This is a genomic window from Bradyrhizobium ingae, from assembly GCF_055791185.1.
In genome coordinates this window covers 113,977-221,051 of sequence record NZ_JBVUBB010000006.1, presented here as the reverse complement: position 1 = coordinate 221,051, position 107,075 = coordinate 113,977, and the positions used below count along the sequence as shown (strand labels likewise).

Genomic DNA, 107,075 nt, shown 5'->3' with positions numbered 1-107,075 from the left:
TACGCCCAGGCCGCAAAGGAGGCGCCGCCAAGCAGTAGCGCGCGGCGCGAGTTGAGGAGCAGCCTGTTCTCGGCGCAATCCATCGTCATCTCCTCTGGAGTTCCGGCGACATCAGGAGCAGCGCCAGTGCCTGCTGGCGCGATTCCGCGCGCTCGATGGTCCGCCGCGTCTCGGTCGAGGCTGCATCCGCAGCCACAAACTCCAGAAGATCGAGCGGGTCGATGTTGTTGCCGAGCCGCGAGCCGATCTGGACGGCGATGTCGAGCCTGAGCTTCATGCCCTCGGGCGCGGCCCAGGCAGCGTTGGTATCAGGGAAACCATTGGGCCCGGCCGGCGCCCACAGCGGCTGTCCGAGCAGATTGAGGCTGTTGAGATACTGTCCGGGATCTTCCGGCACCCGCGCAAGCAGCCTGCCGCTCGCGACCAGGAATTCGTAAGGTGAGCGCATCTTGGTCAGCGGCGCAGTCCAGGCCTCGTTGGAATCGACGAGCGCGGTCGCCAGCGCCTTGAGGTCGCCGTCGGTCTTGGTGAATACATCGCGCAGGCGCGCCACGAGCACGGGCGGTGGATCATCCGCAAGGAAGTGGCGGGCGAACTTCGTGGCGATGAAGTTCGCGGTCGAGGGATGGCGCGCAATATCGGCGAGCGCCGCTTCGCCCTGCGCGAGCCCCGCCGCGTCATAGGTTTTGCCGAGCAGCACCTGCGGCCCCGGCTGGTGGGCATTGGCGTTGAAGACGAAATTGCCGGGCTCGCCCAACCGGCCCTGCCGGCCGGCAAAGGTCCATCCCGTGATGATGCGCGCAAGCGAGGTGACGTCCTCCTGCGTGTAACCGCCATTCACGCCGAGCGTATGCAGCTCCATGATTTCGCGCGCGAGATTTTCGTTGAGCCCGCGCTTGCGGTTCTGGCCCGCGCGCGAATCTGGGCCCAGAGATTGCTGGTTGTCGAGGAAGAACAGCATCGCCGGATGCTGCTCGACCGCCTTCAGCAGGTCGGCGAAACGGCCGAGCACATGCGGGCGGATCGCCTCGCGCTCGAACGAACCGGCCCAGATCCGCGCCAGCTCGCCCTTGGCTGCCGAGATGCAGAAATGGTTGGACCAGAACGCAACGAGGCGCTCGGCGAAGCCGCAATCGGCGAGCGTGGCGCGTTGCAGCCGCGCCAGGGCCTCGGCGCGAAACGTCTTCTGGATCACGTTGAGCGGTTGCGCCGCGGGCCTTGCTGCAGGCGGTGGCGCCGCGTTGGGCTGCATGGCATCGGCGGACTTTGCCGCCGCATCGGATGCCTTCGTCTCCGGCGACTGGCCGGCGATATCCATCGCGGCCGCATTGAGCGACAGGTTGCGGCGGGCGGCGGGCTTTTGATCGGCTTGCGGCTGCCCCCCGCCTGGTTTTGCTTCGCCTGGTTTTGCTTCATCTGGCGTGCCGGCCTTGGCGGCGACCTCGCGCGCCGCCTTCACCTGCGCCTGATATTCGAACACGGCCTGGCCGAGTTGCGGCGTCGATTGCAGGCCCGGAGCTTCCAGCAGCACACCGTTCGGCCGGCTCAGCTCCGCCTTCACGAAACCGCGAGGGTCGGAGGCCGCATTGATGAAATCGCCGGATACGCCGCCGCGCGCGCCAAAGCCGAACCGGTTGAGCGCAACGAGCGCGGCTTGCGAATCGCGGGCCATTGTTCTGTCCTTGCACTTCCTTGCGGCATGCGCGCCGATTACTATACGGCCGTCAATGATGAACCCGGCATGAAAATGACGGCGAAGCTTCGGCGCAAATGATGACAAATCGGAAAGAAATCCTCACCGTGCCCGCCGCACCTTTGCGCCACATCGTCTGTTCCCGCTGCGGCACGGCGTTTTCATGCGGATTGTCCGGCGACTGCTGGTGCGCCGAGGAGACCGCGCGGTTGCCGATGCCGATCGAGAGCGAAGATTGCCTGTGCCGTGATTGCCTGCGCAAGGCGGCGGCGGAAGCAGTGAGGTGACCCACGATAGCGTTCGTGAGATACCAGGGCGCCGCATCCTCTGTGTCGTTCTGGCGAAACAGTGCGCAGCTACACCGCAAAGCCCGGCGACTTGCGCGCCATGCCGTCGAACGCGTCGAGCAGCTTGTCGCGCCAGGCGTAGACGGGGTCATCCGTCTCCAGCAGCGTGAACGGGCTCACCACGCGCGCCCACTGGAAGCCGCCGAACACGATATAGTCGGCGTAATTCGGCGCATTGCCGCCGAGGAAGGTTTGCGTCTTCAGGGTGAGACGCATGATGTCGAGCGATTTGCGGAACGCGACGACGGCGGTGTCGCGACTCCCCATGATCTCCTCCAGCGGCTTGCCGAAACGCGCCTCGCGCGTCCGCCGGAAATAATCCGCATCGACCTGCGCCAGGTTCTTGGGGATGTCGGCGATGATCAGCGGAAAGATGCCGCCGACGATCGCGATGTCGCCCCACGAATTCAGGATCCGCGCCATGGCGCGGCCGCCCTCCCCGCCGAACAGCGACGGACGATCGGGAAAGCTGTCTTCGAGATAATTGGCAATGGCCCAGGAATCGACCACGGGCTTATCGTCGTGCAGGAGCACCGGGACCCTTTCCGAGCCGTGCGGCGCGATCGCGCCCTTCTCGGTGAAGCGCCACGGCAGCGATTGAGCAGTGAGCCGCTTATGCGCAAGCGCCATGCGCGTGCGCCAGCAATATGGGCTGAAGGGGCGCGACGCGTCGGTGCCGACGAGTTCGAAGAGTTTGAGGTTCATGGAAAGGCGCCTCCATCAGCTCCGTCATTGCGAGGAGCCCGCGACAAAATTGCGAAGCAATTTTGCACAGGTGCGACGAAGCAATCCAGACTGCCGCCGCGTTAGCATTGTGGATTGCTTCGCTGACGCTCGCAATGACGATGTGGAGAGACGTTACCTTCCGTTCGCGCGCAACAGCCTCTCGCCCTGTTCCGTCACCGCGATGATCAAGCCCATGCCGGGCAGCGTCTCCCGCGCAACGTAGCCGCGGTCGGCGGCGTCTTCCCAGATGGTCAGCCGCGGGCACGACGTCTTCCACGTCGAAATCACCTCGGCATAGGCGCGCGGCTCGCGCGCGATCCATTCGACGAAATCCAGCACCAGCGGATCGGCGTTGTCAGTCATTGCACACCTCCCTTGTCAAAGGCCGCCATCACGGGCGTGCGAACCAGGAGCCAGCTTCCATATGCAATATAGTAGCAGGCGATGGTGGTGATCAGCCGCATCGACCATGCGATGAATTGCTGATCGCTCATCGCCTCCAGGATGCGCCGCGCCAGCGTGGTGCCTAGCATCGAGGCGGCGATCGCGACGCCGGCCAGAACGGGATCGAGCGAGGCCGCCTGGTCGATGACGCCGCCGAAGTAGATCAGCTTGGTGAAATGGCTCACCACCTGGCACACCGCCTTGGTCGCCACCTTCTCGCGCCGGCCGAATTCGCCGCCGAGAAAAAACGTGTCGAGCAGCGGCCCCGAGACGCCGGTCATCAGCATCAGTCCCATGCAGATCGTGCCGTAGACGGTGCCCTGCCAGACACTGTCGGGATTCGGCTTGACGCTGGACGGCAGCAGCCGCGCCATGAACGGGGTAACTCCGAGCAGGAGCAGCGCAGTCGGCTTGTCAGGCACGTAGCGGGAGATCGACCACGCCGCCAGCGCGACTGCGCAGCCGATCAGATAGACCCCGACCGGCCGCCAGCGGATATGCGAGCGCCAGAGCAAGGCGCGCCAGCCGTTCGACGCGATCTGCGTGATCGCATGGAGCACCATCGCGGATGGCAGCGGCATCAGCGCCAGCAACACGCCGATCAGGATCAGCCCACCCGCCATGCCGAACAGCCCGGACAGGAATGCGGTGCCGACCATCAGCAATCCAAGGGCAGCGATCATGATGGGCGTCACGCGGGGATCTCCTGTGGTGGGCTCTTCGAGCAAGGGACGCAAATCGCTAGTCCTCCCTCGCCCCGCCCTTGCGGGGAGAGGGGTGGGGCGAGGGGCTGCGCTCCGCGAATTCGGCACGCGAAGGACTCGCGGAAACTCCCTCACCCGATCGCTTCGCGATCGACCTCTCCCCGCAAGAACGGGGCGAAGTGCACCTCGCGAAAATCGGCTTCAATCTAGGTCCCATTCTTGTGCTCCGCTTGTGGAACCCATGCAAACTGAGTTATCTTGGCCTGGCATCAGCTTTCCTGAGGGTACGTTCTTGCGGCGGCTGCTCTTTCTCAACGGCATCAAGGCATTCGAGGCGGCGGCGCGGAGCGGCAGCTTTGCCGCCGCCGGCATCGAGCTGAGCGTCTCGGCCGCCGCGGTCAGCCGCATGGTGCATCTTCTCGAAGAGCGCCTCGGCGTCGCGCTGTTCGAGCGCAAGGCCAACAAGCTGGTGCTCACGCAAGCCGGCCGCGCCTATCAGGGCGGGCTGACGCCGATCTTCGATGCGCTGGCGAGCCTCACCGCGCAGGTGACGGCGCCCTCGAGCGTGCGCGTGCTCACCATCGGCGTCGGCCACACCTTTGCGATGCGCTGGCTGATCCCGCGCCTCTCCGAATTCCGCAGCGAGGAGCCGGATATCGAGGTGCGCTTCACCACCGGCGGCGCCGCGGTGCCGTTCGGCGAGGACTGGAGTTGCGGCATCAAGCTCGGCACCGGCGACTGGCCGGGCCTCGTCGCCGAGCCGCTGTTTGCCGGCGATCTCACGCCGGTCTGCGTGCCCCGCCTCGCCACATCCCTGAAGCGGCCGGCCGACCTCAAGGGTCCCGGCCTGATCCGCGTCGCGCATTCGCCGGAAGACTGGCCGCTCTGGCTGAAGGCAGCCAATGTCAGCCGCGTCAGCGCGCGGGGGCCGGAATTCGAGTTCTATGGCCAGGCCCTGCAGGCGGCCAGCGACGGGCTCGGCATCGCCATGGGCATCCGCCCCTATATCGACGACGATCTGGCCGCCGGCCGGCTGGTGGCACCGTTCGACCTTTCGGTGCCCAAGGGCATGCGCTGGTATCTGGTGTATCGCAGCTTCCAGACCGAGCAGCGCGACTTTGCCGCGTTCCGCCGCTGGATCATGCGCACCGCCGTGGAACCCGCGGCGCGCCCGCGCAAGGCCGGGCGCCTCGCACGCGCCTGAAACGAAAAAGCCATCCCCGTGTGAACGGCTTCACACGCGCTTACGCGCGGACGTGGTCTCCTAACCCTCCAACAAGAAATTGGGGACTACCAATGACGACGCTTTACGACGGCTTTGACATCGAATCGTTCGAGGCTGGCAAAGGCCTGTGGCACGCCCGCATTCGGCGCGCGGATCTGAGCCTGCTCGCCATCGACGGCGTGCTGTTTCCGGCGATGGAGGTCGGCTTCGCCTGTCCCGATCCGGAAGCCGCGATTGCCGATGCCAAGCACCATATCGACCGCTTCCGCCGACGGACGGAGGATGAATAAGGGTTTCTCGCGAGGATCTTTTGACGTAGCGCGGCGACAAAACGAGGGCTGAAGTGATGTCGCAGATCGAGATTGAAGAGACGCAACCGCTGGTCCAATCCAGCGCCCGATCCGCGCGGTCGAACTGCCCGGAATGCAGTGGCGAGCTTGCCGTGCTCCGCGTGATCGGCGGCCGGGCCGGCTGCGAGTACTGGACCATGCGCTGTGTCCATTGTGGAGGGATCCATCTGGACATTGTCCAGCCGCCGGGCGCCGGCGACGACGGCTCGCTGCCGGCAGCGTGAGCCTGCTGCCAACCTGCTGTCAGCAGGCTGACCCGCGCGGGGGCATTCGCCCTTTCCTGAGCGGCGGACTCGTCCCATATTCCGGGCATGGCGAAGAAACCTGCTCCCCCCGAAAAATCCGGCAAAGCCCCCAAATCCAAAGCACCAAGTTCTAGGGCTTCGAGGCCCGACGTCCAGCCGATCGCACCGGCTCTGGCCGAGTTGCTCAATCCCGCGATCAATCGCGGCGAAAGCGGCATCGGCTCGTCCACGGGGTTGCAGCCGCCGCCGGATAACTCGCGCGACCGCCGCGCCGGCGGCGAGGCCGCCGCACATCGCGCACGGGCCTCGACACCGAAGGATTTTCCGGCCGATCGTCCCGCGGGTCTCGAAGAGGCCCCGCAGGCCAATTACGGCACCGCTGCGACCGTGCCGTTCCTCGATCCGGAACTGGCCCGTCAGCTCGGGATGCCCACCGAGGAGGACGATGCCGAGGCGCTTGCGCGTCCGCCACGCAGCAAGATGGAGGCACTTGGCGTCAAGGCCACTGCCGACGCGCTGGAGACGCTGATCCGCGAGGGCCGGCCGGAGTTCCGCAAGGATGACGGCTCGATGCGGGTGTGGACGCCGCACCGGCCGCCGCGCCCGGAAAAGTCCGAAGGCGGCGTGCGCTTCGAGATCAAGTCGGAATACCAGCCCAAGGGCGACCAGCCGACGGCGATCGCCGAGCTCGTCGAGGGCGTCGAACGCAACGACCGCTCGCAGGTCCTGCTGGGCGTCACCGGCTCGGGCAAGACCTACACCATGGCCAAAGTGATCGAGGCGACGCAGCGCCCTGCCCTGATCCTCGCGCCGAACAAGACGCTCGCCGCCCAGCTCTATGGCGAGTTCAAGAATTTCTTCCCCGACAACGCGGTCGAATACTTCGTCTCGTATTACGACTATTACCAGCCGGAAGCCTACGTCCCGCGCACCGACACCTATATCGAGAAGGATTCGTCGATCAACGAGCAGATCGACCGCATGCGCCATTCCGCGACGCGCGCGCTGCTCGAACGCGACGACGTCATCATCGTGGCCTCGGTCTCCTGCATCTACGGTATCGGCTCGGTCGAGACCTACACCGCGATGACCTTTGCGCTGAAGAAGGGCGAGCGCATCGACCAGCGTCAGCTCATCGCCGACCTCGTCGCGCTGCAATACAAGCGCACACAGGCCGATTTCACCCGCGGCACCTTCCGGGTGCGCGGCGACGTCATCGACATCTTCCCGGCGCACTATGAGGACCGCGCCTGGCGCGTGAACCTGTTCGGCGATACCGTGGAGAATATCGAGGAGTTCGACCCGCTCACCGGTCACAAGCAGGACGAGCTCGAATTCATCAAGATCTACGCCAATTCGCACTATGTGACGCCGCGCCCGACGCTGGTGCAGGCGATCAAGTCCATCAAGTTCGAATTGAAGCAGCGGCTCGACCAGCTCCACGACCAGGGCCGCCTGTTGGAGGCGCAGCGGCTGGAGCAGCGCACCACCTTCGATCTCGAGATGATGGAGGCGACGGGAAGCTGCGCCGGCATCGAGAACTATTCGCGCTATCTCACGGGACGCCGGCCCGGCGAGCCGCCGCCGACGCTGTTCGAATACGTGCCCGACAACGCCCTGATCTTCGCCGACGAGAGCCACGTCACCATCCCGCAGATCGGCGCGATGTTCCGCGGCGACTTCCGTCGCAAGGCAACGCTGGCCGAATACGGCTTTCGCCTGCCCTCCTGCATGGACAACCGCCCACTGCGGTTCGAGGAGTGGGACATGATGCGGCCGCAGACGGTTGCCGTGTCCGCGACGCCGAGCGGCTGGGAGCTAAACGAAAGCGGCGGCGTGTTCGTCGAGCAAGTCATTCGCCCGACCGGGCTGATCGATCCGCCCGTCGATATCCGACCGGCCCGCACGCAAGTGGACGACCTCGTCGGCGAAGTCCGCGCCACCGCACAAGCCGGCTATCGCTCGCTGATCACGGTGCTGACCAAGCGCATGGCGGAGGACCTCACCGAATACCTGCATGAGCAGGGCATTCGCGTCCGCTACATGCACAGCGATATCGACACGATCGAGCGCATCGAGATCATCCGCGACTTGCGCCTCGGCGCCTTCGACGCGCTGGTCGGCATCAACCTCTTGCGCGAGGGCCTCGACATTCCCGAATGCGCACTGGTCGCTATTTTGGACGCCGACAAGGAAGGCTTTCTGCGCAGCGAGACCTCGCTGATCCAGACCATCGGCCGCGCCGCGCGCAACGTCGACGGCAAGGTGATCCTCTACGCCGATCAGATGACCGGCTCGATGGAGCGCGCCATCGCCGAGACCAACCGCCGCCGCGAGAAGCAGGTCGAGTACAACAACGCCAACGGCATCACGCCGGAAAGCGTGAAGAAGCAGATCGGCGACATCCTCAACTCCGTCTATGAGCGCGACCACGTGCTGGTGGAGGTCGGCGGTCACGACATGACCGACGACGTCATCTCGATCGGTCACAATTTCGAGGCCGTGCTCGCCGATCTCGAGACCCGCATGCGCGAGGCCGCAGCCGATCTGAACTTCGAGGAGGCCGCGCGCCTCCGCGACGAGGTCAAGCGCTTGCGCGCCACCGAGCTCGCCGTGGTCGACGACCCCACCGCAAAGCAGCGCACCGTGCAGGGCAAGGCCGGCGCCTACGCCGGCACGAAGAAATACGGCGACGCCGCCAACCTCCCCGTCAGCGCGATGAAGAAGAAGACCGTAGGCTCCGCGCTGAAAGCGAGCGGTAGTGGCATCGGCTCAAAGGTCCACAAGCCACATCTCGACGAGATGCATGGCCCAGAATCGCTCCCCTATCGCGCGAACCGCGCGCTGCCAGCAAAACCGTTCGGCGGCGAGAGCCGGATCATCCAGCCGACGGACTCGCGGCAGTCCGGCCCGGAGTTCGGGCCTGCGCCGAAGTCGACGGGAGGAGCGCCGGGGCGACGGGGTGGGTGGAAGAAGAGGTAGGACTGCGCGTCGCGTTGGCGACGGAGTTGGATTCCGGGCTCACCGCTTCGCGGCGCCCCGAAATGGCAGCCCCTCCCCCCAGGCTTTACCGCGAAAAGCCGACAACGACACATCGGCCCGCTTTACACGCTCCGCTTGCACACACGCTTGTGAAGCGAGAGTGTGTGCCGTCGGCTTGCCGGTGTGATCTGCTTCACCAAACGATTTCCACGTTTCAATTACGAGTTGCTGGGTGGATATTTTAGAGGAGCGATACTCATGGCAATGGCAGTGAAACGTGGTGCAATTCCGAGCCCGCGACACGAACTGGCAGCGGCGATGCCGCATGTGGCGCTGGCTCACGTCCCGGCCCATCATCTGTTCTTTCCCAAGAAGCTTTCGATCTGGCACAATGATGTCCATGGCGACTGCGTGACCGCCGAAGAGGCCTTCGCCAAGGCCTGCCACAAGCCGGAGATCTTCATCAGCGACGCCGAGGTGGAGAAATGGGCGAAAGCCCACGGCGTCTACGAGGGCGCGGTGCTCATCAATGTGCTGAAGTCCATGCAGAAGGAAGGCTTCAGCCAGAGCGACCATTCCTATGACGACGGCAACCCGAGCACGGTCGACTGGACCAACCCGGCGGTGCTGAAAAGCGCGCTGTATCACGGTCCGGTCAAGATCGGCGTCGCCGCCGACCAGCTCGAGACCACCTGCCGCGCCCACAACTTCAAGACCGGCTGGTTCGCCACCGGCTACACGGCCGACACCAACGAGGATCACTGCGTGAGCCTGTGCGGCTACGGCACCATCAGCTGGCTCGCACACCAGCTCGATACCTCCGTGCCATCGAGCGTGGACGGCTCTAAGCCGGGCTATGCGATGTTCACCTGGGGCAGCATCGGCATCATCGACCTGCCGTCGATGGTGGCGATCACTCACGAAGCCTGGCTGCGGACACCGACCACTGTCGTGGTCTGACGCGCCACGGACTTGCCTCTCCCGCTTGCGGGAGAGGCTGCGCTTATTGCGAGGGAAAAGCGCTTCACGATTTGCGCTGACGCTGCCTTCCGGATCCGGATCGTGATTTACAGCTTGCCCTGGCCGTTCATCTGGCTCTGTTGCTGCTGCTTCTCCTGCTCCCGGGCATGATGCCGGCCATAGAGACAACCGGCCGCGGCGCCGAGCGCGCCGTGGTGGCCGGCATAATGTCCGGCAACGCCACCGACGATGGCGCCCTTGATGCAACCCTTGGCGTCGACAGCCGACGGCGCGGCAAGCGACAAGGCGACGGCGAGAATGAGAAGCGGGGATTTCATGAACGGTGCCTCCGGATACGGTGTCGCCTCCTCAACGAGTACAGGCGCGGTGAAGTTCCGTGAACTCTCAGCATTACGCGCCGCGCACCATGTCTGTCGCGCCATCGCGAAGCTATGCTCGCGGCAGAATCCGCGCTGGAAACGATCACACAATCAATAATTGCACACCATGAACCAGGTATTGCGCTGCCGCGTCAAACCCCCTGTAATCACCGGCGTTTTTGCGGATTGCCGGAATCGGGGAGACCGCGATGGCGTTTGCTGTGCGCGGGCCAATGAGGGCGGCGGGGCATGACGGTTGAGAGCTTGAACAGGCGGCGCGTGCTGCATCTCCTCGATACTTTTGCGCGCGGCGATCTCGATGCCGCGCTAGCGTGCTGCACCGACGACGTCGACTTTCTCACTCACGCACCGATCGACGTGCTGCCCCACCTGGTGCCGCGGCACGGCAAGGCCGAGCTGCGAGAACTCTGGCAGACAGTGTGGTCGCGCTACTCGGAGATCCGCCACGAGCCGGCGCATGTCGTCGCCGAAGGCAATCAGGTCGCGACGTATTTGCACAGTTTCTTCAGGAAGCGCACCAACGAGCGCATCGTGCAGGTCGACATGGCCGTGTTCTATACGCTGCGCGATGGGCTCGTGTCGGAGATCCGCGAGATCATCGATTCCTACGACCTGGTGCAGCAGGTGCTCGAGCGCGAGATCGCCCCGCTGATCGTAGGCGAGCGGGTGGAGGGCTAGCCAGCGCGCTGTCTCCATCGAGGTCATCCCGGCGAAAGCCAGGACGACACCTGAGTGTGTGCACGCGCCGCAAGGAGAGAGGCGACAATTGAACCTCCCTTCTCCCTCTAGAGACCCATGTCGGGGCGTTGTGGACGCCGGCTAAATTGAATCCGGGCTGATGAAAATCGCGTTGCTTGCCGCTTTGGGGCTGTTTCTGGGGTCGCTGGGCGGCGCTGCGTTCGGCGTGGGAGCCGGGCTCGCCTGGGTCGAAATCTTCAAGACCACGAATTTCGAGGGCTATAGCGGCATGCTGGTGTTCTTCACCTTCATGCCGCTCGGGGCGGTGATCGGCGGTATCGCCGGAGCCGTGCTGTTCGGCCTGCTGGCGAAGCGTGACGACGCGATCGCCGTCGAACGGGAACCCATCGCCGGTCACGACCGGTAAATTACGGGGTTCTATTGTAAATTTCACAAAGCGCGTTCAATTGCGCATTGCAAAAACGTGAATTGCGTTTTCGCGCGCAGAGCCTATTTGTTTGTCTACAAATGAATTCGACAACCCCGCGGCGCCTACTGTGCGGGGGGTTGTTTTTCGTTTTTTGCTAGCCCGTTTCAGGAACGACCCAAATGACAGAGCACAGCCTCTGGCGTTTCTCGCGCGCGTTGCACCGCGCGATCAACGACCGGCATTTTGAGGATATCGAGACCCTGATCGACGAGGACGTCGACTGGGCGATCTACGGCCCGATCGACATGTTTCCGTTCCTCGGCGCCCGCCACGGCAAGGACGCCGTGCTCGACGTCATCCGCCAGATCGCAGACAATTTCCGCGTCCGCCGTTTCGACCGCGAGACCATCATGCTGGGCGTCGATTCCGCCTCGTCCATGCTGCGCTATTCGCTGACCGCACTCGATTCCGACAAGCCGATCTCGCTGCGGGTCGCGCAGTTTGCACAGTTCAAGGCCGGGCGGCTGCTCAACATGCGCGTGCTGGTGGACACCTTCGACCTGGTCGAACAGGCGCTCGGCCGTCCCATTCATTTGCCGAAGATCAGCCGGGTGGGGTGAGGGCACCAACGGGTCCCGTCTCTCCCGGGTCCGATGACGTACGCGTGAGCGCCCGGCCACCAGCCCCGCCGAGTCGCTTCGCGTATCCATGTTGCCGGGCGCGCGCGCTTTGCGCGCGACCCGTTGGTCTTCGCTGTGATGCGACGTTTCGCCCGCTCCTCGTCGTTCAAGGCTTGCCGCCACAATTTTGCGACGTTATCTCCGCATCGTGAAAGCGGAATGATTTGGCGCATGATCGTGCGGGAAGACCGCGCACAGTTTTCCCGATCATGCGCCGGGCTTGCGGGCAGGACGATGGAATTCTCGACAGGGTTTGGCTGGACCAAGCTGCCGTTGCTGGTGGCCGCGTTCATGTTGGCATCCTTGACGGTGGCGCCGGCGCAGATCATCCCAAGGCAGCCCGACCCGGCCGCGACCGCGCCCGAAGAGGCCGAGGAAGCAGCCGATGTCAACGATCCCGATGTGCTGAAAGGCATCGACGTCGACAAGCTCGATTGGAGCCAGCTCAACATCGACGCCACCACGCTGAACGAGCTGATGGCGGCGAAAAAGCGCGCGCAGGCGACACCCGATGGCGGGCCGAACTGGTCGAACGACCGGCGCGCCAACGGGACATCGGCAGTGACCGTGAAGCAATCGGTCACCCCATTCTGGGATACCCAGGTCGGCGCCGACATGACGGTGACGCGCGAGCCCACCACGATGTCCGAACTCTTGGCGGAGAAGGCCACCAATGGCGGCAACGTGCCGCAATCCTCCGGCAGCGCCTGGGCGACGGCGACCGCGCCGGGCGCGGGCTCGATCTGGGACAAGACGGCGGTGGAAGCCCGCGTCGATCCCGGCGCCGAAAGCAGCAAGGTCGGCGCCTCGCTCAGCAAATCGGTGCCGCTCTCGGACGATCGTTCGCTTACGCTGCAGAACGGCTACAGCGTCAACCAGCAGGGCACGACGCCGATCCCTGGCATCGCCGGCCGCACCACCCGCAATTACGAAACCGACCAGTCCGCCAAGGTCACCTTCGGCGAGACCGGCACGAGCCTCATTGCCGGCCAGACCATGTCGACCACGGATGACAAATGGCTGCGCAAGGTCGGCGCCGAGCAGAAGCTGTTCGACAATGTTACCGTCTCCGGCTCGGTCGGCGAGACCGCGCAGGGCACCACGAACAAGAGCCTGACCGCGGGATTCAAGAAGAGCTGGTGAGTTGCTCTTCGCCTCTCTCCGCGTTTGTCCGCCGAAGCCTTGGCGTAGGCGGATGCGGGAGGAAGAGCGCCGCCACGGCAAAGCCGCCGAATGGTCGATCCTTGCCGCATCTCGGCCTATATGCGGTCAAAATCGGACGCCCTGATGCATTCCGCCTTACAGACGTCGTCGTGCGGGGGACACTCGCGCTGCGCTCAACGCGAACAGGGGAACAACGATGAACGCCATTCGTTCGGAAAAGATTGAATCAACTGAGACCGAGGTCGCCGACAGCAACCTCGCTGCGGTCACGGAGGTCGAGGCCGGCATCCGCGATTTCGTGCGCAACGACATCGCCTATCTGCGCCGCCCGGCCGCAGGCAGCGAAGCTGTGCTCGATCCGTCGGCGGAAGCGACCGTCACCAACGTCAATTCGCTGATCCAGCGAGTCGCCGGCACCTCGCTCGCCGAGATCGAGAACCTGATCTCCGAGCTCGAGAGCCTGCGCGATCTGCTGCATGCCGAGGGCCAGCGCGTCCAGCGCGAGATCTCCGGCTACGCCCAGCTCAGCCAGGCCGCGATGAAGTCGACCCGCATGATTTCCGACAACGTCGCGCAGTGGAAACGCGCCGCCGACGGCCTGCGCAACAGCTGATCGCAGTCCGCGACATCCCGACCGCCGCGTTCCCCAAGGGAGCGCGGCGGTTTTGTTTTAGAAGAGGCACCCCCAATACAGGTGTCATCACCCGCGAAGCGGGGCATGACGACCGAGAATGCGGCAAGCTTTGCAGGTCCCGCCCGCGAATTCTTGATTTGAACTTTCCACAGCCCAGCCGCGACCAAAGCCTAGCGCGGGCCCCTCTTCCCGGGCCCTGGCAGGGGACAGTTTCAGATGGAAAGCATTCGGCCCGAAAACACGGACCCTATTCCGCTGCGCCCCGCGCCGACGCAGTTCGGCACGATCATGCTCCGCTTCGTCGGGCTGCTGGTTGTCGCGATCGTAATCCTTGCGGTGGTCTATAGCCGCTGAGCGGCCTGCCTCGCACCGGCGATGGATGGGTTAATGAACGGTTAGCGATCAGCCGCGACGGTCGAGGCTTCGAGCGTATAGCCGCCATCGGCATAGCCCCGCACAACCATGCCGGCGATCAGCATCACCGCGAGCGTGGCGGTGGCGAAGATGAATCCGACCAGCTTGAGTGCGCTGCGGTCTGCCATGGTCCTCGTCCCCTGTCCTCTATCCCGTTGGTTCAAATAGACAGCGACAGGTTCACAATTGGTTAGCAAATCAATGGTTCCGCGAAATGCCTCGCGACGAACCGCATGACGAGGCTTATGGCAGCGAGCGCCGATCCCGTCCATAGCGCGCGGGCAACACTCGTAGCGCATCTTGGCCGTTCAGATTGGAACCGGTCTAACCACCTTGCCCGCGCATCGGCACGAAAGCGGTCGTGGTGATCGCGTAGACCTGTTCGCCGCGCTGGTTGGTACCGGTCGTGATGCCTTGCAGGATGCCCCAGCCGGGGCGCGAGGCGGAGACGCGCTTGTCGGTGGCTTCGCTGACGAAGCTCACGGTATCGCCGGCGAGCACAGGCTTGATCCAGCGCAGGTCGCGAAAGCCCGGTGATGGACCCCACACTGCGATCTTCTCACCGCGTGCGGCAGCTTCCTTCGCAAGGCGCTGGCCGTCGGCGACGAGCAGGCTCATGCAGGCAGAGCCGACATGCCAGCCGGACGCAGCGAGCCCGCCGAACAGCGAGTTCTTGCCCTCCTCCTCGTCGAGGTGAAAGCGCTGCGGATCGAATTTCGCAGCGAACTTTTTGATGGCATCTGCGGTGAACGTGTACGAGCCGATCTCGCGCCGCTGACCGATCGATATGTCTTCGAAGAACCGCATCACTTGAGCCCTTCGCGCCGCTTGATAAGGATCGGCGAGGTCATCTCGCACAGGACCTCGCCTTTCGCATTGCGCGCGGTGCATTTGAACTTGACGATGCCGAGCTCGGGCCGGCTCTTCGAGGCCCGCGCCTCCACCACGTCGACGTCAAGGGTCAGTTCATCGCCGGGCCTCAAGGGGGAGAGCCAGCGCACCTCGTCAACGCCGGGCGAGCCCAGCGAGGCCGCGCGGGTGATGAAGCCGTCGGCCGTCATCCGCATCATCAGCGAGCAGAGATGCCAGCCCGAGCCAGACAGGCCCTTGAGCATGCTCTTGCCGGCAGCCTCTTCATCGAGGTGCATCGGCTGCGGATCAAACTCGGCGGCGAAGGCCAAGATCTCGTCGCGGCTGACGTGACGCGGGCCGAACGTGCCGAAACGGCCGGGGGGAAAGTCTTCGAAGGTCAGGGTCATGTTGCTGAGATCGGAGGGAATGACAGATTGTGGCCGCACTTTGCGGCAATCTCAACCCGCCCGCCCGCATGGCTCGTGCTACATTCGATGCGGCAGGGCTTGAGTCGGATCGAGGCCGGGCCGGGTCCGATTTGCCGGGGGAGAGAGAATGTTCACGTTCAGCGACCTGTTTCAGTGGGACCGCTTCATCACGCCGACCATCATCAAGACCTTCTACTGGCTGGTGATCGCGCTGATCTGCCTGTTCGGCATCTCCGGCATCTTCTCAGGGCTCGCAGCGATGGCGATCAGCCCGTTCGGCGGATTTCTCATGGTGCTGTCGTCGATTGCGAGCGTCATCGTCGGCATCGTGTTCTCACGCATCGCCGCAGAGTTCATCCTGATCGTCTTCCGCATCAACGAGCATCTCGGCGCCATCCGCGACCAGGGCGGCGTGCGGTAAGGCTCCCCGCGTCATTGCGAGCGAAGCGAAGCAATCCAGGCTGCCCCTTGCGGAGACAGTCTGGATTGCTTCGTCGCTTCGCTCCTCGCAATGACGGGAACGGCGCTCGTTACGTATTGAACCTGAAATGCATCACGTCGCCGTCGGCGACGGTGTAGTCCTTGCCTTCGAGGCGCAGCTTGCCGGCATCGCGGGCGCCGGCTTCGCCATTGAGCGAGACGTAGTCGTCATAGGCGATGGTCTCGGCGCGGATGAAGCCCTTCTCGAAGTCGGTGTGGATCACGCCGGCCGCAGCCGGCGCCTTGGTGCCGCGATGGATGGTCCAGGCGCGCGCTTCCTTCGGTCCCACCGTGAAATAGGTGATGAGGTCGAGCAGGGTGTAGCCGGCACGGATCAGGCGATCGAGGCCGGCTTCTTCGAGGCCCAGCGTCTCCAGGAAGTCGACGCGCTCTTCGCGCGACAGCGTCGCAATCTCGGATTCGATCTTGGCGGAGATGACGACAGCGACGGCGCCCTCCTTCGCGGCCTGCTCCTCGACCGCCTTGGAGAAGGCGTTGCCGGTGGCGGCCGAGCCTTCCTCGACGTTGCAGACATAAAGCACGGGTTTCGACGACAACAGGCCGAGCATCGAAAAGGCGCGCTCTTCCTCAGCCTTGCGCTCGACGAGGCGCGCCGGCTTGCCGTCGCGCAGCAGCACGAGCGTGCGGTTGACGAGATCGAGCTGCTCCTTGGCGTCCTTGTCGTTGCCCTTGGCCTTCTTGGTGAGGTTATCGACGCGCTTCTCGAGGCTGTCGAGATCGGCGAGCATCAGCTCGGTCTCGATGGTCTCGATATCGGCGAGCGGCGCGATCTTGCCCTCGACATGGGTGATGTCGGAATCTTCAAAGCAGCGCACGACATGCGCGATCGCATCGACCTCGCGGATGTTGGCCAGGAACTGGTTGCCGAGGCCTTCGCCCTTGGAAGCACCGCGCACGAGGCCAGCGATATCGACGAAGGTCAGACGCGTCGGGATGATCTGCGCGGACTTCGCGATCGCCGACAGCTTGTCGAGCCGCGGATCCGGCACCGCGACCTCGCCGACATTCGGCTCGATGGTGCAGAACGGATAGTTCGCGGCCTGCGCCGCGGCCGTCTCCGTCAGGGCATTGAACAAGGTCGACTTGCCGACATTGGGCAACCCGACAATCCCGCATTTGAATCCCATCGTGTCCTCGAACCTGATCTCGTCATGCGCGGGCTTGACCTTTGCATCCATCTTCCTTGAACGATGGATCGCCGGATCAAGTCCGGCGATGACGAGAATTACTCTTTTCCGTTGTCGTCCTTGGTCAAAAATCCCTTCGCCTGCATGGCGAGATGCACCTTGTTGGCGAAGGTCGCGTCCGCGCCTTTGGCGAGCAGAGCGATGTGCTCGGCGACGGCGTCGCAGAGCGTCGTCACCCACTCGTCGTCGGCCTTGGCGAAGTCAGCCAGCACGTAGCTGTGGACCATCGCCTTGACGCCGGGATGACCGATGCCGAGCCGCACGCGGCGATACTCGTTGCCGATATGCGCCGAGATCGAGCGCAGGCCATTATGGCCGGCGATGCCGCCGCCGATCTTCACCCGCACCTTGCCCGGCGGCAGCTCGAGCTCGTCCTGGAACACGGTGACGTCGCCGGGCGCGATCTTGAAGAAGCTGGAGACTTCCTGAACGCTGCGGCCCGACTCGTTCATGTAAGTCGTGGGCTTGAGCAGAATGATGCGCTCAGTCCCGAGCGTACCTTCGGAGGTCTCGCCCTGAAATCTGCGGCGCCATGGCGCGAAACCATGACGCCGTGCGATCTCGTCGACGGCCATGAAGCCGATATTGTGCCGGTTGCGTGCGTATCTCGCGCCGGGATTGCCGAGCCCAACAAAGAGTCGCATGACGCGGCGCGCCCCTCGCTCGGCGCGCGGTCAAAAGGCCGCGCGCCAGCTATGAGAGATTACTTCTTCTTGTCGCCGCCGGCCGGAGCCTTGGCAGCAGCCGCCGGAGCAGCAGCACCCGCGGCCGGAGCCGCCGCGCCCGCCGCCGGAGCAGCAGCGCCCGCAGCCGGAGCCGCGCCACCCGCTGCAGCCGCAGCCGCCGCCTTCTGCTCTTCAGCGTAGCCGGAGGGCGGCACGATGGTGACGAGTGTAGCGTCCTCACGCGTCAGCGCCTTCACGCCGGTCGGCAGCTTGATGTCGGACAGATGCAGGGAGTGACCGATTTCGAGGGAACCGACGTCGGCCTCGATGTACTGCGGGATGTTTTCGACACCGCATTCGAGCTCGATCGCGTGGGCGACGATGTTGACGGTGCCGCCGCGCTTCACGCCGGGCGAGCCTTCCGCCTTCACGACATGCAACGGCACGCTGATGCGGATGGTGGCGCCTTCGCCGAGACGCATGAAGTCGACATGGATCGGGAAGTCCTTGACCGGGTCGAGGTGATAGTCGCGCGGAATCACGCGGTGCTTCTTGCCCTCGAGGTCGATGTCGACAAGGGTGGTCAGGAACCGGCCGGCGAGGATGCGCTGGCGCAGTTCGCGATCGTCAACCGAGATCGGGAGCGGGGGCTGGTTGTTGCCATAGATCACTCCGGGCACTCTCCCGGCGCGACGCTCAGCCCGGGCGGCCCCCTTGCCGCTCTTCGGACGTGCGGTCGCCTTCAATTCCTTGACGGTCGTCGCCATAACGTTAAGTCCTTGTTTTTGCAAAAGTTAATGGGCCGCAACGCGGCCCATGGCATCGTTCGCAGCAAGCCTCCAGGGGTGCGGGGGCCGCGGACGTGGCGGGCTTTTAGCCGGAAGCTGCGGAAATGACAAGGAGAATGGGCAGGGTGTCATGCCCGGGCTTGGCCCGGGCATCCATCGCCAACAAGGGCGTTCAAAGGGGATGGATGGCCGGGTCAGGCCCGGCCATGACGACTCAATTGGGCGTTCCGCCCAGCTTGGCCTCCAGCGCCGCGATCCGGGTTTTCAAGGCCTCGTTCTCCTCGCGGGCGAGGCGCGCCATGTCCTTGACCGCCTCGAACTCCTCGCGCTTCACGAGGTCCATGTCGCGCAGGAATTTCTCGGCCTGGGTGCGCATCACCGTGTCGAATTCACGCTTGACGCCCTGGGCGGCACCGGCGGCGTCATTCATGAGGCGTCCGATCTCGTCGAAAAACCGGTTGCTGGTCTGTGTCATGGCGATCTCCGGATGCCTTTGCGAACTTGAGCTTGGCAAGACAATGGCAATCCGGACACCGCCGATCAAGGGCCTGCACGCGCATCTGAGGCGTCCTTGTCATGCCCTGGTTTCCTTGCCATCGTATTGATCGGCCGGGCATAACAAGAATCAGAAAGTAAAGCGCGAGACCATGATCGACCAGCAGATCGAGATTCCGACCAAGGACGGCTCGACCACCACCTTCATCACCCATCCCGAGCGCGGCGGCCCGTTTCCGGTCATCATCTTCTACATGGATGCGCCGGCGATCCGCGAGGAGTTGCGCGACATGGCGCGCCGGCTCGGCACGTCCGGCTACTACGTGATGCTGCCCAACCTCTATTACCGCTCCGGTGTGATGGAGATCGGGCCGGTGCCACCGGATCCGAATGCGCCGGAGCGCAAGCGCATGTACGAGCTGATGGGCTCGATCAACATTCCGCTGATCATGGACGATACGCGCGCCCTGCTCGCCTATGCAGAGGGCCAGGCGGCTGCGGACACCAAGCGGGTCGGCACCGTCGGCTATTGCATGAGCGGCCGCTACGCCATCAATGCCGCCACGCATTTTGCCGATCGTGTGAAGGTCGCGGCCTCGATCTACGGCACGCATCTGGCGACCGACCAGCCCGATAGCCCGCATCTCGCGGCGAGCAAGACCAAGGCCGAGCTCTATTTCGCCTGTGCCGAGACCGACGTCTACGCGCCGGCCGAGATCATCGAAAAGGTGAAAGAGGGCATGAATGGCGCCAAGGCCGAGGTCGAGGTCTACCCCGGCACCCATCATGGGTTCGCCTTTCCCAAGCGCCCGGTCTATCACCGCGACGCCGCCGAGCGGCACTGGGAGCGCCTGTTGGCGCTCTATCGCCGCAATCTTGTCTAGAACCAAGGCGCGATGCCGTTTCTTCTGATCAACTTCCCCTCCTTCGACCCGATCGCGATTGCGATCGGGCCGTTCGCCATCCGCTGGTATGCGCTCGCCTATATCGGCGGGATCGTGATCGGCTGGATCTACGCCCGCGCACTGGTCAAGAACGACAGGCTGTGGAGCGGGCCGGCGCCGATTTCGCTGTTGCAGCTCGACGATTTCATTCTCTGGGTGACGCTCGGCATCATCCTGGGCGGCCGCACCGGCTATGTGCTGTTCTACAACCTGCCCTTCTTCATCGACCACCCTTCCGCGATCTTCAGATTGTGGGAAGGCGGCATGTCCTTCCACGGCGGCTTCATGGGCTGCGTCGTCGCGGTGATGTGGTTCGCGCGCCGGAACGGCATCTCGATCCTGTCGCTCGGCGACATCACCACCGCCGTGGGGCCGATCGGCCTGTTCCTGGGGCGGCTCGCCAATTTCATCAATGGCGAGCTATGGGGCCGTGCCGCCGACCCGAGCCTGCCCTGGGCGATGATCTTTCCGACCGGCGGCAACATCCCGCGCCACCCGAGCCAGCTCTATGAAGCCGGCATGGAAGGCATCTTGCTGTTCACAGTCCTCGCCGTGATGATCCGCCTCGGCGCCTTGAAGCGGCCCGGGATGATCCTCGGCAGCTTCATCCTGATCTATGGCCTCACCCGGATCATCGGCGAGCATTTTCGCGAGCCGGACGCACAACTCGGATTTTTGTGGGGCGGGTTAACCATGGGCATGCTGTTGTCGATCCCCATGCTTATCGTCGGCGCCATACTTATTGTATTTGCAGTGCGGCGCGGGGCGCGCAGACCGCTCGAGGCCATTCGTTAATTCATTTCGAGAAGACAGGCTGTGACCGACTCGCCGCTGCTGAACGAGATCAAGGCACTGATCAAATCCTCCGGCCCGATGCCGGTGTGGAGGTACATGGAGCTGTGCCTGATGCATCCGCGTCACGGCTATTACATCTCGCGCGATCCGCTCGGGCGTGAAGGCGACTTCACCACGGCGCCGGAAGTCAGCCAGATGTTCGGCGAGCTTCTGGGATTGTGGACGGCATCGGTGTGGAAGCAGATGGGCTCGCCGCAACAGTTGCGGCTGATCGAGCTCGGGCCTGGCCGCGGCACCATGATGGCGGACGCGCTGCGCGCGTTGCGGGTGCTGCCGCCGCTCTACCAGGCGCTCCAGGTCCACATGGTCGATGTCAATCCGGTGCTGCGCGAGCGGCAGAAGGCGACGTTGTCGGGCGTCCGCAACATCACCTGGCACGACACGATCGATGACGTGCCCGAAGGCCCCTCGATCATCCTCGCCAACGAATATTTCGACGTGCTGCCGATCCACCAGATGGTGAAGCGCGAAAACGGCTGGCACGAGCGCGTCGTCGAAATCGACGCGAGTGGCAGGCTTGAGTTCGGCGCCGCCACTGATCCGACCCCGCGCTTCGACGTGCTGCTGCCGCCTTTGGTGCGGGCGGCACCCGTCGGGGCGGTATTCGAATGGCGGCCGGATGCCGAGATCATGAAGCTCGCAAGCCGCGTGCGCGACCAGGACGGCGCGGCGCTGATCGTCGATTACGGCCATTTGCGTAGCGATGCGGGCGACACCTTCCAGGCGATCGCGCGCCACACCTTCGCCGATCCGCTGAAGGCGCCGGGCCAGGCCGACGTCACCGCCCATGTCGACTTCCAGGCGCTGTCGCGCGCTGCCGAGGACGTCGGCGCCCGCGTTCATGGCCCGACGACGCAGGGCGAGTTTCTGAAGCGCCTCGGCGTCGAGACGCGCGCGGCAGCACTGATGCAGAAGGCGACGCCGGAAGTCGCCACCGACATTGCCGCCGCGCTGAAGCGACTGACCGACACGGGCCGCGGCGGCATGGGCTCGATGTTCAAGGTGCTCGCCATCTCCGAGCCGCGGCTTACCTCGCTCGCGGCCCTGAGCGACCATGTTGAGGAAGGTGACGAGGCGTCATGACTCTCGGTTCCTCGCTGCTCTCGGCCGTGCCCGGCCTGCGCCATGCCTTCTTCACCCGCGAAGGCGGCGTCTCCAGCGGCATCTATGCCGCGCTCAACGGAGGGCTCGGCTCCAATGACGATCCGGCCCTCGTCGCGGAGAACCGCCGCCGCATGGCCGAGCATGTCGGCGTTCGGCCCGAGCGTTTCATCAGCCTGCATCAGATCCACTCGCCCGACGTGCTCGTCGCCGACGGCGCCTGGCCAGGCGGCCCGCGACCGAAGGGCGATGCGATGGTCACGCGCACACCCGGCCTCGCGCTCGGCGTCTCCACCGCCGATTGCGGGCCGGTGCTGTTCGTCGATCCCAACGCGCGCGTGATCGGCAGCGCGCATGCCGGCTGGAAGGGCGCGCTGACGGGCGTGCTGGAGTCCACGATCTCGGCGATGGAGAAGCTCGGCGCCTCGCGCAGCGGCATCATCGCGGCGATCGGCCCGCTGATCCGCCAGGAGAGCTATGAAGTCGGCAACGAGTTCGTCGCGCGCTTCATCGAGGCGGACGCGGACAACGCCGTGTTCTTCATTCCCTCCGTGCGTGAGGGCCACGCGATGTTCGATCTCGCCGGTTTCATCCGCATGCGGCTGGAAGCCGCCGGCATCCTGATGATCGACGATCTCGGTCTCGACACCTATGCCGACGAGCGCTTCTTCAGCTATCGCCGCTCCGTGCACCGCAAGGAGCCGGACTACGGCCGGCACATCCACGCAATCGCGCTCGAAGCGTGAACACAACGGCAACGGGCGCCTCGCCCCCCGGAATGACCGTGATCTGTGGCTCCCCTGCCCTAGACCTTAACGCGTTTTAACGATATCGCTGCCCTCCATAATGAGGGAAGCGTCATCATTCTTCCGCCGCGCGGGCACGCGCGTGCTGGTAGCCATGCTGCTGGCAGCTTCCTGCGCGCTTGGCGGCTGCGCCGGCGGCGGCGCGGCGAGCAACTCCTATGCGATGGCGACGCCGAGCGGCGGCAGCGGGACGACGGTGGCCTTCGAATCCATCGACGGGCCGCCGCCGCAGGTGTTCGACCGCATGGTCGGCATGCTCGACAGCGAATCGAAGCTGCGCAGCCTGACGGTGGTCTCGCGCGAGGGCACCGCTGCCTATCGTGTGCGTAGCTACCTCTCGGCTCAGGTCGTCCGCGGCAAGACCATGATCGCCTGGGTCTGGGACGTCTATGACGCCAATCAGCAGCGGGCGCTGCGCCTGTCCGGCGAGGAACCCGGCGGCAAGGCCGGCCGCGACGCCTGGTCGGCCGCCGACGACATGGTCCTGAGGAAGATCGCGCAGGCCGGATTCAGCGGACTTTCCAATATGATCAACGGGACCCCGTCTGATGCGCCGACGACCGCTCCGGACCTGCGGGGCCCCGCGGTGGCGAGCATGTCGCCGACCTCAGAGAACGCCGAGATGCCCGCCGCGGCGCTTGGCTATGCCGACCGATAACCACCGCTAAACCCTCATCCCAACTACCGGCCAAAGCGTTGGCCGGACTCAGGATTTTCGACGGGATATCGTAGCATCCCGGGTTGCCAGTGCGGCCTTGGGCCTGATATTTGCTCGCCCGTTGAAACCGTGCTCCATGGGTATCCGAGATGTTGAACGTCGTGTCCAGCAAGGCGCGGGAGGAAGCGACCATGTCGGCCAAGAACGGCTCAATCAAGCTGGTTGCCGGCAATTCCAATCCAGCGCTCGCGCAAGCCATCGCGCAAGGCCTGCACCTGCCGCTGACGAAAGCCGTGGTCCGACGCTTCGCCGACATGGAGATCTTCGTCGAGATTCAGGAGAACGTCCGCGGCTCGGACGCATTCGTCATCCAATCGACCTCGTTCCCCGCGAACGACCATCTGATGGAACTCCTGATCATCACCGATGCCCTGCGCCGCTCGTCGGCGCGTCGCATCACCGCGGTGATCCCCTATTTCGGCTACGCGCGGCAGGATCGCAAATCCGGCTCACGCACGCCGATCTCCGCAAAACTCGTCGCCAACCTGCTCACCCAGGCCGGCGTCGATCGCGTCATGACGCTCGATCTGCATGCTACCCAGATCCAGGGCTTCTTCGACATCCCCGCCGATAACCTCTACGCCGCGCCGCTGATGGTGCGCGACATCAAGGAGAAGTTCGACCTCTCCAAGGTGATGGTGATCTCCCCCGACGTCGGCGGCGTTGCGCGTGCGCGCGGGCTTGCCAAGCGCATCAACACGCCGCTGGCGATCGTCGACAAGCGGCGCGAGCGTCCCGGCGAGTCCGAGGTCATGAACGTGATCGGCGACGTTGCCGGCTACACCTGCATCCTCGTGGACGACATCGTCGATTCCGGCGGCACGCTGGTGAACGCGGCCGATGCGCTGATCGCCAAGGGCGCCAAGGACGTCTACGCCTATATCACCCACGGCGTCCTCTCCGGCGGCGCGGCCGCCCGCATCGCCGGCTCGAAGCTGAAAGAGCTCGTCATCACCGACTCGATCCTTCCGACCGAGGCCGTGAGCAAGGCGCCGAATATCCGCACGCTGCCGATCGCCAGCCTGATTTCGGATGCGATCGCGCGCACCGCGGCAGAAGAATCTGTGTCGAGCCTGTTCGACTAAACGCGCTGACGTCCTAGGGTAGGCTAGCGAAGCGTAACCCACCCTTCCTTCAACGCTAAGAGACTAAAGAGGTGGGTTACGCCTTCGGCTAACCCACCCTACGACCGCGCCGCAACACGCCCCGCGGGTTGTTGCCGGCAACGGCGCATGACATCATCCAGGACCTTGAGTCATCTCTGCCCTCTGGATGCCTGATGCCACGCCGGAAATTTGCCTGGGAAAAGCTGTCGGATGACGAGTTGCTCCAGCAGCGCCTCTCCAGCCTCAGGGTGACGGTCGAAGGCACCTGGCTCGAAGACTGCGTCGGCACGCTTCACGAGGAGCTCGAAGAGCGGGGCATTCGGCTCAAGCCGCACACCTGGATCTCGAGCGAATTCTTTAGTCCGGGAGATGTGCCCGGCATCGCGATCCCCTTCTATCTCGCGCATCCCCGCCTGATGAAGCTCGAGAAGAAGATGATGTTCGACGTCGAGGGCGGAACTTGGCGCGAGTGCATGGCCATCCTCCGTCACGAGGCTGGACATGCCCTCCAGCACGGCTACCAGTTGCAACGCCGGCGGCGCTGGCAACAATTGTTCGGCCCATCATCGAAGCATTATCCCCGCTACTACCGGCCCAACCCCGCCAGCCGGCGTTATGTCCAGCATTTGCGGCTGTGGTACGCGCAAAGCCATCCAGACGAGGATTTCGCCGAGACATTTGCGGTGTGGCTGCGGCCGCGCTCGAACTGGCGGACGCGCTATGCCGGTTGGCCGGCGCTGAAGAAGCTCGAATATGTCGACGAGTTGATGGGCGAGATCGCGGGCAGGAAACCGTTGATCGCGACGCGGGAGCGCGTCGATCCCCTGAGCAAGCTCAGCCAGACGCTTGAAGACCACTACAAGAAGAAGCAGGCGTTCTATGCCTTTACGCCGCCAAAGACCTATGACCGTGATCTCTCCAGGCTGTTTTCCGCCGACCCGCGGCATCACCGCTCCAAGCCGGCTGCGGTCCTGATCAGGCGGCACCGCGCCCAGATCCGGCAATTGGTCGCGCGATGGACCGGCGAGAACCAGCTCACGCTCGATGCCGTGCTCGACGACATGATCTCCCGCTGCCGCGAACTCGACCTGCGTGCGGTCGGGCCTGAGCAGAAGCTCGTCCTCGACTTCACCGTCCTCGTCACCGCCAAGACCATGCACGCGTTGTTCGGCCCATCACGCCGCAAATGGATCGCGCTATGAGACGCCTCCGCATTCTCGTGCTCATGCATCCGGACTTCCTGCCGCCGGACTCGTCCGACGGATACTCCGCACAGGAAATCAACGAATGGAAGACGGAATACGACGTCGTCAGCACCCTGCGCGCGGCCGGGCATGAGGTTCGCCCCCTCGGCGCGCAGGAGGAAATCAAGCCGGTGCGCGAGGCGATCGAGGAATTCAAGCCGCACGTTGTCTTCACTCTGCTCGAGGAATTTCACTACAACGTCGCCTATGACCAGCACATCGCGAGCTATCTCGAGCTGATGAAGGTGCCCTACACCGGGTGCAATCCGCGCGGCTTGATCCTGGCGCGCGGCAAGGACCTGTCCAAGACGCTGGTCCACCACCGCCGCATCGCGGCCCCGGCCTTTGCCGTCTTCCCGATGCGCCGCAAGGTGAAACGTCCGAAGAATCTTGCGCTGCCGCTGATCGTCAAGGCTCTCAACATGGATGGGTCCTTTGGCATCTCGCAAGCCTCCATCGTCGATACCGACGAAAAGCTGGCGGAGCGGGTCGCGTTCATCCACGATCGGGTCGAGACCGCCGCCATTGCCGAGCAGTTCATCGAGGGGCGCGAACTCTATGTCGGCATACTCGGCAACAACCGGCTGCACGTCCTGCCGGTCTGGGAATTGAAGTTCGGCAGCATGGGCGGCCGCAGGTCACGGCACATCGCCACCGAGAAGGCCAAGCACGACACCGACTACCAGGAGCGCGTCGGCATCGTCGACGGGCCGGCCAAGGACCTCTCGCCCGAAGTCACCGCGCGCATTCAGCGCGCTGCGAAACGCATCTACCGCACGCTCGGCCTGGATGGCTACGCACGCATCGACTTCCGTCTCACGGCCGACGGCACGCCGTATTTCATCGAGGCGAATCCCAACCCTGAAATCGCGCAGAGCCAGGAGTTCGCCACGGCGGCCAAGCATGACGGGATCAAATATCCGGATCTCCTGCATCGCATCCTGACCCTCGGCATCAGCCGGGCGAAAGCCGGCGTGTCCCTGGGATGATCAGGTGAAGCCCGGCAACACGACGTCGTTCAAGAGTGCAACCAGCACGGCGGCCTGCTCCTGGCCTGATCGCTTGTAATTTCCGCAGTGGATCACCACAGCGAGATCGCATGCCGGGATGACATACAGATACTGGCCGCCCCAGCCGATACCGCCGAACCAGTGCAGCGATTGCGCAGTGGCGAATTCGCCCATGTACCACTGATAGCCATAGTCGCGGCCAACCCTGGTCTGAACAACAGGCGTGGTCACGCGCTTCACCCAATCGGCCGCAACCACCGACTTTCCATTCCAGCCGCCGTTCGCCAGCATGAGTTGACCGATCTTGACGAGATCGCGTGGCAACAGACGCGCCCCTGACGCAGCACGCGGTTCGCCGTCGCGGCCAACGCTCCAGTCGGACGGGCCAAAGCCCAGGGGATCGAACAGGACGCGACGGCAATAGGCCGGCAAGGCTTCGCCGGTCCCTTTGACGATGAGCCGGCCGAGCAACGCCGTGGCACCGCCGCAATAGGTCCACTTCACGCCGGGCTCGCCGACGATCGGCCGCTCGAGGATGAACCGATAGCGATCGGGCGCGGCTTCCATCGCCATCTCGCTGTTGCGCGGATCGCCATAGGGAATGGTGAGTTCATCCCACTCGAAGCCCAGCGTCATCGATAGCACATGATGGATCGTGATCCTGTCGCGACCGGGCTGTGCGGCAAGATCGGCAAATTCCGGAAACTGCGCATAGAGCTTCGCCTCCGGCGGCGGCACCTTGCCTTCGGCGAGCGCGAGGCCGTAGGCGAGACCGACGATGCTCTTCGAGACCGAGCGCAGATCGTGCGGCACATCCGGTGCAAAGGTGACATGGCCGAGCGCTCGATCCCAGGCCTCATCCTCGCCCTGACCGTAATGCTCGAACACGAGCTTGCCCCGCTGGCTCACAAGAAACGCGTGCAATCCGGGCAGCTTTCCGGCCCGCTCCAGTCCGGAGAGGCGCTCGGCAGCATCGAACGATGCGGCAATGGCAGGCATGGCCCGTGGCAGAGCCACGCTCGCGCCAAGACCAGCTAGCAGATGGCGGCGATTGAGATGGGTCACGGGTTCATTTCTCCGGAATGGGGTATACACAGGTACCTTGCAATACATAGTACCTTGCTATATAAGCTCCTTTGAAAGCGGTGTAGTCAAGGAGGAAATGGCCGACTCGACGAATCAGGTTCAGCTCAAGAAGGGCGCGCTGGAGCTCTGCGTGCTCGCTCTGCTCGCGCGCGGCGAGAGCTATGCCTATGAGATCGCGAGCACGCTGTCGGCCGGCGTCGGCATGGGTGAAGGAACGATCTATCCGCTGATGCGGCGGATGCAGGATGATGGGCTGGTCGACACCCGCCTTGAGGAATCCAGCAGCGGCCCGCCGCGCAAATACTACCGCCTGACGGCCGCCGGCCGTGCCGCCTTCACCGCGCAGAAGCGGGAATGGCGCATCTTTTCGGACGCCGTGGACCGGCTGCTCGGAGACGCCAAATGAACCGCGCCGATTTCCTGCACATCCTCGGCGACGGGCTCGTAGGGCTCCCCCGTGCCGAGATAGACGACATCCTCGCCGACTACGCCGCCCATTTCGAGGAGGCGCGCGCCTCCGGCCGGGCCGAGCACGAGGTCGCCTCCTCGCTCGGCGATCCCCGGCGGCTGGCGCGCGAGCTGCGCGCCGAGACGGGGCTTCGCCGGTGGGAAAACCATCATTCCTTGCGCAACTCGACAGCCGCGCTGTTCGCGCTTGGCGGCCTCGCCGTGGTCGATATCCTGCTGTTGCTCCCGTTGCTGCTCGCCGTGCTGCTGATCCTGCTCGTGATCGCCTTCGTGATGTTCGTACTCGGGATCGTCGGCATCGGATTGCTGATTAGCGTCTACAAGCATTTCGGCGACGGACAGGTCGTCAACCTGATCCTGCGCGGGCTTGCCGGCATCGCGCTGGTCACGACCGGCGTGGGCTTCGCCTCCTTGCTGGCGCTAGGGCTCAATGCCGCCGTCAGATGGCTCGGCGGCTACGCGCGCCTGCATTATCGGCTGCTCAAGCCGGAGCAGCCGATCGCGTGAGTCAGGTGTCCGCCATGGCGGCACGCTGGCCGCGGCGGCGCACTTGCGTGATCTCCGCGAGGATCGACATCGCGATCTCCTCCGGCGTGATGGCGCCGAGGTCGAGCCCGGCCGGCGCCTTGACGCGATCGATCGCAGTGGCATCGACGCCTTCCGCGATCAGTTTTGCGCGCAGCGCCGCCATCTTGCGGCGGCTGCCGACGAAGGCGTGATAGGCGGCCTCGACGGCGACCGCGGCACGCAGCGCGGTTTCGTCGCCCTTGCCTTGGGTCGAGACCACGACGAACCGCCTTGCCTCGGTAAACTCGCCCAAATCGTAACCATTGATCAGCGCGTCCGCCTCCGGCCGCGATACGAGATCGGCCGATGGCGCCGCGAGCGTGACGTGAAAGCCGAGCGCGCGCGCCTGCACGGCGAGCGACAGCGCCACCGGGCTCGCGCCGAGCACGACGAGCGAGGGATGCGGCAGCACCGGCTCCACGAAAATGTCCATCGTGCCCTTGCTCGGGCACATATTGCTGGCAAAGCGGATGCCGTCGCGGTTCTCACCGGGGCTGACGCCGAGCTCGGCGAGCAAATTCTCCGGCTGCACCGAGACCATGCGCGGCTCGCCGTCGGCGAGTGCCTCGCGCGCCGCCTTCAACACCGCGCCTTTGGCGCAGCCCCCGCCGATCCAACCCGCGACGATGGTGCCGTCGGCCGCGATGATCGCCTTGGCGCCAGCCTTCGCCGCAGTCACCGAAACCGTACGCACCACCGTCGCGAGCACGAAGGCACGCTCGGCGGCCTTCATCTGCGCCACGAGATCCAGCACTTCGACATGAGCGGTCATCGGTGCCTCCTCATAGCTTCGCCAGATAGGGTTCGAGCGCGCGCAGGCTTTGCAGCGAATCTGCGGGCGCATGGAGATCGACATGCGGCAGCGCCGCCCTTATGCCTCTCGCCTCTGACGTGTAGCCTTCCCAGGCCATCATCGGATTAAGCCAGACGATGCGACGACAACGCCGGTGCAGCGCCGCCATTTCTCGTCCGAGCAGCACGGCATCGCCGGTCTCGTAGCCATCGGACACGATCATCACGCAGCTCCGCGAATGGATGACGCGTGCCGCGTGCCACCGATTGAAGGTCTGCAGGCTCTCGCCGATCTTCGTGCCGCCGCCCGCGCCCTGCGCCATGATCGAGAGACGGTCGAGCGCGCGGCCGGCGTCTTTCTCCTTCATCGCGCCGGAGACGTAGGCAAGACGCGTGTGGAATAGAAACGCCTCGGCCTCGCGGAACTCGTCGAGTACACCGTGGATGAAGCGCAGGAACACGGACGTGTAGGCGCTCATCGAGCCCGACGCATCGAGCAGAACGATCAGCCGCAGCGGCTTGTCCTTGCGCTGCCGTTTCACCAGGCTGATCGGAACGCCGCCATGGCTGATGTTGCGGTGGATGGTGCGGCGAAGATCGAGCCTGTAGCCGCGTCGCCGCGCGAGCTCGCGCCGCGTCAGGCGCGTACGCATCACCCTTGCGAGCTGCGCTGCGGCTTCATGGGCCTGTGCGACCTGGTCGGGATCGCTGAGCTTGCGGAAGTCGACCTCGGCGAGATTTTCGGCGCGCGAGGCGCCTTCCATCCGTCCCTCGCTGCCGCGGCCATCGGGCGCATCGTCGGGTGAGGAAACCTGATCAGTCAGCGATTGCCGGCCGCCCTGCTCCATTGTCTTGTCCTGCAAGCTCTTGAGCGACGGGCCGCTCGCGCCTTGGGCTGCGCCGAGCGTCCGCGATCGCGAGCGGACGCGCTTGCCGAGCCAGAATGCGTCGAACAGGCCGTCGAACTTGTCCCAGTCGGATTTGCGTGCCGAAAACAGATGCTTGAACGCGGAGCGCAGGAGGCCGGGACGCGCGGCATAGCCGGCAGACATCAGCGCCGCCGCATCCTGCCCCTCCGCAAGCCCGACCCGGAAGCCCGCGTCACGCAAGGTGCGCAGGAAAGCCGCCAGCCTGGCGGAGACAAGCCGGGAGACCTCGCTGAGGTCATCGAATTCGGGGCTCGCGCCGCAGCAGCTCATGCGACCCTCCCGAGCAGGCGCTGCGTCACCTCGCGCGTGACACGCGCGCGGTCCTCATGCGTCTTCAAGAGACAGATCAACGTCTCGTGCACGGTCTCGGGCGCGTCGTGGAGCTCGCGAATGTCGAGGCCGACGAGCGCGGCCGCCCAATCCAACGTCTCCGCGACACCCGGCACCTTCCGCAATTCCTCCTTGCGGACACCTTCGACCATGCGCGCGATCTGGAGCGACAGCGACGGGCTTGCGCCGGCGATCCGCGCCATGATGATGCGGGCCTCGCGATCGACGTCGGGATAATCGACGTAGTGATAGAGACAGCGCCGGCGCAGCGCATCGGAGAGCTCGCGCGTGCCGTTCGAGGTCAGCACCACCTGCGGGACGGTGATGGCGAAGATGGTGCCAAGCTCGGGGATCGAGACCTGGAAGTCGGACAACAGCTCCAGCAGGAACGCTTCGAACTCGTCGTCGGCGCGGTCGATCTCGTCGATCAGCAGCACCGGCGCCTGCGCGCGTCGGATGGCGGCGAGCAGCGGGCGCTCCAGCAGGTATTTCTCCGAGAATATCTGGTCCTCGATGCTATCCGTGCCGCGATGCGCCTGGATCGCCAGCAACTGGCGCTGGTAGTTCCATTCATAGAGCGCGGAGGATTGGTCGAGGCCCTCATAGCATTGCAGGCGGATCAGCTCGGTCGCATGCACCTTGGCGAGCGCCTTCGCCACCTCCGTCTTGCCGACGCCCGCCTCGCCTTCCAGCAGCAGCGGCCGCCGCAACAATTGCATCAGCGAGATCGCGGTCGCAAGTTCCGCGTCGGCGATGTAACCCGACGCAGCCAGCGCTTGCGCGATCTCGTCTCGGCCTTTCATGCTCCCTCCGTCGTTCCGCGGCGGTCCGCAGGACCGAACCCGGAACCTCGAGATTCCGGGTGCGATGCTTCGCATCGCCCGGGAATGACGAACCAACCCATTACGCCACCGCCCCGAGCTGCTTCGCCGCTTTCCAGTTGCGCCAGAAGTCGTGCGGCATCTGGATGTGCGTGCTCCCCAAGAACGAGAACGCATCGTTGACGGCATTGGAGAAAGCCGGCACGCCGCCGACATTCGGGCTCTCGCCGACGCCCTTGGCGCCTATGGGGTGATGCGGCGACGGCGTGACGGTGAAGTCGGTCTCCCAATGCGGCGTCTCGACCGCGGTCGGCATGAAGAAGTCCATGAACGAGCCGGTGACAACGTTGCCGGTGTCGTCGTAGCGGATCTCCTGCCCCATCGCGATCGCGAAGGCCTCGGTGAGGCCACCATGCACCTGGCCCTCGATGATCATCGGGTTGATGCGGGTGCCGCAATCATCGAGCGCATAGAAGCGCCGGACCATGTACACGCCGGTATCGACGTCGATGTCCATCACGCAGAGATAGGCGCCGAACGGGTAGGTCATGTTGGGTGGATCGTAATAGGAGACCGCCTCGAGCCCCGGCTCCATGCCCGGCGGCACCGAGTTATACGCCGCCCAGCAGATATCCTTCATCGACATGAACCTCTCCGGCAAGCCCTTCACCCGGAAGCCGTCGATGTCCCATTCGAGATCGTCCTCATGGACCTCGAGCTTGTAGGCCGCGATCATCTGCGCCTTGGCCTTGATCTTGCGCGCCGCCATGGCAATCGCAGCCCCCGCGACCGGCGTGGAGCGCGAGCCGTAGGTGCCGAGCCCGTAAGGCGCGGTGTCGGTGTTGCCCTCCTCGACCTGGATGTTGTCGGCGGGAATGCCGATCTCAGTCGCGATGATCTGAGCCCAGGTGGTCTCGTGGCCCTGGCCCTGGCTCTTGGTCCCCATGCGCGCGATGCCGGCACCGGTCGGATGCATGCGGATCTCGCAGGAGTCGAACATGGCGATGCCGAGGATGTCGCAATTCTTCGACGGACCGGCGCCGACGATCTCGGTGAAGAACGAGACGCCCAGGCCCATGATCTCGCGCGTCTCGCCGCGCTTGAACGCTGCACGCTTGTCCGCCTGCTCTTTCCGGAGCGCGGCGTAACCGGTCGTCTCCATCATCTTGCGCATGGCGGTGTGATAGTCGCCGGAATCATATTCCCAGCCCAGAGCCGAGTGATAGGGGAACTGCTCCGGCTTGATGAAGTTCTTCAGCCGCAGCTCGGCGGGATCCATGCCGAGCTTCTGCGCCAAAATGTCCATGGCGCGCTCGATGCAGTAGGCCGCCTCCGTGACTCGGAACGAGCAGCGATAAGCGACGCCGCCCGGCGCCTTGTTGGTGTAGACGCCATCGACGGAAAGATGCGCCGTCGGGAAGTCGTAGGAGCCCGTGACGATATTGAAAAATCCCGCCGGCCATTTCGAGGGGTCGGCGCAGGCGTCGAACGCGCCGTGATCGGCGAGCACGTGGACGCGAAGACCGGCGACCTTGCCGTCCCTGGTCGCGGCGATCTCGATCGTCATGTGATAGTCGCGTGCAAACGAGGTCGCGGTCAGATTCTCGATGCGATCCTCGACCCACTTCACCGGCTTGCCGGTGACGATGGAGGCGACGGCCGCGCAGATATAACCGGGATAGGCGCCGACCTTGTTGCCGAAGCCGCCGCCGATGTCGGGCGAGATCACGTGGATCTTCTGCTCCGGCAATTTCGCGATCAGCGACACCACCGTGCGGATCACGTGCGGGGCCTGGAAGGTGCCCCAGATCGTCAACTCACCCTTGATCTTGTCGAACGAGCAGACGCACTGGCAGGTCTCGAGCGGCGAGGGATGGGTGCGGTGGTAGGAGATCATCTCCTTGATCGTCACCTCGGCCTTCTTGAAGGCGGCGTCGGTCAATTCCCTGTCACCGACACTCCACTCGAAAATATGATTATGGTGCTTGCGCGGACCGTGTGCGCCCGTTGTCTTGCCGGCGAGGTCGTCGCGCAGGACCGGCGCATCCGGCGCCATCGCCTTGAAGGGATCGATCAGCGGCGGCAGTGGTTCGTACTCGACGACCACCTTGTTGACGCCGTCGTCGGCAGCATAGCGGTCGGTCGCGACCACGAAGGCGACCTCCTGGTTCTGGAACAGCACCTTGCCGTCGGCCAAGACCATCTGCACGTCGCCGGCAAGCGTCGGCATCCAGGCGAGGTTGACCGTCTTCAGCGTCTCGGCGGTGATGACCGCGAGCACGCCGGGGACTTTCAGCGCCTCGCTGTCGTCGATTTTCTTGACGCGCGCATGCGCGTGCGGCGAGCGCACGAAATCGCCGTGCAGCATGCCCGGCAATTTCACGTCGTCGACGTAATTGCCCTTGCCCTGGGTGAAGCGGATGTCCTCGACGCGCTTGCGCTTGCAGCCCATGCCTTCGAGCGCGGCCGTGCGTTGTTCCCGCGTGGGAGTCAAGTCGTTCATTCCGCGGCCTCCTTGAATTCGATGCCGTTGAGCTTCGCAGCGGCGTATTGAATCGCCCTGACGATGTTCTGGTAGCCGGTGCAGCGGCAGATGTTGCCGGAGATGCCCATTCGGATTTCCTCTTCGGAGGGCGAGGGATTCTCCTTCAGCAGGCGGTGCGCCCGCATGATCATGCCGGGCGTGCAGAAGCCGCATTGCAGGCCGTGCATCATGCGGAAACCTTCCTGCAACGCGGACAACGAACCGTCGGCATTGGCCATGCCCTCGATCGTCGTGATGTCGCTGCCATCGGCCTGGATCGCGAACATGGTGCAGGACTTCACCGACATGCCGTCGATATCAACGGTGCAGGCGCCGCAATGGGTGGTCTCGCAGCCGATATGGGTGCCGGTCATCCCGAGGTTCTCGCGAATGAAATGCACCAGCAGCGTCCGCGGCTCGACGAGGCCTTCGACCTCGGCGCCGTTCACCTTCATGGTCACATGCGTTTTCGCCATTCGTCCCTCCCCTAGCGCGCGCGGCTTGCGGCGCGTTGCAGCGCCCGCATCACCATGATGCCGCCGACATGCTTTCGGTATTCGACGGGCCCGCGGGCGTCCGCGGCCGGCGACATGATCGCTTGCGCCGCAGCAGCCGCGCTCTTCAACGCGGCCGCGTCGAGGCTGGTGCCGATGACGGCTTTCGCGGCGTCAGCGGCGAGGAGCGGCGTCTCGTGGACATTGGTGAGCCCGATCGCGCAGCTTGCGACCTTGCCGCCCGCCATGGTCAGCACGACGGCTGCGGCCGCGGTCGCGTAGTCGCCGACCTTGCGCTTGAGCTTTTCATAGGCGTAGCCGTGGCCCGCAGCGGGTACGGGGATCGAAACCGATGTCAGGATCTCGCCGGGCTCGAGCGCGGTGAAATAGGCGCCCTGGTAGAAATCGGCTGCCTTGACCTCGCGGAGGCCATTCGGGCCTTCGAGATGATAGGTCGCGCCCAGTGTGAGCATCAGCGCCGGCATGTCGTTGCCGGGATCGCCATTGGCGACATTGCCGCCGATCGTGCCGCGGTAGCGCACCTGCGGATCGGCGATCAGAAGCGCGGCCTCGTGCAGGATCGGCACCGACCGCGCGACCTCCTCGGAGGCGAGCAGATCATGCTGGGTGCTCATCGCGCCGATGACGAGGCTATCGCCGTCGCGGCGGATGCCCTTGAGGCCGGCGATGCCGTGGAGGTCGACCAGATGAGCGGGGCTGGCAAGCCTGAGCTTCATCATCGGCACGAGGCTGTGGCCGCCGGCCAGCGGCCGCGCGTCCTCGCCGAGATCGGACAACAGTTTGACGGCGTCGGCAACGCTTGCCGGCCGGTGATAGCTGAATGCGCCGGGGATCATCGTCTCCTCCCAATCGTCCTTGCGCGCCGTGGCGCGGACGTTGGGCGGGACCGTCTTCCTGGGCGAAGCGGACCGCAATGGTTGGGGCACAAAGAGGGGATTTTCGCACGAAATGCGGACTGGAACGCACGAATTGCGTCAGCTTGTGCGACCTTCCTCTCCTCCCTCTTCCCGCAGGAGCGAAGAGGGAGTGAGACAGTCGTTACGCGTGGCGCCGCGTCGCCAGCCCCAACCTCGCCTTCACCTCGGCAATCTTGGCCCGGCTCACGGGCACACGGTGGGGGGACGGGCCGTCGAGCTCAAGAACGGCGCCGTCGCCCTCCCTGCGGACGAGGGCGACGTGGGGGATGCAGACGATGTGGCTGCGGTGCACCCGGAGAAACAGACTCGGATCAAGCTGCGCCTCGGCCTCCGAGATCGACCATGGGCACATTCTTTCGCGGGTGCCGTCATGCACCCGCGTGTAGTGGGCATCGGCGCGGAGGCTACGGACGTCGGCGGTATCGATGAAGTGCGTGCCGTCGGCTCCTTCCACCGGCAGGCGCGGGACGGGCGCCGCGCGCGGCGGCTGGCCGACGCCGCCGAGCGGCGCAAATACCGGCCGCGGCAATGTCGCCGCGAGAGCCGTTGCGGCCAATGCGACTGCCGGAGCGGAGGGATCGCCGGCCATGGCAGGCACCAGCGTCTGCCGGCGCGGATCCGGCACCAGCGACAGCAGGAAGCCGGCGGCGATCACGAAGCAAAGCACGGCGACCACGATCGAGAGGATTTGTTGCGACGCCGCAAGGCTGTCGCCGAGATGCTGATGCACTTCACCCGTGAGCGGCAAGAAATGCATGCCGTGCATGGCGGTGTAATGCATGCCGGACACTGCGACGCCGAAGGCGATCGCGCTCACGATCAGGCGAAGGCCTTCCTGCTGCGCCAGGAAGGCACGCAGGCCGCCATAGGCGGTGACGATCGCGACCACGACCGAGAGCAATACCATTGACCCGTCATGCGTGATGACGAACGGCCCGGAAAGCCCGTGGATGCCGACATAATGCATGCTGCTGATGCCGACGCCGAGCAGCACGGCCGAGGACACCACCCGCTTCAGCGACGGCTCGCCGATCGACACGAAGAACAGCGATATGCCGACCACCAGCGCGCAGATCAGGAACGAGATGATGGTGGGCAGTACGAGATAGACGGTGTCCGGCGGCAGCGGCGCTGCCAGCATGCCGACGAAATGCATGGTCCAGATGCCGACGGCCAGAAATGCCGCCGCGCCCGCAAGCAGCACGCGATTGCTGACGCCCGCGGTGTTGCGGATGCGCGCGGCAAGCGCAAAGCCGGTATAGCCGCCCAGGCTCGCGATCGCCACGGAGAGCGCGACGAGATAGGGATCGTGTCCTTCGAACATGACCTTGCCGGCCGCTCCGTCTCCACGGAGCGCCTCCTCCCGCCGCCGAGTTTATCAACGCGGCGGCGGAAATGACAATCAGCGGCCTGTGAGACGAAGGTTATACGATCCCCGCCGCGACCTGGCCGCGCAGCCGCTCCAGGCCGTGCAGCGTGTTGGCGCAGGCTTCCGCAACCTCGACACCCTTGATCGCAAAGTGCCTGCGGAAGAAATCGTAGTGCACCTCGGTCTCGTGGAATTGCTGTGGCGTCAGCACGGCGGAGAACACCGGCACCTCTGTGCGCAATTGCACATCCATCAGCGCCTTGATCACGGTGTCGGCGACGAACTCGTGACGGTAGATGCCGCCGTCGACGACGAGGCCGGCCGCGACGATCGCGGTGTAGCGTCGTGTCTTGGCGAGGATCTGCGCGTGCAGCGGGATCTCGAACGAGCCCGGCACCTGGAACACGTCGACATGGGTGAGATGCCGCGCCTCGGCCTCCCTCAGGAAGGCGAAGCGCGCCTCTTGCACGACGTCGTGATGCCAGCAGGCCTCGACGAAGGCGACCCGCTGCGGCTTTGCGAAGCGCGAATGCTCGCGCACGGAAGGCTCGGGTGGAACCGGAGGAGGCGGGGCTTGCTGGGAAGTTTCGACTTGCGGATCTTGCAACATCTGATTCATGGCTTTCCTCACTTCAAGGACCAGAATCAGGGCATACGGAACGACAAACGGCCGCATCCTCGCGATGCGGACCGCCACCGACCGTTCTCTTTCATCCGGACTTTAACCGTCGGCTTCGGAGTTGCACCGAATCTGCTGACCCTTCCCCTTTTGCGGAGGAAGGCGCTCGCGGGCTTGGACCTTACGGCCCTTACCGCCGGTGGGGACTTTCACCCCGCCCTGAGAACATCAGCCGTTCGGGATGAACGGCCTGATTGAAATATGACGCCGCGGAACGGCTGCAGCAAGCATCTTCCGCATGGGGAAACAGCATGGTCCCATGCCGACAGAGCGGCCCGGCGGGCCCATGGAACGGAATTTGAGACGCCATTAACGATTGGCGCGCCGGTTGCTCAATCCGATTCCGATTTGTTCTCAAATTAATAATTGTGACCGAGATGAGCTGTGGACGAGCCTGCCCGAGCTTGTGGACGGACTCGCGACGGAGTTGCGCAGATTCCGCAAATCACATCAGTTGATCCCCGACAGGCCCGCGCGATCCGAAGGGATCGCCGTTAGCGACGTTAAGGGAGCGCGCGCCGGGCCAACCGCGTGCGTATCAAGACAACAATAAGGCAAGAGGTCGAGACGGCATGTCCCTGCTCGAAAGCAATATCGATTCCCGCAGCCACCCGCTCTCGGTGGTGGAGGACATCGCCGCAAGCAACAACTGGGCGTTCGAACGTTCCGGCGACGACGAGATCACCATCGTCTCGAAGGGACAGTGGACCGACTATCAGCTCTCCTTCACCTGGATGGGCGAGATCGAGGCGCTGCATCTCGCCTGCGCGTTCGACATGAAGATTCCTGTTGCGCGGCGCCCTGAGGTGCAGCGGCTCGTCGCCGCCATCAACGAGCAATTGTGGGTCGGGCATTTCGATCTGTGGACCCACACCGGCATGATCATGCACCGCCAAGCCCTGGTGCTGCCGGGCGGACTGACCGCCTCGACCGCGCAATGCGAGGCCATGCTCGCCGGCGCCATTCACGGCTGCGAGCGCTATTTCCCCGCGTTCCAGTTCGTGGTGTGGGCGGGCAAATCGACCACCGAGGCAATGGACGCCGCGATGTTCGACACGGCCGGCGAGGCGTAACTTCGTCTCCGATGCGGTGAGGGAGCCGCGGCTCCCTCCTCATCGTCGCCCGGACAAGCGAAGCGCAGATCCGGGGCCCATACCGCGTGATTTCGCTTGGTTTCACGATGCTTGTTGCTCTGCTCTTCATCCACTAGAACTTCTTGTGGTTATGCGACGAGCGCAGGCGCTCGCGCGGGGGTCCTGGCTTTCGCCAGGACGACATCGAGTGAGTGGTAGCAGCGATGGCCAACGACAGCACATTGAAGAACATCACCGGCACCATTCTCCTCGCCGGCGCAGGCAAGATGGGCGGCGCGATGCTGACCGGGTGGCTGGCGCAGGGTCTCGATCCGCGCCGCGTCGCGGTGATCGAGCCGCATCTGTCGCCCGAGATCAGCGCACTCGCCGCCAAGGGCGTCGTGCTCAATCCGGACGTGACGAGCGCCGGCAGCGTCGAGACGCTCGTCGTCGCGGTCAAGCCGCAATCCTTCCGCGAGGCCGGTGCGAAGCTGAAGCCATATGTTGCCGCGGGCACCTCCGTGGTCTCGATCATGGCGGGAACCACGATCGCCTCGCTGCAAGAGGTCTGCGGCGGCGCCGTGGTGCGCGCGATGCCGAACACGCCGGCCGCGATTGGTCGCGGCATCACGGTCGCGGTGGCCGCAAACAATGTCAGCGACAAGCAGCGCGCGGTGGCCGACGCGTTGCTCCGCGCCACCGGCTCGGTCGAATGGGTCGATGACGAGAATCTGATGGATGCGGTCACGGCCGTGTCCGGCTCGGGCCCTGCTTACGTCTTCCTGCTCGCCGAAGAGCTCGCGCGCGCCGGCGTCGAAGCCGGCCTGCCGGAGGCGCTCGCGATCAGGCTCGCGCGCGAGACCGTGTCAGGCGCCGGCGAGCTGTTGCACCGCTCGGAGCTTGCATCCAGCACGCTGCGCCAGAACGTCACCTCGCCCGGCGGCACCACGGCCGCAGCCCTCGAGGTGCTGATGGGCGAGCCCGGCCTGCGCGAGCTGATGATCCGCGCGATTGCCGCGGCGGCAATGCGATCGAAAGAGCTCGCCAAGTAGCGCGGTGCCGTAGGGTGGGCAAAGGCGCGGAGCGCCGTGCCCACCACCTCTCCACGTGTGCGACAGAAGTGGTGGGTACGCTTCCGCCTTCGCTCTGCGAGCTACCGCGAACAAGTCGCTTTGCCCACCCTACGATGTCTGGCCTGCGGCTACGTCGCGCCGAGCCGCTTGTTGAACATCTCGACATTGACGAGCCCGCGGGCATGGCGGCCTTCGCCGAGCTTGCGCGCGCCCTCGAACGCCTCGACCTCGAAGCGGATCACGCGACGCTCGACCGCGACAACCTTCGCAGTGGTCCGCACCGTCGCGCCTACGAGGCTTGCCGCGAGATGGCGGATGTCGACCTCCGTGCCGACCGTGACCCAGCCCGGCTGAAGTGCGCTGCGGATCGCGTCACCCGACGTCATCTCCATCTCCAGGATCATCATCGGTGTCGCATAGACCATCGGCATGCCCGGCACGAAGTGTCCGACGGTGCGCTCCGCGGGCACAACCAGGGTGCGCTCCGCATTCATGCCGATCTTGATGAACTCGCGTGCATCCATGGATTAACCTGCTTCGCTGTCGTCCCGGACAAGCGAAGCGCAGATCCGGGACCCATAATCACAGGATCGAGTTTTGCGAAGGCTGGCAATTCACAGTTTGCGCCCACAACCACTCCCTGTGGTTATGGGTCCTGCCTTTCGCCAGGACGACGGCTGTGATTGCTGCTGCGGCTGTGCCTACCCGCACGAACCGAGACTATTTCTTCGCCGCGGCCGCGCGCTCCACGAAGGTCTTGCCACCTTTCATCTTGTGGCGAAGCGGAGCTTCGTTGATCTGGATGACGACGGCTTCCGCATCGACGCCGAGATTCTTCACCAGCGCCTGCGTGATGTCGCGCATCATGCCGGCCTTCTGTTCGTCGGTACGGCCTTCGGCCATGCTGATGGTGATCTCAGGCATCTTGTTCTCTCCCTTGCGGCCGGACACCGGCATGTCATTGCCGGACTTGACCCGGCGATCCATCATTTGAAAGATGGATGCGCGGGTCAAGCCCGCGCATGACGATTGGAATGAATAGCTAACCCCAGCTCACGTCATGGCGCGCGAGCACCTCGCGCACCTTCGCGACGAGGTCAGCCTCGCTGCACGAAAATTGAGCCGGGCGCGTTTCGCGCCATTCCTGGTTGGAGGCGATCGCAGCCGCGGCCTTGGCGCCTTCGATCAGATCCTTGATCTGCACCTCGCCGCGCGCCTTTTCATCCGAGCCCTGGATGATCACGCAAGGCGAATTGCGGCGATCGGCATATTTGAGCTGGTTGCCCATGTTCTTGGGATTGCCGAGATAAAGCTCGGCGCGGATGCCCGCAGTGCGCAAGGCGCTGACCATTTTCTGATAGTCGGCGACGCGGTCACGGTCGAACACGGTGACGACGACGGGTCCGAATTCGGGACGCGTGTCGAGCTTGCCGAGCAGCGTCAGCGCAGCCTGGAGCCGCGATACGCCGATCGAGAAACCGGTCGCCGGCACCGGCTCACCGCGGAAGCGCGAGACGAGGCCGTCATAACGGCCGCCGCCGCCGACCGAGCCGAAGCGAACCGGACGGCCCTTCTCGTCCTTGGTGTCGAGCAGGAGTTCGACCTCGTAGACGGGGCCGGTGTAGTATTCGAGGCCGCGGACGACGGAGGGGTCGATGCGGATCTGATCAACGCCATAGCCCGACTTGCGAAATAGAGTTCGCATGTATTCAAGTTCGTCCCACCCCTCCATGCAGATCGGTGATCCGGCGTAAAATGATCCTTGGTCTGGAATCAAAAACGCATCTTGATCAATATTCTGTGGGGCTAAGAATTCACTCCCCTTCCCGGAAGCTAGATCATTCGAAGTCTTAACAGCCATGTCGATAAACTCGACTAGTCGAGAGACCTGCTCGGGCAGCAACTCAGCGCCCTTCGTGTAATCTCCGCTTTCGTCCTTGCGACCGCTCCCCAACAGTTGCTTGACGCCCTCAACACCCAAGCGATCCAGCTTGTCGATCGCTCTCAGGACGATAAGGCGCTTGCCAGCATTCTCCACGCCTCCAAGGCCGACAACATCCAGCACCCCATCGAGCACCTTGCGGTTGTTCACCTTCACTACGTAGGAACCGCGCTCGATACCAAGCGCTTCCATTGTATCAGCCGCCATCATGCACATTTCGGCATCTGCGGCCGGTGTGGGGGCGCCGACCGTATCCGCGTCGAATTGCATGAACTGGCGGAAGCGGCCGGGGCCAGGCTTCTCGTTGCGGAAGACGTAGCCGGCGCGGTAGCTGCGATAGGGTTTTGGCAGCGTGTCGAAGTTCTCGGCGACGTAACGCGCGAGCGGCGCGGTCAGGTCGTAGCGCAAAGAGATCCACTGCTCGTCATCGTCCTGGAACGAGAACACGCCCTCGTTCGGGCGGTCCTGGTCCGGCAGGAATTTTCCGAGCGCGTCGGTATACTCCATGGCCGGCGTTTCCACCGGCTCGAAACCATAGAGCTCGTAGACGGCGCGGATCTTCTCGACCATCTGGCGCGTGGCCTTGATCGCGGCGGGATCGCGATCCTCCAGCCCGCGCGGCAGGCGCGCCTTCAGTTTCTGGGGTTTTTTGGGTTTTTCCTTCATGGCGGCGTGGCATCCGATGTACGCCGCGGGAACCCGGGCGGTATACCCTCTCCCCCTGTGGGAGAGGGTGGCTTCGCTTTAGCGAAGCCGGGTGAGGGGTTCTATCCGCGCGCTTAGCTTTACACCTCTAAGCGCGGATAGAACCCCTCATCCGGCGCTTCGCGCCACCTTCTCCCACAAGGGGAGAAGGGAAGATAGCCTGCCGCCGGCGATCAAAAGACCTTGCGGATCCAGTCGTGCGGGTCGTTGGTCCGGCCGTACTGGATGTCGACGAGCTGCTTGCGCAGCCCCATGGCGACCGGGCCGGCTGCGCCGCCGCTGATCAGGAAGTCGCCGCTCGCCGAGCACACCTTGCCGATCGGCGAGATGACGGCCGCCGTGCCGCAGGCGAAGGCTTCCTTCAGCCTGCCGCTGGCCGCATCCTTGCGCCACTGGTCGATCGCGTAGGGCTCCTCGCGCACCACCGTGCCAGCGTCCTTGGCGAGCGCGATGATGGAGTCGCGGGTGATGCCCGGCAAAATGGTGCCGAGCGGCGGGGTGACCAGCGAGCCGTCGTCGAACACGAAGAAGATGTTCATGCCGCCGAGCTCTTCGACATAGCGGCGCTCGACCGCATCGAGGAACACGACCTGATCGCAGCCGCGCTCGATGGCCTCGGCCTGCGCACGCAGGCTTGCGGCGTAGTTGCCGCCGCATTTCACGGCGCCGGTGCCGCCGACCGCCGCGCGCGTGTAGTTCTCCGACACCCAGATCGAGACCGGCGCAGGGCCGCCCTTGAAGTAGGAGCCGACCGGCGAGGCGATGACGGCAAAGATGTATTCCGCCGACGGCTTCACGCCGAGGAATATCTCATTGGCGATCATGAAGGGCCGCAAGTAAAGGCTGCCCTCGCCGCCTGGAATCCAGCTGCGGTCGATCCGCACGAGCTGCTCGACCGCCTCGATGAAGACGTCCTCGGGCAACGGCGCCATCGCCATGCGCTCGGCGGAACTCTTGAAGCGTCGCGCGTTGGCATCGGGGCGGAACAGGTTCACGCCGCCGTCGTCGCGCTTGTAGGCCTTCAGGCCCTCGAAGATCTCCTGGGCGTAGTGCAGCACGGCGCCGGCCGGATCGAGCTGGAAATTGCTGCGGGCTTCGACGCGCGCGCCATGCCAACCGCCCTGGGCCTGGCTGTAGCGAACCACGGCCATGTGGTCGGTGAAGACCCGGCCAAAGCCAGGGTTGGCAAGCTTTGCCGTGCGCTCCGTCTCGGAGGTCGCATTGGTGGCAGGCTGGATTTCGAATTTCAGACTCATTTTTCCCTTGCCTCCCGCTGTCGCAATCGGCGCACGGAATTGCGCCGGCCTGCCTCTTTCGGGCTTGATAAACTAACCAGGTCTGGACCCCGACCGTGACCAGCCTTGTTACGGCCGGTTTCCCGTGGCCAGCATGTCGCGACAGGACATGCTTTTGCGGAGGACGGAAGTCCAGTATGTTTTGCCGATATGCCGCTCGACAATCGCACGGTAGTTCTGGTCCGGTCGGCGCTGCCTGTCCGGCACTCCCCCGGCCGCTTTGGATAACGTCATCCCGAACGAAGTGATCTAAAATTTCGTCCGGATCGATCGTTTTGTAACATTGAACCAAAGATACGTCAATATGCCTGACATAAATTTAGCGAGCCCCTCCCCCGACGCTGCCGAAACCAAGCCGGCGGCCAGCGATGCGGGCAATTTGCGCTGGGATATCATCGAGCTCCTGTTCTTCGCCTATCGCGATTTCGTCGGCGATCCCGACCAGGAGCTGGAGGCGTTCGGCTTCGGCCGGGCCCATCACCGCGTCATGCATTTCGTCTACCGCTATCCCGGCCTCAAGGTCGCCGATCTCCTGGATGTCCTGCGCATCACCAAGCAGTCGCTCGGGCGCGTGCTCAAGCAGTTGCTCGATGAGGGCTACATCGTGCAGAAGACCGGCGATAACGACCGCCGTCAGCGCCTGCTCTATGCGACACCGAAGGGCGAGACGCTGGTGCAGAAGCTCGCCGGGCTCCAGACTACGCGAATCAACCGGGCGCTCGCCGAGATCGGCCCGCAGGACGCCGAGACCGTGAAACGCTTCCTGCGCGCCATGATCGACCGCGAGGATCCCGACAAGGTGCTGGAGACGATCTTCGCCACCGTCAACCAAGCCACAAAGGAGTGACCGTGCCGCTCGCTGCCACGCTCGCCCGTCCGCCGGTGGAGCCCGCCGACGACGCCCCTCATATCCTCCTCGTCGACGACGACCGCCGCATCCGCGATCTTCTGTCGCGCTTTCTCGCCGCCGAAGGCTACCGCGTCTCGACCGCAGCCAGCGCCGGCGATGCCCGCGCCAAGCTCATGGGCCTGCATTTCGATCTGCTGATCCTCGACGTCATGATGCCCGGCGAGACCGGCTTCGACCTCGCCCGCTTCATCCGGACATCATCCTCGGTGCCGATCGTGATGCTGACGGCCCGCCACGAGGCGGAAGCCCGTATCGAGGGCCTGCAGATCGGCGCCGACGACTATGTGGCGAAGCCGTTCGAGCCGCGCGAGCTTGCGCTGCGCATCAACAACATCCTCAAGCGTACCGCCCCGCCGCAGGTCACCACGATCGAGAAGATCGCGTTCGGCCCTTACGTGTTTCATCTCGATCGCGGCGAATTGCGCCAGGGCGAGGAGGTCATCCACCTGACCGACCGCGAGCGCGAGATGCTGCGCATCCTGGCAGACAGTCAGGGCGAGACGGTGCCGCGCGCCGCGCTGACCGGCAACGGCAGCGTCAACGAGCGCGCCGTCGACGTGCAGATCAACCGCCTGCGCCGCAAGATCGAGAATGACCCCGCCAATCCCCTGTTCCTCCAGGCGGTACGCGGCATCGGCTACCGGCTGGTAGCCTCGCCGTAAGCAGCAGTGAAGCGCGACCGATGAGCACGATCGACACCGGCCTGACGCTGCTGAGGAGCGCCGCCGACCGCGTCTCCGCGGCCAATGGCTGGATGGGCAATGCGTTCAAGGGGTGGATGCCGACCGGCCTCTATGCCCGCGCGCTCCTGATCATGATCGTGCCGATGGTGGTGCTGCAATCGGTCGTCGCCTTCGTGTTCATGGAGCGGCACTGGAACACGGTGACGCGAAGATTGTCGGCCGCGGTGGTGCAGGACATCGCCGCGCTGATCGACGTCTACAAGGGCTATCCGCAGGACAAGGATCGCGACCAGATCAGGCGCATCGCCCAGCAGCGCCTCGGCCTCGTGGTGGACTTCCTGCCCGCCGGCGACATGCCGCAGCCAGGGCCGAAGCCGTTCTTCTCGCTGCTCGACCAGACGCTCTCGGTGCAGCTCGGCCGCCAGATCGGGCGCCCGTTCTGGATCGACACGGTCGGCCGCTCCAACGTCGTCGAGATCCGCATTCAGCTCGACGACGCCATCATGCGCGTATTCGCGCAGCGCAGCGCAGCCTATGCTTCGAATTCGGAGATCTTCCTGTTCTGGATGGTCGGCACCTCGTCGATCCTGCTGATCGTCGCGGTCTTGTTCCTGCGCAACCAGATCAAACCGATCCTGAAGCTCGCCGACGCTGCGGAAAGCTTCGGCAAGGGCCGCGATGCGCCCAACTTCCGCCCGCGCGGCGCGCGGGAAGTGCGGCGCGCCGCAATGGCGTTCCTGGAGATGAAATCGCGCGTCGAGCGCTCGATCGAGCAGCGCACCGCGATGCTGGCCGGCGTCAGCCACGATCTGCGCACCATCCTGACCCGCTTCAAGCTCGAGCTGGCGTTGATCGGCGACAATCCCGAACTCGAGGGCATGCGCAAGGACGTCGACGAGATGTCGATGATGCTGGAGGACTACCTCGCCTTCGCGCGCGGCGATTCCGGCGAACAGTCGCAGCCGACCGACATGGCGCAGGCGCTCGAGGAATTGCGCAGCGATGCCGAGCGCCACGGCCACACCGCGACTGTCGCATTCAACGGCCTGCCCGTGGTGACGGTGAAGCCGGCCTCGTTCAAACGCTGTCTCGCCAACCTCGTCACCAACGCGGCACGCTACGGCAAGACGATCGCCATCACCGGCCAGCGCGATCACCGCTATCTCACCGTCACCATCGACGACGACGGGCCCGGCATCCCCACGCATCTGCGCGAGGAGGTGTTCAAGCCGTTTCTGCGACTGGACAACGCCCGCAACCAGGACGAAGGCGGCACCGGCCTGGGGCTGGCGATCGCCCGCGACATCGCGCGCTCGCATGGCGGCGACATCACGCTCGGCGACAGTCCGATGGGAGGCTTGCGGGCGAGCGTGAGGATACCGGTGTAGCCTTTCTTACCTCGCCCCGCTCGCGGGGAGAGCATAGGCCGCCTTCGGCGGCCGTTCGTAAGAGACGCCGAAGCAGAGCTTCGGCTATGTTCGATCGCAGATCGAATTCGGGTGACGGGGACGCGCCGCGAGTCCAACTCTGTCCGTGAATGCGGAAGCAGCCCCACACCCCAATCCTCTCAGCGCGAGCGAAGACACCGGCTGCGCTGCGGCCACCAACCTACTTCGGCAGCAGGTCCTTCAGCTTCGCGGCGTCCTTGACGTTCATCTTGAAGCCGCCGGGCATCACGATGTCGCCGGGCTTCTGGTCCGCCTTGCACGGGCCGAGCCATTTGGCCTCGATCGTCGTGGTCGCGTCTCGCCCCGCAGCGCCGGCAACGCCGCCCTGGATGTGCGCGGTGCTCTTCACCGTGTAGGCGGTGTTGAAGTCGCCGGTAATCTCGGCATGCGAGGTCGTGGTGGTGCCGGCGACGTTACAGACGGAATCGCTGACATAGCCGGTCGCGGTCTTCTGGATGTCCTGCTTGGCGCAGATCTGCTTGGCCATCGGGGAGACGTTGTTGTTCATCTCCTTGTCGACGTTCTCGTCGGTGCAGTGCTGCATGGTCATTTCCGGCATCGCCCCGCCGGACCGGAGCATCTTCATCTCCCAGAGGCCGGCCTTGCGCACCGGCAGATCCACCGCATGTGCAGCCGTCGTCGCCGACATCGCGAGCGCGAGGAGGCTCGCGCAGAAAACTACAGGCTGTCGCGTCATGCGCCACGCTCCCGATCGTCGCTTGCGGTCTAATGGATCAGTATAGCGTGCGCAGCGGCTGTTCGGCTGCGCCATACGGCACCCAACGGCAGGCGAAGGAAATGTAGCCGCCGTCATAAGGCTGCACGGCGAGGAATTTCACCACCTTGCCGTAACGGGCGCAGTGGTCGACTGCGATCTGCCGCGCATCGACCTGCGTCGCCATCGAATAGGCGATGATGCCGCCGGTGTCGTTGCCCTTGAACGGCGGCACCGGAAGGATGTCGGCGCGCGCGGGCGCGCCCGCCAGCAATCCCGAGACAACCAGGCTGGCAAGAAGGCTCGCGGCCGCAATGATTCGCATTCCCGTCACTCCGTTTGGCTGGCGTCATTTTACGGTGCCGCGGACGCGCTGAAAAGAACGGAACGCCCGCCGGACACGAGGTTGCGTGCAACTCGTCGCCGAGTGTTGCCGCGCTGCACTTGACCTCTCCCCACCTTCGCGGCACGGTCCGATGCTTGCAACCATGTCTCCTGGATTGCCCATGCGCGACCTCGCCACCTCCCTGAAATCGCTCCGCTTTGCCGCGGTATTCGGCCTCATTCTGGGGGCGCTGTCGCTGACCGAGGCCAAGGCCGCCAATCCGCTGGAGCTGAACTTCTGGCTGGATGGGCCGCGCTATGACGGCCGCGTCGCCGATTGCGACAAGGCGCTGCCGACGATCGCCACCCAGTTCTGGGAGAAGGAAAGCTCGTTCTGGAATTCGTCGTTGAAGATCACGGGCTTCGCCGGCATCCACGAAACCGCCTTCCGGCCCTGGCAGTCCGACAACATCCCGCGCCGCTATTGCACGGGCGAGGCCATGCTCAGCGACGGCAAGGTGCGCAAGGTGCATTTCTCGATCATCGAGGACGGCGGCTTTGCCGGCTTCGGCCAGGGCGTCGAATGGTGCGTGGTCGGCCTCGACCGCAACTGGGCCTACAATCCGGTCTGCCGGGCGGCAAATCCCTGATCTGGGCGAATCGTCGCGCCAAAGCGGGCGGCGCCAATTTTGTTCTTGAAATGTTCTCGCTGGCTGCTAGGCTCTTTTGCACAGTCTAGTTGAAGGGCGTCGCCATGTTTTATTCCAGATTGCATTCCCTGTCCCGTTTCCTGATCTCCCTTGCGCTCACCGCAAGCTTCGTTGCGCTCGCAGGCAGCGCGGTGGCGCAGGACAGGCGGCAGAATGCGCCCGGCGAATTCGATTTCTACGTGCTGTCGCTGTCGTGGTCGCCGTCGTTCTGCGAGGAGGCAGCCGAGCGCGGCGGCCGCTCCCAGATCCAGTGCGGCGGACGGCCCTACGCCTTCGTGGTGCACGGGCTGTGGCCGCAATATGAGAACGGTTTTCCGGAATATTGCCAGCGGCCGGCGCCGCGGCTGAACCGCAACATCGTCTCCTCCATGCTCGACCTGATGCCGGCACCAGGACTGATCTTCAACGAATGGGACAAGCACGGCACCTGCTCGGGGCTGTCGGACCGCAACTACTTCGAGACCATCCGGAAAGCGCGCGCTGTCATCAAGATTCCGGCCGAGTATCTCGATCTGTCGCAGGCCAAGACCGTGGCGCCCGCCGATGTCGAGGAGGCCTTCATCAAGGCTAATCCGGGGCTGAGCAGCTCGGCCGTTTCGGTGACGTGCAACCGGACACGGCTGTCGGAGGTGCGCATCTGCCTGAACAAGGACCTGCAATTCCGCTCCTGTGAGGAGCTCGACCGCCGCGCCTGCCGCCGAGACCAGGTGACGATGCCGCCGATCCGCGGCGGGTAGTTGGACTCAAGTTGCCGTCATGCCCGGCTTTGCGCCGAGATGAAGCGCGTGGATGGCCGGGACAAGCCCGGCCATGACGGGTAGAAGATGCTGCGCATCCTCTCCAACGAGCTGCAGATCTTCCGATGAACTACCGTCACGCCTTTCATGCCGGCAGCTTTGCCGACGTCATCAAGCACATCGTGCTGGCGCGCATCCTGACCTACCTCCAGGACAAGCCGGCCGCATTCCGCGTCATCGACACCCATGCCGGCGCCGGCCTCTACGACCTCGAGGGCGACGAGGCACGGCGCGGCGGCGAATGGCTGACCGGCATTGCCCGCATCATGCAGGCACGCCTGTCCAACGAGGTCGCCGCTCTCACAAAGCCCTATCTCGACATCGTCCGCGCCTTCAATCCGCGCGGCGAATTGAAGACCTATCCCGGATCGCCGCTGATCGCACGTGGACTGTTGCGGCCGCAGGATCGTCTCGTCGCCTGCGAGCTCGAGCCGAAAGCGCGCAAGGCGCTGATCGATGTGCTGCGCCGCGACACACAGGCCCGCGTCGTCGATCTCGACGGCTGGATCGCGCTACCGGCTTTCGTGCCGCCGAAAGAGCGGCGCGGTCTGGTGCTGATCGACCCGCCCTTCGAGGCCAAGAACGAATTCGAAAGGCTCGGAGAAGCCTTCTCGGCAGCGTTCGCCAAGTGGCCGACCGGCATCTATGTGATCTGGTATCCCGCCAAGTCCAGGCGTGCCACCGATGCGCTCGTGCAAGCGGTGGCACAGGCCGCAGCCGCGGCCAAACCTCAGGGCAAATGCCTGCGGCTCGAATTCAGCGTCGCACCGCAAAGTACCGAGGCACCACTCGCCACGACAGGGCTTCTGATCGTCAACCCACCCTTTACGCTGCAGAGCGAACTCAAGACCATCTTGCCGGAGCTTGAAAAGCCGCTCGGCCAGGGTGGCGCGGCACGCTTTCGCCTGGAGGTACCAAAGCCCTAAAGTAGTACACCTATTGGGAAAACTATGCATGAACGGTAGTCAATCTGCAAAGAACCGTATTATGCTGTGTCCAGTGACTGGCTTTACGTTCCGCTTCCGCGAATGGTTGCGGCGGAGTGAAGGCCTCAGAAGGATCCAGGCGGACTGACACGTCCGTCCAAGGGTGGCCAGCTCCCGGGCTCGTATGTCCGGTCATGCCGAGATGCGTGTCTGCATCACGGCGGAGGAGCAATGCGGGGGAGGAGTCCCGATGGCCATGACGGGCACGGTTAAGTTTTTCAACGGCGAGCGCGGTTACGGTTTCATCAAGCCGGACGATGGCGGTCGCGACGTCTTCGTTCACATCACCGCGGTGGAGCGGGCGGGACTGAAGGACCTCACCGAAGGACAGCGCATCACTTTCGAAGTCGAGCCGGACAAGAAGGGCAAGGGACCGAAGGCGGTCAACCTGGTGATCCTCTCTTAGGCGAAGACTGACGCAAAAAAATCCCGGCCGCGAGGCCGGGAGGTTTAGGTCCGGTATTTTCTTCTTTAGCTATCAGAAGTGATAGTTCACGCCTGCGCGCACGACGCTGGCGCTATAGCCGTTGGATACGCCGGTGATCGCGAACTGGCTCGAGGACAGATCGAGGAAGAGATATTCGATCTTGGCGCTCCAGTTTTGCGCGATGCCGAACTCGGCGCCGACACCTGCGGTCCAGCCCAGCGTGGTGTGCGATTCCGACCAGCCAAAAGTCTCCGCACGCAGCTCACCGAAGGCAAGACCGGCCGTGCCGTAGAACAGGATGTTGTTGAAGGCGTAGCCGCCGCGGCCCCGCACCGTGCCGAACCAGGGATTGGAGAACTTCCACGGCGCGAACGTATCGTCGGCGCCGGTCGCCTGGATATCGCCTTCCACGCCGAACACCCACGGGCCATTCTGGAAATTGTAGCCGGCCTGGATGCCGCCGACGAAGCCGGCCGGGTTGGCGGGATTGTTGCTCACCGAGCCCCATTCGTAGCCGAGATTTGCGCCGAGATACGGCCCGGCCCAGCTATAGGCATTGAGCGGCTGGTTGACGGTATAGGGCGCACGCTGCCCGTAATTCAGATCGGCGGCCTCTGCCGAAGCGCTCCAGCCCGCGGCAACCAGAGCCGCAGCGCCCAAAACGAGCCCCTTCATCACACTCTCCAACGCAACTGCCGCAAGGCCATCGCCGTCCGCTTGCGCCGCCGCGCAAGGCAAAACCGCATGGTTACGGAACCAAGAACTTTTCGCGTAGGATTTATCGAGAGTTTTAAGTTAAAGGGTTGTTAAGCGCGGTTACCGCCCGCTTAACAGTCTTAAGGAAGCGTTACCGGGAACACCGCGCGAGGGACCGCTCTGCCGGCCCGGTGAAACTTCAAATCGGCACGCCCAGCGCCTAAATTCGCATTATGGACCACGATTCCTCCGACACCCCGGACACCGCACGCGCGCGGAAGCTGCGGCACGGCACATTGCCGGACGTCTCGCCGCAGGAGCAGGCCGCGCCCGACGTCGATCCTGCGACGAGTGGCGGCGACGACGAGGACGAGGCGCGGCTGCCGGACATCCTGGAAGAGAGCGGCGCGGTCGGCGAAGGCCCGCTTGCGACCGGACATGACGCCATCGAGCGCGCGGTGCGGCTCGCCCCCACCTCGGCGGGCGTCTACCGCATGCTCAATGCAAACAACGACGTGCTCTATGTCGGCAAGGCCAAGAACGTCAAAAAGCGCCTTTCCAACTACGCGCGCATCGGGGCGCCGCAGCCGGCGCGCATCCTGCGCATGATCGCGGCGACGGTCTCGGTCGAGATCGTCTCGACCACGACCGAGACCGAGGCGCTGCTGCTCGAAGCCAACCTCATCAAGCAGCTCCGGCCGCGCTTCAACGTGCAGCTCCGCGACGACAAATCGTTTCCCTACATCCTCATCACCGGCGACCATTGGGCGCCGCAGATCCTCAAGCACCGCGGCGCGCAGACCCGGCCCGGACGCTATTTCGGCCCGTTCGCCTCCGCGGGCGCCGTCAACCGCACCATCACCGCGCTGCAGCGCGCGTTCCTGATCCGCTCCTGCACCGATTCGTTTTTCGAAAGCCGCAGCCGGCCCTGCCTGTTGCACCAGATCCGCCGCTGCGCCGGTCCCTGCACCCGCGAGATCGACTTCCCGGGCTATGCGACGCTGGTGCGCGAAGCGACCGATTTCCTGTCCGGCAAGAGCCACGCCGTGAAGCAGGAGCTGGCGGGCGAGATGGAGAAGGCCTCGGGCGAGCTCGAATTCGAGCGCGCCGCGCTCTATCGCGACCGCCTCGCCGCGCTGTCGGCGATCCAGTCGCAGCAAGGCATCAATCCGCGCACCGTGGAAGAAGCCGACGTGTTCGCGATCCATCAGGAAGGCGGCTTCTCCTGTGTCGAGGTGTTCTTCTTCCGCACCGGGCAGAACTGGGGCAACCGGGCCTATTTCCCCCGCGCGGAGAAGACGTTCACGCCGGAAGAGGTGCTGGGCTCGTTCCTTGCGCAGTTCTACGACGACAAGCCGCCGCCGAAGCTTGTCCTGCTCTCGCATGAGATCGAAGAGAGCGAGCTTCTTGCCAACGCGCTGTCGATCAAGGCCGGCCACAAGGTCGAGGTCTCGACGCCCAAGCGCGGCGAGAAGAAGGAGCTCGTCACCCACGCGCTGACCAATGCGCGCGAGGCGCTGGGGCGGAAGCTCGCGGACACGGCGACGCAAGGCCGCCTGCTCGAAGCGATGGCATCGACCCTTGCCCTGCCCCATCCGCCGAAACGCATCGAGGTCTACGACAACAGCCATATCCAGGGCACCAACGCCGTCGGCGCCATGATCGTCGCGGGGCCCGACGGCTTCGTGAAGAACCAGTACCGCAAGTTCAACATCAAGTCGGAAGGGCTCACGCCCGGCGACGACTATGGGATGATGCGGGAGGTCCTGCAGCGCCGCTTCAAGCGGCTGCTCAGTCCGCCCGAAGAGACTGCGAAGACCAAGGACGACGACTTCCCGCAATGGCCCGACCTCGTGATCATCGATGGCGGCCGCGGCCAGCTGAACGCTATCCGCGAGATTTTCGAGAGCCTCGGTCTGACCCAGGTATCGCTGATGTCGGTCGCCAAGGGGCCGGACCGCGATGCCGGTCGCGAGACGCTGTTCATGCCCGGCCGCGAGGCCATCAAGCTGGAGCCGCGCGACCCCGTGCTCTATTTCATTCAGCGGCTGCGGGATGAGGCCCACCGATTCGTCATTGGTTCGCACCGCAAGCTGCGCAAGAAGGATATCCGCGAGGCCGGTTTGCAGGAGATCCCGGGCATCGGCCCGTCACGCAAACGTGCCTTGCTGCATCATTTCGGAACCCTGAAGGAGATCGAGCGGGCGTCGATCGCCGATCTCGGCAAGGTTCCGGGGGTGAGCGCGGAAAGCGCCCGCAAGATTTTCGAGTATTTCCATCCCCAGCCGGGGTGAACTAAAGGGGACGGGGTCATATGGTCGTCGCATCCCGCACCCCATTTGGGGAGGGGACGGTTGACCTGCAGGCACCAGCGGTATTGGTAGAACCAATGAACATCGCCACGACACGAGGGACGACCAGCCGCGCGATGTCCCTCCCGAACATCCTGACCTATGGCCGGATCGCCGCGATTCCGGTCGTGGTCGGGTGCATCTATGCGCAGTCGATCATGGACGGGCCGCTATGGCTGCGCTGGGTGGCGGTTGCCATCTTCATCGCGGCGGGGGTGACGGATTACCTCGACGGCTATTACGCGCGGATCTGGAACCAGCAGTCGGCCTTCGGCCGGATGCTCGACCCGATCGCCGACAAGCTCCTGGTCGCCTCTTGCCTTCTGATGCTGGCGGCCGACGGCATCATCCACGGCTGGTCGCTCTGGGCCGCCATCGTGATCCTCTGCCGCGAGATCCTGGTGTCGGGCCTGCGCGAATATCTGGCGGCGCTGCGCGTCAGCGTGCCCGTGACCAAGCTCGCCAAATGGAAGACGACGGTCCAGCTCGTCGCAATCGGCTTCCTGCTCGCGGGCGAGGCCGGCGATCAGGTGGTGCCGGTCGTGACCCAGATCGGCCTGCTCCTGCTGTGGGCGTCGGCGCTGCTGACCATGTACACCGGCTATGACTATTTCCGTGCCGGCATCCATCACCTCATCAAGGAGGATGAGGGATGAAGGTGAAGTATTTCGCCTGGGTGCGCGAGCGCATCGGCAAGGCCGAGGAGACGATCGAGCCGCCGGCCAGCGTGCGCACGATCGAGGAGCTGATCGCCTGGCTCTCCGGCCGGAGCGAAGCCTATGCCTATGCCTTCGAGAAGCCGAAGGTGATCCGCGCCGCAATCGACCACGCGCACGTCAAGCCGAATGCGGCGATCGCCGGCGCCCGCGAGATCGCCTTCTTCCCGCCGATGACCGGCGGCTAGCGTCGCGCGAATGTCTGCTACCGTCACCATCCGCATCCAGCAAGACGATTTCGACGTCGCGCGCGAGATCGCTGCGCTGACGAACGGTCGCACCGACATCGGTGCGGTCGTGAGCTTCTCCGGCATCTGCCGCGGCGACGAGGACAGCACGAAGATTTCTGCGCTGACGCTGGAACATTATCCGGGCATGGCGGAAGAAGAGATCAAACGCCACGTCGACGAGGCCATCTCCCGCTGGCCGCTCGACGGCATCACCGTCATACATCGCGTCGGCCGGATCACGCCCGGCGCAAACATCGTGCTGGTGGTGACTGCCTCGCAGCATCGCCAGGCGGCATTCCAGGCGGCCGAGTTTTTGATGGATTACCTGAAAACCAGCGCGCCGTTCTGGAAGAAGGAACAAAGCGCAGCCGGCACCGGCTGGGTCGAGGCCAATACAAGCGACGACCAGGCCGCCGCACGCTGGACCAAATCCTGATGGCAAAAGCTTCCAAGAAGACCACGCGCGGCCGCGCCGCACCCAGGCTTGCGAAGGTCGCCGCCGGCGAACTCGTGACACTGCTCGATTTCGTGCGCTATGCGGTGAGCCGCTTCGTCGAAGCCAGGCTTGCCTTCGCGCATGGCACGACGGACCCGGTGGCGGAAGCCGCCTTCCTGGTTTGCGAGGCGCTGCATCTCAATCCCGAGCAGTTCGAGATCTTCGCCAATGCCCGCGTCACCGCCGCCGAAGGCAAGACCCTCCTTGCGCTAATCAACGCGCGCGTCACCACGCGCAAGCCGGCCGCCTATCTCGTCAACAAGATCTACATGCGCGGCCTGCCCTTCTACGTCGACGAGCGCGTGATCGTGCCGCGCTCCTTCATCGGCGAGCTCCTGGATTCGCATCTCGGCGGCGACGGCGAGGCCGGCTCGCTGATCGACGATCCCTCGGCCGTCGAGCGCGTGCTCGATCTCTGCACCGGCTCCGGCTGCCTTGCGATCCTCGCCGCGCTGCATTTCCCCAATGCCGAGGTGGACGCCGTCGACATCTCCAAAGGGGCGATCGAAGTTGCCGCTCGCAATGTCGCCGATTACGGCCTCGAAGATCGCCTCACGCTCCATCGCGGCGACCTGTTCGCGCCGCTCGGCAACGCGCGCTACGACCTGATCATCTCCAACCCGCCTTATGTCGATGCGGAAGGGATGGCGTCCCTGCCGCCGGAATGCCGCGCCGAGCCGAAGCTCGCCTTCGATGGCGGCGCGGACGGGCTCGATGTCGTGCGCCGCATCCTGCAGGACGCACCTCGCTACCTTACGCCCGAGGGCGGATTGTTGTGCGAGATCGGCCGCGGCCGCGAGCAGATCGATGAGGCGTTCCCCGAACTGCCGCTGCTCTGGCTCGACACCGAGGATTCCGAGGGCGAGGTTTTCTGGATCGCGGCCGCCGATCTCGGCTGACCCGGGCAATTGCCGGAACAAGTCAAACGGCTCCACGTTCATCCACCAACAACGCTATCAGCCGCGGCCGCTGGAGGATGTTTCGCATGCTTGCGCCATCGGGCGAATTGCTGCGCGCCGGAGTGGCGCTCAAGCTCAACCACCTCAAGCGCGCCACGCGGTCCTATCTGCGCGATCGCACCGGCCAGGCGACCGGCAAGGCGATGTCCTATGCGGTCGCCGGCGGCCTCTTTGCCGTCGCGGGCCTGTTTGTCATCGCTGCATTCTTCGTCGGACTGATGGCGCTGTTCCGCTGGGTCGAGCTCACCTATGGAATGTTCTGGGCATTCGGCGCCGTCGGCGCCTTGCTTCTGGTGCTGGCGGCGATTTGTGCCGGCGTCGCAATGGCTCAGATGAAGCGTCGGCCCAAAACCATCGTGCCGCTCGCAAGCCGCCTGCGGGTCGCGATCGCCACGCCCCGGATTCCACGCGGAACGGTCAAGGAGGCCGTCAAGGAGGTCGCAACCACGATTCCCCTGGTGCCGCTCGCACCGGGCGAAAAGGGCCATCGCAACGGCGGTTCGCCGGCCCGCGGCAACCGCTCGGTGCAGTTCGGCCTGATGCTCGCAGCCGTCGGGCTGTTGGGTTTGACGGCGGCGCGCCGGAGGCGCCAGAGCCGTCGATTGGATGCATCATGACGCCGCGGCGCGAGCAGTTCGACGATTGGCTGCTTGTGGCCGCCACGACGGTGTTGGTGCTGACGGCGGAACGGTACTTTCAGGGCTACGTCTCGCCGCGATCCGCCGCCGTCGAGGACCGCCGCAACAAGGAAGGCAACTCGCCCGAAGCCAATCCCAGTCGCGCCGCTTTGCAGGGCGGCCATGGCCGCCGGTCCAAAAGCCCGTTCAAGATTCCGTTCGCCGGCTGGAAGGACATTCTCTGGCGCACCTACCAGCGCATCGACGAGGATCGCTTGCTCGCAACCGCAGGCGGCGTGGTCTTCTTCGGGCTGCTCGCGATTTTTCCGGCCGTCACCGCCTTCGTCTCCTTTTACGGGCTGTTCGCCAACCCGTCGACGATCAGCGCCAACCTGCAGACGCTCGCGATGATGCTGCCCGAGGGTACGTTCCAGATCATCGAGGACCAGATCGGACGCGTGGTGTCGAAGGGCAACACGGCGCTTGGCGCCACCTTCCTGTTTGGCCTGGCGCTGGCGATCTGGAGCGCCAATGCCGGCATCAAATCCATCATCGACGCGCTCAACGTCGCTTACGAGGAGCGCGAGAAACGCAGCTTCATCCGGCTCAATCTGGTGTCGCTGGCCTTCACGGTCGGCGGCATCGTAGCACTCCTGCTGATGGTGGGCGCTGTGGTCGCCTTCCCCCTCGCACTGAACCATCTCGGCCTCGGTCCGGAGAGCAAGCTGATCGTCGCGCTGGCGCGATGGCCGCTGCTGTTCGTCATCCTGCTGGTCGCGCTCGCCGTCCTCTATCGCTTCGCGCCGAGCCGCGACGCACCGCGCTGGGAATGGCTGAGCATCGGTGCGCTGACGGCCTCGGTCCTGTGGATCGCCGGCTCCGCGCTGCTGTCGTGGTATCTGTCGGAATTCGCCAATTACAACGCCACCTATGGCTCGCTGGGAGCTGCGATCGGGTTGATGATGTGGATGTGGATGTCCGCCATCGTCATCATGTTCGGAGCCGAGCTGAACTCGGAGATCGAGCGGCAGACGTTGCGGGATACGACGACCGGCAAGCCCAAGCCGCTCGGCACCCGGGAAGCCGTCTCCGCCGATACGGTCGGCGCGGCCGCGCCATCCTAGTGTGGTCAGGCCGAACGTGCGCCGGCCTGACCACGGCAGCTCAGCCCTTGCTGATCACCACTTCCAGATATTCGCTGTGCACGACCACCGTGCCGTCATCGGCGTGGTTGAACTCACCGACGAGGCCCAGGAGATCGCGGCGCAGTGCCGCCTGGCCGTTGTCGTCGAGTGCGGCGAATGCCTTCAGCATGGGTCCGTAGAACGACTTGAACACATCGAGCCAATGCTCGGGCGAGCGGTAGCGGAACACGAACATTCGAGGCTCGGCCACGATCTCCGAAGCCTGGCCGCCGAACATCTCCTCGAGCCGGGCCTTCGTGCCCCATAGCGCCGGCGATTTCACCCCGGCCGGCGGCGGCAGGTGCTTGCCGAGGGTCTTGAAGAGCTGGCCGATAAAGCCCTGCGGCGTCCAATTGGCGAGCCCGACCTTGCCGCCGCGCCTGCACACTCGCGCAAGCTCGGAGGCCGCCCTGTCCTGATTGGGCGTGAACATGACGCCGAAGGTCGAAAGCACCACGTCGAAGGAGGCGTCCGGGAACGGCAGCGCCTCGGCGTCCGCTTCGCGGAACGAGACGGTGAGGCGCTCGGCCGCTGCGCGCTCGCGGCCGCGCTCGAGCAACGCCGGCACGTAGTCGGTCGAGGTGACATCGCACCAGCGCCGCGCCGCAGCGAGCGTGGCATTCCCATTGCCGGCGGCGACGTCGAGCACTTTGCTGCCGGCGCGCAGGTCGAGCGCCTCGCAAAGCTGCTCGCCGACGATCTGCAAGGTGGTTCCCACGACGGCATAGTCGCCGGACGACCAGGCGCCGTGCTGGCGCTGCTTGAGCGCGGCGAGGTCCGGCTGGGCGTCGGCGGGCTTGCTGAGTGCTGCGGAAGTCGACATGGAGATTTCCTCCGGTTGAAGATGCCGGGACGATAGAGCGCAGGCCCGTGACTGGCTTTGAGAGCGCCATTATTTTACGTTGAGAGCGCCTTGATTTCTGAGCGGGAGCCGGGCGTGGCGTTTCAGTTCGAGGATTTTTCCCTGGATCCCGAGCGCCGCGAATTGTGGCGCGGAGGTCATCTCGTCGCGCTCGAGCCGCAGGTATTCGATCTCCTGACCCATCTGATCTGCAACCGCGACCGCGTGGTAACGCGTGACAATCTGCTCGACGCCATCTGGAACGGGCGTGTCGTCTCCGACTCCACGCTCGCAAGCCGCATCAATGCGGCTCGCCGCGCGATCAACGACACCGGCGAGGAGCAACGGCTGATCCGCACCGTGGCGCGCAAGGGTGTGCGCTTCATCGGTGACGTCGTCGAAACAAGCAAAGCCGATCCGTCGACGGGGCCGGCCGGGCGAAAGCAGCCATCCGCCCAACCGCTGCCCGACCGGCCGGCAATCGCCGTGCTGCCTTTCACCAACATGAGCGGCGATGCGGAGCAGGAATATTTTTCGGACGGCATAAGCGAGGACATCATCACGGCGTTGTCGAAGCTGCGTTGGTTCTTCGTGATCGCGCGCAACTCCTCATTCATCTACAAGGGGCGGACGGTTCATCTGCGGGAGGTCGCAAACGAACTCGGAGTCCGTTACGTCGTCGAAGGAAGCGTGCGCAAGGGCGGCGACCGGGTGCGCATCACCGCGCAGCTCAACGACGTCGCGACCGGCAGCCATCTCTGGGCGGAACGCTACGATCGCGAGCTCGCCGACGTGTTCGCGGTACAGGACGAGATCACCGAAGCCATCGTCGCCGCGATCGAGCCGCAGCTCTACGCTGCGGAAAATTTTCGCGCCCAGCGCAAGCCGCCCGACAGCATGGATGCGTGGGACCTGGTGATGCGGGCGCTCTCGCATTACTGGCGCGTGACGCGGCAGGACCATGTGGTCGCGCAGGCCTTGCTGGAGAAGGCCATCGCACTCGACCCGAATTACGGCAAGGCGCTGGGCCTGCTCGGCACCAGCTACATGTTCACAGCCCATATGGGCTGGATGGACATGGCCACCGCGATGCCGATCGCCGAGCGCGCCGCACTCGCCGCGATCCGGGCCGACGACGAGGATCCCTGGGCCCACAACGCGCTCGGCCACGTCCATCTGTTCGCGCGCCATTTCGAGGATTCGCTCGCCGAATTCGAGACCGCGCTGCGGCTCAATCCGAGCTTCGCGCTGGCCCAGGGCTATCATGGGCTGGCGCTCAGCTATTGCGGCCGCTGGCAGGACGGTGACGAGGCGGCGCGCCGCGCCATTCGTCTCAGCCCGCGCGACCCCTATGCGCCGGTCTATTTCGGCATCAAGGCCTATGCCCGCTTCCTCGGCGGCGATTATGACGAGGCGATCCGGCTCGCGCACGAGGCCTTGCGACAGCGCAGCGATTTCGTCGGCGCGCATAGGGTGCTGACCTCGGCGGCCGGCATGGGCGGCCGCGCGGACCTTGCCCGCTCCGCGTTGCAGGAGCTGCGCCGGGCCCAGCCAAACGTCTCGCTCGCCTGGATCGCCGAGTTCATGCCGATCAAGCTCGCGACCGACCGCGAACGCTACCTGGAAGGCTTCCGCCGCGCCGGTCTCACCTAGCGCGCGACGCCCTATCCCCGCGAATCAACAATGATGTTAAGGTCACCCTCGCTTGGGGACGTTTAACAAGAGCGTGGCAGAGACGTGCCCGTGTTTTCCCGGGTGGGGCAGTCAGCACTAGAGGGCGTAGCGCGCGGCATGATTCGCATTTCGACGATCTTCATCGCCATCTGCATGGTGCTGGTTGCAGCCTCGCTCGGCCTCGTCCTGCATTCGGTGGCCGGCATCAACGGAACCGAATCCGCGATCGTGGCACTGACCGCGCTGACCTTCCTGATCCTGTACAACGCGGTCTCGATGCGTCTGCGCGACCGCAGTGACGTCGGCAACCAGATCGCCGATCTGTCGCGCGGCACAGCCGATCTCGCCCGCCAGGTCGCCGAATTCGGCCGCAGGCTGGCAGCGGTCGAGGGACGCGTCGCCTCCGCCAATTCCACCAATGCGGACCGCGTCCAGTCGGTGGTCGGCGAAATCAACGAGCTCGGTGGCCTCGTCAAGCAGCTCGCCGCCACCGTGGCGACGCATGAGGACCTGCTGGCGTCGGGCGCGCCCGCTTCCGCTGAGCAGACCGAAGCCGGGATGGCGCATGAGCCGTTGGCAGCGCCGGCGCCGCGGCCGGCCGCCGCCCCATCGCCGGTTCCGCCTCCTCCCCCGAGCGCTCCCATGGCGACGGCCGGCGCCCGCAACCAGACGCAGCTGCTCGCGACGCTGCGCAACGCGATCGACGAGAACCGCATCGACATCTTCCTCCAGCCAATGGTGACGCTGCCGCAGCGCAAGGTCCGCTTCTACGAGGCGGTGACGCGGGTGCGCGACGAGCGCGACCAGCTCATCGCGGCTGAGGAGATCATCAGCATCGCGGAAGCCTCCGGGCTCATCGGGCGCATCGACAACATGGTGATGCTGCGCTGTGTGCAGGTGCTGCGCCGGCTGATGGTGCGCAACAAGGACGTCGGCGTGTTCTGCAACGTCGCCGCCTCCACGCTCGGCAATTCGACGACGTTTGCCCAATGCCTCGACTTCCTCGAGGCCAACCGGGCGCTCGCGCCCTCGCTGGTGCTCGAATTCAAGCAGTCGACGTTCCGCAACCTCGGCCCGGCCGAGACCGAGAACCTCGCGGCGCTCGCCCAGCGCGGCTTCCGCTTCTCGATCGACCACGTCACTGACCTGCGCATCGAGCCGCGCGAGCTCGCCGATCGCGGCGTGCGCTTCATCAAGGTGCCGGCCGGGCTGCTGCTCGATCCCAAACAGGCCTCGACCTCGGACATCCATCCATCCGACCTGTCCGACCTGCTCGGCCGCTTCGGCATCGATCTCATCGCCGAGCGGATCGAGGGCGAGCGCGCGGTGGTTGACCTGCTCGACTATGACGTGCGGTTCGGCCAGGGTTTCCTGTTCGCCCCGCCCCGGCCATTGCGGCCGGAAGGTGCATCTGCTACCGCCGGGGCCGCGCCGGATCAGGCGCAGCAACAGGTATCTAATGGCTCCGCCCCGTCCAGCTCAGGCGAAACCGCTCCCCTGCCGCCGTCACAGCGCATCACCGGCAATGCCGCGCTCGCGCGCCGCATCTGACCGGCTGTCCGTGTCATGACCACACTGCATTTCGTCGAGAGCCTGCGCGAGCTCGTCGCGGGTGTGGATGTCGTGCTCAGCGACATCTGGGGCGTGGTCCATAACGGGCTCGAGTCCTTTCCCGAAGCCTGTGAGGCGCTGCACAATTTCCGGCAACAGGGCGGCACGGTCGTCCTGATCACCAACGCGCCGCGACCGGCGGATTCGGTTCAGCGACAGTTACGCAAGCTCGGTGTTGCCGACGAGACCTACGACGCCATCGTCTCCTCAGGCGATCTGACGCGGCTCTATGTCGCCGATCATCCCGGCCGAAAATTGTTCTGGCTTGGCCCCGAGCGCGACGGCTCGATCCATCGCGGGCTCGACGCGGTGCTCGCGCCGCTGGAGGAGGCCGACTACATCGTCTGCACCGGCCTCTATGACGACGAGACCGAGTCGGCGGAAGATTATCGCGGCATGATGCTGAAGGCGCGCGAGCGCAAGCTGACGCTGGTCTGCGCCAATCCCGACATCGTGGTCGAGCGCGGCGACCGGCTGATCTATTGCGCGGGCGCCATCGCCGAGCTCTATCGCGAGCTCGGCGGCGAGGTCATCTTCTACGGCAAGCCACACCGGCCGATCTACGAGCGCGCGATGGCGCTCGCCGGTGAGCGCCAGGGCCATCCGATCGATCGCAGGAAGGTTCTCGCAATCGGCGATTCCGTGCGCACCGACCTGACCGGCGCGCGCGAGTTCGGCATCGACTGCCTGTTCGTCACCCGCGGCATTCATTCCGAGGAGTTCGAGGGCCTCGACCAGCTCGATCCGGCCTCGGTGCTGGAGCTGTTCGGCCATCCGCCGAAGGCGCTGATGCGCGAATTGAAGTGGTAATTCCCAGTTTCGTCATTCCGGGGCGATGCGCGCAGCATCGAACCCGGAATGACGACAAAAAATAATGCCCGGGACGAACCCGGGCATCCAATTCTCTCTGTGATGCAGATGGAGCGCCTACGCGCTCGCCATGTCCGGGAAGACCGCTTCGATCTTGGTCTTCAGCGTCGCCGCGTTGAACGGCTTGACGATGTAGTTGTTCACGCCGGCCTTCTTGGCCGCGATCACGTTCTCGGTCTTGGATTCCGCCGTGATCATGATGAAGGGCGTGGTGGCGAGGTTGGGATCGGCCCGCACTTCGCGCAGCAGGTCGTAGCCCGTCATCGGCTCCATGTTCCAGTCGGAAATCACGAGCCCGTACTTCTTGCCGCGCATCTTGTTCAGCGCTGCCGAGCCGTCGCTGGCGTCATCGATATTATCGAAGCCAAGCTGCTTCAGCAGATTCCGGATGATACGGATCATGGTGCTGTAGTCATCCACCACCAGAACCGGCATCGACAAATCAACCGCCATCTCGACTCCCCCAAAACGCAACCAGGAAATATTAACGATCGAACTGCCGGACTCGATGCCCTGCAAGTTCCATGTCTCAAAGGACTAGCATCAAGGCGTTAAACAGCCCGTTAATCGGGTCGCGCCGGAAAGCCCGGAAATGCCCCGCAATGCGGTTCAACCCCCGCTTGACTTCGCCCGGCGCGTCACGTCACGGTCCCGGGCCGACCCGCCCGCCCCAGAGAATTCCCCTGATGGCTCCGCATTTTACTGTTATCCGCGATTCCACGCCGGCACACGCGATCCCAAGGGGTGCCGTGGTCGCCATGGGCAATTTCGACGGCGTTCATCTCGGCCATCGGGCGGTGATTGCGGCTGCGCTGGAGATGGGCCGGACGCATAATCGGCCGGCGTTTGCGCTGACCTTCGAGCCGCATCCGCGACGGTTTTTCAGCCCCAACACCCCGCAATTCCGTCTCACGGATGAGCGGGCCAAGCTGCGGCTACTGGCCGGCACCGGGCTTGCCGGAGCCGTCGTCATGACCTTCGACAAGACCCGCGCCGGCACATCAGCACAAGATTTCATTCACCATGACCTGATCGGCCGCCTCGGGATCAGCGGGATCGCGGTCGGCTACGACTTTCATTTCGGCAAAGGCCGGGTCGGCTCGCCGAGCCTGCTCGTCAATGAGGCGCCCAGGCTCGGTATCGAGGTCGACGTCCAGCCGCATGTCGATATCGACGAACGGCCGGTCTCCTCCAGCGCCATCCGCACCGCGCTCGCCGAAGGTCAGCTCGATGAGGCCACGACCATGCTGGGCGCGCCCTGGTTCGTGACCGGGGAAGTCATCCACGGCGAGAAACGCGGCCGCGACCTCGGCTACCCCACCGCCAATATCCGCCTCGATGCCAATTGCGCCCTCAAGCATGGCATCTACGCGGTCCGGGTTGGCCACGGGACCGAGCGGCTGGAGGGGGTCGCAAGCTTCGGCCGGCGTCCGACATTCGATAATGGCGCGCCGCTGCTGGAAATCTTCCTGTTCGACTTCAAGGGCGACCTCTACGGACAAACGCTCGATTGCGCGTTTCTCGGCTTCATTCGCGAGGAACTGAAGTTCGAGGGCATCGAACCGCTGATCCGCCAGATGGACGAGGATTCCGCCCGTGCGAGGGTCCTGCTGGCGGCTGCCCCCGACACCTTCCCGAAGCTTGGAAGCATCGATTGAGGCCCCAAAACGGCCCCTTCCGGCCCTTTGCGATTCGGCCGCCCGGCTGCTATGGAGAGCCCATGTTTGCGCGGCGCATCATAGGGATTAGCGGCCCGGCTTCCGTCTGAGCTTTGGCTCGGCGCAAGACCGGGATTTCGTCGTTTCACCCCGCGATCGTGATCGCATTCTGCCGCGCCCCTTCCGAGCCAGATCATTCATGTCCGAAAAGCCGCAAAAGTCCGAAGCCAAAGACTATTCCAAAACCCTGTTCCTGCCGCAGACGGAATTCCCGATGCGCGCCGGCCTGCCGCAGCGCGAGCCGGAGATCCTCAAGCGCTGGTACGACATCGGCCTCTACGAGAAGCTGCGCGAGAGCGCCAAGGGCCGCGACAAGTTCGTGCTGCATGACGGCCCGCCCTATGCCAACGGCAACATCCACATCGGCACGGCGCTGAACAAGATCCTCAAGGATCTCGTCACCAAGAGCCAGCAGATGCTCGGCTTCGACTCCAATTATGTGCCCGGCTGGGACTGCCACGGCCTGCCGATCGAATGGAAGGTCGAGGAGGAGCACTACCGCAAGAAGGGCAAGACGAAGCCGGACTTTCGCGATAGCGCCGCCATGGTCGCGTTCCGACAGGAATGCCGCGCCTATGCGACGCATTGGCTGGGCGTGCAGCGCGAAGAGTTCAAGCGTCTCGGCGTGATCGGCGACTGGGCCCATCCCTACGCCACCATGACCTATCCCGCCGAAGCCCAGATCGCGCGCGAATTGATGAAGTTCGCCGCCAACGGCACGCTCTATCGCGGCTCCAAGCCGGTGATGTGGAGCGTGGTCGAGAAGACCGCGCTGGCCGAAGCCGAGGTCGAATATGAGGACTACACTTCGGACATGGTCTGGGTGAAGTTTCCGGTCACCTCGCCGGCGCATGGCGCGCTCGCCTCCGCGAGCGTCGTGATCTGGACCACCACGCCGTGGACGCTGCCCGGCAACCGCGCCATCTCGTTCTCGCCGAAGATCGCCTATGGCCTCTATGAGGTCACCGACGCGCCCGCCGACAATTGGGCAAAGACCGGCGATCTGCTGATCCTTGCCGACGCGCTCGCCGAAGAGGTGTTCAAGCAGGCGCGCGTGGCCGCCTACAAGAAGGTGCGTGATATCCCCGGCGACACCATGGACGCGATCGAATGCGCCCACCCGCTGAAGGGGCTCGCCGGTGGCTACGAGTTCACCGTGCCGCTGCTACCCGGCGACCATGTTACCGACGACACCGGCACCGGCTTCGTGCACACCGCGCCCGGCCACGGCCGCGAGGACTTCGACGTGTGGACGGCGAATGTGCGCGACCTCGATGCGCGCGGCATCATCACTACAATCCCCTATACCGTCGACGAAAACGGCGCTTTCACGGACCACGCTCCCGGATTTGCGGGCAGGCGCGTCATCAACGACAAGGGCGAGAAGGGCGACGCCAACGAGGTCGTGATCAAGGCATTGGTCGAGAAGGGCATGCTGCTCGCGCGCGGCCGGCTGAAACACCAGTATCCGCATTCCTGGCGCTCGAAGAAGCCGGTGATCTTCCGCAACACGCCGCAATGGTTCATCGCGATGGACAAGGACATCGCGACCGGCGGCAACGCGAAGACGGGCGACACGCTGCGCGCCCGCGCGCTGCAAGCAATCTCGGTGACGCAATGGGTGCCGCCGTCGGGCGAGAACCGCATCAACGGCATGATCGAGGCGCGCCCTGATTGGGTGATCTCCCGTCAGCGCGCCTGGGGCGTGCCGATCGCCGTGTTCGTGCGCGAGAAGGGTGACGGCTCGGCCGAGATCCTTCAGGACGAGGCCGTCAACACGCGCATCGGCGAGGCCTTCGAGAAGGAAGGTGCCGATGCCTGGTACATGGACGGCGCCCGCGAGCGCTTCCTCGGCAGCCGCGCCAATGAAGACTGGAAGAAGGTCGACGACATCCTCGACGTCTGGTTCGATTCCGGCTCCACGCACGCCTTCGTGCTGGAAGACCCCGTGCATTTCCCCGGCCTTGCCGGCATCAAGCGCAAGGTCGACGGCGGCACGGACACGGTGATGTATCTGGAGGGCTCGGACCAGCATCGCGGCTGGTTCCATTCCTCGCTGCTGGAAAGCTGCGGCACGCGGGGCCGTGCGCCCTACGACATCGTGCTGACCCACGGCTTCACCCAGGCCGAGGACGGCCGCAAGATGTCGAAGTCGCTCGGCAACACCATCGAGCCGCAGGCCGTCATCAAGGAGTCCGGCGCCGACATTCTCCGGCTCTGGGTCGCTTCCTGCGACTACACCGACGACCAGCGCATCGGCCCCGAGATCCTGAAGAACACGGTCGAGACCTACCGCAAGCTGCGCAACACCGTGCGCTGGATGCTCGGCACGCTGCATCACTACAAGCCGGCCGACGCGGTCGCGCCCGCCGAAATGCCGGAGCTCGAGCGGCTGATGCTGCACGAGCTTGCGCTGCGCGCCGAGGTGATCCGCAAGGCCTATGAAACCTTCGACTTCAAGAGCGTGGTCGCGACGCTGTCGGCGTTCCTCAACAGCGAGCTGTCGGCATTCTATTTCGACATCCGCAAGGACACGCTCTATTGCGATCCGCCCTCCTCGCTGACACGCAAGGCCGCGCTGACCACGATCGATACGCTCTGCAACGCGATCCTGAAGTGGCTGGCGCCGGTCCTGAGCTTCACCGCCGAGGAGGCGTGGCGGATGTACCGGCCGGACGCCGAGCCCTCGGTGCATCTGGCGCTGTTCCCCGAAGGTCTCGAAAAATTCCGTGACGACAAGCTCGCCGCGAAATGGGAGATCATCCGCAACGTGCGCCGCGTCGTCACCGGTGCGCTGGAGCTCGAGCGTGCGGCCAAGAACATCGGCTCGTCGCTCGAGGCATCACCGGTGATCTATATCGCTGACCGGAACACACAGATGACGCTGTTCGATGTCGATCTCGCCGAAGTCTGCATCACCTCGAATTACGAGGTGCGCGAGGGTGAGGCGCCGGCGGCCGCGTTCCGTCTCGATGCCGTTCCCGGCGTCGCCGTCGTGGTCGAGAAGGCGGTAGGCACCAAATGCGCCCGCTCCTGGAAGATCCTGCCGACGGTCGGCGAGGACGCGGACTATCCCGATGTCACCCCGCGCGATGCCAAGGCGCTGCGCGAATGGAAGGCGCTGGGGGTTAGCATTTGACTCCGTCGTCCCGGCGAAAGCCGGGACCCATAATCACCGCCGCCAATTGTAGCGAAGGCAGATGACCACGAGTCGTTCAAACAATGACCGCCTGGGGTTATCGCGACGAGCGCAAAGCGCTCGCTCGGGGGTCCCGGTCCCAGTGCGCAATGCGCACAAGGCCGGGACGACGGCCGAGAGCGTGGCAGCCTCAGCGAGCCCCTCCGCATGACCCCTCTCCGCGCCGGCATTCTGTCCGCCGTGATTTCACTCGTGCTGGACCAGGCCTCGAAGCTCTGGCTGCTCAACGTGTTCGACCTCGACCGTCGCGGCGGGCTGAGGTTGACGCCGTTCTTCGACCTCATGCCGGCCTGGAACAAGGGCATCAGCTACGGTTGGCTGCAGACCGAAGGCGCGGCCGGGCAGATCGCGCTGATGGCGGTCAAGGCCATTGCGGTGGTTCTGCTGGCCGTCTGGATGACACGCGCGCAGACCCGGCTGGCAACGGTGGGGCTGGGGTTGATCATCGGTGGCGCCATCGGCAATGCCATTGATCGTCTGGCCTATGGCGCGGTGTTCGATTTCGCGCTGTTTCACGTCGAAATCGCCGGAAAAGCCTACAATTGGTACGTGTTTAACCTAGCTGATGTGGCGATCGTTGCTGGGGTAGCGGCCCTATTGTATGATTCCTTCCTGGGGGTACCCGCCGCAAAAGCGCCCTGATCCCGGCCGATACGGGCCCGGACGGTGGAACCTTGCTTGCGAGGGCAGGCCCGCGCAGGGCGCGGCGATCGATTACGAAACAGAACAGGTACAGCGATGCGCGAAAGCGAGCCGAAAGGTTGGATGATGCGAAGCCCGATGCACGGGCTATTGCGCTCGCTGAAGCTCACTTCCGTCGCACTCGGCATCGGCCTGGTGATGGTCGCAGGCAGCGCCCGCGCCGGCGATGACGACGACGAGGACGATCGGACGTTCGAGGAAAAGCTCATCGACAATCTGATGACTGGTCTCGGCGCCCAAGGCGGCAGGAGTCTGGAGAAGCCCGGCATCGAATACCGCGAGCGTTCGCCGCTGGTGGTGCCGCCCAAGCTCGACCTGCCTCCGCCTGCCTCGTCTGCCGAGGCGGCCGCACCGAACTGGCCGAAGGATCCCGACGAAAAACGCCGCAAGGAGCTTGCTGCCGCAAGAAAGAAATCCGGCACCAAGTTCCAGCAGCCATGGGAAGCCGCCCGGCCGCTGACACCGGCCGAGATGAACGCGGGCAAGACGAACGGCCCTACCCGCACCACGAGCAACGAGCCGGGCCAGCCCAGCCAGAACAATCCGACCCTGAGTCCGGCCCAGCTCGGCTATACCGGCGGCCTGTTCAAACTCTTCAAGGGCAACAGCAGCGAAGCCGCGCAATTCAAGTCTGAGCCGCCACGGGAGTCGCTCACCGAGCCGCCCGCCGGTTACCAGACGCCCTCGCCGAATTATTCCTATGGCACGGGGCCGGACCAGACCCGCAAGACGTATTTCGACGTGTTGAGCGGCAAGGAGAAAGAGCAATAGCGCTCTTGCCCGCCCCGCGTGCTTATGCGGAACCGCCGCAATCATCCGGTGTAGGCCGGATGCGGCACATGACCTATCTTTAACTTCACGATGACGGCGTTCTCTGCTTCGTGACGCAAAGCGCTAGGTCGCACGGTGTAGCATGCCGTGCTTTTGCACCCGGGCATTTGGGCCCTGGCTTTCACAAGGATTGTGATGTCCTCAAACCGATCGGCTGTCTGCCTCCTCGCCGCGTTGCTCTCGACTTGTGCTCTTTCGACCGGCGGCGCATCTGCCCAGACAACGGTAACATCCGCACCACCCAGCAGCTTCACGCTCGCTAATGGCCTCCAGGTCGTGGTGATTCCCGATCACCGCACGCCCGTGGTCACGGAGATGATCTGGTACAAGGTCGGCTCGGCCGACGAGACGCCCGGCAAATCGGGGCTCGCCCATTTCCTCGAGCACCTGATGTTCAAGGGCACGGAGAAACATCCGGTCGGCGAATTCTCCCAGACCGTGCTGCGCGTCGGCGGCAACGAGAACGCCTCCACCTCGGTCGACTACACCAACTACTATCAGCGCGTGCCGCGCGAGCAGTTGCCGACCATGATGGAGTTCGAAGCCGATCGCATGACCGGGCTCGTGCTCAAGGACGAGAACGTGCTGCCCGAGCGCGACGTCGTGCTCGAAGAATACAACATGCGCGTTGCCAACAGCCCCGAGGCGCGGCTGAACGAGCAGGTCATGGCCGCGCTCTATCTCAACCATGCATACGGCCGCCCGGTGATCGGCTGGCACCAGGAGATCGAGAAGCTCAACCGCGAGGATGCGCTGGCGTTTTATCGCCGCTTCTATGCGCCCAACAACGCGATCCTGGTGATTGCCGGCGACGTCGAGGTCGCCGACGTGCGCCCACTGGTCGAGCGCAATTTCGGCCCGATCCCCGCACAGCCGGCGATCCCCGCGCAACGCATCCGTCCGCAGGAGCCGGAGCCGGCCGCCCCGCGCACCGTCACGCTGTCCGACCCGCGCGTCGAGCAGCCGGGCCTGCGCCGCTTTTACCTCGTGCCCTCGGCAACCACGGCGGCGGCCGGCGAGAGCGCCGCGCTCGACGTGCTTGCGCAACTGATGGGCAGCGGCAGCAACTCCTATCTCTACCGCGCGCTTGTCGTCGACAAGCCGCTCGCGGTCTCGGCCAGCGCCAGCTATTCGAGCATCTCGCTCGACCCGAGCCAGTTCTCGATCGCAGCCTCGCCCAGGCAGGGCGTCGGTTTCGCGGAGGTCGAGCAGGTCATCGACGACGTGATCGCCGACATCATGCAGAACCCGGTCCGGGCCGAGGATCTCGAGCGGGTCAAGACCCAGCTCATCGCAGAGGCGATCTACGCCCAGGACAATCAGGCGGTGCTGGCACGCTGGTATGGCGGCGCGCTGGCGACGGGTCTGTCCATTGAGGACATCCGCAGCTGGCCCGATCGCATCCGCGCTGTCACCGCCGAACAGGTGCGCGCCGCCGCACAAAAGTGGCTCGAGAAGAAGCGCTCGGTCACCGGCTATCTCATCAAGGACACCACCACCGCCAAGCGCGAGGAGAAGCGTTCGTGACCTACCCTTTCCTCCGCGGTATCGCGCTTTCCGTCGTCACCTCGGTGACGCTCTCCCTGGCGTCGATCTCGCCGTCGCAGGCTGCGGCCAAGATCCAGCATCTGACCTCGCCCGGCGGCATCGAAGCCTGGTTCGTGCAGGATGCGACCGTGCCGCTGATCGCGATGGAGTATTCCTTTGCCGGCGGAGCATCGCAGGATCCCAAGGACAAGCCGGGCGTCGCCAACCTCGTCGGCGACCTTCTCGACGAAGGCTCCGGCGATCTCGATTCCAAGACCTTTCACGAACGGCTCGACCGCCGCGCCATCGAGCTCTCCTTCAACGCCAGTCGCGATACGTTCCGCGGCAGCCTGCGCATGCTCCGCGACAATAAGGACGAGGCTTTCGACCTGTTGCGGATGGCGCTGACCTCGCCGCATTTCGACACCGCCGATGTCGAGCGTATCCGTTCGCAGGTCATCTCGGGCCTGCGCCGCGACACCACCAATCCGACAGCGCTCGCCAGCCGCAAGTTCCTGGAGATCGCCTTCGGCGATCATCCCTACGGCCGGCAGACCAGCGGAACGCTGGAAAGCGTGCCGACCATCACGATCGCCGACATGAAGGATTACGTCGGCCGCATCCTCGCAAGGGACACGCTGAAGGTCGCAGTCGTCGGCGACGTCGACCCGGCAACGCTCGGCAAGCTCCTCGACAAGACGTTTGGCAGCCTGCCGGCCAAGGCGAACCTCGCCCCGGTCGCCGACGTCGAGGCAGCCGCGCCGCCGCAGCGCGCCTTCGTGCCGCTCGACGTGCCGCAGACCGTGATCACCTTCGGCGGTCCAGGCGTGAAGCGCAGCGATCCGAACTTCATGGCCGCCTACGTCGTCAACCACATCCTGGGCGGCGGCGGCTTGTCCTCCCGGCTCTATCGCGAGGTGCGCGAGAAGCGCGGGCTCGCCTATTCGGTGTTTGAATCGCTGCTGTGGATGGAGCACTCGGCCGTGTTTATCGGCAACACCGGCACGCGCGCGGACCGCGCCGGCGACACCATCGACGCGATCGAGAAGGAAGTGGCCCGCATCGCCGAGGAGGGACCGACGCAGAAGGAACTCGATGAAGCGAAGTCCTACCTCAAGGGTTCGCAGATGCTGGCGCTGGACACCTCATCCAAGCTTGCGCAGGCGCTGCTGCAATATCAGCAGGACAAGCTGCCGATCGACTACATCGAGAAGCGCAACGCCATCGTCGATGCCGTGACGCTGGATGACGCCAAGCAGGCTGCCAAGCGCCTCTGGGGCCAGGGCCTCCTGACCGTCATCGTCGGCCGCGCGCCCCAGGCAGCCGCGCAGCCCGCCGCGGCGACCGCGCCGAAGTCGAACTGAACTTCGCGATCCTCGCGTTGAATGGCCGGGCTTGCCCCGGCCATTCGCATTTTCCATGATGCAGCATTGCCAAATGCAGGTGCCCGCGATAGGTCGAGGCATCACGAATGGTGCCATCATGCTGCGGATTTCCCGCGATCTCGTCATCGACGAAGACGACATCGAGATCGGCTTCGTCCGCGCTTCCGGCCCGGGCGGACAGAACGTCAACAAGGTCGCGACCTCGGCGCAACTGCGCTTCGACACGCGCAAGCTGACCCTGCCGGAGGACGCTGCCCTGCGCCTTGCGCGCCTCGCCGGCCAGCGCATGACCAAGGACGGCATCATCGTGATCCAGGCGCAGCGTTTTCGCACCCAGGAGCGCAACCGCCAGGACGCAATCGACCGCCTGCTTGAGATGCTGCGCGAGGCCATGGTGCGACCGACGCCGCGCCGCGCGACGCGGCCGACCTTCGCCTCCAAGCAGCGCCGGCTCGACAGCAAGAAGCGCCGCGGCGACATCAAGGCCAGGCGCGGCGGCGGCTTCGACGATTGACCAATGAAAAAACCTCCGGCCGCAGGGCGACCGGAGGCTTGCTGTTTCGCGTTCGGCGTTAGAGCGTTTTCCAGCGAAGTGGACACCGGTTCGCGTGAAACGCGTCAGAACAAGAATCTAGAGCCCCGTTCCGATTCAATCGGAACGGAAACGGCTCTAGTAGCGCTTGCCCGTGGCCGCACCGCCCGACGTGGAATCGTCGACCGTCCCTTTATGTGTCGCGCTTCCGGTGGTACCGACCGTGCCCTTGGTCCCCTTGGTCGACTTCATGCCCACCTTCTCGCCCGCAGCGCCCTGCTGCGCACCAAGGTCCTCATCTTCGCTGCCGGACAGGCCGCCCTGCATGGGCTTGCTTTGCACGGTGCCGCGCGTCTTGGCGTCAGTCGACACGCCTTGTGCAAGAACGGGCGTCGCAATCAGGGCAGAGAGGGCGCATGCGATCACGGAGGTCTTCACCAACTTCATCCATTTCTCCTGGATTTTGCTTCGCGATGAACGGCCCGGCGCTTCTCTTCGCCGTTCGCCAGCACCGAGCCATATCATCGCGGAAAGAGCGCGAACGGCGCGATCGTCATGCAATCCGCCTCGTGTGGTCATCGTTTAGGGATTTCGGGGCCATTTCGCGGAATTGATCACCGCATATGCGGCGGCGCGGAACACACGCAGACCGCGAGCATCATCGTCTGCAGCGAAACAGCCCGCTACTACCACCGCGGGTTCGGCGCCGCCTAGAGTTTGTGCACGCCGACATTGACGTGGATGAGCGGGCTCTTGGCGATGCGGGCAGTCGTTCTGGGTTTGTGTAGCGCAGTGGTGCTGGTCGTGCGGATCGCCGACGCGCAAATGCCCTTGCCGGCGGCAAAGCCGCCGGATGGCGCGACGCTGTTCAAGCAGCAATGCGCGGTATGCCACACGACGAACCTGTCCGAACCAGTGCGGCAGGGCCCGCCGCTGGTCAAGATCGTGGGCCGGCCCGCCGGCAAGGTCGAAGGCTTCCGCTATTCGCAGGGCCTCGCGAACGCGGATTTCGTCTGGGATGAGGCGAGGCTCGATGCCTGGCTGACCAATCCGCAAGCCGTGATTCCCGGCGTTGTCATGGCCTATCGGCAGGGCAAGCCCGAGACGCGCGCGGCCATCATTGCCTACCTCAAGGAGCTGAACTGATGGCGAAACCGGTTCATTCCATGATCCGTGTGCTCGACGAGGCGCGATCGCTCGATTTCTACAGACGCGCCTTCGGCCTCGAAGTCGCCGACCATCTGAGATTTGCGGACTTTGCCCTGATCTACCTGCGTCACCCGTCGTCACCGTTCGAGGTGGAATTGACGGTCAATTTCGATCGCAGGGATCCATACGCGCTCGGCGACGGTTACGGGCATCTCGCCGTCGTGGTCGACGATCTCGACGGCGAGCATGCGCGCTTCGAGCGCGAGAAGCTGGCACCGGGACCGCTGCGCGACTTCAAGCACGAGGGCAAAACGCTGGCGCGCTTCTTCTTCGTCAGCGATCCCGATGGCTACAGGATCGAAGTGATCCAGCGGGGCGGGCGTTTCAACTGATCAAAATCATAAAATTCACGGAGGAATCCATGAGAGAAGTCGATCGTCGAAGCAAACACAGCCGCCGCGTCTTTCTGCAGGGCGCGGCGACGGCCGTTCCGGTCGTGGCAGCAGCGACCAGCGTCGGCGTCAGCGTCGAGAGCGCCTGGGCGGATGATGCGAGCGCGCTGACGCCCGCGACGATGAAGACGCTGCTGAAGGTCGCGCGCGACATCTATCCGCACGACGTTCTCGGCGACAGCTACTACATCACCGCGATCAAACCGTGGGACGACAAGGCTGCCAAGGACCCCGCCGTCAAGTCGTTGATCGGCGACGGCATCACGCGACTCGATCAGAACGCGCGGGATCGCCACAAGGTACCGTACGCCGAGGTGCCCTGGGAGTCCGATCGCGTGGTGCTGCTGAAGGAGATCGAGCAGAGCGACTTCTTCCAGAAGGTGCGCGGCGACCTGATCGTGTCCCTCTACAACCAGAAAGAGGTCTGGCCGCGGTTCGGCTACGAGGGCTCCTCCGCCGAGCACGGCGGTTACATCAATCGCGGCTTTGCCGACATCGACTGGCTTCCCAAAGCCTAAGTCGCACCCCAACGGTTCAGGAGAACGCATATGGCAAAATTCGATCTGAACGACAGTGGCGTTGTGGTGATCGTCGGCTCCGGCGCCGGTGGCGGCACGCTGGGCAACGAGCTCGCGCAAAAGGGAGTCAAGGTCGTGATTCTCGAAGCCGGTCCGCGCATCGAGAACCAGGACTTCATCAACGACGAGTGGGACAGCTTTTCCCAGCTCGCCTGGTCGGATGCGCGCACCACGTCGGGAACCTGGCGCGTCGCCAAGGACTTTCCGAACCTTCCCGCCTGGATCGTCAAGGCCGTCGGCGGCTCCACGGTGCACTGGGCCGGCGCCTCGCTGCGCTTCGACCAGCACGAGTTCAGGGTGAAGAGCACCTACGGCAACATTCCGGGCGCCAACCTGCTGGACTGGCCGGTCACGCTCACCGAGATGGGGCCGTGGTACGCCCAGGCCGAGAACAAGATGGGCGTGACCCGGACCAACGGCATTCCCGGACTGCCCGGCAACAACAATTTCAAGGTGCTCGAGGCCGGCGCGAAGAAGCTCGGCTATCAGACCGTGCATACCGGCAACATGGCGATCAACAGCCAGCCCCGCGACGGACGCGGCTCCTGTCAGCAGATCGGCTTCTGCTTCCAGGGCTGCAAATCCGGCGCGAAATGGTCGACGCTCTACACCGAGATCCCGAAGGGCGAGGCGACCGGCAACCTTGAGGTCCGCCCCAACAGCATGGTGATCAAGATCGAGCACGATGCGAGCGGCAGGGCGACCGGCGTCGTCTACGCCGACGAGACCGGCGCGATGCAGCGCCAGAAAGCGCGCATCGTCGCGGTCGCCGGCAATTCGATCGAGAGCCCGCGGCTGTTATTGAACAGCGCCTCGACGATGTTCCCCGACGGCCTTGCCAACTCGAGCGGTCAGGTCGGCCGCAACTACATGCGGCACATGACGGGCAGCGTCTACGCGGTATTCGAGAGGTCCGTGCACATGTATCGCGGCACGACCATGGCCGGCATCATTCGCGACGAAGCCGCCAACAACCCGAAGCGCGGTTTCGTCGGCGGCTACGAGATGGAGACGCTGTCGATCGGCCTGCCCTTCATGGCGGCGTTCCTCAATCCGGGCGCCTGGGGCCGCCCGTTCACCGCCGCGCTCGACGGCTATCCGCGGATGGCCGGCATGTGGCTGGTCGGCGAGGACATGCCGCAGGAGACCAACCGCATCACGCTCGATCCGGCCGTGAAGGACAAGTTCGGAATGCCGGTCGCAAGCGTGCATTTCGACGACCATCCCAATGACCTCGCGATGCGCGCGCACGCCTACAAGCAAGGCTCGGCAGTCTATGAAGCGGTCGGCGCTACCGTGACCTATCCGACGCCACCTTATCCGAGCACCCACAATCTCGGTACCAACCGGATGAGCGAGAAGCCCAGGGATGGCGTGGTCAACAAGTTCGGCCAGACCCACGACGTCAAGAATCTGTTCGTTTCGGACGGCAGCCAGTTCACCAGCGGCGCGGCCTGCAACCCGACGCTGACCATCGTCGCTCTCGCCATTCGTCAGGCGGATTACATCGCGGGCGCAATGCAGAAGAAGGAAATCTGAGGGCCGATAGGCAGCAGCTCGCGTCAAACTCTCGGTCGTCGTCCTGGTATGGGTCCTGGCACTCGCCATGACGACGTCGAGAATGCGGTGACAGGCTCGCGCAGGGCAGCTATTCGGCTGCGTCGAGAATGGGCGCCACCGTTGCCTTGAACTCCTGCACCGGAGCAATGTTTCTGGCGCGGTAGATCAGGCAGGAGCAGCGCAGCAGCGACGCAAAATTGTTGACCTCGCCATGATGGTCGAGAACTTCGTTGTAGAGCGTCGTGAGGAACTTGCCGAGGCTCATGTTCTCCTTGGCCGCGATCTCCTCGAGCGTATCCCAGAAGGCCAATTCCAGCCGGATCGAGGTGCAGTGACCATCGATCCGCAACGAGCGGGTCTGGGACTCGTAGTCGCGTTGGGGCTGATGCGCGAACAAATGACACATGGCGTCCTCCCGTCCTGCTGCCGTTTTTTCACGATGCTACACCCCTGCCCCACGCCCCACAATCGGGGCGGATGGAGGAGACGGGCCCTATCGCCGACGCGAGATTCTTCGAACGCTCAATGTCTTCAATGTGATAGGCCCCCTTCTTCCCCAACCCGCCACGATGCTGTTGCTCAACACATGCTTTTGACGCAACACGGCATAAGATAACGGTCCCAGCGAATCCAAGTTTCGAGCCCATGCCTGTCCGCCAGCTTCCAGAGCAAGTCGTCAACCGCATCGCCGCCGGCGAGGTGGTCGAGCGGCCGGCGAGCGTGGTCAAGGAACTCGTCGAGAACGCGATCGATGCCGGCGCGAGCCGCATCGACGTGTTTACCGACGGCGGTGGGCGGCGGCGGATCGGCATCACCGATGACGGCAGCGGCATCACAGCGAAGGACCTGTCGCTTGCGGTCGAACGCCATGCCACCTCCAAGCTCGACGACGAGGATCTGCTGCAAATCCGCACGCTCGGGTTCCGCGGCGAGGCGCTGCCCTCGATCGGCTCGGTTGCGCGGCTTTCCATCACCACGCGCCACGCCAGCGAACCGCACGCCTGGGCGCTGTCGGTCGAAGGCGGCGAGAAGTCCGAGATCATGCCGGCCGCGCTTGCGCATGGCACGCGCGTCGAGGTCAACGATCTCTTCTATGCGACGCCTGCGCGGCTGAAATTTCTGAAGACGGACCGCACCGAGGCCGAAGCGATCCGCGAGGTTGTCAGGCGGCTGGCAATGGCGCGGCCCGACGTCGCCTTCACGCTCGCCGGCGAGGAGCGCGCGCCGGTGACCTGGGCCGCCGCCCTCCCCGGCGCCGCGGGCCGGCTGACGCGGCTCGGTGACATCCTGGGCGCGGAATTTCGCAGCCACGCGATCGAGGTTCATGCCGAGCGCGACGGCGTCGTCGTTGCCGGTTACGCGGCTGCTCCCGCGCTGACAAAGGCGAATGCGCTCGGGCAATATCTCTTCGTCAACGGGCGGCCTGTGCGCGACAAGCTGATCCTGGGGGCGGTGCGCGCGGCCTATTCCGACTATCTGCCGCGCGACCGCCATCCGGTGCTGGCGCTGTTCGTCACGCTCGACCCGCGCGAGGTCGACGCCAACGTGCACCCCGCCAAGACCGAGGTGCGTTTCCGCAATGCCGGGCTCGTGCGCGCGCTGATCGTGCACGGACTGAAAGAAGCGCTTGCGCGCGAGGGACGACGCACCGCCGCCAATAGCGGCGGCAGCGCACTGTCGTCGTTCCGCCCCGCTTTCATGCCGCGCCCCGGCAACTGGGACTGGCGACAGTCGCCATCCGCTCCGACGGCAGCGCTGCCGTCTTTCGAGGGCGCGGCGGCGCCCGCTTTCGCGGAGCGTGCGCAGGCTGCATTCGATGTCGGCGCGCCAACGGCCGATGTGCGGATCGAAAGCCAGCCCGTCGGCGATCTCGTCGATCGTCCGCTCGGCGCTGCGCGCACGCAGATCCATGAGACCTACATCGTGTCGCAGACTCGGGACGGCCTCATCATCGTCGACCAGCATGCCGCGCATGAACGCATCGTCTATGAGCGGCTGAAGGCTTCGCTGGCGAAGAACGGCGTGCAGCGGCAGATCCTGCTGATCCCCGAGATCGTCGAGATGGACGAGGCCACGGTGGAGCGGCTCCTGGCACGCGGCGACGAGCTGTCGTCGTTCGGGCTTGTCATCGAATCCTTCGGCCCCGGCGCAGTCGCAGTGCGCGAGACGCCGTCGCTGCTCGGCAAGACCGACGCCGGCGGCCTCCTGCGCGATCTCGCCGAGCACATGGCCGAGTGGGACGAGGCGCTGCCGCTGGAGCGCCGCCTGATGCACGTCGCCGCCACCATGGCCTGCCACGGCTCGGTGCGCGCGGGCCGCAGGCTCAGACCTGAGGAGATGAACGCGCTGCTCCGCGAGATGGAGGAGACGCCGAATTCCGGCCAGTGCAATCACGGCCGGCCGACCTATGTGGAGCTGAAGCTCGCGGATGTCGAGAAGCTGTTCGGACGGAGGTGAGCCGACGCTGTCGTAGGGTGGGTCAGCCGAAGGCGTAACCCACCCTACGAAGAAACACGAACTCCGTATCATCGTAAGCGCGCCGCTCAAGCTCCTCGAAGCCTTCGGGCGCGGCGAATTGCGCGGCCTTTGCTTCTTCAACAACGATCAGCGCACCTGGCGTTAGCCACTCGCCATCGCGCAATGAGGCCAACGCCTTGTCCGCAAACCCCTTGCCATAGGGTGGATCGAGGAACACCAGCGAGAAAGGTTCGACCGGATGCGCAGGGCCAAGGTCCGTCGCATCGCGACGATAGACCTTGGTCACGCCGCCGAGGCCCAGCGCCTCGACATTGTTGCGCAGCAGCGCCCGCGCCTCGGCGCCATTGTCCACGAACAGCGTGAACTTGGCGCCGCGCGAGGACGCCTCGATGCCGAGCGCGCCGGTACCGGCGAAGAGATCGAGCACGCGCGCGTCTTGAATCGGATCGTCATAGGCGTGCACGAGGATGTTAAATACTGACTCGCGCAGGCGATCCGCCGTGGGACGGATGTCGCGCGAGGACGGTGAGGCGAGATTGCGCCCCTTCAATCGTCCGCCGACGACGCGCATTTACTCGTCTTTCGGCCTGAGATCGCGCTTGCCGTGATAGCCGCGCTTGGGACGGCGCGGCGGCCCGTAGCCGGCAGCTTCCATCTCGTTGCGCTCGCGCGCCTCCTCGCTGCCGGTGCGCTGCACCAGCACGCGGCGGCCCTTGCGGTCGTTGATCACGGCACGCTTCATCGGCTTCTTCTCGTGCGGCGCATCGTCCTCGCGGGAGGCGGATTTCGAGGGCACGTCGAACTGTGCGCCCGACTTCTCGATCACCTTGTCGCCGAGCTGCTCGCGCAGCACGCGTGACTTGATCTCGTCGACCTGGCCTTCGGGGACCTCGCCGAGCTGGAACGGGCCGTAGGAGACGCGGATCAGCCGGTTCACCTCGAGCCCGAGATGGGCGCAGACGTTGCGCACCTCGCGGTTCTTGCCTTCGCGGATCGCGAACACCAGCCAGACATTGGCGCCCTGGTCGCGCTCGAGCGTCGCATCGATCGGGCCGTATTTGACGCCCTCGACCTCGATGCCGTCCTTCAACTGGTCAAGCTGCGCCTGCGTGATCTCGCCATGGGCGCGGACGCGGTAGCGACGCAGCCAGCCAGTGTCGGGCAATTCGAGCGTGCGCGCGAGGCCGCCATCGTTGGTGAGTAGCAGGAGGCCTTCGGTGTTGAAGTCTAGCCGTCCGACGCTGATCAGCCGCGGCAGGCCTTCCGGCAAATTGTCGAACACGGTCGGACGACCCTCGGGGTCGTCATGCGTGGTCATCAGCCCGCGCGGCTTGTGATAGAGGAACAGCCGCGTGCGCTCGCGCGGCGGCAACGGCTTGCCGTCGACGGCAACGACGTCGTTCTGCGTCACGTCAAGCGCCGGTGAATTGATGACGCGGCCGTTGACGGTCACGCGGCCCTGCGTGACCATCTCCTCGGCGTCGCGCCGCGAAGCCAGGCCAGCGCGCGCCAGCACCTTGGCGATGCGCTCGCCGGCCTTCTTCTGCTTCGGCTCTTCCTCGCGACGCGGCCGCCGGTCGAAATCACGATCGCGCTCGCGATAGGCGCCGCGGCCGCCGAAGGCCGGACGCCTGGTGAAGATCTGGCTGTCGTCCTCATTGTCGCGGCGCGGACGGTCGCGGAAGCGGCCTTCGCTGCGCGGATGCTCCTGCCAGTCCATGCGGCCCTCCGGCCGCTTGTCGCGCGGCCGGCCGAACTTGGGACGGTCCTCGCCGAAGCGATCATCGCGCGAGCGCGAGAAGCGCGGGCGATCCTCACCGCGGCCGCCCTCGCGCCGGTCGTCGCGCTGACGCCACGGCTTTTCGTCGCCGCGATCACGACCACCAAAATCCTTGCCGAATGACTTGCGTGGACGATCGCCGCGCGGGCCGCCGTCGCGCTTCTGCCACGGCTTCGAATCGCCGCGGTCGTCACGATCGCGCGGGCGGTCGCCGAAGCTGCGCTTGCGATCGCCGAAGTCACGCTTGCGCTCCTTGCCCTCGAAGTCGCGGTCGCGACCAAAGTCCTTGCGCGGCCGATCGGAGCCGCCGCGTGAAAACTTCCGGTCGTCGAACCGCCGCTCGCCACGCGGCGCGCGCTCGTCACGATCGAACTGCGGACGGTCTCCGCGCGGCTTGAACGGGCGGTCGCCATTTGACTTGAACGGGCGGTCGCCCTTTGGCTTGAAGCTGCGCTCGCCGCGGTCCTCGCGGCCACGATCATCGCGCTTGAAGCGCGGCCGATCGCCATAGTCGCGGCGCGGTGCATCGCCCTCCTCGCGGCGGCGGAATGGGCGGCTGTCGCGGTCGCCGCGGGAGGGGCGCTCGTCGCGATCGCCCTTGCCGGCAAAGCCGCGCTTGGCGAACTTCTTCTCGGGGCCGCGCGGCTTGCCGGTGCGGCCCTTGGACGGGCCTCGATCACGCCGGCCGCGGGAATCGTTGTCTTTGTCGCTGTCGCGAGGCATGAATAATCTCACTTAGGGGTCGCGCGATGAGCATTGTGCGCGCTCGTTCCGAGCCGCATGCTCAGGCAAAATCGGTATCCACTCTTGCTGAAGGCGGAGCTAGTAGCAGGTTTCTGGCGATGATACGAGGCATGAAAGCCCCTTCTTTCATGGATTTGGCGCTCAAAACGGCCGAAAATGCCGGAAAATCGGGCGAAGTTCCGATCGGATGCGTCGTGGTGCGCAATTACGAGGTCATCGCGACCGCCGCCAACCGGACACTGATCGACCACGACCCCACGGCCCATGCCGAGATCATCGCGCTGCGCGAAGCCGCCAGGAAGATCGGCAGCGAGCGGCTGGTCGATTGCGACCTCTACGTGACGCTCGAGCCCTGCACCATGTGTGCGGGCGCGATCTCGTTTGCAAGGGTCAGGCGGCTCTATTACGGCGCGGCCGACCCGAAGGGCGGCGCGGTCGAGTCCGGGGTGCGGTTCTTCGCCTCCCCGACCTGCCATCACACGCCCGAGGTCTATTCGGCGGTTGGCGAAAGCGAGGCGGCGCGGCTCTTGCGGGAGTTCTTTCGCGAGCGGCGCTAGCCCGCGAGGAAGAACTCGCCCAGCGCCCTTGCGGTGACCTCCGGATTCTCCTCCGTCAGGAAGTGCCCGGAATCCACCGGCATGCCCTCGACATTTGTTGCCCAACGCTTCCAGGTGTCGAGCGGCGTGGCAGCAGCCTGGGCGACGCCGGCATTGCCCCAGAGCGCGAGCATCGGGATCGTGATCTTCTTGCCGGCCGCGAAATCGGCCTTGTCGAGCTCGTAGTCGAAATAGGCGCCGGCGCGGTAGTCCTCGCACATCGCGTGCACGCGGGCGGGATCGCGGAACGGGGCGATGTAGTGCTCGAGCGCGCGCTTATCGATTGCATCCAGCGTTTTCGACTTGGTCTGGCTCGCCATCTTGAAGCGCAGGAAGAATTCGCCGTTGCTCGCGATCAGTGGTTCCGGCAGCGGTTCGGGCTGCGCCAGGAAGGTCCAGTGATAGATCTTCAGCGCATATTGCCGGTTCATCCGCTCCCAGTAATCATAGGTCGGCAGGATATCGAGCACGGCGAGCCGCGACAGCCGGCCGGGATGATCGAGCGCGAGGCGGTAGGAGACGCGCCCGCCGCGGTCGTGGCCGGCAAGCGCAAAATGCACGTGGCCGAGCTGCTCCATGGCCTCGACCATGCTCTTCGCCATCGCGCGCTTGCTGTAGGGCGTGTGTTGGGCATCGCTGTCAGGCATGTCCGACCAGCCATAGCCCGGCAGGTCGGCGATGATCAGCGTGAACCGGTCGGCAAGCTGCGGCGCGACGCGGTGCCACATCACATGCGTCTCGGAGAAGCCATGCAGCAGCAGCAGCGGCGGCCCCTTGCCGCCGACGCGGGCGAAGATGCGGCCCGAGGATGTGTTGATCCATTCGGAGGCAAAGCCTGGGTAGAGGTCGGCGAGATCGGACATGAGTTCCATCCCCCTCAAATGTCTTTTCCGGCCGGATTCAAGGGCCGGCTACGGCGCCCCCAAACCAAAATGCCGAAAACAACCCCATGCAAAGTAGCACGGCCTTTTCCGGCAAACGCGCGTCCGATGCGCGCGTTCCGGAAATACGGCAGTTAGTTCTTGGCCTTCTCCGCCTCCACCGCCTGCCAGCCGATGTCGCGGCGGCAAAAGCCGTCCGGCCAGCGGATGCGATCGACGGCCTGGTAGGCGCGCGCCTGCGCCTCGGTCACGGTCTTGCCGAGCGCGCAGACGTTGAGCACACGGCCGCCATTGGCGAGGACCGCGCCGTCCATCGCCACCGTGCCGGCATGGAAGATCTCGACGGTGTCGACCTCAGCGGCCTCCTCTAACCCGTCGATCCGGGTGCCCTTCTGGTAGTCGCCGGGATAGCCCTTCGCGGCCATCACGACGGTGAGCGCGGATTCCGGATACCAGCGCAGGTCGAAATTCTTGAGTTGCCCGTCGCAGGAGGCGAGCAGTGCCGGCACGATGTCGGACATCATGCGCAGCATCAGCACCTGGCACTCGGGATCGCCGAAGCGGACGTTGAACTCGAACAGCTTTGGGCCCTGCGTCGTCAGCATGATCCCGGCATAGAGCACGCCGCGGAACGGCGTACCGCGCTGCTTCATGCCGGCAACGGTCGGCAGGATGATCCTTGACATGATCGCGTCGTGGATCGCCGGCGTGACCAGCGGCGTCGGCGAATAGGCGCCCATGCCGCCGGTGTTCGGGCCGACGTCATGATCGAACACGCGCTTGTGGTCCTGGGCGGAGGCGAGCGGAATGGCGGTCTCGCCGTCGCAGAGTGCAAAGAAGCTGATCTCGCGGCCGGGCAGGAATTCCTCGATCACGACCTCGGCGCCGGCCTCGCCAAACGCGCCGTCGAACATCATGGCGATGGCGTCCTCGGCTTCGCGCACGGTCTTGGCGACCACGACGCCCTTGCCGGCGGCAAGGCCGTCCGCCTTCACCACGATCGGGGCGCCCTGGCTATGGACATAGGCGAGCGCATCGGCAGCGTTGGTGAAACGCTTGTAGGCACCGGTCGGAATGCCGAACTCGGAGCAGAGCGCCTTGGTGAAGCCTTTGGAGCTTTCGAGCTGCGCGGCCGCCTTGCTCGGTCCGAACGCCTTGATGCCGGCCGTCGTCAGGTCATCGACGATACCGGCCGCGAGCGGTGTCTCAGGACCGACCACGACGAGCTCGACAGCGTTGGTCTTGCAGAAATCGATCACGGCGGTGTGGTCGGCAACGTCGAGCGCAACGCATTCAGCCTCGCGCGCGATGCCGGCATTGCCCGGCGCGCACCAGAATTTGGTCACCAGAGGAGACGCCGCGATCTTCCATGCCAGGGCATGTTCGCGGCCGCCGGAACCGAGCAGGAGAATGTGCATGCGAGTCTCAAAACGGGGGTGTATCCGGCGCGGAGGTCGCACGAATCCGCGCTGGCCTCAAGGGGTGTCGCTCCAACACCGCCGTCATTCCGGGGTAGCGCGCGTTCTGCTGCTGTCCCTTCTCCCCTTGCGGGAGAAGGTGGCGCGAAGCGCCGGATGAGGGGTATCTGTCCGCGGAGACAGACCCCTCACCCGTACGAGTCCGAGGCTCTCGGCGATCATGCCCTCTCCCGCAAGGGGAGAGGGCACAACAATCCGCACCGCGACCTGCAGATGAAGGCAGAGATCAGCCCTGCTTCCCCGCAATGATCTCCTGCAACGTCGCCACATGCCGCGCGAATGCGCCGCGCCCGGCCGCGGTGGCGGTGACGGTGGTCTGCGGCTTTTTACCGACAAAGGCCTTCTCAACCGAGACGTAGCCGGCTTTCGCCAATGTTTCGATATGCGCGCCCAGATTACCGTCGGTTGCACCCGTCAGCTTCTTGAGCCGGGCAAATTCGAGACCTGTCGTCCCCGGCAGCGCATTCAGCGCCGCCATGATCTTGAGCCGCAGCGGCTGGTGGATGATGTCGTCGAGCTCAGCCATGGCACTAGCTCCGCCGCATCCAGAGGCCGCCGACGATGAGGCCGCCGCCGTTGACGAAGGCCATCCACAGCGGAAAGGCCTCGCCGACGTAGAAATAGCCGATCAGCGTCAGCACGGTGATACCGAGTCCGATAGCCACGAAGGCGTTGCCGAACCAGAGGCCCGCCAGCGAGTAGAACAGCATGAAATAGATGGTCCAGAACGCGCCCTGCTGGCGCGGCGTGAAGTGCCCGAGCACCAGCGAGCAAAAATAGCCGAAGGCGACGAGCAACAGGAAGGCAACGAACGTCCTGACATCGAAGCTGCGGACGCCCGTCCTGGCCCGGTTGGAGGCACTGACGGCAAACGATCCGGCGATGCCGAAAACATAGACTGCGAACCAGATGTAGTAGCCCTGGCGCGGCCAGAGGTAGGTTGCAACGTTCGCCGCGAACACAAGCCCACCCCAAAGGATCATCATCAGGCTGGCGAGATCGTAGATGCGCGACTGCCGCACGCGCTGGACGATGTCGTCGATCTCGGCCAGCGCTTCAGATGCCTGCTTGCTGTCGATCATGACTGGCCGCTCCCGCGCGTTGCGACGTCGTCTGCGATCGCGGAGACCGCCCTTGGATTGGTGACGATGCCCATGTGGTTGATGCCTTCGAGGACCTTGACTTCGATGGACGACTTGATCGCCTGCACGGTGCCTGCATAATTGTCCGAGATCATCATCTCGTCCTCCGCGCCGCCGAAGATCGTCATCGGGCGCGTCACATTGGGCAGATCGATGCGATAGCCGCGGGTGGCGAAGTTGCGCATCAGGCGGTCGGAATAGGTAGAGACGAGGATCTTCTCGTAGTTCGGCGGCACGGCGAAGGCCAGCACCGGAAGCTGCGAGCAGCACTCGATGCCGAGCTTGCGGAGAGCCGCGAGGCCGAACAAGCGCGGAATGTCGGCATTGGCCCAGCCGCCGGAATGCGGCTTGTTGGTCGGTGCGTCGTAGCCGAGATAAGGCGCCAGCAGCACCGTGCGCACGAACATGTCCTGCATGATCGGCGTTGCAGCAACGCGCAGCGAGAAGCCGCCGCCGGCGGAATGGCCGATCAAAGTGAGCGGCAGGTCCGGCGCGCTCTTGCGGATCATGGCAACGAAATCGACGAGGTCGTCCTCGAGCTGGCCGACATAGCCTATATCGCCGCGCGTGCCGGAGGCGCCGTGGCCGCGCGTGTCGAGCGCCCAGGTCTCGATCCCGCGCGCGGCGAGCGCCGCCGTCAGCGCGTGATTGACGGTGCCTGAAGAGCCGGAGGAGCCGTGGATGAAGACCGCGCCGCTGCCGGTCGCCTGCCCCTTTGGCACGTAGTGCCGGTAGCCCAGCCAGGTGCCGTCGCGGGCCTGGAAACGCTCCAGCGCAGGCATCGTCGACCAGTCGATGCCCTTGGCGGAGTCCGAGACGGAGCGCATCTCGGCAGGTCGCTCCAGCGGCGTTGCGATCATCGCGGTCAGCAGCAGCGCCACCGCGCCGATCGCGCAAAGGCCCCATTTCAACAGGCTCAAAGCACCTCGCAACAACCGGATCGCCATGGCTCAAACTCCCTCGGCCTTACCATCGATAGAGAACTCTATATTACAGAGTACTCTTATGATCAAGTCCCCGATTGGCGCTTGGATGCGAAAATCCCTAGTTTGAGCTTCGATCCCCAAATGCCGAATCGTTTGCCGATGCCTTCAGCGGAACCCCTGCTCAACACGCCCGAATTCACCGTCTCCGAACTCTCTTTGTCCCTGAAGCGGACGGTGGAGGACACCTACGGCCACGTCCGGGTCCGCGGCGAGATCTCGGGTTTTCGCGGCGCGCACTCCTCCGGGCACTGCTACTTCGCGCTCAAGGACGAGAGCGCGAAGATCGAGGCGGTGATCTGGAAGGGCGTCCACGGCCGGATGCGCTTCAAGCCGCAGGAAGGGCTCGAGGTCATCGCGACCGGCAAGCTCACCACCTATCCGGGCTCCTCGAAGTACCAGATCGTGATCGAGGCGCTGGAGCCCGCCGGCATCGGCGCGCTGATGGCGCTCATGGAAGAGCGCAAGAAGAAGCTTGCCGCCGAAGGTCTGTTCGACGAAGCGCGCAAGCAGCTCCTGCCCTGGCTGCCGGAGGTAATCGGCGTCGTCACGTCGCCGACCGGCGCCGTCATCCGCGACATCCTGCACCGTCTGGAGGACCGCTTTCCGCGCCGCGTGCTGGTCTGGCCGGTCAAGGTTCAGGGCGAAGGCTCGGCCGAGCAGGTCGCGGCGGCGATCCGCGGCTTCAATGCGCTGCCGGAAGGCGGCAAGATTCCGCGTCCCGACGTCTTGATCGTCGCGCGCGGCGGCGGCTCACTCGAAGACCTCTGGTCGTTCAACGAGGAGATCGTGGTGCGGGCGGCGGCCGAGAGCATGATCCCGCTGATCTCGGCGGTGGGCCACGAGACCGACATCACGCTGATCGATTTCGCCGCCGACAAGCGCGCGCCGACGCCGACGGCGGCGGCCGAGATGGCCGTTCCCGTGCGCAGCGATCTGTTTGTCGAGGTCGCCGATCTCGCGCGCCGCACCCGCGCCTGCTGGCAGCGCGGCCAGGAAAGCCGCCGCAACGAGCTCCGCGCCGCCGCGCGCGCCCTGCCCGCGGCGAGCGATCTTCTGGCGATCCCGCGGCAACGGCTGGATTCGGCAGGCGCTGCCCTGCCCCGCGGACTCAAGGCCAACACCCATGCGCATTTCCGCCGCTTCGCCGCGACGAGTGCGCGGCTGACGCTGCGGGTGCTGCACGGCCAGATCGCGCAGGCCGACCATCGGCTCACGGTGTGCGGCGAACGGCTCGGCCTTTCCGCGCGATCCCTGTTGCGACGGCGGCGCGACCGCTTTGCGGGGCTCGAGGTTCGCTTGCGCGCCTCAAAGCTCTCGAACGCGCAGGCGCAGCGCAATGCCATTGCACGCCAGCGCGAGCGAACCCACCGCCTGTCCGAACGCGCAAGCCGCGCGCTGGCGACGCTGTTGCAGCGGCTCGATGCGCGCGTCGAGAACAGCGGCAAGCTGCTCTCGGCACTGTCCTACCGCGGCGTGCTCGCGCGCGGCTTTGCGCTGGTGCGCGATGAGGCCGGACATCCCGTGCACGCCGCCGATGCGATCGGCCCGGGTGCGCGCGTTGAAATCGAGTTTGCGGATGGACGCGTTGGTGCAACGGCGGATGAAGATCGGCCGGTGCCTGAGGCCCGCGCACAGCCAAAGGCAGCGCCGCGCGATGCGAAGCCCGCGCCGAAGCGCCTGGCGAAGCCGGTCGATCAAGGAAGCTTGTTTTAGAGTTGTAAGCGGCGCTTCCCCACCTTCCGCTGTCATTCCGAAGTGCGGGCAACAGCGCCGCTGTCGCAAGCCCAGAACGCGCTGCCGCAAACTTCGCGTTGCAGCGAGAGCCGTCCCCTTACCGGCAGGACAATCCCGCGTCGATCGTGGTCCAGAAGCCGCAATGTTCCGGCGCGACCGGCGGCGCGCCGGCGTGGGCCTCATAGAGCAGGATCGCGATGGAGAAGACGACCAGTGCGGAGGAGAACAGGAAGAAGCGGTTCATCATGATGAATGGCGTTTAGCCGACATCATGGTCGAACTATGACCGGCGACGCTGAATGAAACCTGAAACTGGCGTCTGCGCGATTCGTAGCTCGCACTGTCGACCATGACGACCTGTGCAGGGCGGTGGTCGATGCGGGGCTGTCCGCTACGACGTTGTTCCTCGGGCAGCCCCGCTTGGGAACCGCGCCACCCTCACCGCGCCAGCCACTCGGCGACCTGCTTCTGCGAGTCCGCGCGGGCCTCGGTGTCGGTGCCGACATGGCCGCGATCGGGCGTTGCCACGTCGGGGGTGGCGGCAGGCGCGTGCAGCGGCAGGTTGGCGCGGTCGAAATCGTGATAAGCACCCGGATAGACCACGATGCGCGCGAGCGCGCTACGGCCGTAGGCGCCGTCAACCATCTGGCGGCAGGCCGGCGGCGAGGAGATGTCGTCCTTGCCGCCGATCAGGAGAAGCGTCGGCACGCGCGTGCTCCAGCCGAGTCCCGCCGAAATCCGGCAGTCCGGATAGAACGCGACGGCCGCGCGAAAATCCGGCGCGCCGTCGCGGCCGGCATTTTGCGGACGCACGGCCCAGAGCAGCGCGCTCGCGCCGTTGGCCCAGCCCATCAGGCTGACGCGATCACGCGCCACCCAGGGCTGCTTCATCAGCCAGGTGCGCGCAGCAGCGATGTCGGCGACGCGCTCGCGACGCGCCTTGACGTGCACCTCCTTGACGCGGCATTGCGGTCCCACTTCGCGCGAGCCGTAGCTGTCGGGCCACAACACCGCATTGCCGGCCTTGAGCAACTGCTCGGCCCAGTCGCGGTAGCGCGGCAGCACGGGATCGGAATGGCTGCCGAGGCCGCCGCAGCCATGCAGCGCGATCACGGTCGGAAACGGACCATCGCCGTCAGGCTTGTACAGCTGCGCGTGCAATGTTCCCGACGCGAGCGGAATCTCGATCGCCTGCGGCACGGGCGCGGCACGCGCGGCAGACATCAGGAGCATTGCGAAGAGAACGGTGAACAGAAGGCGCATCGGAGACTGCCGGCTCATGAGCGGACCGGGACCAACGATCCTTCGCCGCAGAACTATCACGCGGAAATGCCCGCAAAACATCACAAATCGGTGGGTTTAACGGGCGGACAAGCGACCCTATCTATGCTAGATCGAAATTCATCAAATCACGCCCCTCACGCGGGCTTCCACGGAGACGATCGACCGTGCTGAACAAGTTCGGCCCCTCGGGCCATGGCGAAGCGCAGGTGCAATATCTCGACGGCGATTTCCGCGTGATCTCGCCGGGGACCTATGTGCGCTGCTCCGTGACCGACACGCGGATCCCGCTCGACGAGCTGAAATACTGGAGCGTCGACCTGCAAGAGGCCTACGCCCAGCCGACCGCCGTGCTGCAACGGCACTTTCCGCGGGCGCTGAAGCCGCAGGAGTGAGGTGCGCGCTGGCGGCAGCGGCGATGGGCTTCACGCAAATTTCTCCGGTCGATCGAAGCTTCGATAGAAATTCTTCGATGAACGTCGCCTGAATGGATGCTGCGTAGGGTGGGCAAAGGCGCGTAGCGCCGTGCCCACCATCTCTCCCTGACCGAGACAGAAGTGGTGGGCACGCTTCGCTTTGCCCACCCTACGCATCAGCGCACGCTGAACCTGCTCTCTCTTGCCTTGAACAGGCGATCGCTGACGAATCGACGCAAGCTTGCCGGATCATCGAATTCGAGCGTGACGGCGAACGGCACGATGTCGGGGCCAAGGCCCTTCATGCCGCGCAGGCGCGCGAGGTCCTTTTCGGTGGAGACGAGCGTGAGCTGTTCGCGCTTCGCCTCATCCACCAGCGCATCGATCTCGGCCTTCGCGAACATGTGATGATCGGCGAAAGGACGCGTGCGCGCGACCTCGATGCCGCTGGCGCGCAAGCTGCGGAAAAAGCGCTCGGGATCGCCGATGCCAGCGAAAGCGAAAACCCGCTTGCCGAAGAGCTGCGCGACCGACGCAACATCAGGCTTCAGGCGCGCACGCAGCACCGGCTTTCCGCGCGCTGTTATCTCGGCGGCGACGCCATCCGCGGCCTGTCCGTCGCCGATCAGGACAAGCGCGTCTGTGCGCGACATCTGCATCTTCAGCGGCGCGCGCAGGGGGCCTGCGGGAAACACCTTGCCGTTGCCGATGCCCCGCGCGCTGTCGATCACGATGAGCGAGGCATCCTTCAGGAGGCGCGGGTTCTGAAAGCCGTCATCCATCAGGATCACGGTCGCGCCTCGCGACTTGGCAAGCGCAACGCCACTGATGCGATCACGGGCGACCACGACCGGCACGTCGCGTGCCATCATCAACGGCTCGTCGCCGACGCAGGCGGCGGTATGGCGCTCGCGATCGACCATCACCGGACCCTGCAAGCGCCCGCCATAGCCGCGGCTGAGCACGACCGGCGTTTCGCCGAGCGTGCGCAACAATTTGGTCAGAGCCAGTACCGTCGGCGTCTTTCCGGCGCCGCCGACATGGTAGTTGCCGACGCAGAGCACGGGAATGCCGGCATCAAAACCCTTGCGTATCATGCGGCGCTCGGCAACCGCGCCATAGAGCGCGCCGAGCGGCCGTAAAATATGCGACTTGAACGAACGTGGCCGGTACCAGAAGGCCGGCTCACGCATTGGCGGCTCCCATCTCGAGCCGGAGCTGAAGCAGATAGGGCTCGAGGGCAATGAGCGTGCGATCGAGCGCGCCGCCGAGCCGCTCGACCACGCCGTGGCCCGCGTGCTGCATCTTCTCGCGCACGGCGGGATCGGCGAGCAACTGGCCGAGCTGCTTGACCAGCGCCTCCTGGGTCTCGGCTGCGCGCGCGCCCCCGCTCTTGTCGAGCGCCTCATAGACGTCGGTGAAATTGAAGACGTGAGGGCCGTGAATGATGGCGGCGCCGAGCTTGATCGCCTCGATCGGATTCTGGCCGCCATGCCGGATCAGCGATCCGCCCATGAACACGATCGGCGACAGGCGGTAGAACAGGCCGAGCTCGCCCATGGTGTCGGCGACATAGATGTCGGTCGCGGCCGTCGGCAGCTCCTCGCGCGAGCGCTGGCCGCCCTTCAGGCCCGCGGCCGTGATCAGTCCCGATATCGACGCGCCGCGATCCGGATGACGCGGCACGATCACGGTCAGCAGCGAGGGGAAGAAGCCGGTGAGCGTGCGATGCGCCGAGATCAACATCTCGTCCTCGCCTGGATGGGTCGATGCCGCGACGATGATGGGACGTCCCCGCGTCACCGCCATCAGCCGCTCGAGTTTCAAGGGATCGGCGGGCGGGGCCGGCAAGTCGAGCTTGAGATTGCCCGTGGTGGCGACGTTCGGGCTGCCGAGCGCGGCAAAGCGTTCAGCGTCGGTCTTCGACTGCGCGAGGCAAATGTCGAACTTGGAGAGCAGCGCCGAGATCGTACCCTGCACGCGCCGCCAGCGCGGGAACGAGCGCGGTGACATCCGCCCGTTGATCAGGACCATCGGCACGCGCCGCGCAGCGCCCGCCAGGATCAGGTTCGGCCACAGATCGGATTCGATGAACAGAGCGAGCGACGGCTGCCAGTGATCGAGGAAGCGGGCAACGTAGCGCGGAGAATCGTACGGCACGTATTGATGGATGACGTCGGGCGGAAAGCGCTTGGCCACCATCGCGGCCGAAGTCACCGTGCCCGATGTCAGCAGGATGCGTAAATTGAGGTCGCGCAGCCGTTCGACCAGCGCGGCTGCGGCCAGCACCTCGCCGACGCTGGCGCCGTGGATCCAGACCAGCGGGCCGTGCGGCCGCACGTCATCGCTGAGGCCGCGCCGCTCGCCGACGCGGGCCGGGTCTTCCTTGCCCTGCTTGAGCCGGCGCTTGATCAGCGCAGGCGCGAGCGGCACCAGGCCGGACGACAGGCGCTGGTACATCCGCAGCGTCATCGGCAGCGAATTAGGCATGATCCGGTTCCGGGCGGCCGAGTTGGGCATAGGCGCGGCGGGTCGCTTCGTTCAACGTCTCCTCCAGCTCCTGCCGCAGCGCCTCCATGGTGGCGGCGTCGGCGTCCGGCGGGACGTTGATTTCCTTGATGCCCACCAATGCGCCTCGCCCAAATGGCAAATTGATGGTGGTGCGATCCCAGTTCTTGAGCCGTATGAAGCGGCTGGTCGCCATCGCGAAAGGCATGATCGGCCGCCCCGATTCCCGTGCCAGCATGATGATGCCGAGTCCGGCCACGCGCGCGCGTTTCGGGACATCGGCGGTCAGTGCCACATTATAATTGTCCTCGAGCGCCTGCACCATTTCCCTGAATGCCCCGACGCCACCTTTACGGTGGAAGGCGCCGCCATGGTCGCCGGAGCCGCGAATGGTGCCGATGCCGAGCCGCTCCACCGCGAGGGCGTTGAACTCGCCGTCGCGATGCCGGGAGATCAGGACCTTGGCCCGGTAGGACTCCTTGTTCTTGATGAACGGCGTCAGGAAATGCTGGCCGTGCCAGAAAGCGAAGATGGCCGGGATCCGCGGCTCGACCTGGCCGTAGACGTCAGGCGGCTCGAACGTGAACTTGTTGGTCCGCCAGACCAGACGCAGATATTCGGCCGCCAGGAAACCCGCGGCACGCTGAACCAAGCTGCTTCGCAGCGTATTGCGAAGCAGTCTTTTCAACGCGCCGGCTTCGGTTCTTGACCCGGGTCGAGCAGCCGGTGGAGATGGACGATGAAATAGCGCATCTGCGCATTGTCGACCGTGCTCTGCGCCTTGGCCCGCCAGGCGGCGTGAGCGGTCGCATAATTCGGATAGAGGCCGACGATCTCGACGTCGTCCAGGTTCTTGAACGTGTTGTGTTCGAGGTCGACGAGCTCGCCGCCGATGACGAGATGGAGCAGTTGTTGCGGGGCGCTATCTGACATGGGTTTTCTTCCTAACAAGCTGCCCGGCAAGCAGTGATCGATAAGCACGACGGATGCGCTCAGGGCAAGGGGCGCTTTCGAAAATGCGCGACAATGTTCGCATGACGATCGCAGCCCGCGGCCACCAGCACCCCGTGCGCCACTTCCCGGCGATTATAGAGGAGGGGATCTCCGGAGAGGTCGCTCATCCTACCATCCGCTTCCTGCACGATCAAATCGGCCGCCGCAAGGTCCCAGTCATGGCTGTTGCCCCCCGCAAAAGCCGCATCGAGCGCGCCGTGCGCGACCCGGCAGAGGCGAAGCGCCAGCGAGCCGATTCGCGGATGCAGCGTGATCTCGCCCAGTGACGGCTTGAGGCGCTCGACCAGCGGCTTCGGTCCGGCAACCCGCGAGAAATCGAGCTCTGCCCCCTCCGTCGCCCGCACCGGCACATCGTTCAAGGTCGTGCCTTGTCCGCGCGCGGCGAAGAAGAACTCGCCGGTCGTCGGCGCAAAGACCGCGGCGAGAACGGGCGATGCATTCTCGACCAGCGCCACGCTCACGCACCAGTCGTCATGGCCGTTGAGATAGTTGCGCGTGCCGTCGATGGGATCGACGACCCAGACCAGCCGCCGCTTCAGCCGCGTCTCGTCGTCGGCGCTCTCCTCCGAGAGCCAGCCATAGTCCGGCGTCGCACCGCGCAGCCGCGCTTCGAGGAGATCGTTGACGGCGATGTCGGCTTCCGAGACCGGCGAGGAGGCGCCCTTGATCCACTTCTTCAGCTCGGTGCGGAACATCGCATGAGCCAGGCTCCCCGCTTCCCGCACCGTGTCCTTCAGCAGCGCCGCGTCGCGTGTCAGGATGGTCTCGTCGATCGAGCTCGCCTCAGCGTCCGCCAAGCGTCAAACCCTCGATGCGCACGGTGGGCGCATTGATGCCGTAGCGGAACTGGAGATCGTTCGCCGGCTGCATCGACTTGAAGATCTCGAACAGATGGCCCGCGATCGTGACCTCGCTGACGGGATAGGTGGTTTTGCCGTTCTCGATCCAGAAGCCCGAGGCGCCGCGGCTGTAGTCGCCGGTGACGCCGTTGACGCCGGAACCGATCAGATCGGTGACGTAGAAGCCCTGCTTGATGTCGGAGATCAGCTCAGCCGGCGTCGGCGTTCCCGCTTCGAGATGCAGATTGTACGGCCCCGGCGAAGGCGAGGAGGAGACGCCGCGATGGGCGTGGCCGGTGGTCACAAGCCCGAGCTCGCGCGCGGTCGCGCAGTCGAGCAGCCAGGTCGTCAGCACGCCCTCGTCGACCAGCGCCCGGCTCTTCACCGCAACGCCTTCGGCGTCGAAGGTCTGCGAGCGCAGGCCGCGCTTGCGCAGGGGATCGTCGACGATGCGGATGTTCCTGGCAAAGAGCTGCTGGCCGAGCTTGTCCTTCAGAAAACTGGTCTTGCGCGCGATCGAGGCGCCGTTGATGGCGCCGACGAGATGGCCGACCAGCGAGCCCGCGACACGCGGATCGAACACGACGGGCACCTTGCAGGTCTCGACCTTGCGCGGATTGAAGCGCGCCACGGTGCGCTCGCCGGCGGAGCGGCCGACGGTTTCCGGCGACAACAGATCGGCGGCATGCGGCGCCGATGTGAAATCGTAGTCGCGCTCCATGCTCGTGCCTTCGCCGGTAATCGCGGTCGCCGAGATGCCCTGGCTGGAGCGCAGGTAGGAGCCGTGGAAACCGGTGCTCGTCACCAGCACCATGCCGCCGATGCCGGCGGAAGCGGACGCGCCGCCGGATTTCGTCACGCCTTTCACGGCAAGCGCGGCGGCTTCGGCCTCCAGCGCGCGCCGCTCCAGCTCGCCCGTTGCAGGCACGCCGGGATCGAGCAGATCGAGATCGGGGAAGTCGCGCGCCAGCAGCGCGGGATCGGCGAGCCCGACATATTTGTCTGATGGGGCGACCTTGGCCATCGCAACCGCGCGTTCCGCGAGCTTGGTCACGGCGTCACCGCTGACATCGTTGGTCGAGACCACCGCCTGGCGCTGGCCGACCAGTACGCGCAGGCCGACATCATCGCCTTCGGAACGCTCGGATTCCTCGACGCGGCCGTCGCGGACCTCGACGCCCTGCGAGATGCCGCGCACGGCGACGGCATCGGCCGCGTCCGCGCCGGCACGCCTGGCTGCCTCAACCAGCCGCTGCGCGAGATCTGACAGCGCGGACTGATCGAACAGGTCGCGGTTGGCTTTGGACGAATGCGTCGAACTTGCCGATGGTGAAGCGTTCACGAACGAGATCCTGTCGGGATTGGCGATTTCCAGGCCAGTTCGGCCAATCCCACCAGATGTGCCCAATTGGAGCGGACTTCAAGCAGTTTCAGTCCATGAAAGGCTCAGATTCTCGCCTTTCGCGCAACGTCTCGTCAATCATGCGCGCCAAGGTCTTGTCAATCATGCTGGGCGGTGACGCCTCCTTAACCAGCCTTTTTAAGCGGTTTCCGCAACCTGCCGCGCTAAGGTCCTCACATCGACCGGGAACATAATCCCGGCGGGGAGACTAAGAGCCGTGAGGCGTCAAACAGCAACAAGCGGGGCCAATCCCGCCGGGTCGAGCCGCTCCTTGCGGCTCGACCCTCTTTCTCTGCCGGTCCGTTTCGATGCGCATGATCCGCGCGCCGACGGCCATGTCAGGCAGATCGAGCTTCATCGCGAACGCGTCGTGCTGCGCCGTGCCGTGCGCGGCATGCAGATGGCCGTCAACGTCCGCGTCAGCGATTTCACCGGTATTGCGCTGCGCGGCATCGACGACACGCAAATGCTCGTCCTCGTGCATCGCGATCCTTCGCTTGCCGTTCCGCTTCTCGTCAGCGCCGACGCCGAGGAGATCGCGACGGCGTGGACGATGTGGAGCGAGATCTTCGCCCTGCCCCAATTGGACGAAAAACAGTGCGATCCGGCGCCGCGCCGCCGCCGCCGCAACGCGATTCGCGATCGCCGTCCGAAATTCCTGGTGCGCCGGCGCGCCGGCGTCGCGCGCGATCTGCCGGTCCATCGCGACGAGCGCGAGATCATCGCGAGGAATTGAGCACGGTGCTGCAGGGTGGGCCAAGCGAAGCGTGCCCACCTCTTCTGTCGGCAATCGTGGAAATATGGTGGGCACGGCGCAAGAGCGCCTTTGCCCACCTTACGCCGCCCGCATCACCGCGTCCGCAAGCAGCCCCGCAAACAGCAGCAACCCCGCGTGCTTGTTCGACTTGAACAGGCGCAGGCAGAGCACCCCGTCGCTGATGTTCAGCCGCATAACTTGCCACGCCAGATGCGCGGCAAAGGCGGCGAGCCCGAGCCAGGCCAGCCAGCGCACGTCGGCGGAGGCAAAGGCGACGCCGATCAGCATCACCGCGAGCCCGTAGAACATGATCAGCGCCTGATGCGTGTGCGCGCCGAACAGGCGCGCGGTGGACTTGACGCCGATCAGTGCGTCATCCTCGGCGTCCTGATGCGCATAGATCGTGTCGTAGCCGATCACCCAGGCGATCGAACCGGCGTAGAGCACGAGCGCGGTCAGATCGATGCTCGCGAAGGTGACGGCAAAGCCCATCAGCGCGCCCCAGGAGAAAGCAAGACCTAGGAAGACCTGCGGCCACCAGGTGACGCGCTTCATGAAGGGATAGATCGCGACGACCACGAGCGAGGCGATGCCGGTTGCCACCGCGAAGCGGTTGAATTGCAAAAGCACGACGAGGCCGATCAGTGCCTGCGCCACCAGAAAGGCGAGCGCCTGCTTCACCGTGATCTGCCTCGCCGGCAACGGCCGCGAGCGCGTGCGTTCGACCCTGGCATCGAGGTCGCGGTCGGTGATGTCGTTCCAGGCACACCCCGCCCCGCGCATGACGAAGGCGCCGATCAGGAACAGGATGATGGTGAGCGGCAGATGATGGACATCGCGCGCCATGCCGGCGGCGAGCGCCGCCGACCACCAGCACGGCATCAAGAGAAGCCAGGAACCGATCGGACGATCGTAGCGGGACAGCCGCAAGTACGGCCGCGCCCATTGCGGCGCGAGCGTATCGACCCAGTTGCCGGTGGAATCGGCAACGCGGGCTGATGCATCACTCATCTGGTCAGGACGTTGCCGTTGAGCGTGTCGAAAGTGTTGCCGCCCTTCTTGGCGGCGTTGGCTTCGGGGGCCGATGCAGTGCCCACAACGTCGCTCAGGGAGGGGCCGGCCGGCCCGCGCTGCTTCATCTGCTGCGCCACCTGGCAGACCTTGTTCTGCATGGCCTCGCTGTTCTTGTGCCCGGCCTTCAACTGCTCGCCGATCTGCGGCGGAATTCCGCATTTGGCGGCATTGACCTCGACATACCGCATCATCTTCACTTCGGCCTGGACGAAGTTGCGGATCAGGCTGCAGGCCTCATCGGGCGGCGCATGACGATCGCTCGCTGCCTTGATCAGCTTGCCGCGCTTTTCCGTCTCCTCGCGCAGCGGCAGGAAACCCTTCATGCACTGCTCGGCGCCGCCACTGGGCTGGCTCGGCGGCGCGGCGCCGAAGCCGGCGCCACCAACCGGGGGAGCACCGCTGGTCGGGAACGAAGCCTGAGGCGTTCCGATTCCAGCGACCGGCGCGGAGCCGTTGACCGGCGGAAAAGCGGGATCATTCGCGGGGGCGGCAGCCTGGCCGGGCAGCGGCGCGGGGAACGCGCTCTGCGCCTGGACGCTGGCCGCGCCCATCGCCACCATGGCGGCAGTGATCGGAACCATCAAACGACGGATCATCAAGTCTGTATCTCCGACAGGATCCACAGGAGGGGTCGGCGCCTTCCCAATTGAAGCGCAACCGGCGTTTTCGCGCTTTTACGATTCCTGCCGGCCCTTAACAACCCGTCGAATGGGGCAAGAGCGCGGCGCGGGGACGCACGCCAAGGGCAATATTTACCCCCAAATCCCCGCTTTCGGTTAAGAACGGCCCCAAACCGGACCCTGAACACATGCCTTCCCACGACTTCCGCGCGCCCCGCCTGTTCGTCGAGGCCGACCTCACCCAGGATGCCAAGGTCCCGCTCGACCGTAACCAGAGCAACTATCTCGGCAATGTGCTGCGGCTTGGCGCCGGCGATCCGATCCTGGCGTTCAACGGCCGCGACGGCGAATGGCAGGCCGCGATCGAGGGCCGCAAGCGCCCCGATGCCCTGGTGATCCTCAAGCAGACACGCCCCCAGGACGGACTGCCCGACCTCGCCTACGTCTTCGCGCCGCTCAAGCATGCGCGGCTGGACTACATCGTCCAGAAGGCGGTGGAGATGGGTGCCTCGACCCTTCAGCCGGTGCTGACCCGCTTCACCCAGGCCTCGCGAGTCAATGGCGAGCGGATGCGCGCCAATGTCATCGAGGCGGCCGAACAATGCGGCATCCTGAGCCTTGCGACCGTAGCCGATCCGGTTCCGCTGGACCGTTACCTCAGCCAGCGCGCCGCACAGCGGCTCCTGGTGTTTTGCGACGAGGCGGCGGAGACAGACAACCCGATCGAGGCCCTGCAAGCGGCGCGCGATGCCGCTCACGGCATCGACGTGCTGATCGGCCCGGAGGGGGGCTTTGCCGAGGAGGAGCGTGCCCTGCTCCTGCGCCAGCCGCATATCCTGCGCCTGGCCCTGGGTCCGCGGATCCTGCGGGCCGACACGGCGGCGGTAGCGGCCCTTGCACTGGTGCAGTCAGTGCTCGGCGATTGGGGCGGCCAGCGGGGCTAGGCGGCGTTAAGACATTGAGCCATTGGAGGTCGAAACCGTCATCCGGCCATGCTAAGGGGCTGCGCCAACACGCAACCACCTTTGCCTGCCCCGGTCCCACCGGGACAAACGGACCCCGACATGACCGTGACTGCCACCTCAAATGCTGCCGGCTCCGCCGCCTGGGCGGATACGCTGCTGTTGTCGTTCGCGCAGGCCGGTTACGTCCACGCCGAGCCTGCGATTCTCCAGCCGGCCGAGCCGTTCCTGGACCTCTCCGGGGAGGACATCCGCAAGAGCCTGTACCTGACCACCGACCTGACCGGCGAAGAACTCTGCCTGCGCCCGGACCTGACGATTCCCGTGGCCCGCGACTATCTCGCCTCGGGGCGCGCCGGCGAGCCCGCGGGCTTCAGCTATCTCGGCCCGGTGTTTCGCTACCGGAGCGGCCGTCCGAGCGAGTTCCTTCAGGCCGGGATCGAATCCTTCGGCCGCCAGGACCGCGCCGCGGCCGACGCCGAGATGCTCGCTTTGGCGCTGGAGGCGACCGCAGCCTTCGAGGTGCGCGATGTCGAGATCCGAACCGGCGATGTGGCGCTGTTCAATGCCGTGATCGACGCGCTCGACCTGTTCCCGGTCTGGCGGCGCCGGCTGATCAAGGATTTCAACCGCAAGATCAGCCTCGAGCAGGATCTGGAACGCCTCTCGATCGCAACCGCCTCTGCCCGCAACGAGTATGAGGGCGTGCTGGCGGCGCTCGCAGGCTCCGACCGCAAGGCGGCGCTCGCACTCGTCACCGACCTGATGTCGATCGCCGGCACAACCAATGTCGGGGGCCGCACGACGGCCGAAATCGCCGACCGTTTCCTCGAGCAATCCACGCTGAAGAGCGGCGCCCTGCCGCGCGAGGCGCTGACGGTGCTGAGGCGCTTCCTGTCGATCGCAGGCAACCCGGACCAGGCGGTCGCCGAGCTGCGCGCGCTCGCCGCGGATACCAGGCTGGAAATTTCAGCGGCGATCGACCTGTTCGAGAACCGCGTTGGCTTCATGGCCGCGCGTGGCGTCGACGTAAAGGAAACGCGCTTTTCGACCTCGTTCGGACGCGGGCTCGACTACTACACCGGCTTCGAGTTCGAAGTGCATCACAGGGGCAACGGCGTCGAGCCGCTGGTCGCAGGCGGCCGTTACGACGGCCTGATGACCCAGCTTGGATCGCGGACGCCGATCCCCGCAGTCGGCTTCTCGGTCTGGGTCGATGCGCTCGCCAAGATCGGCCGCAAGGGAGCTTGAAATCATGAGCGCGCCGTTCGTTCTGGCCGTTCCGTCCAAGGGCCGCCTGCAGGAGAACGCCGAAGCCTTCTTCGCGCGCGCAGGGCTGACGCTGTCGAAGGCCGGCGGTGCGCGCGACTATCGCGGCACCATCGCAGGGCTCGACAATGTCGAGATCGCCTATCTGTCGGCGAGCGAGATCGCCTCACAGCTTGCCCGCGGCATGGCGCATCTCGGCGTCACCGGCGAGGATCTGGTGCGCGAGAACATCGCGGACGCCGACAAACGCGTGGCGCTGATCGAGCGGCTCGGCTTCGGCTACGCCGATGTGGTGGTTGCCGTGCCGCAGGCCTGGATCGACGTCCGCACCATGGCCGATCTCGACGACGTCACCACCGGCTTCCGCGAGCAGCACCACCGGCGGATGCGGGTCGCGACCAAGTTCATCAATCTCACGCGGGCATTCTTTTCGAACCACGGCATCGTCGACTACAGGATCGTCGAGAGCACCGGCGCGACCGAAGGCGCGCCGGCCGCCGGCACCGCCGAGCTGATCGTCGACATTACCACGACCGGCGCCACGCTTGCCGCCAATGGCCTGAAGATCCTCGACGACGGTGTCATGCTGCGCAGCCAGGCCAATCTGGTCGCCTCCAGGGACGCCGACTGGTCGCCGGAGGCGCGGGAGACCGCGCGCGTGATCCTCGATCACATCGCTGCCCGGGCGCGGGCAAATCAATACCGCGAGGTCCGCACCCGTTTCCGGCAGTGCGATGCGGCATTGCTCGGCGAGGCGCACCGGAATTTCGGCGTGGAGGCGCCGTTCGGCGGGCCGACCTCGTCGGGCATGTTGACGCTGCACTGCCCACCCGCAAAACTCTATGCGCTGGCGAGCTTCCTGCGCGATCATGGCGCGGAGACGGTCTCGGTGGCATCGCTCGACTATGTCTTCGACCGCGAGAACCCGCTGTTCGCCAAGCTCGAGGCATTCCTGCGGCAGTGAGGCGCAGGAATCTAGGAACCTCCGGTGCATCCGCATGACGCGTTCAGCGTAGCGACAGCAAACGACAGCTACCATATGCCGTTCGAACGAGTTTTGAGATCTTCTGGAACCTTGATCGATGACGCTGGGCTCTGACGTTTCCGCCCTGACCACCACCGCGACGAGTGCCGCGGCCAAAGGGCTGTCGATTGTCGTGCCGGTTTATAACGAGGCGGCGGGGCTTGCCTCGCTGCATCAGCGGCTCTGCGAGCTCGCCAGGACGCTGCGGGATCGCTATCGCCTCGCCTGCGAGGTGATCTATGTCGACGACGGCAGCGCCGATTCGACGCTTGCGATCGCCCGCGCGCTGCCGGCCGATGCGCTGGACGTTCAGGTGGTGTCGCTGTCGCGCAATTTCGGCAAGGAAGCGGCGCTGATGGCCGGCCTCGATCATGCAAGGCGCGGCGCCGTGATGTTCATGGACGGCGACGGCCAGCATCCGCCGGCGCTCGTGGAACAGCTCGTCGGACACTGGATCGATGACGGCTACGACGTCGTCTATACCGCCAAGGCGCATCGCGACAACGAGACGTTCCTGCGCCGGCTCGCCGTGCACGGCTTCTACGCACTGATCAATTGGGGTGCGCGGCAGAAAATCCCCGAGGACGCCGGCGACTTCCGCCTGCTCTCACCGCGCGCGGTCGCGGCGCTGCGGCAACTGCCCGAGCGCAACCGCTTCTTCAAGGGACTGGCGAGCTGGATCGGCTTCCGCCAGATCCGCGTCGACTACGAACCTGCGGCCCGCGCCCATGGCGTGACCACCTTCAATGCGGCGCGGCTGCTCGGCCTCTCGATCGAGGGCCTGACCTCGTTCTCGGTAGCCCCGTTGCGCTTTGCGAGCCTGCTCGGCGTTGTGCTCGCAGGCGTCGCCTTCCTGTTCGGCCTCTCCATCCTCTGGGAGGTCTTCACCACCGGCAAGCAGGTGCCCGGCTATCCCTCGCTCGTGGTCGGCCTGATGACGATCGGCGGCGTGCAGCTCATCATGATCGGCATCGTCGGCGAATATATCGGCAAGATCCTGTCCGAGCTGAAGGCGCGCCCGATCTACTTCGTCGCCGAGCACAGCGAGAAGCGCGTCGAGACCGACAAGGCGGACGACGCCTCCAGCCGGACGGCGGCGGAATGAACGAAGCGGCGAAGCCGCGGCGTATCTGGCTCTGCGCCGACGATTACGGGATCAGCGCGGGCGTCAACCGCGCCATCCGCGACCTCATCGAGCGCGGCCGTCTCAATGCGACGTCGGTGATGATGCCGGGGCCGGCGATCGGCCGCGGCGAGATCGACGCGCTGGAGGCGTCCCGGACGAAGAGCCCGCGCTGCGCGATCGGATTGCATGTCACGCTGTCGGCGCCGTTCCGACCTCTGACCATGCATTTCCGCCCGCTCGAAGGCGACATGTTCCTGGCCTTTCCAAAGCTGCTGCGCGCGGGACTGATGCGGCGGCTCGACCGCGAGACCATTTACGCGGAGGTGAAGGCGCAGCTTGCGGCTTACGCGCAGGCGTTCGGTCGAGCACCCGACTTCGTCGACGGCCATCAGCACGTGCAGCTCTATCCGCAGGTGCGCGACGCCTTCGTCGCCGCCGTCAGTGAAGCTGCGCCAAAAGCCTGGGTGCGCCAGGGCGGCCGCGAGGCGCCGCTGATGCAGCGGCTCGCCTCGCCGAAAGCGCTGGTGCTGGATGTCCTGAGCGCGCAATTCCGCCGCCGCGCGCGGCAGGCGGGCCTCGCCTTCAATCCCGCCTTCGCCGGCGCCTATGACTTCACGCGGGCCGAGGCCGATTTCGGCAGGCTGATGGGCGAGTTCATCGCCGGCCTGCCGGACGGCGGGCTCGTGATGTGCCATCCCGGCTTCGTCGACGACACCCTGCGCAGCCTGGATCCGATGACTGAGGTCCGCGAGCGCGAGCACAGATATCTCGCAAGCGAGGCATTCCCTCAGCTCCTCGCCGCGAACAACGCGACATTGGCATGAACCCACCGGGCGCAAGGGACCGGACAGCATGTCGCATACGGAAATTTAATCCGCGGCCCACTGTTGGCGCCACAATGGAACCCTACATCTTCGGCGCGCTTGGTTCGCGCAAGGGAGATCGATCATGACGCCGCAGGAACGCCAGCTCGTCGACGAGCTTTTCGACCGGCTTTCGAAGCTTGAGACTGCACCGCGCGATCCCAATGCGATCGCTGCCATCAATGACGGTCTGAACAAGGCGCCTAACGCCATGTATGCGCTGGTGCAGACCGTGCTGTTGCAGGACGAGGCGCTGAAGCGCGCCAATGCCCGCATCCAGGAACTCGAAGCCAGCCACGCCCCCGAGCAGGCACAATCCGGCGGTTTCCTCGATTCCATGCGGGAGAGCCTGTTCGGCGGCGGCCAGTCGCGCGGCTCGGTGCCGAACGTGCCGCCGCGCGAACAGCGGCCCGTCTGGAACTCCGGCCAGGCGATGCAGCAGCCGCAACCGCCCGGCTACGGCCAGCCGCCTTACGGGCAGCAGCAGGGTTATGGCGCGCCGCCCTTCGGCGGTGGCGGTGGTGGCGGCTCCTTCCTCGGCACGGCGGCTGCGGCCGCGGCCGGCGTCGTCGGTGGCTCGATGCTGCTCTCCGGCATCCGCAACATGATGGGCGGGATGGGCGGATCGCATCAGGCCTTTGGCGACACCACGATCATCGAGGAGCGCGGTGGCGGTGGCGGCGGCAGTCCGTGGGGCGGCAGCGACCAGTCCGGCGGCTCGCTCGCGCGCGATGCCGGCCTCAACGATATCGGCTCCAACCGCGACCGCGACGATTCCCGCCAGGGCTTCTTCGACCAGGCATCGAACGATCAGAACGACGATCAGCAGGACTACGACGACGCCGACAACATCGACACGCCCGATGACAGCGATTTCGGCGGTGGAGACGACGGCGGCAGCGATTACGCGTAAGCAACGCCACCATCAAATGCAAAACGGCCGCCCTTCCGGCGGCCGTTTTCGTTTCAACTCTTGCTCAGGCTCCTTCCCTTCTCCCCTTGCGGGAGAAGGTGGCGCGAAGCGTCGGATGAGGGGTCTCAATCAACGAATTCATTGCGCGAGATGGGCGTGCGGAGAGAGACCCCTCACCCGGCTTCGCTTTCGCGGAAGCCACCCTCTCCCGCAAGGGGAGAGGGTGAACAGCGCGCGCGCTCACATCACCACGACCCTGGTGCCGACATTGACGCGGCCGTAGAGGTCGATGACGTCCTCGTTGCGCATGCGGATGCAGCCGGAGGAGACGTTGGTGCCGATGGTCCAGGGCTCGTTGGAGCCGTGGATGCGATAGAGCGAAGAGCCCAGATACATTGCGCGTGCGCCGAGCGGATTTTCGGGGCCGCCTTCCATGTGCCGCGGCAGGTCGGGACGGCGTGCAATCATTTCCGCCGGCGGTGTCCAGTCCGGCCATTCGCGCTTGGCCGTGATCGCTTTCACGCCCGACCAGGTGAAGCCGGGACGGCCGACGCCGATGCCATAGCGCAGCGCCCTGCCGTTGCCCTCGACCAGATAGAGAAACTTGTTGGGCGTATCGACGACGATGGTGCCGGCGCCCTCCTTGCCATCATACGCGACGAGCTGCTTCTCAAACCTCGGATCGAAGGGCTGCGAGCGCGGATCGACGGCCTCCTGCTGCGGCACGGCGCCCTGCATCTGCGGCTCGCCCATCGGCGGCAAACGGCGCTGATCGTAATAGGCCGGCTGCTGCTGGTACGTCGGCTGCTGCGTATAATAGCGCTGACCGCGTTCCTCGCCGCCGAACAGGAATTCGATGAAGCCGCCGCCCATGTTGGCATTGGAGGCGACGCGCACCGGCTGTGGCGGAGCCTGCGGCGCATAGAGCACGGCGGGCGGATCGGATGGCACGGTGTTGTCGAAGGCGGCGGCGCGCTCGATCCCGGCGACAAAGGTGCATGCGCTGCCGAGCAGCGCGACAGACATTTTCTTGAACATCGACGTACTCTGTACTGTTTCGTCTGGTGCGTTCATCGCGGCGGGGCACAGACCTGCCCTCGCGACAAGGCCACTTAAATTCAAAAGCCGTTTGGTTTGGTAAACGCAAACGGCGTTTTGATTCACCACGTCGCGAACGGCCGCGCCTTTTGTCCGCTAGCGTTTATTTTCGGTGAACGGCTGATACGCATGGTTAATCGCCGGTGCACGCGCGAATTGCGAGCAATTGCAAAGCAGTTCCCGCCGTGAACGTCGTGTTAAATCCCTTCTGTCTACAAAGACCGCGTGAGTGAGGTGGGGGGAGTTTCACAATGGCTGTTCACCGCAAACGTTTTCGCGTCGAGGAAGCAATCGTCGGCGAGATGCCTATTCCGGAAGTGATTGACGAGGCAGCTCCAATGCACAGCGAGATCATGGCCGAGCTGCGCGCGATCCGCGCGCAAATGGCGCGCAACAGCCAGGCGGGGCACGCCCCACTCCCGCCGAGCGAAACCGTCATGGCGCAGGAAGTCGCCGACGCGCGTGCGATGCTGGAAACCTACCGCGCCCAGATCGAACAGTGCGAGAAGTTGAAGGTCGAACTCGACCTCATCCACGATGCCATCGACCGCACCAAGCGCGAGATCGCGACGCTGCACGGCAAGAGCTTTGACGGCGGCGAAATGGCCAAGGTCAATGGCGAGCTCGGCGCTGTCGTCGGCGGCACCGAGCAGGCGACCCAGCAGATCCTCGAAGCCGCCGAGTCGATCGACCAGGCGGCCAGCGCGATGTCCAAGGTGGACTCGGTCGATCAGCAGAAGCGGCTCGCCGACGACATCCAGGAACGCGTCATCTCGATCTTCGAGGCCTGCAACTTCCAGGATTTGACCGGTCAGCGCATCAGCAAGGTGATGGGCACGATGAAGTTCATCGAGCAGCACATCAACGCGATGATGGAGATCTGGGGTGGCGTCGATGCGATCAAGGCCCACGCGCTGCCGATCGTCGACACCCGCGACGAGGATGCCAAGCTCCTCAACGGCCCGAAGCTCGCCGGCGACGTCGGCCACGCCTCGCAGGACGACATCGACGCCCTGTTCGACTGAGCGGACGAACACGGAGAAAAGCAAAACGCCGGCGCGAAGCCGGCGTTTTTTGTTTTTGGGATGTAGAACCGCGGGGATCACTTCCCTTCTCGCCTTGCGGGAGAAGGTGGCGCGAAGCGCCGGATGAGGGGTCTCTATCGGCGAATACAATTGTGAGAGGTTCACTCGCGGAGAGAGACCCCTCACCCGGCTTCGCTTTCGCGAAGCCACCCTCTCCCGCAAGGGAAGAGGGTGCAGAGTGACCCGTGGCGCAATCTGGCTACGCCCTTGGCGCGCAGCGGACGTAGACCATGTTGCCGTAGCGGGTGGCGGCGTCCTTGTCGAT

At 65.0% G+C, this 107,075-nt stretch carries 117 protein-coding genes and 1 riboswitch (2 of these 118 only partly in view); of the genes, 65 read left to right on the top strand and 52 right to left on the bottom strand.

Annotated features, from left to right (window positions below):
• Window positions 1-89, bottom strand: partial view of a DUF1501 domain-containing protein gene (locus ACV1FX_RS12115; protein ID WP_473117785.1) — the beginning only. The gene continues 1,135 nt to the left of window position 1, outside the view; only the first 89 of its 1,224 coding nucleotides appear in the window; its start codon is at window positions 87-89; its stop codon lies off the left edge, out of view.
• Entirely contained in the window at window positions 86-1,672 is a 1,587-nt protein-coding gene (locus tag ACV1FX_RS12110; protein ID WP_473117784.1) for a DUF1800 domain-containing protein, read from the bottom strand. Before ACV1FX_RS12110 ends, ACV1FX_RS12115 begins: the two co-directional genes overlap by 4 nt.
• A gap of 101 nt (window positions 1,673-1,773) precedes the next feature.
• Here ACV1FX_RS12110 and ACV1FX_RS12105 point away from each other — a divergent pair, with 101 nt between their 5' ends.
• Window positions 1,774-1,980 (top strand): cysteine-rich CWC family protein, encoded by a 207-nt coding sequence (locus ACV1FX_RS12105; protein ID WP_473117783.1) that lies wholly within the window; start codon window positions 1,774-1,776, stop codon window positions 1,978-1,980.
• Window positions 1,981-2,049: 69 nt separating this feature from the next.
• Here ACV1FX_RS12105 and ACV1FX_RS12100 read toward each other — a convergent pair whose 3' ends face one another.
• The 3 genes from ACV1FX_RS12100 to ACV1FX_RS12090 all read right to left on the bottom strand — a co-directional run bounded on the left by ACV1FX_RS12100 (window position 2,050) and on the right by ACV1FX_RS12090 (window position 3,905).
• Window positions 2,050-2,745 carry a glutathione S-transferase family protein gene (locus tag ACV1FX_RS12100; protein WP_473117782.1) on the bottom strand — a complete coding sequence of 232 codons (696 nt, stop codon included), beginning with the start codon at window positions 2,743-2,745 and terminating at the stop codon, window positions 2,050-2,052.
• A 153-nt stretch (window positions 2,746-2,898) separates the two neighbouring features.
• Entirely contained in the window at window positions 2,899-3,129 is a 231-nt protein-coding gene (locus ACV1FX_RS12095; RefSeq protein ID WP_473117781.1) for a hypothetical protein, read from the bottom strand.
• Window positions 3,126-3,905 (bottom strand): TSUP family transporter, encoded by a 780-nt coding sequence (locus tag ACV1FX_RS12090; RefSeq protein ID WP_473117780.1) that lies wholly within the window; start codon window positions 3,903-3,905, stop codon window positions 3,126-3,128. The genes ACV1FX_RS12095 and ACV1FX_RS12090 overlap by 4 nt, the downstream gene beginning before the upstream one ends.
• Before the next feature lie 301 nt (window positions 3,906-4,206).
• Here ACV1FX_RS12090 and ACV1FX_RS12085 point away from each other — a divergent pair, with 301 nt between their 5' ends.
• The 5 genes from ACV1FX_RS12085 to ACV1FX_RS12065 all read left to right on the top strand — a co-directional run bounded on the left by ACV1FX_RS12085 (window position 4,207) and on the right by ACV1FX_RS12065 (window position 9,676).
• The gene (locus ACV1FX_RS12085) at window positions 4,207-5,118 is read left to right on the top strand and encodes a LysR substrate-binding domain-containing protein (RefSeq protein ID WP_473117779.1); all 912 of its coding nucleotides are present in this window, start codon (window positions 4,207-4,209) and stop codon (window positions 5,116-5,118) included.
• A 92-nt stretch (window positions 5,119-5,210) separates the two neighbouring features.
• Complete coding sequence (locus ACV1FX_RS12080; RefSeq protein ID WP_473117778.1) at window positions 5,211-5,429, top strand: hypothetical protein; 219 nt, start codon at window positions 5,211-5,213, stop codon at window positions 5,427-5,429.
• 56 nt (window positions 5,430-5,485) lie between these two features.
• A complete protein-coding gene (locus ACV1FX_RS12075) occupies window positions 5,486-5,713 on the top strand; it encodes a hypothetical protein (protein ID WP_473117777.1) in 228 nt (75 codons plus the stop codon).
• 87 nt (window positions 5,714-5,800) lie between these two features.
• Window positions 5,801-8,716, top strand: coding sequence for an excinuclease ABC subunit UvrB (gene uvrB, locus ACV1FX_RS12070; RefSeq protein ID WP_473117776.1), 2,916 nt, complete (start codon window positions 5,801-5,803; stop codon window positions 8,714-8,716).
• A 258-nt stretch (window positions 8,717-8,974) separates the two neighbouring features.
• The gene (locus ACV1FX_RS12065) at window positions 8,975-9,676 is read left to right on the top strand and encodes a hypothetical protein (protein ID WP_473117775.1); all 702 of its coding nucleotides are present in this window, start codon (window positions 8,975-8,977) and stop codon (window positions 9,674-9,676) included.
• A gap of 107 nt (window positions 9,677-9,783) precedes the next feature.
• Here ACV1FX_RS12065 and ACV1FX_RS12060 read toward each other — a convergent pair whose 3' ends face one another.
• Window positions 9,784-10,014, bottom strand: coding sequence for a hypothetical protein (locus tag ACV1FX_RS12060; RefSeq protein ID WP_473117774.1), 231 nt, complete (start codon window positions 10,012-10,014; stop codon window positions 9,784-9,786).
• 291 nt (window positions 10,015-10,305) lie between these two features.
• Here ACV1FX_RS12060 and ACV1FX_RS12055 point away from each other — a divergent pair, with 291 nt between their 5' ends.
• The 6 genes from ACV1FX_RS12055 to ACV1FX_RS12030 all read left to right on the top strand — a co-directional run bounded on the left by ACV1FX_RS12055 (window position 10,306) and on the right by ACV1FX_RS12030 (window position 14,017).
• The gene (locus ACV1FX_RS12055; RefSeq protein ID WP_473117773.1) at window positions 10,306-10,755 is read left to right on the top strand and encodes a nuclear transport factor 2 family protein; all 450 of its coding nucleotides are present in this window, start codon (window positions 10,306-10,308) and stop codon (window positions 10,753-10,755) included.
• 160 nt (window positions 10,756-10,915) lie between these two features.
• Window positions 10,916-11,182, top strand: a complete 267-nt coding sequence (locus tag ACV1FX_RS12050) for a hypothetical protein (protein ID WP_473117772.1) — start codon at window positions 10,916-10,918, stop codon at window positions 11,180-11,182.
• Between the two features lie 182 nt (window positions 11,183-11,364).
• Window positions 11,365-11,805, top strand: a complete 441-nt coding sequence (locus ACV1FX_RS12045; RefSeq protein ID WP_473117771.1) for a nuclear transport factor 2 family protein — start codon at window positions 11,365-11,367, stop codon at window positions 11,803-11,805.
• A 294-nt stretch (window positions 11,806-12,099) separates the two neighbouring features.
• A complete protein-coding gene (locus ACV1FX_RS12040) occupies window positions 12,100-13,008 on the top strand; it encodes a hypothetical protein (protein ID WP_473117770.1) in 909 nt (302 codons plus the stop codon).
• Window positions 13,009-13,225: 217 nt separating this feature from the next.
• Window positions 13,226-13,642 carry a hypothetical protein gene (locus ACV1FX_RS12035; protein ID WP_473117769.1) on the top strand — a complete coding sequence of 139 codons (417 nt, stop codon included), beginning with the start codon at window positions 13,226-13,228 and terminating at the stop codon, window positions 13,640-13,642.
• 237 nt (window positions 13,643-13,879) lie between these two features.
• The gene (locus ACV1FX_RS12030) at window positions 13,880-14,017 is read left to right on the top strand and encodes a hypothetical protein (protein WP_473117768.1); all 138 of its coding nucleotides are present in this window, start codon (window positions 13,880-13,882) and stop codon (window positions 14,015-14,017) included.
• Between the two features lie 41 nt (window positions 14,018-14,058).
• On the opposite strand, the gene ACV1FX_RS12025 is transcribed toward ACV1FX_RS12030, so the two are convergent.
• From ACV1FX_RS12025 to ACV1FX_RS12015, 3 genes are all read right to left on the bottom strand, one after another.
• The gene (locus ACV1FX_RS12025; protein WP_473117767.1) at window positions 14,059-14,205 is read right to left on the bottom strand and encodes a hypothetical protein; all 147 of its coding nucleotides are present in this window, start codon (window positions 14,203-14,205) and stop codon (window positions 14,059-14,061) included.
• A gap of 196 nt (window positions 14,206-14,401) precedes the next feature.
• On the bottom strand, window positions 14,402-14,884 hold the full coding sequence (locus ACV1FX_RS12020) for a MaoC family dehydratase (RefSeq protein WP_473117766.1): 483 nt from the start codon (window positions 14,882-14,884) through the stop codon (window positions 14,402-14,404).
• Entirely contained in the window at window positions 14,884-15,336 is a 453-nt protein-coding gene (locus ACV1FX_RS12015) for a MaoC family dehydratase (protein WP_473117903.1), read from the bottom strand. Before ACV1FX_RS12015 ends, ACV1FX_RS12020 begins: the two co-directional genes overlap by 1 nt.
• A gap of 148 nt (window positions 15,337-15,484) precedes the next feature.
• Between ACV1FX_RS12015 and ACV1FX_RS12010 the strand changes: the two genes are divergently transcribed.
• Window positions 15,485-15,778, top strand: coding sequence for a DUF4282 domain-containing protein (locus tag ACV1FX_RS12010; protein ID WP_473117765.1), 294 nt, complete (start codon window positions 15,485-15,487; stop codon window positions 15,776-15,778).
• A 109-nt stretch (window positions 15,779-15,887) separates the two neighbouring features.
• Here the strand turns inward: ACV1FX_RS12010 and ychF are convergent, their stop codons facing one another.
• The 4 genes from ychF to ACV1FX_RS11990 all read right to left on the bottom strand — a co-directional run bounded on the left by ychF (window position 15,888) and on the right by ACV1FX_RS11990 (window position 18,973).
• Entirely contained in the window at window positions 15,888-16,985 is a 1,098-nt protein-coding gene (gene ychF, locus ACV1FX_RS12005) for a redox-regulated ATPase YchF (protein ID WP_473117902.1), read from the bottom strand.
• A 98-nt stretch (window positions 16,986-17,083) separates the two neighbouring features.
• Complete coding sequence (pth, locus tag ACV1FX_RS12000) at window positions 17,084-17,689, bottom strand: aminoacyl-tRNA hydrolase (RefSeq protein ID WP_473117764.1); 606 nt, start codon at window positions 17,687-17,689, stop codon at window positions 17,084-17,086.
• A gap of 59 nt (window positions 17,690-17,748) precedes the next feature.
• Entirely contained in the window at window positions 17,749-18,477 is a 729-nt protein-coding gene (locus tag ACV1FX_RS11995) for a 50S ribosomal protein L25/general stress protein Ctc (protein WP_473117763.1), read from the bottom strand.
• A gap of 235 nt (window positions 18,478-18,712) precedes the next feature.
• Window positions 18,713-18,973, bottom strand: a complete 261-nt coding sequence (locus ACV1FX_RS11990; protein WP_473117762.1) for an accessory factor UbiK family protein — start codon at window positions 18,971-18,973, stop codon at window positions 18,713-18,715.
• A gap of 172 nt (window positions 18,974-19,145) precedes the next feature.
• Between ACV1FX_RS11990 and ACV1FX_RS11985 the strand changes: the two genes are divergently transcribed.
• The 8 genes from ACV1FX_RS11985 (at window position 19,146) to ACV1FX_RS11950 (ending at window position 26,756) form a co-directional block, all read left to right on the top strand.
• Window positions 19,146-19,877, top strand: a complete 732-nt coding sequence (locus tag ACV1FX_RS11985) for a dienelactone hydrolase family protein (RefSeq protein WP_473117761.1) — start codon at window positions 19,146-19,148, stop codon at window positions 19,875-19,877.
• Window positions 19,878-19,889: 12 nt separating this feature from the next.
• Complete coding sequence (gene lgt / locus ACV1FX_RS11980) at window positions 19,890-20,732, top strand: prolipoprotein diacylglyceryl transferase (RefSeq protein ID WP_473117760.1); 843 nt, start codon at window positions 19,890-19,892, stop codon at window positions 20,730-20,732.
• A gap of 21 nt (window positions 20,733-20,753) precedes the next feature.
• A complete protein-coding gene (locus ACV1FX_RS11975) occupies window positions 20,754-21,875 on the top strand; it encodes a class I SAM-dependent methyltransferase (protein ID WP_473117759.1) in 1,122 nt (373 codons plus the stop codon).
• Entirely contained in the window at window positions 21,872-22,639 is a 768-nt protein-coding gene (gene pgeF / locus ACV1FX_RS11970; RefSeq protein WP_473117758.1) for a peptidoglycan editing factor PgeF, read from the top strand. The genes ACV1FX_RS11975 and pgeF overlap by 4 nt, the downstream gene beginning before the upstream one ends.
• A gap of 100 nt (window positions 22,640-22,739) precedes the next feature.
• Entirely contained in the window at window positions 22,740-23,357 is a 618-nt protein-coding gene (locus tag ACV1FX_RS11965; RefSeq protein ID WP_473117757.1) for a hypothetical protein, read from the top strand.
• 191 nt (window positions 23,358-23,548) lie between these two features.
• Complete coding sequence (locus tag ACV1FX_RS11960) at window positions 23,549-24,502, top strand: ribose-phosphate pyrophosphokinase (protein ID WP_473117901.1); 954 nt, start codon at window positions 23,549-23,551, stop codon at window positions 24,500-24,502.
• Window positions 24,503-24,696: 194 nt separating this feature from the next.
• A complete protein-coding gene (locus tag ACV1FX_RS11955; protein WP_473117756.1) occupies window positions 24,697-25,725 on the top strand; it encodes a putative zinc-binding metallopeptidase in 1,029 nt (342 codons plus the stop codon).
• Window positions 25,722-26,756, top strand: a complete 1,035-nt coding sequence (locus ACV1FX_RS11950) for a D-alanine--D-alanine ligase family protein (protein ID WP_473117755.1) — start codon at window positions 25,722-25,724, stop codon at window positions 26,754-26,756. The genes ACV1FX_RS11955 and ACV1FX_RS11950 overlap by 4 nt, the downstream gene beginning before the upstream one ends.
• Here the strand turns inward: ACV1FX_RS11950 and ACV1FX_RS11945 are convergent, their stop codons facing one another.
• A complete protein-coding gene (locus tag ACV1FX_RS11945) occupies window positions 26,757-27,842 on the bottom strand; it encodes a serine hydrolase domain-containing protein (protein ID WP_473117754.1) in 1,086 nt (361 codons plus the stop codon). It lies immediately after the preceding gene.
• A 97-nt stretch (window positions 27,843-27,939) separates the two neighbouring features.
• On the opposite strand from ACV1FX_RS11945, the gene ACV1FX_RS11940 reads away from it, so the two are divergent.
• Window positions 27,940-28,269 (top strand): PadR family transcriptional regulator, encoded by a 330-nt coding sequence (locus ACV1FX_RS11940; RefSeq protein WP_473117753.1) that lies wholly within the window; start codon window positions 27,940-27,942, stop codon window positions 28,267-28,269.
• Window positions 28,266-28,838, top strand: coding sequence for a DUF1700 domain-containing protein (locus ACV1FX_RS11935; RefSeq protein ID WP_473117752.1), 573 nt, complete (start codon window positions 28,266-28,268; stop codon window positions 28,836-28,838). The genes ACV1FX_RS11940 and ACV1FX_RS11935 overlap by 4 nt, the downstream gene beginning before the upstream one ends.
• Before the next feature lies 1 nt (window position 28,839).
• Here the strand turns inward: ACV1FX_RS11935 and ACV1FX_RS11930 are convergent, their stop codons facing one another.
• The 8 genes from ACV1FX_RS11930 to ACV1FX_RS11895 form a co-directional block, all read right to left on the bottom strand.
• The gene (locus tag ACV1FX_RS11930; RefSeq protein ID WP_473117751.1) at window positions 28,840-29,670 is read right to left on the bottom strand and encodes an XdhC family protein; all 831 of its coding nucleotides are present in this window, start codon (window positions 29,668-29,670) and stop codon (window positions 28,840-28,842) included.
• A gap of 10 nt (window positions 29,671-29,680) precedes the next feature.
• A complete protein-coding gene (locus tag ACV1FX_RS11925) occupies window positions 29,681-30,889 on the bottom strand; it encodes a vWA domain-containing protein (RefSeq protein ID WP_473117750.1) in 1,209 nt (402 codons plus the stop codon).
• Entirely contained in the window at window positions 30,886-31,752 is an 867-nt protein-coding gene (locus ACV1FX_RS11920) for an AAA family ATPase (RefSeq protein WP_473117749.1), read from the bottom strand. The genes ACV1FX_RS11925 and ACV1FX_RS11920 overlap by 4 nt, the downstream gene beginning before the upstream one ends.
• A 100-nt stretch (window positions 31,753-31,852) precedes the next feature.
• A complete protein-coding gene (locus ACV1FX_RS11915) occupies window positions 31,853-34,273 on the bottom strand; it encodes an aerobic carbon-monoxide dehydrogenase large subunit (RefSeq protein WP_473117748.1) in 2,421 nt (806 codons plus the stop codon).
• Window positions 34,270-34,770: a (2Fe-2S)-binding protein gene (locus tag ACV1FX_RS11910; RefSeq protein ID WP_473117747.1), complete on the bottom strand. Its 501-nt coding sequence runs from the start codon at window positions 34,768-34,770 to the stop codon at window positions 34,270-34,272. Before ACV1FX_RS11910 ends, ACV1FX_RS11915 begins: the two co-directional genes overlap by 4 nt.
• An 11-nt stretch (window positions 34,771-34,781) precedes the next feature.
• On the bottom strand, window positions 34,782-35,645 hold the full coding sequence (locus ACV1FX_RS11905; RefSeq protein WP_473117746.1) for an FAD binding domain-containing protein: 864 nt from the start codon (window positions 35,643-35,645) through the stop codon (window positions 34,782-34,784).
• Window positions 35,646-35,847: 202 nt separating this feature from the next.
• Window positions 35,848-37,050: an MHYT domain-containing protein gene (locus ACV1FX_RS11900; RefSeq protein ID WP_473117745.1), complete on the bottom strand. Its 1,203-nt coding sequence runs from the start codon at window positions 37,048-37,050 to the stop codon at window positions 35,848-35,850.
• Window positions 37,051-37,150: 100 nt separating this feature from the next.
• The gene (locus ACV1FX_RS11895; RefSeq protein ID WP_473117744.1) at window positions 37,151-37,714 is read right to left on the bottom strand and encodes a 6,7-dimethyl-8-ribityllumazine synthase; all 564 of its coding nucleotides are present in this window, start codon (window positions 37,712-37,714) and stop codon (window positions 37,151-37,153) included.
• Between the two features lie 79 nt (window positions 37,715-37,793).
• A riboswitch (FMN riboswitch) is annotated at window positions 37,794-37,945 on the bottom strand.
• 401 nt (window positions 37,946-38,346) lie between these two features.
• Between ACV1FX_RS11895 and ACV1FX_RS11890 the strand changes: the two genes are divergently transcribed.
• Both ACV1FX_RS11890 and proC read left to right on the top strand, forming a co-directional pair.
• Window positions 38,347-38,847, top strand: a complete 501-nt coding sequence (locus ACV1FX_RS11890) for a type III secretion system chaperone family protein (RefSeq protein WP_473117743.1) — start codon at window positions 38,347-38,349, stop codon at window positions 38,845-38,847.
• A gap of 224 nt (window positions 38,848-39,071) precedes the next feature.
• Window positions 39,072-39,899: a pyrroline-5-carboxylate reductase gene (gene proC, locus ACV1FX_RS11885; protein ID WP_473117742.1), complete on the top strand. Its 828-nt coding sequence runs from the start codon at window positions 39,072-39,074 to the stop codon at window positions 39,897-39,899.
• 149 nt (window positions 39,900-40,048) lie between these two features.
• Here the strand turns inward: proC and ACV1FX_RS11880 are convergent, their stop codons facing one another.
• The 4 genes from ACV1FX_RS11880 to ACV1FX_RS11865 all read right to left on the bottom strand — a co-directional run bounded on the left by ACV1FX_RS11880 (window position 40,049) and on the right by ACV1FX_RS11865 (window position 43,823).
• Window positions 40,049-40,444, bottom strand: coding sequence for a thioesterase family protein (locus tag ACV1FX_RS11880; protein ID WP_473117741.1), 396 nt, complete (start codon window positions 40,442-40,444; stop codon window positions 40,049-40,051).
• A 196-nt stretch (window positions 40,445-40,640) separates the two neighbouring features.
• Window positions 40,641-40,844 (bottom strand): tautomerase family protein, encoded by a 204-nt coding sequence (locus tag ACV1FX_RS11875; protein WP_024340452.1) that lies wholly within the window; start codon window positions 40,842-40,844, stop codon window positions 40,641-40,643.
• Between the two features lie 118 nt (window positions 40,845-40,962).
• Window positions 40,963-42,528 (bottom strand): histidine--tRNA ligase, encoded by a 1,566-nt coding sequence (hisS, locus tag ACV1FX_RS11870; RefSeq protein ID WP_473117740.1) that lies wholly within the window; start codon window positions 42,526-42,528, stop codon window positions 40,963-40,965.
• Between the two features lie 212 nt (window positions 42,529-42,740).
• A complete protein-coding gene (locus ACV1FX_RS11865) occupies window positions 42,741-43,823 on the bottom strand; it encodes a branched-chain amino acid aminotransferase (RefSeq protein ID WP_473117739.1) in 1,083 nt (360 codons plus the stop codon).
• Between the two features lie 343 nt (window positions 43,824-44,166).
• Here ACV1FX_RS11865 and ACV1FX_RS11860 point away from each other — a divergent pair, with 343 nt between their 5' ends.
• Genes ACV1FX_RS11860 through ACV1FX_RS11850 form a run of 3 tightly spaced genes read left to right on the top strand, consistent with a single transcriptional unit; the run spans window position 44,167 to window position 46,843 of the window.
• Complete coding sequence (locus ACV1FX_RS11860) at window positions 44,167-44,709, top strand: MarR family winged helix-turn-helix transcriptional regulator (RefSeq protein WP_473117738.1); 543 nt, start codon at window positions 44,167-44,169, stop codon at window positions 44,707-44,709.
• Window positions 44,706-45,434, top strand: a complete 729-nt coding sequence (locus tag ACV1FX_RS11855) for a response regulator (protein ID WP_254110903.1) — start codon at window positions 44,706-44,708, stop codon at window positions 45,432-45,434. The genes ACV1FX_RS11860 and ACV1FX_RS11855 overlap by 4 nt, the downstream gene beginning before the upstream one ends.
• A gap of 20 nt (window positions 45,435-45,454) precedes the next feature.
• Complete coding sequence (locus ACV1FX_RS11850) at window positions 45,455-46,843, top strand: ATP-binding protein (protein ID WP_473117737.1); 1,389 nt, start codon at window positions 45,455-45,457, stop codon at window positions 46,841-46,843.
• A gap of 220 nt (window positions 46,844-47,063) precedes the next feature.
• On the opposite strand, the gene ACV1FX_RS11845 is transcribed toward ACV1FX_RS11850, so the two are convergent.
• Both ACV1FX_RS11845 and ACV1FX_RS11840 read right to left on the bottom strand, forming a co-directional pair.
• Entirely contained in the window at window positions 47,064-47,600 is a 537-nt protein-coding gene (locus ACV1FX_RS11845) for a DUF3617 domain-containing protein (RefSeq protein WP_473117736.1), read from the bottom strand.
• 37 nt (window positions 47,601-47,637) lie between these two features.
• Window positions 47,638-47,943, bottom strand: a complete 306-nt coding sequence (locus tag ACV1FX_RS11840; protein ID WP_473117735.1) for a hypothetical protein — start codon at window positions 47,941-47,943, stop codon at window positions 47,638-47,640.
• A gap of 181 nt (window positions 47,944-48,124) precedes the next feature.
• Here ACV1FX_RS11840 and ACV1FX_RS11835 point away from each other — a divergent pair, with 181 nt between their 5' ends.
• The 4 genes from ACV1FX_RS11835 to ACV1FX_RS11820 all read left to right on the top strand — a co-directional run bounded on the left by ACV1FX_RS11835 (window position 48,125) and on the right by ACV1FX_RS11820 (window position 50,841).
• Window positions 48,125-48,592 carry a hypothetical protein gene (locus ACV1FX_RS11835; protein WP_473117734.1) on the top strand — a complete coding sequence of 156 codons (468 nt, stop codon included), beginning with the start codon at window positions 48,125-48,127 and terminating at the stop codon, window positions 48,590-48,592.
• 104 nt (window positions 48,593-48,696) lie between these two features.
• Window positions 48,697-49,389: a ribonuclease T2 family protein gene (locus ACV1FX_RS11830; protein ID WP_473117733.1), complete on the top strand. Its 693-nt coding sequence runs from the start codon at window positions 48,697-48,699 to the stop codon at window positions 49,387-49,389.
• A gap of 125 nt (window positions 49,390-49,514) precedes the next feature.
• On the top strand, window positions 49,515-50,375 hold the full coding sequence (locus tag ACV1FX_RS11825) for a 23S rRNA (adenine(2030)-N(6))-methyltransferase RlmJ (protein WP_473117732.1): 861 nt from the start codon (window positions 49,515-49,517) through the stop codon (window positions 50,373-50,375).
• Window positions 50,376-50,625: 250 nt separating this feature from the next.
• Window positions 50,626-50,841 carry a cold-shock protein gene (locus tag ACV1FX_RS11820; protein WP_027523068.1) on the top strand — a complete coding sequence of 72 codons (216 nt, stop codon included), beginning with the start codon at window positions 50,626-50,628 and terminating at the stop codon, window positions 50,839-50,841.
• Window positions 50,842-50,913: 72 nt separating this feature from the next.
• On the opposite strand, the gene ACV1FX_RS11815 is transcribed toward ACV1FX_RS11820, so the two are convergent.
• Window positions 50,914-51,537, bottom strand: coding sequence for an outer membrane protein (locus ACV1FX_RS11815; RefSeq protein ID WP_473117731.1), 624 nt, complete (start codon window positions 51,535-51,537; stop codon window positions 50,914-50,916).
• Between the two features lie 254 nt (window positions 51,538-51,791).
• Between ACV1FX_RS11815 and uvrC the strand changes: the two genes are divergently transcribed.
• From uvrC to ACV1FX_RS11780, 7 genes are all read left to right on the top strand, one after another.
• Entirely contained in the window at window positions 51,792-53,852 is a 2,061-nt protein-coding gene (gene uvrC / locus ACV1FX_RS11810) for an excinuclease ABC subunit UvrC (protein WP_473117730.1), read from the top strand.
• 95 nt (window positions 53,853-53,947) lie between these two features.
• Complete coding sequence (gene pgsA, locus ACV1FX_RS11805) at window positions 53,948-54,565, top strand: CDP-diacylglycerol--glycerol-3-phosphate 3-phosphatidyltransferase (protein ID WP_473117729.1); 618 nt, start codon at window positions 53,948-53,950, stop codon at window positions 54,563-54,565.
• Window positions 54,562-54,813 carry a molybdopterin converting factor subunit 1 gene (gene moaD, locus ACV1FX_RS11800; RefSeq protein WP_027523064.1) on the top strand — a complete coding sequence of 84 codons (252 nt, stop codon included), beginning with the start codon at window positions 54,562-54,564 and terminating at the stop codon, window positions 54,811-54,813. Before pgsA ends, moaD begins: the two co-directional genes overlap by 4 nt.
• Window positions 54,814-54,823: 10 nt before the next feature.
• Window positions 54,824-55,291 (top strand): molybdenum cofactor biosynthesis protein MoaE, encoded by a 468-nt coding sequence (locus ACV1FX_RS11795; protein ID WP_473117728.1) that lies wholly within the window; start codon window positions 54,824-54,826, stop codon window positions 55,289-55,291.
• Window positions 55,291-56,250, top strand: coding sequence for a 50S ribosomal protein L3 N(5)-glutamine methyltransferase (prmB, locus tag ACV1FX_RS11790; RefSeq protein ID WP_473117727.1), 960 nt, complete (start codon window positions 55,291-55,293; stop codon window positions 56,248-56,250). Before ACV1FX_RS11795 ends, prmB begins: the two co-directional genes overlap by 1 nt.
• Before the next feature lie 86 nt (window positions 56,251-56,336).
• A complete protein-coding gene (locus ACV1FX_RS11785; RefSeq protein WP_473117726.1) occupies window positions 56,337-56,927 on the top strand; it encodes a phage holin family protein in 591 nt (196 codons plus the stop codon).
• On the top strand, window positions 56,924-58,051 hold the full coding sequence (locus ACV1FX_RS11780) for a YihY/virulence factor BrkB family protein (protein ID WP_473117725.1): 1,128 nt from the start codon (window positions 56,924-56,926) through the stop codon (window positions 58,049-58,051). The genes ACV1FX_RS11785 and ACV1FX_RS11780 overlap by 4 nt, the downstream gene beginning before the upstream one ends.
• 40 nt (window positions 58,052-58,091) lie before the next feature.
• Here the strand turns inward: ACV1FX_RS11780 and ACV1FX_RS11775 are convergent, their stop codons facing one another.
• The gene (locus tag ACV1FX_RS11775; RefSeq protein WP_473117724.1) at window positions 58,092-58,934 is read right to left on the bottom strand and encodes a class I SAM-dependent methyltransferase; all 843 of its coding nucleotides are present in this window, start codon (window positions 58,932-58,934) and stop codon (window positions 58,092-58,094) included.
• 114 nt (window positions 58,935-59,048) lie between these two features.
• On the opposite strand from ACV1FX_RS11775, the gene ACV1FX_RS11770 reads away from it, so the two are divergent.
• The 3 genes from ACV1FX_RS11770 to ACV1FX_RS11760 all read left to right on the top strand — a co-directional run bounded on the left by ACV1FX_RS11770 (window position 59,049) and on the right by ACV1FX_RS11760 (window position 63,047).
• The gene (locus ACV1FX_RS11770) at window positions 59,049-60,605 is read left to right on the top strand and encodes a winged helix-turn-helix domain-containing protein (RefSeq protein ID WP_473117723.1); all 1,557 of its coding nucleotides are present in this window, start codon (window positions 59,049-59,051) and stop codon (window positions 60,603-60,605) included.
• A gap of 138 nt (window positions 60,606-60,743) precedes the next feature.
• Window positions 60,744-62,177, top strand: coding sequence for an EAL domain-containing protein (locus ACV1FX_RS11765; protein WP_473117722.1), 1,434 nt, complete (start codon window positions 60,744-60,746; stop codon window positions 62,175-62,177).
• A 15-nt stretch (window positions 62,178-62,192) separates the two neighbouring features.
• Window positions 62,193-63,047: a TIGR01459 family HAD-type hydrolase gene (locus ACV1FX_RS11760; RefSeq protein ID WP_473117721.1), complete on the top strand. Its 855-nt coding sequence runs from the start codon at window positions 62,193-62,195 to the stop codon at window positions 63,045-63,047.
• Between the two features lie 117 nt (window positions 63,048-63,164).
• On the opposite strand, the gene ACV1FX_RS11755 is transcribed toward ACV1FX_RS11760, so the two are convergent.
• Entirely contained in the window at window positions 63,165-63,560 is a 396-nt protein-coding gene (locus ACV1FX_RS11755) for a response regulator (protein WP_027551917.1), read from the bottom strand.
• Window positions 63,561-63,793: 233 nt separating this feature from the next.
• Between ACV1FX_RS11755 and ACV1FX_RS11750 the strand changes: the two genes are divergently transcribed.
• The 7 genes from ACV1FX_RS11750 to arfB all read left to right on the top strand — a co-directional run bounded on the left by ACV1FX_RS11750 (window position 63,794) and on the right by arfB (window position 72,983).
• A complete protein-coding gene (locus ACV1FX_RS11750) occupies window positions 63,794-64,765 on the top strand; it encodes a bifunctional riboflavin kinase/FAD synthetase (RefSeq protein WP_473117720.1) in 972 nt (323 codons plus the stop codon).
• A gap of 199 nt (window positions 64,766-64,964) precedes the next feature.
• Entirely contained in the window at window positions 64,965-67,964 is a 3,000-nt protein-coding gene (gene ileS / locus ACV1FX_RS11745) for an isoleucine--tRNA ligase (protein ID WP_473117719.1), read from the top strand.
• Between the two features lie 207 nt (window positions 67,965-68,171).
• The gene (gene lspA, locus ACV1FX_RS11740) at window positions 68,172-68,666 is read left to right on the top strand and encodes a signal peptidase II (protein ID WP_473117718.1); all 495 of its coding nucleotides are present in this window, start codon (window positions 68,172-68,174) and stop codon (window positions 68,664-68,666) included.
• A gap of 96 nt (window positions 68,667-68,762) precedes the next feature.
• Window positions 68,763-69,497 (top strand): hypothetical protein, encoded by a 735-nt coding sequence (locus ACV1FX_RS11735; RefSeq protein WP_473117717.1) that lies wholly within the window; start codon window positions 68,763-68,765, stop codon window positions 69,495-69,497.
• 195 nt (window positions 69,498-69,692) lie between these two features.
• Window positions 69,693-71,084, top strand: a complete 1,392-nt coding sequence (locus ACV1FX_RS11730; RefSeq protein ID WP_473117716.1) for a M16 family metallopeptidase — start codon at window positions 69,693-69,695, stop codon at window positions 71,082-71,084.
• Window positions 71,081-72,448 carry a M16 family metallopeptidase gene (locus ACV1FX_RS11725; RefSeq protein ID WP_473117715.1) on the top strand — a complete coding sequence of 456 codons (1,368 nt, stop codon included), beginning with the start codon at window positions 71,081-71,083 and terminating at the stop codon, window positions 72,446-72,448. The genes ACV1FX_RS11730 and ACV1FX_RS11725 overlap by 4 nt, the downstream gene beginning before the upstream one ends.
• Window positions 72,449-72,566: 118 nt before the next feature.
• Window positions 72,567-72,983, top strand: a complete 417-nt coding sequence (gene arfB / locus ACV1FX_RS11720) for an alternative ribosome rescue aminoacyl-tRNA hydrolase ArfB (protein WP_473117714.1) — start codon at window positions 72,567-72,569, stop codon at window positions 72,981-72,983.
• A gap of 156 nt (window positions 72,984-73,139) precedes the next feature.
• Here the strand turns inward: arfB and ACV1FX_RS11715 are convergent, their stop codons facing one another.
• Window positions 73,140-73,448: a hypothetical protein gene (locus ACV1FX_RS11715; protein ID WP_473117713.1), complete on the bottom strand. Its 309-nt coding sequence runs from the start codon at window positions 73,446-73,448 to the stop codon at window positions 73,140-73,142.
• A gap of 312 nt (window positions 73,449-73,760) precedes the next feature.
• On the opposite strand from ACV1FX_RS11715, the gene ACV1FX_RS11710 reads away from it, so the two are divergent.
• From ACV1FX_RS11710 to ACV1FX_RS11695, 4 genes are read left to right on the top strand one after another with little or no spacing between them, the layout of a single operon-like run.
• Window positions 73,761-74,147, top strand: coding sequence for a c-type cytochrome (locus ACV1FX_RS11710; RefSeq protein WP_473117900.1), 387 nt, complete (start codon window positions 73,761-73,763; stop codon window positions 74,145-74,147).
• A complete protein-coding gene (locus tag ACV1FX_RS11705) occupies window positions 74,147-74,542 on the top strand; it encodes a VOC family protein (protein WP_473117712.1) in 396 nt (131 codons plus the stop codon). The genes ACV1FX_RS11710 and ACV1FX_RS11705 overlap by 1 nt, the downstream gene beginning before the upstream one ends.
• Window positions 74,543-74,571: 29 nt before the next feature.
• Window positions 74,572-75,120 (top strand): gluconate 2-dehydrogenase subunit 3 family protein, encoded by a 549-nt coding sequence (locus ACV1FX_RS11700; RefSeq protein WP_473117711.1) that lies wholly within the window; start codon window positions 74,572-74,574, stop codon window positions 75,118-75,120.
• 30 nt (window positions 75,121-75,150) lie between these two features.
• Window positions 75,151-76,719: a GMC family oxidoreductase gene (locus ACV1FX_RS11695; protein WP_473117710.1), complete on the top strand. Its 1,569-nt coding sequence runs from the start codon at window positions 75,151-75,153 to the stop codon at window positions 76,717-76,719.
• Between the two features lie 109 nt (window positions 76,720-76,828).
• Here ACV1FX_RS11695 and ACV1FX_RS11690 read toward each other — a convergent pair whose 3' ends face one another.
• Window positions 76,829-77,146 (bottom strand): ribbon-helix-helix domain-containing protein, encoded by a 318-nt coding sequence (locus tag ACV1FX_RS11690; RefSeq protein ID WP_473117709.1) that lies wholly within the window; start codon window positions 77,144-77,146, stop codon window positions 76,829-76,831.
• Between the two features lie 239 nt (window positions 77,147-77,385).
• Between ACV1FX_RS11690 and mutL the strand changes: the two genes are divergently transcribed.
• The gene (gene mutL, locus ACV1FX_RS11685; RefSeq protein ID WP_473117708.1) at window positions 77,386-79,197 is read left to right on the top strand and encodes a DNA mismatch repair endonuclease MutL; all 1,812 of its coding nucleotides are present in this window, start codon (window positions 77,386-77,388) and stop codon (window positions 79,195-79,197) included.
• 22 nt (window positions 79,198-79,219) lie between these two features.
• Here mutL and rsmD read toward each other — a convergent pair whose 3' ends face one another.
• Together rsmD and ACV1FX_RS11675 are read right to left on the bottom strand one after the other, a co-directional pair.
• On the bottom strand, window positions 79,220-79,789 hold the full coding sequence (rsmD, locus tag ACV1FX_RS11680) for a 16S rRNA (guanine(966)-N(2))-methyltransferase RsmD (protein WP_473117707.1): 570 nt from the start codon (window positions 79,787-79,789) through the stop codon (window positions 79,220-79,222).
• The gene (locus ACV1FX_RS11675; RefSeq protein ID WP_473117706.1) at window positions 79,790-81,721 is read right to left on the bottom strand and encodes a pseudouridine synthase; all 1,932 of its coding nucleotides are present in this window, start codon (window positions 81,719-81,721) and stop codon (window positions 79,790-79,792) included. It lies immediately after the preceding gene.
• Between the two features lie 119 nt (window positions 81,722-81,840).
• On the opposite strand from ACV1FX_RS11675, the gene ACV1FX_RS11670 reads away from it, so the two are divergent.
• Complete coding sequence (locus tag ACV1FX_RS11670; RefSeq protein WP_473117705.1) at window positions 81,841-82,299, top strand: nucleoside deaminase; 459 nt, start codon at window positions 81,841-81,843, stop codon at window positions 82,297-82,299.
• Here ACV1FX_RS11670 and ACV1FX_RS11665 read toward each other — a convergent pair.
• From ACV1FX_RS11665 to ACV1FX_RS11645, 5 genes are all read right to left on the bottom strand, one after another.
• Complete coding sequence (locus ACV1FX_RS11665) at window positions 82,296-83,201, bottom strand: alpha/beta fold hydrolase (protein WP_473117704.1); 906 nt, start codon at window positions 83,199-83,201, stop codon at window positions 82,296-82,298. The two genes, ACV1FX_RS11670 and ACV1FX_RS11665, sit on opposite strands and share 4 nt — an antisense overlap.
• A gap of 152 nt (window positions 83,202-83,353) precedes the next feature.
• Complete coding sequence (purD, locus tag ACV1FX_RS11660) at window positions 83,354-84,637, bottom strand: phosphoribosylamine--glycine ligase (RefSeq protein ID WP_473117703.1); 1,284 nt, start codon at window positions 84,635-84,637, stop codon at window positions 83,354-83,356.
• 286 nt (window positions 84,638-84,923) lie between these two features.
• Window positions 84,924-85,223: a winged helix-turn-helix domain-containing protein gene (locus ACV1FX_RS11655; RefSeq protein WP_473117702.1), complete on the bottom strand. Its 300-nt coding sequence runs from the start codon at window positions 85,221-85,223 to the stop codon at window positions 84,924-84,926.
• Window positions 85,224-85,227: 4 nt separating this feature from the next.
• Window positions 85,228-85,779 carry a hypothetical protein gene (locus ACV1FX_RS11650; RefSeq protein ID WP_473117701.1) on the bottom strand — a complete coding sequence of 184 codons (552 nt, stop codon included), beginning with the start codon at window positions 85,777-85,779 and terminating at the stop codon, window positions 85,228-85,230.
• The gene (locus tag ACV1FX_RS11645) at window positions 85,776-86,786 is read right to left on the bottom strand and encodes an alpha/beta hydrolase (RefSeq protein ID WP_473117700.1); all 1,011 of its coding nucleotides are present in this window, start codon (window positions 86,784-86,786) and stop codon (window positions 85,776-85,778) included. Before ACV1FX_RS11645 ends, ACV1FX_RS11650 begins: the two co-directional genes overlap by 4 nt.
• Window positions 86,787-86,924: 138 nt before the next feature.
• Between ACV1FX_RS11645 and xseA the strand changes: the two genes are divergently transcribed.
• On the top strand, window positions 86,925-88,538 hold the full coding sequence (gene xseA / locus ACV1FX_RS11640; protein WP_473117699.1) for an exodeoxyribonuclease VII large subunit: 1,614 nt from the start codon (window positions 86,925-86,927) through the stop codon (window positions 88,536-88,538).
• A 118-nt stretch (window positions 88,539-88,656) separates the two neighbouring features.
• Here xseA and ACV1FX_RS11635 read toward each other — a convergent pair whose 3' ends face one another.
• Both ACV1FX_RS11635 and ACV1FX_RS11630 read right to left on the bottom strand, forming a co-directional pair.
• Window positions 88,657-88,806: a hypothetical protein gene (locus tag ACV1FX_RS11635; RefSeq protein ID WP_473117698.1), complete on the bottom strand. Its 150-nt coding sequence runs from the start codon at window positions 88,804-88,806 to the stop codon at window positions 88,657-88,659.
• 191 nt (window positions 88,807-88,997) lie between these two features.
• Window positions 88,998-89,822 carry a dienelactone hydrolase family protein gene (locus tag ACV1FX_RS11630; protein ID WP_473117697.1) on the bottom strand — a complete coding sequence of 275 codons (825 nt, stop codon included), beginning with the start codon at window positions 89,820-89,822 and terminating at the stop codon, window positions 88,998-89,000.
• Between the two features lie 185 nt (window positions 89,823-90,007).
• Here ACV1FX_RS11630 and ACV1FX_RS11625 point away from each other — a divergent pair, with 185 nt between their 5' ends.
• Window positions 90,008-90,235 carry a DUF2093 domain-containing protein gene (locus ACV1FX_RS11625; RefSeq protein ID WP_473117696.1) on the top strand — a complete coding sequence of 76 codons (228 nt, stop codon included), beginning with the start codon at window positions 90,008-90,010 and terminating at the stop codon, window positions 90,233-90,235.
• A 197-nt stretch (window positions 90,236-90,432) separates the two neighbouring features.
• Here ACV1FX_RS11625 and lpxK read toward each other — a convergent pair whose 3' ends face one another.
• The 6 genes from lpxK to ACV1FX_RS11595 are packed head-to-tail and all read right to left on the bottom strand — an operon-like array spanning window position 90,433 to window position 95,959.
• On the bottom strand, window positions 90,433-91,449 hold the full coding sequence (gene lpxK, locus ACV1FX_RS11620; RefSeq protein ID WP_473117695.1) for a tetraacyldisaccharide 4'-kinase: 1,017 nt from the start codon (window positions 91,447-91,449) through the stop codon (window positions 90,433-90,435).
• The gene (locus ACV1FX_RS11615; RefSeq protein WP_473117694.1) at window positions 91,442-92,776 is read right to left on the bottom strand and encodes a 3-deoxy-D-manno-octulosonic acid transferase; all 1,335 of its coding nucleotides are present in this window, start codon (window positions 92,774-92,776) and stop codon (window positions 91,442-91,444) included. The genes lpxK and ACV1FX_RS11615 overlap by 8 nt, the downstream gene beginning before the upstream one ends.
• Complete coding sequence (locus ACV1FX_RS11610; protein ID WP_473117693.1) at window positions 92,739-93,452, bottom strand: lysophospholipid acyltransferase family protein; 714 nt, start codon at window positions 93,450-93,452, stop codon at window positions 92,739-92,741. Before ACV1FX_RS11610 ends, ACV1FX_RS11615 begins: the two co-directional genes overlap by 38 nt.
• Window positions 93,449-93,697, bottom strand: coding sequence for a DUF4170 domain-containing protein (locus tag ACV1FX_RS11605; RefSeq protein WP_449376804.1), 249 nt, complete (start codon window positions 93,695-93,697; stop codon window positions 93,449-93,451). Before ACV1FX_RS11605 ends, ACV1FX_RS11610 begins: the two co-directional genes overlap by 4 nt.
• Before the next feature lie 59 nt (window positions 93,698-93,756).
• Complete coding sequence (locus ACV1FX_RS11600; protein WP_473117692.1) at window positions 93,757-94,575, bottom strand: 3'(2'),5'-bisphosphate nucleotidase CysQ; 819 nt, start codon at window positions 94,573-94,575, stop codon at window positions 93,757-93,759.
• Window positions 94,562-95,959: a TldD/PmbA family protein gene (locus ACV1FX_RS11595; protein ID WP_473117691.1), complete on the bottom strand. Its 1,398-nt coding sequence runs from the start codon at window positions 95,957-95,959 to the stop codon at window positions 94,562-94,564. Before ACV1FX_RS11595 ends, ACV1FX_RS11600 begins: the two co-directional genes overlap by 14 nt.
• Before the next feature lie 277 nt (window positions 95,960-96,236).
• On the opposite strand from ACV1FX_RS11595, the gene ACV1FX_RS11590 reads away from it, so the two are divergent.
• Window positions 96,237-96,755 (top strand): DUF6101 family protein, encoded by a 519-nt coding sequence (locus ACV1FX_RS11590; protein ID WP_473117690.1) that lies wholly within the window; start codon window positions 96,237-96,239, stop codon window positions 96,753-96,755.
• 99 nt (window positions 96,756-96,854) lie between these two features.
• Here ACV1FX_RS11590 and ubiA read toward each other — a convergent pair whose 3' ends face one another.
• Both ubiA and ACV1FX_RS11580 read right to left on the bottom strand, forming a co-directional pair.
• The gene (gene ubiA, locus ACV1FX_RS11585) at window positions 96,855-97,787 is read right to left on the bottom strand and encodes a 4-hydroxybenzoate octaprenyltransferase (RefSeq protein WP_473117689.1); all 933 of its coding nucleotides are present in this window, start codon (window positions 97,785-97,787) and stop codon (window positions 96,855-96,857) included.
• Window positions 97,784-98,446 carry a hypothetical protein gene (locus ACV1FX_RS11580; protein WP_473117688.1) on the bottom strand — a complete coding sequence of 221 codons (663 nt, stop codon included), beginning with the start codon at window positions 98,444-98,446 and terminating at the stop codon, window positions 97,784-97,786. The genes ubiA and ACV1FX_RS11580 overlap by 4 nt, the downstream gene beginning before the upstream one ends.
• Before the next feature lie 212 nt (window positions 98,447-98,658).
• Between ACV1FX_RS11580 and ACV1FX_RS11575 the strand changes: the two genes are divergently transcribed.
• The 6 genes from ACV1FX_RS11575 (at window position 98,659) to ACV1FX_RS11550 (ending at window position 104,627) form a co-directional block, all read left to right on the top strand.
• Window positions 98,659-99,414 (top strand): 16S rRNA (uracil(1498)-N(3))-methyltransferase, encoded by a 756-nt coding sequence (locus tag ACV1FX_RS11575; protein WP_473117687.1) that lies wholly within the window; start codon window positions 98,659-98,661, stop codon window positions 99,412-99,414.
• A 120-nt stretch (window positions 99,415-99,534) separates the two neighbouring features.
• The gene (locus tag ACV1FX_RS11570) at window positions 99,535-100,683 is read left to right on the top strand and encodes an ATP phosphoribosyltransferase regulatory subunit (protein WP_473117686.1); all 1,149 of its coding nucleotides are present in this window, start codon (window positions 99,535-99,537) and stop codon (window positions 100,681-100,683) included.
• Between the two features lie 4 nt (window positions 100,684-100,687).
• On the top strand, window positions 100,688-101,665 hold the full coding sequence (gene hisG / locus ACV1FX_RS11565) for an ATP phosphoribosyltransferase (protein ID WP_473117685.1): 978 nt from the start codon (window positions 100,688-100,690) through the stop codon (window positions 101,663-101,665).
• A 118-nt stretch (window positions 101,666-101,783) separates the two neighbouring features.
• Entirely contained in the window at window positions 101,784-102,830 is a 1,047-nt protein-coding gene (locus tag ACV1FX_RS11560; protein WP_473117684.1) for a glycosyltransferase family 2 protein, read from the top strand.
• Complete coding sequence (locus tag ACV1FX_RS11555; RefSeq protein WP_473117683.1) at window positions 102,827-103,675, top strand: ChbG/HpnK family deacetylase; 849 nt, start codon at window positions 102,827-102,829, stop codon at window positions 103,673-103,675. The genes ACV1FX_RS11560 and ACV1FX_RS11555 overlap by 4 nt, the downstream gene beginning before the upstream one ends.
• Window positions 103,676-103,799: 124 nt before the next feature.
• Complete coding sequence (locus ACV1FX_RS11550) at window positions 103,800-104,627, top strand: DUF2076 domain-containing protein (protein ID WP_473117682.1); 828 nt, start codon at window positions 103,800-103,802, stop codon at window positions 104,625-104,627.
• Between the two features lie 240 nt (window positions 104,628-104,867).
• Here ACV1FX_RS11550 and ACV1FX_RS11545 read toward each other — a convergent pair whose 3' ends face one another.
• A complete protein-coding gene (locus tag ACV1FX_RS11545; protein ID WP_473117681.1) occupies window positions 104,868-105,665 on the bottom strand; it encodes a L,D-transpeptidase in 798 nt (265 codons plus the stop codon).
• Between the two features lie 311 nt (window positions 105,666-105,976).
• On the opposite strand from ACV1FX_RS11545, the gene ACV1FX_RS11540 reads away from it, so the two are divergent.
• A complete protein-coding gene (locus tag ACV1FX_RS11540) occupies window positions 105,977-106,750 on the top strand; it encodes a protein phosphatase CheZ (protein WP_473117680.1) in 774 nt (257 codons plus the stop codon).
• 259 nt (window positions 106,751-107,009) lie between these two features.
• Here the strand turns inward: ACV1FX_RS11540 and ACV1FX_RS11535 are convergent, their stop codons facing one another.
• On the bottom strand, window positions 107,010-107,075 hold the end of the coding sequence (locus tag ACV1FX_RS11535; protein ID WP_473117679.1) for a hypothetical protein. 456 nt of this gene lie beyond the right edge of the window; 66 of the gene's 522 nt are visible here — the last part of the coding sequence; its start codon lies off the right edge, out of view — the gene reads right to left on this strand; it ends in the stop codon at window positions 107,010-107,012.

What these genes read in the sequence shown, in the direction of transcription:
- ACV1FX_RS11830 (WP_473117733.1), top strand. Translation starts at nt 48,697, where the DNA reads ATGTTTTATTCCAGATTGCATTCCCTGTCCCGTTTCCTGATCTCCCTT.
- uvrB (WP_473117776.1), top strand. Translation starts at nt 5,801, where the DNA reads ATGGCGAAGAAACCTGCTCCCCCCGAAAAATCCGGCAAAGCCCCCAAA.
- ACV1FX_RS11550 (WP_473117682.1), top strand. Translation starts at nt 103,800, where the DNA reads ATGACGCCGCAGGAACGCCAGCTCGTCGACGAGCTTTTCGACCGGCTT.
- ACV1FX_RS11615 (WP_473117694.1), bottom strand. Translation starts at nt 92,776, where the DNA reads ATGCCCAACTCGGCCGCCCGGAACCGGATCATGCCTAATTCGCTGCCG.
- ACV1FX_RS11705 (WP_473117712.1), top strand. Translation starts at nt 74,147, where the DNA reads ATGGCGAAACCGGTTCATTCCATGATCCGTGTGCTCGACGAGGCGCGA.
- ACV1FX_RS11750 (WP_473117720.1), top strand. Translation starts at nt 63,794, where the DNA reads ATGGCTCCGCATTTTACTGTTATCCGCGATTCCACGCCGGCACACGCG.
- ACV1FX_RS11700 (WP_473117711.1), top strand. Translation starts at nt 74,572, where the DNA reads ATGAGAGAAGTCGATCGTCGAAGCAAACACAGCCGCCGCGTCTTTCTG.
- ACV1FX_RS12040 (WP_473117770.1), top strand. Translation starts at nt 12,100, where the DNA reads ATGGAATTCTCGACAGGGTTTGGCTGGACCAAGCTGCCGTTGCTGGTG.
- ACV1FX_RS12110 (WP_473117784.1), bottom strand. Translation starts at nt 1,672, where the DNA reads ATGGCCCGCGATTCGCAAGCCGCGCTCGTTGCGCTCAACCGGTTCGGC.
- ACV1FX_RS11825 (WP_473117732.1), top strand. Translation starts at nt 49,515, where the DNA reads ATGAACTACCGTCACGCCTTTCATGCCGGCAGCTTTGCCGACGTCATC.
- ACV1FX_RS11915 (WP_473117748.1), bottom strand. Translation starts at nt 34,273, where the DNA reads ATGAACGACTTGACTCCCACGCGGGAACAACGCACGGCCGCGCTCGAA.
- hisG (WP_473117685.1), top strand. Translation starts at nt 100,688, where the DNA reads ATGAGCGCGCCGTTCGTTCTGGCCGTTCCGTCCAAGGGCCGCCTGCAG.
- ACV1FX_RS11895 (WP_473117744.1), bottom strand. Translation starts at nt 37,714, where the DNA reads ATGAATCAGATGTTGCAAGATCCGCAAGTCGAAACTTCCCAGCAAGCC.
- ACV1FX_RS11875 (WP_024340452.1), bottom strand. Translation starts at nt 40,844, where the DNA reads ATGCCTGAGATCACCATCAGCATGGCCGAAGGCCGTACCGACGAACAG.
- ACV1FX_RS12015 (WP_473117903.1), bottom strand. Translation starts at nt 15,336, where the DNA reads ATGACCCTGACCTTCGAAGACTTTCCCCCCGGCCGTTTCGGCACGTTC.
- ACV1FX_RS12010 (WP_473117765.1), top strand. Translation starts at nt 15,485, where the DNA reads ATGTTCACGTTCAGCGACCTGTTTCAGTGGGACCGCTTCATCACGCCG.
- ACV1FX_RS12080 (WP_473117778.1), top strand. Translation starts at nt 5,211, where the DNA reads ATGACGACGCTTTACGACGGCTTTGACATCGAATCGTTCGAGGCTGGC.
- ACV1FX_RS11570 (WP_473117686.1), top strand. Translation starts at nt 99,535, where the DNA reads ATGACCGTGACTGCCACCTCAAATGCTGCCGGCTCCGCCGCCTGGGCG.
- ubiA (WP_473117689.1), bottom strand. Translation starts at nt 97,787, where the DNA reads ATGAGTGATGCATCAGCCCGCGTTGCCGATTCCACCGGCAACTGGGTC.
- ACV1FX_RS11905 (WP_473117746.1), bottom strand. Translation starts at nt 35,645, where the DNA reads ATGATCCCCGGCGCATTCAGCTATCACCGGCCGGCAAGCGTTGCCGAC.
- ACV1FX_RS12025 (WP_473117767.1), bottom strand. Translation starts at nt 14,205, where the DNA reads ATGGCAGACCGCAGCGCACTCAAGCTGGTCGGATTCATCTTCGCCACC.
- ACV1FX_RS11900 (WP_473117745.1), bottom strand. Translation starts at nt 37,050, where the DNA reads ATGTTCGAAGGACACGATCCCTATCTCGTCGCGCTCTCCGTGGCGATC.
- lspA (WP_473117718.1), top strand. Translation starts at nt 68,172, where the DNA reads ATGACCCCTCTCCGCGCCGGCATTCTGTCCGCCGTGATTTCACTCGTG.
- arfB (WP_473117714.1), top strand. Translation starts at nt 72,567, where the DNA reads ATGCTGCGGATTTCCCGCGATCTCGTCATCGACGAAGACGACATCGAG.
- ACV1FX_RS11850 (WP_473117737.1), top strand. Translation starts at nt 45,455, where the DNA reads ATGAGCACGATCGACACCGGCCTGACGCTGCTGAGGAGCGCCGCCGAC.
- ACV1FX_RS11995 (WP_473117763.1), bottom strand. Translation starts at nt 18,477, where the DNA reads ATGGCGACGACCGTCAAGGAATTGAAGGCGACCGCACGTCCGAAGAGC.
- ACV1FX_RS11690 (WP_473117709.1), bottom strand. Translation starts at nt 77,146, where the DNA reads ATGTGTCATTTGTTCGCGCATCAGCCCCAACGCGACTACGAGTCCCAG.
- ACV1FX_RS11735 (WP_473117717.1), top strand. Translation starts at nt 68,763, where the DNA reads ATGCGCGAAAGCGAGCCGAAAGGTTGGATGATGCGAAGCCCGATGCAC.
- ACV1FX_RS11935 (WP_473117752.1), top strand. Translation starts at nt 28,266, where the DNA reads ATGAACCGCGCCGATTTCCTGCACATCCTCGGCGACGGGCTCGTAGGG.
- ychF (WP_473117902.1), bottom strand. Translation starts at nt 16,985, where the DNA reads ATGGGATTCAAATGCGGGATTGTCGGGTTGCCCAATGTCGGCAAGTCG.
- ACV1FX_RS11540 (WP_473117680.1), top strand. Translation starts at nt 105,977, where the DNA reads ATGGCTGTTCACCGCAAACGTTTTCGCGTCGAGGAAGCAATCGTCGGC.
- ACV1FX_RS12020 (WP_473117766.1), bottom strand. Translation starts at nt 14,884, where the DNA reads ATGCGGTTCTTCGAAGACATATCGATCGGTCAGCGGCGCGAGATCGGC.
- ACV1FX_RS11665 (WP_473117704.1), bottom strand. Translation starts at nt 83,201, where the DNA reads ATGTCCGATCTCGCCGACCTCTACCCAGGCTTTGCCTCCGAATGGATC.
- ACV1FX_RS11760 (WP_473117721.1), top strand. Translation starts at nt 62,193, where the DNA reads ATGACCACACTGCATTTCGTCGAGAGCCTGCGCGAGCTCGTCGCGGGT.
- ACV1FX_RS12065 (WP_473117775.1), top strand. Translation starts at nt 8,975, where the DNA reads ATGGCAATGGCAGTGAAACGTGGTGCAATTCCGAGCCCGCGACACGAA.
- ACV1FX_RS11545 (WP_473117681.1), bottom strand. Translation starts at nt 105,665, where the DNA reads ATGTTCAAGAAAATGTCTGTCGCGCTGCTCGGCAGCGCATGCACCTTT.
- rsmD (WP_473117707.1), bottom strand. Translation starts at nt 79,789, where the DNA reads ATGCGCGTCGTCGGCGGACGATTGAAGGGGCGCAATCTCGCCTCACCG.
- mutL (WP_473117708.1), top strand. Translation starts at nt 77,386, where the DNA reads ATGCCTGTCCGCCAGCTTCCAGAGCAAGTCGTCAACCGCATCGCCGCC.
- ACV1FX_RS11865 (WP_473117739.1), bottom strand. Translation starts at nt 43,823, where the DNA reads ATGAGTCTGAAATTCGAAATCCAGCCTGCCACCAATGCGACCTCCGAG.
- ACV1FX_RS11840 (WP_473117735.1), bottom strand. Translation starts at nt 47,943, where the DNA reads ATGCGAATCATTGCGGCCGCGAGCCTTCTTGCCAGCCTGGTTGTCTCG.
- ACV1FX_RS12050 (WP_473117772.1), top strand. Translation starts at nt 10,916, where the DNA reads ATGAAAATCGCGTTGCTTGCCGCTTTGGGGCTGTTTCTGGGGTCGCTG.
- ACV1FX_RS11960 (WP_473117901.1), top strand. Translation starts at nt 23,549, where the DNA reads ATGTCGGCCAAGAACGGCTCAATCAAGCTGGTTGCCGGCAATTCCAAT.
- prmB (WP_473117727.1), top strand. Translation starts at nt 55,291, where the DNA reads ATGGCAAAAGCTTCCAAGAAGACCACGCGCGGCCGCGCCGCACCCAGG.
- ACV1FX_RS11655 (WP_473117702.1), bottom strand. Translation starts at nt 85,223, where the DNA reads ATGGCTGAGCTCGACGACATCATCCACCAGCCGCTGCGGCTCAAGATC.
- xseA (WP_473117699.1), top strand. Translation starts at nt 86,925, where the DNA reads ATGCCTTCAGCGGAACCCCTGCTCAACACGCCCGAATTCACCGTCTCC.
- ACV1FX_RS11675 (WP_473117706.1), bottom strand. Translation starts at nt 81,721, where the DNA reads ATGCCTCGCGACAGCGACAAAGACAACGATTCCCGCGGCCGGCGTGAT.
- ACV1FX_RS11835 (WP_473117734.1), top strand. Translation starts at nt 48,125, where the DNA reads ATGCGCGACCTCGCCACCTCCCTGAAATCGCTCCGCTTTGCCGCGGTA.
- ACV1FX_RS11815 (WP_473117731.1), bottom strand. Translation starts at nt 51,537, where the DNA reads ATGAAGGGGCTCGTTTTGGGCGCTGCGGCTCTGGTTGCCGCGGGCTGG.
- lpxK (WP_473117695.1), bottom strand. Translation starts at nt 91,449, where the DNA reads ATGCGTGAGCCGGCCTTCTGGTACCGGCCACGTTCGTTCAAGTCGCAT.
- ACV1FX_RS11795 (WP_473117728.1), top strand. Translation starts at nt 54,824, where the DNA reads ATGTCTGCTACCGTCACCATCCGCATCCAGCAAGACGATTTCGACGTC.
- pth (WP_473117764.1), bottom strand. Translation starts at nt 17,689, where the DNA reads ATGCGACTCTTTGTTGGGCTCGGCAATCCCGGCGCGAGATACGCACGC.
- ACV1FX_RS12095 (WP_473117781.1), bottom strand. Translation starts at nt 3,129, where the DNA reads ATGACTGACAACGCCGATCCGCTGGTGCTGGATTTCGTCGAATGGATC.
- ACV1FX_RS11730 (WP_473117716.1), top strand. Translation starts at nt 69,693, where the DNA reads ATGTCCTCAAACCGATCGGCTGTCTGCCTCCTCGCCGCGTTGCTCTCG.
- proC (WP_473117742.1), top strand. Translation starts at nt 39,072, where the DNA reads ATGGCCAACGACAGCACATTGAAGAACATCACCGGCACCATTCTCCTC.
- ACV1FX_RS11755 (WP_027551917.1), bottom strand. Translation starts at nt 63,560, where the DNA reads ATGGCGGTTGATTTGTCGATGCCGGTTCTGGTGGTGGATGACTACAGC.
- uvrC (WP_473117730.1), top strand. Translation starts at nt 51,792, where the DNA reads ATGGACCACGATTCCTCCGACACCCCGGACACCGCACGCGCGCGGAAG.
- ACV1FX_RS11630 (WP_473117697.1), bottom strand. Translation starts at nt 89,822, where the DNA reads ATGCGCCTTCTGTTCACCGTTCTCTTCGCAATGCTCCTGATGTCTGCC.
- ACV1FX_RS11765 (WP_473117722.1), top strand. Translation starts at nt 60,744, where the DNA reads ATGATTCGCATTTCGACGATCTTCATCGCCATCTGCATGGTGCTGGTT.
- ACV1FX_RS11890 (WP_473117743.1), top strand. Translation starts at nt 38,347, where the DNA reads ATGTCCCTGCTCGAAAGCAATATCGATTCCCGCAGCCACCCGCTCTCG.
- ACV1FX_RS11560 (WP_473117684.1), top strand. Translation starts at nt 101,784, where the DNA reads ATGACGCTGGGCTCTGACGTTTCCGCCCTGACCACCACCGCGACGAGT.
- ileS (WP_473117719.1), top strand. Translation starts at nt 64,965, where the DNA reads ATGTCCGAAAAGCCGCAAAAGTCCGAAGCCAAAGACTATTCCAAAACC.
- ACV1FX_RS11670 (WP_473117705.1), top strand. Translation starts at nt 81,841, where the DNA reads ATGATACGAGGCATGAAAGCCCCTTCTTTCATGGATTTGGCGCTCAAA.
- ACV1FX_RS12055 (WP_473117773.1), top strand. Translation starts at nt 10,306, where the DNA reads ATGACGGTTGAGAGCTTGAACAGGCGGCGCGTGCTGCATCTCCTCGAT.
- ACV1FX_RS11955 (WP_473117756.1), top strand. Translation starts at nt 24,697, where the DNA reads ATGCCACGCCGGAAATTTGCCTGGGAAAAGCTGTCGGATGACGAGTTG.
- ACV1FX_RS11775 (WP_473117724.1), bottom strand. Translation starts at nt 58,934, where the DNA reads ATGTCGACTTCCGCAGCACTCAGCAAGCCCGCCGACGCCCAGCCGGAC.
- ACV1FX_RS11650 (WP_473117701.1), bottom strand. Translation starts at nt 85,779, where the DNA reads ATGATCGACAGCAAGCAGGCATCTGAAGCGCTGGCCGAGATCGACGAC.
- ACV1FX_RS11920 (WP_473117749.1), bottom strand. Translation starts at nt 31,752, where the DNA reads ATGAAAGGCCGAGACGAGATCGCGCAAGCGCTGGCTGCGTCGGGTTAC.
- ACV1FX_RS11695 (WP_473117710.1), top strand. Translation starts at nt 75,151, where the DNA reads ATGGCAAAATTCGATCTGAACGACAGTGGCGTTGTGGTGATCGTCGGC.
- pgsA (WP_473117729.1), top strand. Translation starts at nt 53,948, where the DNA reads ATGAACATCGCCACGACACGAGGGACGACCAGCCGCGCGATGTCCCTC.
- ACV1FX_RS12030 (WP_473117768.1), top strand. Translation starts at nt 13,880, where the DNA reads ATGGAAAGCATTCGGCCCGAAAACACGGACCCTATTCCGCTGCGCCCC.
- ACV1FX_RS11645 (WP_473117700.1), bottom strand. Translation starts at nt 86,786, where the DNA reads ATGGCGATCCGGTTGTTGCGAGGTGCTTTGAGCCTGTTGAAATGGGGC.
- ACV1FX_RS11575 (WP_473117687.1), top strand. Translation starts at nt 98,659, where the DNA reads ATGCCTTCCCACGACTTCCGCGCGCCCCGCCTGTTCGTCGAGGCCGAC.
- ACV1FX_RS11990 (WP_473117762.1), bottom strand. Translation starts at nt 18,973, where the DNA reads ATGACACAGACCAGCAACCGGTTTTTCGACGAGATCGGACGCCTCATG.
- ACV1FX_RS11860 (WP_473117738.1), top strand. Translation starts at nt 44,167, where the DNA reads ATGCCTGACATAAATTTAGCGAGCCCCTCCCCCGACGCTGCCGAAACC.
- ACV1FX_RS12075 (WP_473117777.1), top strand. Translation starts at nt 5,486, where the DNA reads ATGTCGCAGATCGAGATTGAAGAGACGCAACCGCTGGTCCAATCCAGC.
- ACV1FX_RS11580 (WP_473117688.1), bottom strand. Translation starts at nt 98,446, where the DNA reads ATGATCCGTCGTTTGATGGTTCCGATCACTGCCGCCATGGTGGCGATG.
- ACV1FX_RS11820 (WP_027523068.1), top strand. Translation starts at nt 50,626, where the DNA reads ATGGCCATGACGGGCACGGTTAAGTTTTTCAACGGCGAGCGCGGTTAC.
- ACV1FX_RS11965 (WP_473117757.1), top strand. Translation starts at nt 22,740, where the DNA reads ATGAGGGAAGCGTCATCATTCTTCCGCCGCGCGGGCACGCGCGTGCTG.
- ACV1FX_RS11845 (WP_473117736.1), bottom strand. Translation starts at nt 47,600, where the DNA reads ATGACGCGACAGCCTGTAGTTTTCTGCGCGAGCCTCCTCGCGCTCGCG.
- ACV1FX_RS12105 (WP_473117783.1), top strand. Translation starts at nt 1,774, where the DNA reads ATGACAAATCGGAAAGAAATCCTCACCGTGCCCGCCGCACCTTTGCGC.
- ACV1FX_RS11910 (WP_473117747.1), bottom strand. Translation starts at nt 34,770, where the DNA reads ATGGCGAAAACGCATGTGACCATGAAGGTGAACGGCGCCGAGGTCGAA.
- ACV1FX_RS12100 (WP_473117782.1), bottom strand. Translation starts at nt 2,745, where the DNA reads ATGAACCTCAAACTCTTCGAACTCGTCGGCACCGACGCGTCGCGCCCC.
- ACV1FX_RS11635 (WP_473117698.1), bottom strand. Translation starts at nt 88,806, where the DNA reads ATGATGAACCGCTTCTTCCTGTTCTCCTCCGCACTGGTCGTCTTCTCC.
- ACV1FX_RS11710 (WP_473117900.1), top strand. Translation starts at nt 73,761, where the DNA reads ATGCGGGCAGTCGTTCTGGGTTTGTGTAGCGCAGTGGTGCTGGTCGTG.
- hisS (WP_473117740.1), bottom strand. Translation starts at nt 42,528, where the DNA reads ATGAAGGAAAAACCCAAAAAACCCCAGAAACTGAAGGCGCGCCTGCCG.
- ACV1FX_RS11555 (WP_473117683.1), top strand. Translation starts at nt 102,827, where the DNA reads ATGAACGAAGCGGCGAAGCCGCGGCGTATCTGGCTCTGCGCCGACGAT.
- ACV1FX_RS11880 (WP_473117741.1), bottom strand. Translation starts at nt 40,444, where the DNA reads ATGGATGCACGCGAGTTCATCAAGATCGGCATGAATGCGGAGCGCACC.
- ACV1FX_RS11605 (WP_449376804.1), bottom strand. Translation starts at nt 93,697, where the DNA reads ATGTCAGATAGCGCCCCGCAACAACTGCTCCATCTCGTCATCGGCGGC.
- pgeF (WP_473117758.1), top strand. Translation starts at nt 21,872, where the DNA reads ATGACTCTCGGTTCCTCGCTGCTCTCGGCCGTGCCCGGCCTGCGCCAT.
- purD (WP_473117703.1), bottom strand. Translation starts at nt 84,637, where the DNA reads ATGCACATTCTCCTGCTCGGTTCCGGCGGCCGCGAACATGCCCTGGCA.
- ACV1FX_RS11780 (WP_473117725.1), top strand. Translation starts at nt 56,924, where the DNA reads ATGACGCCGCGGCGCGAGCAGTTCGACGATTGGCTGCTTGTGGCCGCC.
- ACV1FX_RS12035 (WP_473117769.1), top strand. Translation starts at nt 13,226, where the DNA reads ATGAACGCCATTCGTTCGGAAAAGATTGAATCAACTGAGACCGAGGTC.
- ACV1FX_RS11715 (WP_473117713.1), bottom strand. Translation starts at nt 73,448, where the DNA reads ATGAAGTTGGTGAAGACCTCCGTGATCGCATGCGCCCTCTCTGCCCTG.
- ACV1FX_RS11930 (WP_473117751.1), bottom strand. Translation starts at nt 29,670, where the DNA reads ATGACCGCTCATGTCGAAGTGCTGGATCTCGTGGCGCAGATGAAGGCC.
- ACV1FX_RS11785 (WP_473117726.1), top strand. Translation starts at nt 56,337, where the DNA reads ATGCTTGCGCCATCGGGCGAATTGCTGCGCGCCGGAGTGGCGCTCAAG.
- lgt (WP_473117760.1), top strand. Translation starts at nt 19,890, where the DNA reads ATGCCGTTTCTTCTGATCAACTTCCCCTCCTTCGACCCGATCGCGATT.
- ACV1FX_RS11985 (WP_473117761.1), top strand. Translation starts at nt 19,146, where the DNA reads ATGATCGACCAGCAGATCGAGATTCCGACCAAGGACGGCTCGACCACC.
- ACV1FX_RS11940 (WP_473117753.1), top strand. Translation starts at nt 27,940, where the DNA reads ATGGCCGACTCGACGAATCAGGTTCAGCTCAAGAAGGGCGCGCTGGAG.
- ACV1FX_RS12060 (WP_473117774.1), bottom strand. Translation starts at nt 10,014, where the DNA reads ATGAAATCCCCGCTTCTCATTCTCGCCGTCGCCTTGTCGCTTGCCGCG.
- moaD (WP_027523064.1), top strand. Translation starts at nt 54,562, where the DNA reads ATGAAGGTGAAGTATTTCGCCTGGGTGCGCGAGCGCATCGGCAAGGCC.
- ACV1FX_RS11950 (WP_473117755.1), top strand. Translation starts at nt 25,722, where the DNA reads ATGAGACGCCTCCGCATTCTCGTGCTCATGCATCCGGACTTCCTGCCG.
- ACV1FX_RS11925 (WP_473117750.1), bottom strand. Translation starts at nt 30,889, where the DNA reads ATGAGCTGCTGCGGCGCGAGCCCCGAATTCGATGACCTCAGCGAGGTC.
- ACV1FX_RS12045 (WP_473117771.1), top strand. Translation starts at nt 11,365, where the DNA reads ATGACAGAGCACAGCCTCTGGCGTTTCTCGCGCGCGTTGCACCGCGCG.